Annotated in this window: 95 protein-coding genes, 1 tRNA gene, 3 rRNA genes and 4 pseudogenes (2 of these 103 running past the window's edge); 30 read left to right on the top strand and 73 right to left on the bottom strand. The window is 71.6% G+C overall.

Features of this window, described 5'->3' with window-relative positions:
• From GA0070607_RS01055 to GA0070607_RS32685, 3 genes are all read right to left on the bottom strand, one after another.
• Positions 1-553 carry the start of an MFS transporter gene (locus tag GA0070607_RS01055; RefSeq protein ID WP_089016482.1) on the bottom strand. Its footprint begins 881 nt before the window's first position, so 553 of the gene's 1434 nt are visible here — the first part of the coding sequence; it begins with the start codon at positions 551-553; its stop codon lies off the left edge, out of view.
• Complete coding sequence (locus tag GA0070607_RS01060; protein ID WP_231930726.1) at positions 550-1008, bottom strand: MarR family winged helix-turn-helix transcriptional regulator; 459 nt, start codon at positions 1006-1008, stop codon at positions 550-552. The genes GA0070607_RS01055 and GA0070607_RS01060 overlap by 4 nt, the downstream gene beginning before the upstream one ends.
• Before the next feature lie 121 nt (positions 1009-1129).
• A complete protein-coding gene (locus tag GA0070607_RS32685; RefSeq protein WP_172898956.1) occupies positions 1130-1435 on the bottom strand; it encodes an NUDIX hydrolase in 306 nt (101 codons plus the stop codon).
• Between GA0070607_RS32685 and GA0070607_RS33140 the strand changes: the two are divergent.
• Positions 1389-1520, top strand: a pseudogene (locus GA0070607_RS33140) (site-specific integrase); the annotation flags it as partial. The gene GA0070607_RS32685 and the pseudogene GA0070607_RS33140 overlap by 47 nt on opposite strands.
• A 340-nt stretch (positions 1521-1860) precedes the next feature.
• Here GA0070607_RS33140 and GA0070607_RS01070 read toward each other — a convergent pair.
• The 6 genes and pseudogenes from GA0070607_RS01070 to GA0070607_RS01095 all read right to left on the bottom strand — a co-directional run.
• Positions 1861-2138, bottom strand: a pseudogene (locus GA0070607_RS01070) (transposase); the annotation flags it as partial.
• Positions 2139-2151: 13 nt separating this feature from the next.
• On the bottom strand, positions 2152-2517 hold the full coding sequence (locus GA0070607_RS01075; protein ID WP_331716442.1) for an alcohol dehydrogenase catalytic domain-containing protein: 366 nt from the start codon (positions 2515-2517) through the stop codon (positions 2152-2154).
• Positions 2518-2585: 68 nt separating this feature from the next.
• Positions 2586-3611 carry a hypothetical protein gene (locus tag GA0070607_RS01080; RefSeq protein WP_089016485.1) on the bottom strand — a complete coding sequence of 342 codons (1026 nt, stop codon included), beginning with the start codon at positions 3609-3611 and terminating at the stop codon, positions 2586-2588.
• 94 nt (positions 3612-3705) lie between these two features.
• A protein-coding gene (locus GA0070607_RS01085; protein ID WP_157743056.1) for an IS5 family transposase occupies positions 3706-4559 on the bottom strand; the annotation gives its coding sequence in 2 pieces (ribosomal slippage) (positions 3706-4169 and positions 4169-4559; 855 coding nt in all).
• Positions 4560-4606: 47 nt separating this feature from the next.
• Positions 4607-5426 (bottom strand): annotated as a pseudogene (locus tag GA0070607_RS01090) (IS5 family transposase).
• Between the two features lie 201 nt (positions 5427-5627).
• Positions 5628-6260, bottom strand: a complete 633-nt coding sequence (locus GA0070607_RS01095) for a hypothetical protein (protein ID WP_157743057.1) — start codon at positions 6258-6260, stop codon at positions 5628-5630.
• Between the two features lie 539 nt (positions 6261-6799).
• Here GA0070607_RS01095 and GA0070607_RS01100 point away from each other — a divergent pair.
• Positions 6800-7669, top strand: a pseudogene (locus GA0070607_RS01100) (replication initiator); the annotation flags it as partial.
• 227 nt (positions 7670-7896) lie between these two features.
• On the top strand, positions 7897-8292 hold the full coding sequence (locus tag GA0070607_RS32220; protein ID WP_157743058.1) for a hypothetical protein: 396 nt from the start codon (positions 7897-7899) through the stop codon (positions 8290-8292).
• Between the two features lie 44 nt (positions 8293-8336).
• Here the strand turns inward: GA0070607_RS32220 and GA0070607_RS01105 are convergent, their stop codons facing one another.
• Positions 8337-9131 (bottom strand): class I SAM-dependent methyltransferase, encoded by a 795-nt coding sequence (locus tag GA0070607_RS01105; RefSeq protein ID WP_089016487.1) that lies wholly within the window; start codon positions 9129-9131, stop codon positions 8337-8339.
• A gap of 751 nt (positions 9132-9882) precedes the next feature.
• Between GA0070607_RS01105 and GA0070607_RS01110 the strand changes: the two genes are divergently transcribed.
• A complete protein-coding gene (locus GA0070607_RS01110; RefSeq protein ID WP_089016488.1) occupies positions 9883-10140 on the top strand; it encodes a hypothetical protein in 258 nt (85 codons plus the stop codon).
• Between the two features lie 231 nt (positions 10141-10371).
• On the top strand, positions 10372-10872 hold the full coding sequence (locus GA0070607_RS01115) for a site-specific integrase (RefSeq protein ID WP_089016489.1): 501 nt from the start codon (positions 10372-10374) through the stop codon (positions 10870-10872).
• 543 nt (positions 10873-11415) lie between these two features.
• On the opposite strand, the gene GA0070607_RS01120 is transcribed toward GA0070607_RS01115, so the two are convergent.
• From GA0070607_RS01120 to GA0070607_RS01160, 9 genes are all read right to left on the bottom strand, one after another.
• Entirely contained in the window at positions 11416-12888 is a 1473-nt protein-coding gene (locus GA0070607_RS01120; protein ID WP_456299232.1) for a CoA-acylating methylmalonate-semialdehyde dehydrogenase, read from the bottom strand.
• 86 nt (positions 12889-12974) lie between these two features.
• A complete protein-coding gene (locus GA0070607_RS01125; protein ID WP_089016491.1) occupies positions 12975-14000 on the bottom strand; it encodes a Gfo/Idh/MocA family protein in 1026 nt (341 codons plus the stop codon).
• Positions 13997-15943 (bottom strand): 3D-(3,5/4)-trihydroxycyclohexane-1,2-dione acylhydrolase (decyclizing), encoded by a 1947-nt coding sequence (gene iolD, locus GA0070607_RS01130; protein WP_089016492.1) that lies wholly within the window; start codon positions 15941-15943, stop codon positions 13997-13999. Before iolD ends, GA0070607_RS01125 begins: the two co-directional genes overlap by 4 nt.
• Positions 15940-16860: a 5-deoxy-glucuronate isomerase gene (gene iolB / locus GA0070607_RS01135; protein ID WP_231930731.1), complete on the bottom strand. Its 921-nt coding sequence runs from the start codon at positions 16858-16860 to the stop codon at positions 15940-15942. The genes iolD and iolB overlap by 4 nt, the downstream gene beginning before the upstream one ends.
• Positions 16857-17756 (bottom strand): Cgl0159 family (beta/alpha)8-fold protein, encoded by a 900-nt coding sequence (locus GA0070607_RS01140; protein WP_089016493.1) that lies wholly within the window; start codon positions 17754-17756, stop codon positions 16857-16859. The genes iolB and GA0070607_RS01140 overlap by 4 nt, the downstream gene beginning before the upstream one ends.
• A complete protein-coding gene (gene iolC, locus GA0070607_RS01145) occupies positions 17753-18799 on the bottom strand; it encodes a 5-dehydro-2-deoxygluconokinase (protein ID WP_089016494.1) in 1047 nt (348 codons plus the stop codon). The genes GA0070607_RS01140 and iolC overlap by 4 nt, the downstream gene beginning before the upstream one ends.
• A 4-nt stretch (positions 18800-18803) precedes the next feature.
• Positions 18804-19709: a TIM barrel protein gene (locus tag GA0070607_RS01150; RefSeq protein ID WP_089016495.1), complete on the bottom strand. Its 906-nt coding sequence runs from the start codon at positions 19707-19709 to the stop codon at positions 18804-18806.
• A 26-nt stretch (positions 19710-19735) separates the two neighbouring features.
• On the bottom strand, positions 19736-21079 hold the full coding sequence (locus GA0070607_RS01155; protein ID WP_089016496.1) for a 6-phospho-beta-glucosidase: 1344 nt from the start codon (positions 21077-21079) through the stop codon (positions 19736-19738).
• Positions 21076-21828 (bottom strand): DeoR/GlpR family DNA-binding transcription regulator, encoded by a 753-nt coding sequence (locus tag GA0070607_RS01160; protein WP_089016497.1) that lies wholly within the window; start codon positions 21826-21828, stop codon positions 21076-21078. The genes GA0070607_RS01155 and GA0070607_RS01160 overlap by 4 nt, the downstream gene beginning before the upstream one ends.
• Before the next feature lie 289 nt (positions 21829-22117).
• On the opposite strand from GA0070607_RS01160, the gene GA0070607_RS01165 reads away from it, so the two are divergent.
• The 4 genes from GA0070607_RS01165 to GA0070607_RS01180 are packed head-to-tail and all read left to right on the top strand — an operon-like array spanning position 22118 to position 26335.
• Complete coding sequence (locus GA0070607_RS01165; RefSeq protein ID WP_089021570.1) at positions 22118-23161, top strand: PfkB family carbohydrate kinase; 1044 nt, start codon at positions 22118-22120, stop codon at positions 23159-23161.
• Positions 23162-23200: 39 nt separating this feature from the next.
• The gene (locus GA0070607_RS01170) at positions 23201-24589 is read left to right on the top strand and encodes an extracellular solute-binding protein (protein ID WP_089016498.1); all 1389 of its coding nucleotides are present in this window, start codon (positions 23201-23203) and stop codon (positions 24587-24589) included.
• Positions 24573-25511 (top strand): carbohydrate ABC transporter permease, encoded by a 939-nt coding sequence (locus GA0070607_RS01175; RefSeq protein WP_231930733.1) that lies wholly within the window; start codon positions 24573-24575, stop codon positions 25509-25511. Before GA0070607_RS01170 ends, GA0070607_RS01175 begins: the two co-directional genes overlap by 17 nt.
• A complete protein-coding gene (locus GA0070607_RS01180) occupies positions 25508-26335 on the top strand; it encodes a carbohydrate ABC transporter permease (protein ID WP_089016500.1) in 828 nt (275 codons plus the stop codon). The genes GA0070607_RS01175 and GA0070607_RS01180 overlap by 4 nt, the downstream gene beginning before the upstream one ends.
• 314 nt (positions 26336-26649) lie before the next feature.
• Here GA0070607_RS01180 and GA0070607_RS01185 read toward each other — a convergent pair whose 3' ends face one another.
• From GA0070607_RS01185 to GA0070607_RS33150, 4 genes are read right to left on the bottom strand one after another with little or no spacing between them, the layout of a single operon-like run.
• Entirely contained in the window at positions 26650-26949 is a 300-nt protein-coding gene (locus tag GA0070607_RS01185) for a 5-deoxy-glucuronate isomerase (RefSeq protein WP_089016501.1), read from the bottom strand.
• A 53-nt stretch (positions 26950-27002) separates the two neighbouring features.
• Positions 27003-27890 carry a Cgl0159 family (beta/alpha)8-fold protein gene (locus GA0070607_RS01190; protein ID WP_231930735.1) on the bottom strand — a complete coding sequence of 296 codons (888 nt, stop codon included), beginning with the start codon at positions 27888-27890 and terminating at the stop codon, positions 27003-27005.
• A complete protein-coding gene (locus GA0070607_RS33145; RefSeq protein ID WP_231930737.1) occupies positions 27887-28228 on the bottom strand; it encodes a carbohydrate kinase family protein in 342 nt (113 codons plus the stop codon). Before GA0070607_RS33145 ends, GA0070607_RS01190 begins: the two co-directional genes overlap by 4 nt.
• Positions 28216-28617, bottom strand: a complete 402-nt coding sequence (locus GA0070607_RS33150) for a carbohydrate kinase family protein (RefSeq protein ID WP_231930739.1) — start codon at positions 28615-28617, stop codon at positions 28216-28218. The genes GA0070607_RS33145 and GA0070607_RS33150 overlap by 13 nt, the downstream gene beginning before the upstream one ends.
• A 180-nt stretch (positions 28618-28797) precedes the next feature.
• Between GA0070607_RS33150 and GA0070607_RS01200 the strand changes: the two genes are divergently transcribed.
• The 9 genes from GA0070607_RS01200 to GA0070607_RS01240 all read left to right on the top strand — a co-directional run bounded on the left by GA0070607_RS01200 (position 28798) and on the right by GA0070607_RS01240 (position 40052).
• Positions 28798-29535, top strand: a complete 738-nt coding sequence (locus tag GA0070607_RS01200) for a GntR family transcriptional regulator (RefSeq protein ID WP_089016502.1) — start codon at positions 28798-28800, stop codon at positions 29533-29535.
• A gap of 154 nt (positions 29536-29689) precedes the next feature.
• Positions 29690-31087 carry an extracellular solute-binding protein gene (locus GA0070607_RS01205; protein ID WP_089016503.1) on the top strand — a complete coding sequence of 466 codons (1398 nt, stop codon included), beginning with the start codon at positions 29690-29692 and terminating at the stop codon, positions 31085-31087.
• Positions 31088-31091: 4 nt separating this feature from the next.
• A complete protein-coding gene (locus GA0070607_RS01210) occupies positions 31092-32009 on the top strand; it encodes a carbohydrate ABC transporter permease (RefSeq protein ID WP_197701223.1) in 918 nt (305 codons plus the stop codon).
• A complete protein-coding gene (locus GA0070607_RS01215; RefSeq protein ID WP_197701224.1) occupies positions 32006-32884 on the top strand; it encodes a carbohydrate ABC transporter permease in 879 nt (292 codons plus the stop codon). The genes GA0070607_RS01210 and GA0070607_RS01215 overlap by 4 nt, the downstream gene beginning before the upstream one ends.
• Positions 32884-34047: an ABC transporter ATP-binding protein gene (locus tag GA0070607_RS01220; protein WP_089016504.1), complete on the top strand. Its 1164-nt coding sequence runs from the start codon at positions 32884-32886 to the stop codon at positions 34045-34047. The genes GA0070607_RS01215 and GA0070607_RS01220 overlap by 1 nt, the downstream gene beginning before the upstream one ends.
• A 2-nt stretch (positions 34048-34049) precedes the next feature.
• Complete coding sequence (locus GA0070607_RS01225) at positions 34050-35258, top strand: CehA/McbA family metallohydrolase (protein WP_089016505.1); 1209 nt, start codon at positions 34050-34052, stop codon at positions 35256-35258.
• A complete protein-coding gene (locus tag GA0070607_RS01230; RefSeq protein WP_197701225.1) occupies positions 35249-36160 on the top strand; it encodes a sugar phosphate isomerase/epimerase family protein in 912 nt (303 codons plus the stop codon). Before GA0070607_RS01225 ends, GA0070607_RS01230 begins: the two co-directional genes overlap by 10 nt.
• Positions 36157-37305, top strand: a complete 1149-nt coding sequence (locus GA0070607_RS01235) for a Gfo/Idh/MocA family protein (protein WP_089016506.1) — start codon at positions 36157-36159, stop codon at positions 37303-37305. The genes GA0070607_RS01230 and GA0070607_RS01235 overlap by 4 nt, the downstream gene beginning before the upstream one ends.
• Positions 37302-40052 carry a glycoside hydrolase family 38 N-terminal domain-containing protein gene (locus GA0070607_RS01240; RefSeq protein WP_089016507.1) on the top strand — a complete coding sequence of 917 codons (2751 nt, stop codon included), beginning with the start codon at positions 37302-37304 and terminating at the stop codon, positions 40050-40052. The genes GA0070607_RS01235 and GA0070607_RS01240 overlap by 4 nt, the downstream gene beginning before the upstream one ends.
• A gap of 317 nt (positions 40053-40369) precedes the next feature.
• On the opposite strand, the gene GA0070607_RS33155 is transcribed toward GA0070607_RS01240, so the two are convergent.
• The 15 genes from GA0070607_RS33155 to ald all read right to left on the bottom strand — a co-directional run bounded on the left by GA0070607_RS33155 (position 40370) and on the right by ald (position 62262).
• On the bottom strand, positions 40370-40561 hold the full coding sequence (locus GA0070607_RS33155) for a hypothetical protein (RefSeq protein WP_231930741.1): 192 nt from the start codon (positions 40559-40561) through the stop codon (positions 40370-40372).
• Positions 40562-41025: 464 nt separating this feature from the next.
• Positions 41026-42831: a hypothetical protein gene (locus GA0070607_RS01250; protein ID WP_089016508.1), complete on the bottom strand. Its 1806-nt coding sequence runs from the start codon at positions 42829-42831 to the stop codon at positions 41026-41028.
• On the bottom strand, positions 42828-46274 hold the full coding sequence (locus GA0070607_RS01255) for a DUF5682 family protein (RefSeq protein ID WP_231930743.1): 3447 nt from the start codon (positions 46272-46274) through the stop codon (positions 42828-42830). The genes GA0070607_RS01250 and GA0070607_RS01255 overlap by 4 nt, the downstream gene beginning before the upstream one ends.
• Positions 46267-47094, bottom strand: a complete 828-nt coding sequence (locus tag GA0070607_RS01260) for an ATP-binding protein (protein ID WP_408630936.1) — start codon at positions 47092-47094, stop codon at positions 46267-46269. The genes GA0070607_RS01255 and GA0070607_RS01260 overlap by 8 nt, the downstream gene beginning before the upstream one ends.
• Before the next feature lie 285 nt (positions 47095-47379).
• Complete coding sequence (locus GA0070607_RS01265) at positions 47380-52110, bottom strand: hypothetical protein (protein WP_089016510.1); 4731 nt, start codon at positions 52108-52110, stop codon at positions 47380-47382.
• Positions 52107-52982, bottom strand: a complete 876-nt coding sequence (locus GA0070607_RS01270; protein WP_089016511.1) for a DUF4132 domain-containing protein — start codon at positions 52980-52982, stop codon at positions 52107-52109. The genes GA0070607_RS01265 and GA0070607_RS01270 overlap by 4 nt, the downstream gene beginning before the upstream one ends.
• A gap of 681 nt (positions 52983-53663) precedes the next feature.
• Positions 53664-53737 (bottom strand) — tRNA-Pro (locus tag GA0070607_RS01275).
• 194 nt (positions 53738-53931) lie between these two features.
• Positions 53932-55335 (bottom strand): ribosome biogenesis GTPase Der, encoded by a 1404-nt coding sequence (gene der / locus GA0070607_RS01280; protein ID WP_089016512.1) that lies wholly within the window; start codon positions 55333-55335, stop codon positions 53932-53934.
• A 76-nt stretch (positions 55336-55411) separates the two neighbouring features.
• The gene (gene cmk / locus GA0070607_RS01285; protein WP_089016513.1) at positions 55412-56092 is read right to left on the bottom strand and encodes a (d)CMP kinase; all 681 of its coding nucleotides are present in this window, start codon (positions 56090-56092) and stop codon (positions 55412-55414) included.
• 194 nt (positions 56093-56286) lie between these two features.
• Complete coding sequence (locus tag GA0070607_RS01290; protein ID WP_089016514.1) at positions 56287-57057, bottom strand: pseudouridine synthase; 771 nt, start codon at positions 57055-57057, stop codon at positions 56287-56289.
• Positions 57044-57973, bottom strand: coding sequence for an SMC-Scp complex subunit ScpB (gene scpB, locus GA0070607_RS01295; protein ID WP_089016515.1), 930 nt, complete (start codon positions 57971-57973; stop codon positions 57044-57046). Before scpB ends, GA0070607_RS01290 begins: the two co-directional genes overlap by 14 nt.
• Positions 57966-58997 (bottom strand): segregation and condensation protein A, encoded by a 1032-nt coding sequence (locus tag GA0070607_RS01300; protein WP_231930745.1) that lies wholly within the window; start codon positions 58995-58997, stop codon positions 57966-57968. Before GA0070607_RS01300 ends, scpB begins: the two co-directional genes overlap by 8 nt.
• 41 nt (positions 58998-59038) lie before the next feature.
• On the bottom strand, positions 59039-59962 hold the full coding sequence (locus GA0070607_RS01305) for a ParA family protein (protein ID WP_074318652.1): 924 nt from the start codon (positions 59960-59962) through the stop codon (positions 59039-59041).
• Between the two features lie 180 nt (positions 59963-60142).
• The gene (locus tag GA0070607_RS01310; RefSeq protein WP_089021575.1) at positions 60143-61126 is read right to left on the bottom strand and encodes a site-specific tyrosine recombinase XerD; all 984 of its coding nucleotides are present in this window, start codon (positions 61124-61126) and stop codon (positions 60143-60145) included.
• 20 nt (positions 61127-61146) lie between these two features.
• Complete coding sequence (gene ald / locus GA0070607_RS01315; RefSeq protein WP_089016517.1) at positions 61147-62262, bottom strand: alanine dehydrogenase; 1116 nt, start codon at positions 62260-62262, stop codon at positions 61147-61149.
• A 291-nt stretch (positions 62263-62553) separates the two neighbouring features.
• Between ald and GA0070607_RS01320 the strand changes: the two genes are divergently transcribed.
• Positions 62554-62811, top strand: a complete 258-nt coding sequence (locus tag GA0070607_RS01320; protein WP_089016518.1) for a TM2 domain-containing protein — start codon at positions 62554-62556, stop codon at positions 62809-62811.
• Between the two features lie 101 nt (positions 62812-62912).
• Here GA0070607_RS01320 and GA0070607_RS01325 read toward each other — a convergent pair whose 3' ends face one another.
• The 9 genes from GA0070607_RS01325 to recN form a co-directional block, all read right to left on the bottom strand.
• Positions 62913-63551 (bottom strand): NUDIX domain-containing protein, encoded by a 639-nt coding sequence (locus tag GA0070607_RS01325; RefSeq protein ID WP_089016519.1) that lies wholly within the window; start codon positions 63549-63551, stop codon positions 62913-62915.
• Positions 63548-65299: a CTP synthase gene (locus GA0070607_RS01330; protein WP_089016520.1), complete on the bottom strand. Its 1752-nt coding sequence runs from the start codon at positions 65297-65299 to the stop codon at positions 63548-63550. The genes GA0070607_RS01325 and GA0070607_RS01330 overlap by 4 nt, the downstream gene beginning before the upstream one ends.
• A gap of 164 nt (positions 65300-65463) precedes the next feature.
• Positions 65464-67905 carry a hypothetical protein gene (locus GA0070607_RS01335; protein ID WP_231930747.1) on the bottom strand — a complete coding sequence of 814 codons (2442 nt, stop codon included), beginning with the start codon at positions 67903-67905 and terminating at the stop codon, positions 65464-65466.
• Positions 67905-69056, bottom strand: coding sequence for a glycosyltransferase family 4 protein (locus GA0070607_RS01340; RefSeq protein ID WP_089021576.1), 1152 nt, complete (start codon positions 69054-69056; stop codon positions 67905-67907). Before GA0070607_RS01340 ends, GA0070607_RS01335 begins: the two co-directional genes overlap by 1 nt.
• 29 nt (positions 69057-69085) lie before the next feature.
• Complete coding sequence (gene murJ, locus GA0070607_RS01345; protein WP_089016521.1) at positions 69086-70792, bottom strand: murein biosynthesis integral membrane protein MurJ; 1707 nt, start codon at positions 70790-70792, stop codon at positions 69086-69088.
• A 1-nt stretch (position 70793) separates the two neighbouring features.
• Positions 70794-71660, bottom strand: coding sequence for a hypothetical protein (locus GA0070607_RS01350; RefSeq protein ID WP_089016522.1), 867 nt, complete (start codon positions 71658-71660; stop codon positions 70794-70796).
• An 82-nt stretch (positions 71661-71742) separates the two neighbouring features.
• Positions 71743-72684 carry a copper transporter gene (locus GA0070607_RS01355; RefSeq protein ID WP_089016523.1) on the bottom strand — a complete coding sequence of 314 codons (942 nt, stop codon included), beginning with the start codon at positions 72682-72684 and terminating at the stop codon, positions 71743-71745.
• Between the two features lie 27 nt (positions 72685-72711).
• A complete protein-coding gene (gene steA, locus GA0070607_RS01360; protein ID WP_089016524.1) occupies positions 72712-73890 on the bottom strand; it encodes a putative cytokinetic ring protein SteA in 1179 nt (392 codons plus the stop codon).
• 119 nt (positions 73891-74009) lie between these two features.
• Complete coding sequence (gene recN, locus GA0070607_RS01365) at positions 74010-75767, bottom strand: DNA repair protein RecN (protein WP_089016525.1); 1758 nt, start codon at positions 75765-75767, stop codon at positions 74010-74012.
• A gap of 100 nt (positions 75768-75867) precedes the next feature.
• Between recN and GA0070607_RS01370 the strand changes: the two genes are divergently transcribed.
• Entirely contained in the window at positions 75868-76887 is a 1020-nt protein-coding gene (locus tag GA0070607_RS01370) for a helix-turn-helix domain-containing protein (RefSeq protein ID WP_089016526.1), read from the top strand.
• Between the two features lie 43 nt (positions 76888-76930).
• Here the strand turns inward: GA0070607_RS01370 and GA0070607_RS01375 are convergent, their stop codons facing one another.
• The 6 genes from GA0070607_RS01375 to GA0070607_RS01400 all read right to left on the bottom strand — a co-directional run bounded on the left by GA0070607_RS01375 (position 76931) and on the right by GA0070607_RS01400 (position 84617).
• Complete coding sequence (locus GA0070607_RS01375; RefSeq protein ID WP_089016527.1) at positions 76931-80653, bottom strand: S8 family serine peptidase; 3723 nt, start codon at positions 80651-80653, stop codon at positions 76931-76933.
• A gap of 290 nt (positions 80654-80943) precedes the next feature.
• Positions 80944-81558, bottom strand: a complete 615-nt coding sequence (locus tag GA0070607_RS01380) for a GNAT family N-acetyltransferase (RefSeq protein ID WP_197701226.1) — start codon at positions 81556-81558, stop codon at positions 80944-80946.
• A 247-nt stretch (positions 81559-81805) separates the two neighbouring features.
• On the bottom strand, positions 81806-82690 hold the full coding sequence (locus GA0070607_RS01385) for an NAD kinase (protein ID WP_089021577.1): 885 nt from the start codon (positions 82688-82690) through the stop codon (positions 81806-81808).
• 97 nt (positions 82691-82787) lie between these two features.
• Positions 82788-83648, bottom strand: a complete 861-nt coding sequence (locus GA0070607_RS01390) for a TlyA family RNA methyltransferase (RefSeq protein WP_089016529.1) — start codon at positions 83646-83648, stop codon at positions 82788-82790.
• 38 nt (positions 83649-83686) lie between these two features.
• Complete coding sequence (locus tag GA0070607_RS01395; RefSeq protein WP_089021578.1) at positions 83687-83959, bottom strand: hypothetical protein; 273 nt, start codon at positions 83957-83959, stop codon at positions 83687-83689.
• A gap of 28 nt (positions 83960-83987) precedes the next feature.
• On the bottom strand, positions 83988-84617 hold the full coding sequence (locus GA0070607_RS01400) for a phasin family protein (protein ID WP_089016530.1): 630 nt from the start codon (positions 84615-84617) through the stop codon (positions 83988-83990).
• A 111-nt stretch (positions 84618-84728) separates the two neighbouring features.
• On the opposite strand from GA0070607_RS01400, the gene GA0070607_RS01405 reads away from it, so the two are divergent.
• A complete protein-coding gene (locus GA0070607_RS01405) occupies positions 84729-85067 on the top strand; it encodes an SCP2 sterol-binding domain-containing protein (protein WP_089016531.1) in 339 nt (112 codons plus the stop codon).
• Positions 85068-85100: 33 nt separating this feature from the next.
• Here GA0070607_RS01405 and GA0070607_RS01410 read toward each other — a convergent pair whose 3' ends face one another.
• Both GA0070607_RS01410 and GA0070607_RS01415 read right to left on the bottom strand, forming a co-directional pair.
• A complete protein-coding gene (locus GA0070607_RS01410; RefSeq protein ID WP_089016532.1) occupies positions 85101-86126 on the bottom strand; it encodes an HAD-IIA family hydrolase in 1026 nt (341 codons plus the stop codon).
• Positions 86123-87163, bottom strand: coding sequence for a tetratricopeptide repeat protein (locus tag GA0070607_RS01415; protein WP_408630937.1), 1041 nt, complete (start codon positions 87161-87163; stop codon positions 86123-86125). The genes GA0070607_RS01410 and GA0070607_RS01415 overlap by 4 nt, the downstream gene beginning before the upstream one ends.
• On the opposite strand from GA0070607_RS01415, the gene GA0070607_RS32225 reads away from it, so the two are divergent.
• A complete protein-coding gene (locus GA0070607_RS32225) occupies positions 87119-89017 on the top strand; it encodes a hypothetical protein (RefSeq protein ID WP_157743059.1) in 1899 nt (632 codons plus the stop codon). The genes GA0070607_RS01415 and GA0070607_RS32225 overlap by 45 nt on opposite strands.
• A gap of 90 nt (positions 89018-89107) precedes the next feature.
• Here GA0070607_RS32225 and rrf read toward each other — a convergent pair.
• From rrf to tyrS, 4 genes are all read right to left on the bottom strand, one after another.
• Positions 89108-89224: ribosomal RNA gene (rrf, locus tag GA0070607_RS01430) — 5S ribosomal RNA — on the bottom strand.
• A gap of 85 nt (positions 89225-89309) precedes the next feature.
• Positions 89310-92418: ribosomal RNA gene (locus tag GA0070607_RS01435) — 23S ribosomal RNA — on the bottom strand.
• A 375-nt stretch (positions 92419-92793) separates the two neighbouring features.
• A 16S ribosomal RNA gene (locus tag GA0070607_RS01440) occupies positions 92794-94310 on the bottom strand.
• The 16S, 23S and 5S rRNA genes sit together here, the layout of an rRNA operon.
• Positions 94311-94951: 641 nt before the next feature.
• Complete coding sequence (gene tyrS, locus GA0070607_RS01445; RefSeq protein ID WP_089016534.1) at positions 94952-96244, bottom strand: tyrosine--tRNA ligase; 1293 nt, start codon at positions 96242-96244, stop codon at positions 94952-94954.
• Positions 96245-96350: 106 nt separating this feature from the next.
• Here tyrS and GA0070607_RS01450 point away from each other — a divergent pair, with 106 nt between their 5' ends.
• A complete protein-coding gene (locus tag GA0070607_RS01450) occupies positions 96351-96734 on the top strand; it encodes a PaaI family thioesterase (protein ID WP_089021580.1) in 384 nt (127 codons plus the stop codon).
• 39 nt (positions 96735-96773) lie between these two features.
• On the opposite strand, the gene GA0070607_RS01455 is transcribed toward GA0070607_RS01450, so the two are convergent.
• The 5 genes from GA0070607_RS01455 to GA0070607_RS01475 form a co-directional block, all read right to left on the bottom strand.
• Positions 96774-98099 carry a hemolysin family protein gene (locus GA0070607_RS01455; protein WP_089016535.1) on the bottom strand — a complete coding sequence of 442 codons (1326 nt, stop codon included), beginning with the start codon at positions 98097-98099 and terminating at the stop codon, positions 96774-96776.
• 168 nt (positions 98100-98267) lie between these two features.
• Positions 98268-98915, bottom strand: a complete 648-nt coding sequence (locus GA0070607_RS01460) for a response regulator transcription factor (protein ID WP_089021581.1) — start codon at positions 98913-98915, stop codon at positions 98268-98270.
• Between the two features lie 14 nt (positions 98916-98929).
• Positions 98930-100255 carry a sensor histidine kinase gene (locus tag GA0070607_RS01465; RefSeq protein ID WP_089021582.1) on the bottom strand — a complete coding sequence of 442 codons (1326 nt, stop codon included), beginning with the start codon at positions 100253-100255 and terminating at the stop codon, positions 98930-98932.
• A gap of 17 nt (positions 100256-100272) precedes the next feature.
• On the bottom strand, positions 100273-101043 hold the full coding sequence (locus tag GA0070607_RS01470) for an ABC transporter permease (protein ID WP_089016536.1): 771 nt from the start codon (positions 101041-101043) through the stop codon (positions 100273-100275).
• On the bottom strand, positions 101040-101765 hold the full coding sequence (locus GA0070607_RS01475; RefSeq protein WP_089016537.1) for an ABC transporter ATP-binding protein: 726 nt from the start codon (positions 101763-101765) through the stop codon (positions 101040-101042). The genes GA0070607_RS01470 and GA0070607_RS01475 overlap by 4 nt, the downstream gene beginning before the upstream one ends.
• Before the next feature lie 165 nt (positions 101766-101930).
• Between GA0070607_RS01475 and GA0070607_RS01480 the strand changes: the two genes are divergently transcribed.
• Positions 101931-102506 (top strand): DinB family protein, encoded by a 576-nt coding sequence (locus tag GA0070607_RS01480; RefSeq protein ID WP_231930748.1) that lies wholly within the window; start codon positions 101931-101933, stop codon positions 102504-102506.
• A 7-nt stretch (positions 102507-102513) separates the two neighbouring features.
• On the opposite strand, the gene GA0070607_RS01485 is transcribed toward GA0070607_RS01480, so the two are convergent.
• From GA0070607_RS01485 to GA0070607_RS01495, 3 genes are all read right to left on the bottom strand, one after another.
• Complete coding sequence (locus tag GA0070607_RS01485) at positions 102514-103152, bottom strand: hypothetical protein (RefSeq protein ID WP_089016539.1); 639 nt, start codon at positions 103150-103152, stop codon at positions 102514-102516.
• A 9-nt stretch (positions 103153-103161) separates the two neighbouring features.
• On the bottom strand, positions 103162-103662 hold the full coding sequence (locus GA0070607_RS01490) for a GNAT family N-acetyltransferase (protein ID WP_089016540.1): 501 nt from the start codon (positions 103660-103662) through the stop codon (positions 103162-103164).
• A 70-nt stretch (positions 103663-103732) separates the two neighbouring features.
• Positions 103733-104194, bottom strand: coding sequence for a cyclic nucleotide-binding domain-containing protein (locus GA0070607_RS01495; RefSeq protein WP_089016541.1), 462 nt, complete (start codon positions 104192-104194; stop codon positions 103733-103735).
• Between the two features lie 244 nt (positions 104195-104438).
• Between GA0070607_RS01495 and GA0070607_RS01500 the strand changes: the two genes are divergently transcribed.
• From GA0070607_RS01500 to GA0070607_RS01510, 3 genes are all read left to right on the top strand, one after another.
• Entirely contained in the window at positions 104439-106985 is a 2547-nt protein-coding gene (locus tag GA0070607_RS01500) for a cation-translocating P-type ATPase (protein WP_408630885.1), read from the top strand.
• An 89-nt stretch (positions 106986-107074) separates the two neighbouring features.
• Positions 107075-107962, top strand: a complete 888-nt coding sequence (locus GA0070607_RS01505; protein ID WP_089021583.1) for a universal stress protein — start codon at positions 107075-107077, stop codon at positions 107960-107962.
• A gap of 150 nt (positions 107963-108112) precedes the next feature.
• On the top strand, positions 108113-108994 hold the full coding sequence (locus GA0070607_RS01510; protein WP_089016543.1) for a universal stress protein: 882 nt from the start codon (positions 108113-108115) through the stop codon (positions 108992-108994).
• Here the strand turns inward: GA0070607_RS01510 and GA0070607_RS01515 are convergent.
• Positions 108924-109622 (bottom strand): FMN reductase, encoded by a 699-nt coding sequence (locus tag GA0070607_RS01515; RefSeq protein ID WP_089016544.1) that lies wholly within the window; start codon positions 109620-109622, stop codon positions 108924-108926. The two genes, GA0070607_RS01510 and GA0070607_RS01515, sit on opposite strands and share 71 nt — an antisense overlap.
• Entirely contained in the window at positions 109619-110758 is a 1140-nt protein-coding gene (locus GA0070607_RS01520; RefSeq protein ID WP_089016545.1) for an LLM class flavin-dependent oxidoreductase, read from the bottom strand. Before GA0070607_RS01520 ends, GA0070607_RS01515 begins: the two co-directional genes overlap by 4 nt.
• 176 nt (positions 110759-110934) lie before the next feature.
• Here GA0070607_RS01520 and GA0070607_RS01525 point away from each other — a divergent pair, with 176 nt between their 5' ends.
• Positions 110935-111333: a DUF3224 domain-containing protein gene (locus GA0070607_RS01525; protein WP_197701227.1), complete on the top strand. Its 399-nt coding sequence runs from the start codon at positions 110935-110937 to the stop codon at positions 111331-111333.
• 16 nt (positions 111334-111349) lie between these two features.
• Here GA0070607_RS01525 and GA0070607_RS01530 read toward each other — a convergent pair whose 3' ends face one another.
• The 3 genes from GA0070607_RS01530 to GA0070607_RS01540 all read right to left on the bottom strand — a co-directional run bounded on the left by GA0070607_RS01530 (position 111350) and on the right by GA0070607_RS01540 (position 113436).
• Positions 111350-111625, bottom strand: coding sequence for a ubiquitin-like small modifier protein 1 (locus tag GA0070607_RS01530; protein ID WP_089016547.1), 276 nt, complete (start codon positions 111623-111625; stop codon positions 111350-111352).
• A gap of 1 nt (position 111626) precedes the next feature.
• A complete protein-coding gene (locus GA0070607_RS01535; RefSeq protein WP_089016548.1) occupies positions 111627-112712 on the bottom strand; it encodes a WD40/YVTN/BNR-like repeat-containing protein in 1086 nt (361 codons plus the stop codon).
• A gap of 85 nt (positions 112713-112797) precedes the next feature.
• A complete protein-coding gene (locus GA0070607_RS01540; protein ID WP_089016549.1) occupies positions 112798-113436 on the bottom strand; it encodes a DNA-3-methyladenine glycosylase in 639 nt (212 codons plus the stop codon).
• Between the two features lie 99 nt (positions 113437-113535).
• On the opposite strand from GA0070607_RS01540, the gene GA0070607_RS01545 reads away from it, so the two are divergent.
• Together GA0070607_RS01545 and GA0070607_RS01550 are read left to right on the top strand one after the other, a co-directional pair.
• Positions 113536-113961 carry a DNA-binding protein gene (locus GA0070607_RS01545; RefSeq protein WP_089016550.1) on the top strand — a complete coding sequence of 142 codons (426 nt, stop codon included), beginning with the start codon at positions 113536-113538 and terminating at the stop codon, positions 113959-113961.
• Between the two features lie 98 nt (positions 113962-114059).
• The gene (locus tag GA0070607_RS01550; RefSeq protein WP_089016551.1) at positions 114060-114413 is read left to right on the top strand and encodes an MmcQ/YjbR family DNA-binding protein; all 354 of its coding nucleotides are present in this window, start codon (positions 114060-114062) and stop codon (positions 114411-114413) included.
• Positions 114414-114459: 46 nt separating this feature from the next.
• On the opposite strand, the gene argH is transcribed toward GA0070607_RS01550, so the two are convergent.
• On the bottom strand, positions 114460-115343 hold the 3' portion of the coding sequence (gene argH, locus GA0070607_RS01555) for an argininosuccinate lyase (protein WP_089016552.1). It continues 580 nt past the right edge of the window; only the last 884 of its 1464 coding nucleotides appear in the window; the start codon falls outside the window, past its right edge; its stop codon occupies positions 114460-114462.

The following is a 115343-nucleotide window of genomic DNA, read 5'->3' on the forward strand; positions in this document are numbered from 1 at the left end:
CGACCAGGCCGAGGCCGTAGGCGGCCCGTACCCCGCCGAGCTCGGCGAGCAGTGCGGCCAGCGGGTAGCCGACGCCGGCCCCGATGATCGAGACCACCGAGATCAGGGCGATCACGGCGGCGCTGCGCTCCTCGGGGAGGTGGTCCCGGGCCACGCCCATCATCAGCGCCGTCAGCCCGAGCCCGACGCCCTGGGCCGCCCTGCCGGCCAGCAGCCACGCGAACGGCAGCGGCAGCACGGTGAGCGCGCTGCCGGCGACGACGACCGCCAGCGTGGCGAGGATCGTGGCCCGCCGGTGCGGGCCGGCTCCGAGCCGGCCCAGGACCGGCGTGGCGACGGCGCCGCTGAGCAGCGCGACGGTCAGCGTCCACTGCGCGCTGCCGAGCGAGACGTGGAACGAGGTCGCCACGCTGGTGATGAGCGGCGTCCCGAGGCTGGCGACCGCCGCCACGACCAGAGCGATGAACATCAGGGCGGGGACCAGCAGGCGCGCCTCGGAACGCACCACCGGGAACGCCTTCACCGCGACCCCGCCGACCAACCGCCCGGTCACTGCTTCGGCCCTTCGCGGTCCTGGCTTTCGAGCTCTGCCAGATGCTTCAGCGCCGGAAGGGCCGCCACCAGCGCCTCGACCTCGTTGCCGGTGAGCTCGCCAATCAACCGCTCGAACGCGTGGACGCCCGCCTGGCGCCGCGTCCGGACATAGGAGGCGCCGGCCTCGGTCAGGCACACCAGCGTGACCCGCTTGTCGGACGCGTCGCCCCGCCGCTCGACCAGGCCGGACTCCTCCATCACCCGGACCAGGGCGGTCATCGCGGGCTGGGTGACGCCCTCGACCGCGGCTAGATCGGTGATGCGCCGCGGGCCGGTCCGGTCCAGGGTGGCCAGGGTGGCGGCGGACGTCAGGCTCATGTCCCTGGGCAGGCGTCTCGCGGCCCTGGTGGCCAGGCCGTAGAGGGCCGCCCCGATGGCGGCGGACGCGCCAGGAGCGGTGTCTTGACGACTCATGCTCGAAGCATAGCCTTTTTATATTCATAGCTTATGGAAAGGGTCGACTGGCGCGGGCACTCGCTGGCCGTCACGCCCGCCGCGATGGAAGTGCTCAGGTCGTCCTGGCCGTAAGCCCCGCTCAAAGCTTGGCGGGATCGGCGCCCTCTTCGAGATACGCAAAGCCTTGCTTCCGCGCCCGCATACTGCCTCGGAGCCGACGCGCGAGCCTCGAGATGGTCAGCTCGTCGAGCTGCCCGTCTTCCACGAACGCCCACTCCGCGATCTCACCGTCCCGGAAGGAGACGGCTGAGAGCTGGTCGGCGGAGAGGGTGCGGCCGTCGAAGACGAGGAGGACTTTGTCGCCGTCGTCTGGTCTGGGTGCCCAGTCGATCGTGAGGATCGAGCAAATCGTCGACCTCTGCGGCCACTCCGGCACAGCCGTCACCGAGAGCGTCTACCGGCACCAACTCCGGCCCGTGCTCCTGGCCGGTGCCGTCGCCATGGACAAAATCTTCGACGATGAAGGGTAGACACTCAGACGCGAAAAGAGGGCATATCCATCGATTTGATATGCCCTCTGAGCTGCCTCGGGACGGCCGGATTCGAACCGACGACCCCTTGTTACCAACCGTAGCGATGCCAACCTTGTCATTGACTGTCAGAAGTGGGCGCTGAGCTGCACAGACACGATCAGGCGATGATCGCTACCTGTCACTGGTTGTCGATCGCAGGCAGGGGTTTTCGGGGGGTAAACGGGGGCAGGCCGACAGGGTCACCACGGTCCCCGATCGGGGGGTAAACGGGGGTCCTAGACAGAATCCCGCCGGGTCTGATCGCCCCCGCTGGCCCTGCCACTGTGTCGCGCCCGCCTTACGGCATGCGCTGACCGAATCTGTGGCAGCCCTTCCAGCGCGTCGTCCATCGGGTTCTGCCATCTCCGGTGGGGTTCAGGGACCGGGTCACCAGATATAGACACTTCAACGCGGCCTACTCGTTGGGGAAGTGGCCGCGGGCCTTGACCGCCCGCCGGTAGCGAGCATTCAACGATTCGATCGCGTTCGCGGGGCAGATGACTTGCGGATCTCCACGTCGTAGTAGAGGAAGGGGATGAATTCCGCCCAGGCGTTGTCCCACAGGCGGATCACCGCCGCGCCGACGACCTCACCGACGCGCCCGGCGCCTACTGGCGTGTGGAGAACAACGACGACCGGTACATCGACTGGTCCGATTTTGAGTACGAGTGTGGTCGCCCGCGACGCAGGCCGGGCACTGCCCACATGCGCAGACGAAGGGCGCGGTGACCCGGTCGCCGCGCCGCCAGCCGCGTATGCCGGCGCCGACCTCCGTGACGACGCCGGCGAGCTCGTGGCCGGGTACGTGTGGCAGGCGGACGTCGGGATCGTATCCCTGCCAGCCCCTGCCAGCCCTGCCAGTCACTGCGACACAACCCGGTCGCCTCGACGCGGATGACCGCGCCCCCAGACGGTGGGACAGGCTCCGGGACGTCCCGGACCTCGGGTCGGGCACCGAACTCGTCCAAGATCACTGCACGCATGAACCGAATCCTCACACGCCGACGCCATGGCCAGCGGACGTCATCGGCCGGGCGACGGAGCCTGCCGGCAGAGCCGGCGGTACTCGGCGGTCACCACGGCGAGCAGGAAGAGGTCCACCGCGAGCGCGGAGAGCGCCCCGAACTGGTTGACGGTGAAACTGAAGATCTGCCCGAACAGCAGGTCCACCAGGAGCGCGAGCTTGAACAGCCGGAAGGCCCGCACTCGGTCGCGAGGCAGCAGCGACGCCCCACGGATGCTGAGCACCACGGTGATCAGCGCCGAGGCCGAGATCCCGAGCACCGCGCGCCATTCCCGCTGGTCGTCGAGCTGGCCGGTGACCGCGTCCAGAAAGACGTTCCCCACGACCACGAACGGCTCGCCGACCAGATAGAGCACCACCAGCGCCACCACCCACCGGTGGGTGGTCACCCAGACCACGGCCCGGCGGGCCCACCTGAGCCACGGCTGCCAGAACCGGGAGCCGGGTGGCTCGCGTCGAGGCACCGCGTCGAGCAGCCGGGCCACCCCCTCCTCGATGTCCGGACCGCACCCACGGACCAGCCGCGCGACCGCCGCGCGACGATCATCGGTGAGGCCGGTGCGGAGCCCACCAACCACCCCGTACAGGGCGTTCGCCGTACGCTCGGGGCCGGAGAGCCGGGCCTGCCCCCGGAGGGCCTGGGTGATCACCACCAGCAGGGCGAAGGCGCTGTAGATGATGCCGGCGGCCGGGGCGTAGAGGTAGTCGGTCCCGGCGGTGACGAACTTGCCCACCTCGTCGATGAACAGCCCGAACCCGATCCCGCCCAGAACCGCGCCGAGGCTCCGCGCCGCGCTACCGAGGAAGACCAGCGCGACCCCCAGGCCGGCGGTCATCAGGACACCACCCCAGAGCACGTGCGCGATGTGCAGCCCACCGCCGCCGAGTTGCGGATAGCCGGCCGCCTGGAGAAAGGCGCGGGTGACCAGCACCGTGACCACGCCGGAGAGGACGAACGCCTGCAGGTACGTCGGCGCCTCCAGCACCCGGAGCGGCCTCGACCAGCGGGACGGACGGGCGGGCATGGTCCCGACGCTAGCGGTGCTCTCCGTCACCCCGGGCCGGTTCCGCCGGAGTTGGGAAGGCCGCCGGCCTCGGCACCACTGCCGCTAAGAGCTCCTAACTCTTTGAGTGTTGGAGTCGGCGCCAGCAGATGATGGCGCAGGCGAGGGTGAGGAAGGCTTCGTGGATGTCGTCGCGGATCTCCCACCGCACCCGCAGGCGGCGGAACCAGTGCAGCAGGGCGATGGTCTGCTCGACGACCCAGCGTCGGCTGCCGAGTCCTGAGCCGTGCTCGACGCCGCGTCGGGCGATGACGGGTGTGATGCCTCGGGTTCGTAGCTGGCGGCGGTAGATGTCGTAGTCGTAGCCGCGGTCTGCGTGGATCCGGTCGGGCCGTTGCCGGGGTCTGCCGCGGATGCCCTTGATCGGCGGGACTTTGTCGAGCAGGGGCATCAGTTGGGTGACGTCATGGCGGTTGCCGCCGGTCAGGCTGACGGCGAGGGGGATGCCGCCCGCGTCGGTGATGACGTGGTGTTTCGAGCCTGGCTTGCGGCGGTCGACCGGGCTCGGGCCGGTTTTGGGCCGCCCTTGAGCGCCCGGACGTGGGAGCCGTCGATCACCGCCCGGGACATGTCCAGCTGCCCGGCGGCCCGGAGTTTGCCCAGGAGCACTTCGTGCAGTTGCTGCCACACGCCGGCGTCGTTCCAGTCCCGCAACCTGCGCCAGCAGGTCATCCCCGACCCGAAGCCGAGTTCCTGGGGCAGATGCTCCCACGGGATCGCCGTGTAGAGCACGAACAAGATCCCGCACAACACCTTGCGATCATCCAGCGGCTTACGGCCGGGATAGCGACGCCGACGTGGTGCTCGAGGTGGCAGCAACGGCGCGATCTCTGCCCACAACTCGTCCGAGACGATCCACGGCGGCTGCTCACCCCTCCTCACGTCCGAGCACTCTAGTCGACCGTCCATCAAGGACGAACGCCCCTAGGTCATTCTGTTAGGAGTTCTTAGAGGTCCTAACAAAGTCGGACGACATGCCGGTACGTGATGATGCAGGTGGCGAGGGTGAGGAAGGCTTCGTGGATGTCGTCGCGGCGTTCCCAGCGGATGCGTAGGCGCTTCATGCCGTGGTACCAGGCGATCGTGCGCTCGACGACCCATCTGATGGTGCCCAGTCCGGAGCCGTGGGGCTGGCCGCGGCGGGCGATCCGTGGGCGGATGCCCTTGCCGCGTACTGCCTTGCGGTACTTGTCGTGGTCGTACGCGCGGTCGGCGAACAACGCGTCGGGGCGCTGGCGTGGGCGGCCGCGCCGACCGCGTACCGGTGGGATCTTGTCGATCAGCGGGAGCAGTTGGGTGACGTCGTGGCGGTTGCCGCCGGTCAGCGACACGCCAGGGGGATGCCGGCGCCCTCGGTCAGGACGTGGTGCTTCGAGCCCGGGCGGGCGCGGTCGACCGGGCTCGGGCCGCTTTTGGGCCACGTCTGGCCGCCCGCACGTGCGAGGAGTCGATGACCGCGCGGGACCAGTCCAACTTCCCGGCGGCCTGCAGCTCGGCCAGCAGCAGCTCGTGCAGTCGCTGCCACACCCCGGCCCGGTTCCACTCCTGCAAGCGCCGCCAGCAGGTCATCCCGGATCCGAACCCCAGTTCCTGGGGCAGGAACTCCCACTGGATACCGGTGTGCAACACGAACAGGATCCCGCACAGGACCTTGCGGTCCGGGATCCGCTTACGCCCTGGATACCGCGGGTTGCGCTCAGGCTTGGGCAGCAACGGCTCGATGCGCTGCCACAGCCCGTCCGGCACGACCCACGGAGGCTGCTCACCACGCCTCACGGCCGAACACCGTAGATCACCATCTACAAGGGACGGAAGACTCTAGATCATTTTGTTAGGACCTCTAAGGAGGGTCGGGGTTCGGGGCGGAGCCCCGAGGTCTTCATGGTCTGCAACTCATAAGCGCGGCCGGCCGGAGGTCGCCAGCAGACCGGGGCCGGGCCGGCGCGGCCAGCTTGCGGACCGCCTGATGCTCTTGGTTCAAGTCAGAATCATCAACGTCAGCTGAATGTTCACGAATCCGTTGAGGGCCAGCGCCACCAGCATCGAGAGAATCAGGATGGCTGTACCCCTGCGTCCCTCGCCGGCCATGGGCTTGAGAACCGCACCGACCAACGACCACCCCACGAACCCGACGAAGCCAAGCAGAACCATCATGACGACGCCCACGTCCCCCAGCAGTTTCGGGTCGAAGTAGTCATGGTGGACTGCTGACCGAACCAACCACTCGCCGGCAAGTACACCAATGAGCAATACTGTCGCAACATTGCCCAGTCCGAGGCCCACCCCGCCCCACAGCGCGCCACGGATCTTGCCCGAGTGTTCCTCTCGCTTCATTAACGCCATTCGAAAATGCCAGCCAACCGGCACGAATGCACCAAACACCATCGCGATCACCTGACCAACAGACTGACCCGACGTGTAGACCAGGCCGGTAGCGAAGCGCTCCACCTCTCGTACCTGACCGGCGCCCTGTGGATCCGCGTTGACAAAATCGGCAAGTCCGGCGTTGAACCGCGCAGCAACGACCGTTGTCAGGATCACGGCGGCGGCCGCGAGCCACCAACCCGCTGTAAAGCCATGCTGCCCGCCCTCAGCGGAGTCGCAAGCCATCCGCCGATTATGGAGGACCGGCCGCAGGGGCACAGATTCCACCGCTGACAAACCTGCTCGACCTCGGACTGCTTCAGCCAACAACCTGACGACCCGCTGCCACCCCGTGTGCCGTCGACCCGCCCTCCTGGGGAGCGGGCCGCCGCCCGGCCCGCCCCGACGGGCGGACCGTGACGGCTCGTACGGGCGCTGGCGGGTCGGGCGGCGGTCTGCTCGGCTCGCCCGGGTCGATGGCAGGCGGGATGGCCTACCGCAACCACCCACGGCCCGGCACTCGCCGACGCAGCCCCGGCCATCCTGGAGCCGGAGCGCTCCGCCGGAGGTGCTCTAACCGCAACCCCGCGAGTGGCGGCAGCTCGCCGACGCGGACGGCGTGCACTTCTCCACGCCGCGCGGGTCCTGGCCGCGCGGCCCGGCCGGCTGCCGGCCCACCATCTCCCCGGTCAAGCTCCTGTCGTCCTGCGGCGGCCCTCTGGGCTTCCCCTGCCTCCGCGCCAGCCGCCGGGCGTGTTGCGTGGCCGGAGCGGAGCGGCAGCGGAGTGCAAGCCGCGCGCCCTGGCGGCCGCGCGTGCGGCCCGTCAAGGGCCGCCTTGAACGCCGACACCATCCCCGTCTACGACTACACCGCCGAAGGCTCCGCCTTCGCACGCGCCACCCAACCCGACTACTTCGGGTGGCTGGAGCACGTTCGCGCCGCAGCTGGCTGCACACGTCCCATCCGCCTCGCCGGCCAACTCCTCACCGTCGAACAGGGCACCGGCCGCGTCCTCGACGCCCGGCACACCGACGCGATGCCCAACGCCGCGATCTACACCGCCTGCGGCAACCGACGCGCTACCGTCTGCCCCGCCTGCGCCCACACCTACCAACGCGACGCCTACCAACTCCTCCGAGCCGGCCTCATCGGCGGCAAAGGCGTCCCCGAGACGGTCGCTCGGCACCCGGCGGTGTTCGCCACCTTCACCGCCCCCTCCTTCGGCACCGTGCACACCCGGACGGTCAAGCGACACACCTGCGGCAACCGCCGCCGCTGCGACTGCCGGGCCGATCCATGTCACGCCCGCCGCGACACCGGCCTCTGCCCCCACGGCCGGCCGGCGGTCTGCGGGGCACGCCATGAGTCCGGGGACCAGGTGCTCGGGCAGCCGTTGTGCCTGAACTGCTACGACCACACCCACCAGGTCGTGTGGAACCTGTTCTCCGGGGAGTTGTGGCACCGCACCAAGCAAGCTGCGGAACGCCACCTCGCCAAGGTTGCCCGCCGCCGGGGCATCCCCCGCGTCCACGTCCTCACCGCCTCCGGCAACATCCGCAAGGTTCCGCCGGTTCGGCTGTCGCACGGCAAGGTGGCCGAGTTTCAGGCACGAGGGGCGGTGTACTTCCACGCCCTGGTGCGCCTCGACGGCGTCCACAAAGCCGGGACACGCCGGAAGCCGCACGGCAATGACCTGGCTTGAGCTGCGCCGCGATGCTGACCGGAACGTCCAGGAGCTGACCGCCGCTGACCCTCGACGCCCGTGCAATCGGGCACGCAAGGGGCACGGGCCAACTGGGGCACCGGGTAGGTTGCCGTTGGCGAAGATCCGACGAAGCCCGGCGAGGCTGGTTGGCAGGGTTTAGCTGCGGAGAGGATGACATGACGACGCAGCGGACGGTGTTAGTCATTCCGGGCAGCGGTGGCTGCTGGCACGTTCCCCACCAGTTGTTCGCCGCTGATGCGGCACGGATGCGCGGCGCGCAGATGCACTACGTGTCATGGACCGGCGAGGTGCCACCAGAGCCGGAGGCGCGGGGACCGTGGGCAGTGGAGCAGATAACGGCGGCCCTTCGTGGATTACCCAAGCCGTTGATCATCGCCTACTCCGAAGCCATTTTGAAGCACAACGCGGCCTACCCGACCTTCGGTCGGCACGCAGGTGCAGGTGCTGCCGACCACGCGTGCGCGACGGCCGCACAGCACCACGTTTATCAGGTACGCGAGCCCGGCACGCGGACGGTCCGCACGGTCTGGCCACGACTGCGCGGCTGGTAGCGCCGGCCACCGGGGCACCAAGCCGGGGTCGAGGACAGCACCGCTCAGGCCTCCCCCATCGTGCCGATCCTCGACTCGACAGCGTCGCCCGGCGTACGCCCGACGGCGTACCGAAACGCGTTGACGAGGCGGTAGCCCCCGGGCGGGGTCCGGAACCGTCGGGCGGCGGCGATCACCGTGGGTGCCGCGGTAGCCATGGTGGCTGGATCTTCGCCCAACAGCACGCCCCGGACGAGCGCGTCGTCATCGGGTGCGTGCCAAGGGACCTCGACAAGCCCCGCGGACACGACGTCGAGACCCCCGGCGCCGAGCAACTCGCCGAGACCACCGGGTTGCCATAGTCCGCCGATGGGTCGCGGCTGCTCGCCGGCGGCGTACGCGACGGCGTCCTCGATCGTGTTCAGGTCGTTGCGGGCGGCCTCGGCCCAGTTGGAGATCGCGACGAGGCCGCCGGGCGCCGCGACGCGGACGAACTCGGTGAGGGCGTCAAGGATGTCGTCGGCAAATTGCAGGGCGTTGAACGACGTCACCAGGTCGAACTCCCCGTCCGGCCAGGGAAGCTGCTCAGCACGGCCGAGCCGGATGTCGGCCCCGGTCGCCCGGGCGCGGGCGACCTCGACCATGCCGGGCGCCGGGTCAACGCCCGCCGTCGAGGCGCCGAGCCGGTCGAGGTACGCGAGGAGTTCGCCGCTGCCGCACCCCACGTCGAGCACGCGCGAGCCCGGGCCGATCCCGCTCGCCTGGACCACGGCACTCCAGGCGGGCTCGGGGAACCCGCCCCAGAACTCGGCCCAGCCTGCGGCGACGGCGGACCAGCAGTCCAGATCCGCTCCGTCCATCTCGCTCCTCCATGAATTGACCGGGCCCGTCCGGGCGATGTGTCAGCCAGAGTTCAAGCCCTGGCCCGTCTCCCGCGCCGCCCCTTCGACGCCGGCCAGGTGAGAACCGCGGCTCAGCCGCCCAGCAAGATCGTCCCGCACGACCCACCGGTAGTAGTCGTCCCGATGACCTCGGTACGACCAGCCAGGAGCGTGTTCCCGGTCGGGTTCGACCGGGAACACGCCACATGGCTGGTCGGTTCAACCACCAAACCTCAGGTAGGCGTTCATGTCCGAGCGATTGGCAACGGGCTAACCGCCCATGATCACAAAGCCCGATCCTGGTTCTCGCACGATATTACCGACAGGCCGAGTTGGTGATGGTCACATTCGTCAGCGTTGCGCTACCGTGAGCGCCATTCATGGCTAATATGCCGGCGCCCCTATTGGGCTTGTCGAAGGCCGCGGGCATCCCGTCGGCCGACCGACTGTCACCGCACTCGGCACCAACGACGGGGGCGACATCAACGCCACGCAGATCGGCATCGATCTGAGCCACCGGATCGCACCGGACGAATTGAGCCCGAACGACGTCGACTACGCGATTCGGGCCAAGTTGCTGGATCTGTATCTGACACCTGGCGCCGTCCAGGTGAAACTCCGGAAGTGATCAGGACCGCCCGCTGGGTTATCGTGGCGGTGACCGCGGTATTCGCTGTCACCGCCACCGCCTGGTTCCCCGCGCGACGACGAGCCGGCCGACGACCGGCCGGTGTTCGACCTCGGCCGGCTGGTCCTGACCGACCCGCCGGCCGGGGTCGTGGGCGATCCGGCCTGCGGGAGCGCCGAACGCACCTGGAGCGACCCGGCCACCGCCGTGCCGAACCTCCGGCGGTGGTCGGCCCAGGGCCGGGAGCCGGAACTCACGCAACGCGTCGACCGGCACCGCAGCGCGGCGGAGGCGGAACAGAGCCGCCGATCGAGGACCTGGCGGAGCAGATCGCGCGGCAGCTCGGCAGAGAAGCGGTGATCGCCGACTCCCGGCTGCCGCTGTCCGCATCCGCGTCCGCCGTCTCCTGCGCCGGCACCGACCGGGCCGGCTGCAAGATCTAGGTCGCCTCTACGCCGTCTGCCTGCTGTCGCCGATGGGTCTCCGGCCGACCGAGGTGTGCGGGCTGCGCTGGTCCGATGTCGACTTCGAGGCCGGCACGATCGCGGCCGGGGAGAACAACCGGACGCTCGTCGACGGTGAAATCGAGAGATGGAAGCCAAATCGGCGGCCGGCAAAGGCGACCTGCCGATGCCCGCGACGGTAACGAAGGCGCTCAAGGCGTTCCACACCCTCCAGAAGAAGGAACGTCTGAAGGCCGGCAACGCCTACGTCGACAGCGGCTACGTCCTGATCAACGAACTCGGCCAACCGCAGCGCACCGACTGGCTCCGCCGCCGGGTGTACGAGCTGATGACCAAGGTCGAAGTCCGCAAGGTCCGGCCGTACGACTCGCGGCACGCCTGCCTGGCCTCCCTCGCCGGCGCCGGAGTGCCCAACGTCGTGCTGGCGGCCTGGGCCGGCCACGCCGACGGCGGCACACTCGCCAAACGGGGTGTACGTCCACCCCGACAGCAGCCACCTGAAAGTGGCGGCCGAGCACCTCGAATCAGGCCTGTTCGGGTGACTCCCACACCCGAGAATTCAGCAATGCGGGCGTACGTGAGCATTTGTGAGACGGAACAGCAAGAAGGCCTCGACTCACCGAAGTGAATCAAGGCCCAGCCCTGCCGAAACTCTGTCGGGACGGCCGGATTCGAACCGACGACCCCTTGACCCCCAGTAGTTGACGGCCTCAGCGACGTGCTCAAGCACGTTCTCCCAGGTCGACCACCAGCTTACTCAGCCAAGTAAAGGAGTCCATTGCCGCCGGCCCCGAGCCAAGGCGATCCAGTGAAAGTTTGTGTCGGTGGGGCCAGCCGAACCATACGCACACATGCCTACTGGACGGCCTGGATCGAACGCCCGGCGTCCTGACCCGGGCCTGGCCCTCGGTCTACAGCACTCACCTCGGGTACCGGATGGTGCATTTCGCGGTGGTGGCGTTTCGTCGTCATCGGCTGCACGCCGCGGTCGGTACCCCGCAACAACGTCTCCGACATCTTCGCCAAGCTGCGAGTGGCCGACGCGCGGCGGCCATCGTGCGCGCCCGAGACGCCGGCCTGGGCTGCCCGTGAAACCTCGGGTCCGGTGGGAGGTGGGAGGCCCATCGGACCCGAAGCGGCGCACCCGCCGAGGGCGCCCCGGCGGCGTGGATCAGGCGTTCTGCGGGAAGCCGAGGTTCAGGCCCCCGTGGCTCGGGTCGAGCCAGCGGGAGGTGACCACCTTGCCCCGAGTGAAGAACCGGACTCCGTCCATGCCGTGCGCGTGGGTGTCCCCGAAGAGGCTGTGCTTCCAGCCACCGAACGAGTAGTACGCCACCGGGACCGGGATGGGCACGTTGATGCCGACCATCCCGACCTGCACCTCGTGCTGGAAGCGCCGGGCCGCGCCGCCGTCGTTCGTGAAGATCGCGGTCCCGTTGCCGTACGGGTTCGCGTTGATCAGGTCGAGCCCCGCGTCGTACGACGGCACCCGGAGCACCGACAGCACCGGGCCGAAGATCTCCTCACGGTAGATCGACATCTCCGGGGTGACGTGGTCGAAGAGGGTGGGGCCCAGCCAGAACCCACCCTCGTCGCCGTCGAAGGGGCCGGTCCGACCGTCCACCACAAGGCTGGCGCCGGCCTCGACCCCGGCCCGCACGTAGCCGGCGACCTTGTCCCGGTGCGCGGCGGTGACCAGCGGACCCATGTCGCAGCCCTTGGTGCCGTCTCCGGTGCACAGGCCGCCCATCCGCTCCTTGATCTTGGCGATCAGCTCGTCGGCGACCGGCTCCACGGCGACCAGGGCCGAGATCGCCATGCACCGCTCGCCGGCCGAACCGAAGCCGGCATTCACCGCCGCGTCGGCGACCAGGTCGAGATCGGCGTCGGGCAGCACCAGCATGTGGTTCTTCGCGCCGCCCAGCGCCTGGACCCGCTTGCCGTGCGCGGTGGCCATCTCGTACACGTACCGGGCGATCGGAGTGGAGCCGACGAACGACACGGCCGCCACGTCGGGGCTCGTCAACAACGCGTCGACGGCCTCCTTGTCGCCGTGCATCACGTTCATCACGCCGTCCGGCAGGCCCGCCTCGGTCCACAGCCGGGCCATGGCCACCGCCGCCGAGGGATCCTTCTCGCTGGGCTTGAGGATGACCGCGTTCCCGCAGGCGATGGCGATCGGCACGAACCAGAGCGGGACCATGGCCGGGAAGTTGAACGGCGAGATCACCGCCACCACGCCGAGCGACTGCCGGATCGAGTACACGTCCACGTTCGTCGACGCGCCCTCGGTGTACCCGCCCTGCAGGAGGTGCGGGATGCCGCAGGCGAACTCGGCGACCTCCAGCCCCCGGGTGACCTCGCCCAGCGCGTCGTCGAGCACCTTGCCGTGCTCGGCGGTGATCAGCGCGGCGATCTCCTCCTTGCGCTGGTTGAGCAGCTCCCGGAAGGCGAACAGCACCCGGGTGCGGCGGGCCAGCGACGTGTCGGCCCAACTCCGGGCGGCGGTCGCCGCCTTGGCGGCCACCTCGGCCACGAGTTCGGCCGAGGCGAGGTCGACCTGACCGGTGACCGCGCCCGACGCGGGGTTGTAGACCTCGCCGGTCCGGTCAGGCACACCGGTCCAGTCGTGGCCGCCGATCAGGTGGGTGATCCGGGTTGGCACGGTGCTCACGCTCCTTTGTTTCTGGGTGGGACAGAAGGCCGTCGGGGCGGGGCCCCGACCGGACCTCACGGCCGGAGGATCTCGGCGCGGTCGGCGAGCTCGACCCGGACCGGCTGGCCGGTGGCGAGCGAGGCCACGCCGGCCTCGCAGACCACGCTGGCGGCGTAGCCGTCCCAGGTGGTCGGGCCGGCCACCTGGCCACGGCGGCAGGCCCGGGCCCACTCCTGGACCTCGATGTCGTACGCGCGGGCGAAGCGTTGGCGGTAGTCGTCCGGGATCCGGCCCGCGTAGGCGTTCCCCCGCCGGACCAGCATCTCCTGGCCCAGGCCGATGGTGGCGCTGCCCAACTCGGCCACCGCCTCGCACCGCACCTCGTAGCCGACCTGCGAGTTGACGAAGACCTCGGTGGTGGCCACGCCACCGCCCGCCATCTGGAAGATGGCCACCTGCGGGTCGCGGAGGCCCTCGGGGGCTCGACCACTCGGGGTCGGCGTGAGCAGCGTGACGGTCTCGATCTCGGCGTCGAACAGCCACCGGCAGACGTCCACCTCGTGAACGAGAGAGTCGTTGACGATCGCCGCCGAGTCGCGGAACCAGGCCGGCGAGGTCCTGTTCCGGTGGATATTGTGCACGAGCAGCAGCCGGCCGAGCTCGCCGTCGTCGAGCAGCCGCCGCAGCTCGGCGTACTCGGGATCGAACCGGCGCATGAAGCCGACCTGGACCAGCGGTCGCCCGGCCTTGTCCCGCTCGACCTCGACCAGGCGCAGCGCGGCGGCGCTGTCCATGGTCAGCGGCTTCTCGCAAAGGGAGAACTTGCCGTGCGCCAGGCAGGCGAGGACCTGCTCCTCGTGCGCGAAGCCGGGCGAGGCGATGAGCACCGCCTCCACGGCGTCGTCGGCGATCAGGTCGAGCGGATTGGCGATGGCGCGCACGCCCGGATAGCGCGCGGCCACCTCAGCGGCCCGCGCACTGTCGGCGTCGGCGACGGCAACCAGCTCCGCGCCGGAGATCCGGGTGGCCAGCCGGTCGGCGTGGTCGGTGCCCATGGTCCCCACACCGATGACGCCCACCCGCAGCGGACGCTCCGTCATCCGTCGACCTCCTCGATCGGCGTCAGCAGTGCCCGCTGCGCCGCCTTCTTCTCGATGTACTCGTCGTACGCCCGGCGGGTGGAGTCGAGATCGCTGACCTGGCTGACTGGGACGTCCCACCAGGACTCGCTACCCGGTGCGTGGACCAGCGGGTCGGTCTCCACGTGGATCACGATCGGGCCGCCGTCGGCGGGCGCCGCTTTGGCGTCCTTGATCGCCTGCTCCAGGCCGGCCCGGTCGTGCACCTCGATCACCGTCGCGCCGAGGCTGCGCGCGTTGGCCGCGAGGTCCACCGGCAGCCGGGTGCCGTCCAGCCGCCCGCTGGCCGCGTCGCGGTAGCGGTAGCCGGTGCCGAAACGCTGCGAGCCGAGCGACTCGGAGAGCGAGCCGATCGATCCGAAGCCGTGGTTCTGCACCAGCACGACGATGACCTTGATCCGCTCCTGCACGGCGGTGACCAGCTCGGTCGGCATCATCAGGTATGAGCCGTCGCCCACCAGGACGAAGACGTCCCGGTCCGGGTCGGCCAGCCGCACCCCGAGACCACCAGGGATCTCATAGCCCATGCAGGAGTAGCCGTACTCGACGTGGTAGCCCTTCGGGTCCCGCACCCGCCACAACTTGTGCAGGTCGCCGGGCATCGAGCCGGCGGCGCAGACCACCACGTCCCGTGGGTCGGAGAGCTCGTTGACGCAGCCCAGCACGGCGCCCTGGGTCAGTACGCCGGCGGCCAACCGCTCGGTCACCTCCGGCGACGGGTGGTACGTCGCCTCCACCTGGGCGTCCCAGGCGCGGAACAGCTCCGCCTGCTCGACTCGGTACTCCGGTGCGACCTCGTACCCGGCGAGCGCCTCGTGCAGCGCGGTGAGCGCCGCGTGGGCATCGGCCACCACCGGCAGGCCGGCGAGCTTGCCGGCGTCGAACCGGGCGACGTTGATGTTGACGAACCGCACCCCCGCCTCCTGGAAGGCGGTGCGCGAGGCGGTGGTGAAGTCGCTGTACCGGGTGCCGGCACCGATCACCAGGTCGGCCGTGCGGGCCAGCGCGTTGGCCGCCGTGGTGCCGGTGGAGCCGACCGCCCCCATGGCCTGCGGATGCCCGTGCGGCAGCGCACCCTTGCCGGCCTGGGTCTCCGCCACCGGGATGCCGGTGGCGTCGCAGAAGGCGCGAAGCGCGGCCTCGGCACCGGAGTAGTGCACGCCGCCGCCGGCCACCACCAGCGGCCGGCGGGCCGACCGGATCAGCGCCGCGGCCCGCTCGATGAGGTCCGGTTCCGCTGGCGGTCGCGGCACACGCCAGGTGCGCGGCGCAAACAGATCGACCGGCCAGTCGTACGCCTCGGCCTGCACGTCCTGCGGCAGTTCGATGGTGACCGCCCCGGTCTGGACCGGGTCGGTGAGCACCCGCATTGCGCCGAGCAGGGCCGTCGGCAGATGCTCCGGCCGGTCGACCCGGTCGAAGAACCGGGACAGCGGGCGGAAGGCGTCGTTGACCGTACGGTCGCCGGTCTCCGGCATCTCGATCTCCTGCAGCACCGGCCGGGCCACCCGGGTGGCGAAGGTGCCGGAGGGCAGGAGCAGCACCGGGATCCGGTTCACGGTGGCCAGCGCCGCGCCGGTGAGCATGTTGGTCGAGCCGGGGCCGACCGACGCGGTGCACGCCCAGGTGGTCAGCCGGTCCCGGTGCCGGGCGAACGCCACCGCCGTGTGCACCATCGCCTGCTCGTTGCGGACCAGCACGTACGGCAGCCGGTCCGGGCCGTCGGCCAGCTCGTCCTGGAGCAGCGCCTGGCCGAGTCCGGCCACGTTGCCGTGCCCGAAGATGCCCAGGCAGCCGGCGAAGAGCCGATGCCGCTCACCGTCCCGCTCGGTCCACTGGTTGGCGAGGAAACGCACCACGGCCTGACCCACGGTCAGCCGAACCGTGCCGGCGCTGGTCGTCATCGGTAGCCTCCGCTGGCCAGTCGAGGATCGACGGACTGTCCGTCCCAGGTGCCCCGGACCCAGCCGTGGGCCGGGTCGTCGCAGATCAGCCAGGCCCGGGTCGCGCCGGGGCCGGCCATCACGTTCAGGTAGTAGAGGTCGTAGCCGGGCGGGGCCATCGCCGGCCCGTGCCAGCCGTGCGGCACCAGCACCACGTCACCGGTACGCACCTCCGCCAGCACGTCCAGCGGACGTTCGGCGGTGCCGTAGACCCGCTGGTAGGCGATCGGGTCACCGGAGCCGTCGGCGTCGTCCGTCCGGAGCTCGAAGTAGTAGATCTCCTCCAACTCGGTCTCCGCGCCGGGCCGCTCCTCGTCGTGCTTGTGCGGCGGGTAGGAACTCCAGTTGCCGGCGGGGGTGATCACCTCGCAGGCGATGATCGAGTCGGCGTCGAGGACGTCCGGTACGCCGAAGTTGCGCACCAGCCGGGACGCCGTACCGGCGCCGCGCAGCTCGACGGGGACGTTGGCAGCGGCCAGGTGGCGGAACGGCGGGGTGGTGGCCCGCTTGGTGGCGGTCGCCCCGCAGAGCGCCACCCGGGCCGGGCCCGAACCGTCGTTGCGTACGGTGAGCCGGCTGCCGCGTGGGACGTACGCCACGTCGGTGGGCCCGGCGAAGACGTCCGCCCGGCCGGTTAGCTCGGCCTCGTGGCGCTCGCCGTCGCCGTCCACCGCGGACACGGCGCAGCCGCCCCGCAGCGGCACGACGACGACCTCGGTCTCGCCGAGGTCGACCGCCACCTGCTCGCCGGGGGCCAGCTCGGCCACCCGGAGGCTGGTGTGCCGCCACCCGGGGGTGGCGTCGGTGATGGACACCCGGAAGCCGCCCTCCATGGCGCTTCCGTCCGGCCAGACCCAGCGCGCGTCGTCCCCGGTCACCGCCCACCTCCGTGCACCAGCGCGGCGGCGGTGTCCACCGCTGCCGCCACGTCTCCGTCCGGTGGGTAGAGCAGTGCCCGCCCCACCACGAGGCCCCGCACGCTGGGCAGGTCGAGCGCTGCCGCCCAGCTCGCGTACGTCTCGTCCGCCGGGCCGCTCGGGTCGCCACCGAGCAGCAGCGTGGGCAGCGTGGTGGCGGCCATGACCCGGGGCAACTCGGCCACGACCGGCAGTTTCAGCCAGGTGTGCCGGCTGGTCACGCCGAGCCCCGTGGCGATCTGGATGGCGCGGATGGTCGAGTCGGGATCGAGCAGGTTGCGCACCCGGTTGCCGTCGCGGACCGAGAGGAAGGGCTCGACCATCGCCATCACCTCGTGCCCGGCGAGCCCGGTGACCGCGTGGGCGCTGGCCTCCAGGGTGGCCGCGGTGGCGGGATCGTCCAGGCAGATGCGGACGAGCATCTTGCCGCCGTCGAGCCGCCGGGCGGCGATCTCCTCGGCGGTGTAGGCGGTGAACCGGTCGTCGAACTCGAATGCCGCACCCTGCAGACCGCCCCGGTTCATCGAACCGACGACGACCTTGTCCTCCAGCGCGCCGAGCAGCAGCAGGTCGTCGAGGATGTCCGGGGTGCCGAGCACCCCGTCGACGCCCGGCCGGGACAGCGCGACGACAAGCCGGTCCAGCAGGTCGGCCCGGGAGGCCATGGCGAGCCCGTCGCCACGGACGCCGAGCGCGCCGCGCGCCGGGTGGTCCGCGGCCACGATCAGCAGCCGCCCGTCCGCGCCGACCAGCTCGCGCCGGCTCCGGCTCCGCCAGCCGTCGGTGATCCGCCGCGGCTCGCGTACCCGGATCTCGGTCAGCTCGGCGGTCTGCAACCGCCGCCGTGCCAGCGTCATTGCGGGATCTCCTTCCCGGCCCCGGCCGGGACCGTTGCGACTGCCGCGCCGCCCAGGTCGGTGGTGCCCGCGGCGAGCACCGCCTCGACATCGGCGTCGGTCGGCATCGCGGTGGAGCACTCCAGCCGGCCGGCCACGATCGCGCCTGCCGCGTTGGCGAACCGCAGGATCCGGGGCAGGTCCCAGCCGCTGAGCAGGCCGTGGACCAACGCCCCGCCGAAGGCGTCACCGGCCCCCAACCCGTTCATCACCCGTACCGGAAACGGCGGCACCTCGACCCGCTCGGTCGCCGTCGCGGCCAGCACGCCCTTCGGCCCCTGCTTCACGACCGCCAACTCCACGCCGCGGTCGAGCAGGGCGTCCGCCGCGCGGTGCGGGTCGGTCTCGCCGACCGCCACGGCGCACTCCTCGCGGTTGCCGACGGCGACGGTGACGTGGTCGAGCGCCAGGCGCACCTGCTCGGTGGCCTCGGCCGGGTCGGGCCAGAACATCGGCCGGTAGTCGAGGTCCAGCACGGTGTGCGAGCGACGGCCGCGGGCCTGCCACGCCGCGAAGTGGGCGGCGCGGGACGGCTCCTGGGACAGGCCAGTGACGGTGGCCCAGAAGACCCGGGCCGTGCGGATCGCGTCGAACGGCAACTCGTCCGCCTCGATCAGCAGGTCCGGGGCGATCGGATAACGGTAGAAGTAGAGCGGGAAGTCGTCCGGCGGGAAGACCTCGCAGAAGGTGACCGGCGTGGGCGGCCCGGGCACGGCGCTGACGAACCGGTCGTCGACACCGAGCCGGCGCAGCTCCTTCCGGACGTAGCGACCGAACGGGTCATCCCCGGTCCGGGTGATGATCGCCGAATGCCGGCCGTGCCGGGAGGCGGCCACCGTCACGTTTGTCGCGCTGCCGCCGAGGAACTTCTCGAACCGGGTGACGTCCTCCAGGCCCACGCCGTGGTCCAGTGGGTAGACGTCCACGCCGCACCGGCCCACGGCCACCAGGTCATACGCCGACGGCCCGGCATCCGGCCGGCCGTCGATCACCGAGGCTCCCATCCCGTCAGCGTCCCTTCGGGATCGACCCGGCCACGTCGAGCAGGTAGGCGATGCTGGCCTGGACGTCCGCCACCGGACCGGTCTCGCCCTCGGGCGGGCCGGTCAGCACGGTGTCCTGTTCGAGCACGTACCAGCCCTGGTAGCCGGCGTGCTCCAGCGCGGTGACGATGGCCCGCACATCGACGTCGCCCCCGCCGAGCGGCGCGTACATGCCGCGCGCCACCGCCTCGCTGTAGGTGACCTCGCCGGCGCGTACCCGCTCGGCCCACTCGGCCCGCACGTCCTTGAGATGCACGTGCGCGATCCGCCGGGGATGCTCGCGGGCCACGGCGACCGGGTCGCCCCCGCCGACGAGCAGATGACCGGTGTCCAGGCAGAGCCCGATCCGGCTGCCGGCGAGCACCCGGTCGGTCTCGGCGCCGGTCTCCACCATCGTGCCGACGTGCGGGTGCAGCGTCGCCACCAGGCCGTACTGGGCGGCCAGGGCGTCGATCCGGTCGAGGTTGCCCAGCAGGGTGGCCCAGCTGGCGTCGTCGAGGGTCGGCCGGTTGTCGTAGCCGTCGGTGCCGGTCGCGGCGGCGAGCACCACCGTGGACGCCTGCGCGGCGACCAGGCCGACGATCGCCCGGGACACCTCGGGTACCGGGTCGTGGCCCGGGTCGTGCAGCACCACGGGCACGAACTGACCGACCGCGGTGAGGCCGTGCCGGGTGAGGGTGGCCGTCTTGCCGACCGGGTCGTCCGGGAGGAACCCGTCCGGGCCGAACTCGGTGGCCACCAGGCCCAGCTCACGCATCTGTCGGAGCACTGTCTCAGGGTCGAGCTGGTAGCCCCACCCCGGCACCTCGCAGACGCCCCATGAGATGGGCGCTCCGGCGACCCGAGCGGCCAGCGTCGACGGTTGTGTCATCGACTCTTCCTTCCGAGGGATGCCGGTCACCGCAGCACGTCCGCCAGCCCTGGCAGCCGCTCCCGGTAGCCGGCGAGCAGCCGCCGTGCGGTGGTCACGGAGTCGACCAGCGGGTGCAGCGCCAGCGCCTTGACCGCCAGGGATGCCGACCCGCTGGCAGCGGCCTCGATGGTCAACTGCTCCACCGCCTTGACCTGCTGCACGAGCCCGAGCATGTGGCCCTGCAGCGGCTCCGTCGCGAACGGCCGGGCGCCGGTCCCGTCCACCAGGCAGGGCACCTCGACCACCGCGTCGGCGGGCAGCCCCGGGACGGCGGAGCCGTTGCGCACGTTGAGGATCATCGTCGAGGCATGCCCGCCGACGATGCCCGCCATCAGATCGAGGGCGACCTTCTGATAGCCGCCTTCGGCGATGTCCTCCTGCTCCCGCTCCCCGGCGCCGCTGCTGTCGCGGCTCTCCGCCATGTAGGTGGCTTCCCGCTCGGCCCGGGTGCGGGTCCAGATCTCCAGGGCGGTGTCGGGCTTGCCGGCCACCTCTGCGTAGAACTGGTCCTGCTGCTGGTGGAGGAACTCGCCCCGGGTGGTGGCCGCGTCCTTGATGGAGCTGACCGCGTCCCGGTTGTAGTAGTAGTAGTAGAGGTACTCGTTCGGGATGGCGCCCAGCGACCGGACCCACTCCAGGCCCAGCAGGCGGGCCTCCTCCATCTGACTGAGCAGCGTGTCGTCGGCCAGCAGTTCGGGCAGCCGGTCCACGCCGTCCACTCGCAGCCCACGCAGCCAGCCGAGGTGGTTGAGGCCGACGTAGTCCAGCGCCACCCGGCGCTGGTCCACGCCCAGCACCCGGGCGGCGCGGACGCCGAGCCCGATGGGCGAGTCGCAGATGCCGATCACGCGGTCACCCAGCCGGCGACGCATCGCCTCGGTGACCATGCCGGCCGGGTTGGTGAAGTTGATGACCCAGGCGTTCGGCGCGTGGCGGGCCACCCGGTCGGCGATGTCCAGGCAGACCGGAATGGTCCGCAGCGCGTACGCGAGCCCGCCTGGCCCGGTCGTCTCCTGGCCGAGGATGCCGAGGTCGAGCGCGACCCGCTCGTCCACCGTCCGGCCGGCGAGACCGTCCACCCGGATTGCCGAGAAGACGAAGTCGGCGCCGTCCAGCGCCTCGTCCAGATCGGTCGCCGTGCGTACCTTCGGGGCGTCCGTCCGGCCGGCCGCCAACTGGTCGAGCACCGCGTGCACGGCGTTCAGCCGGTGGCTCGCCAGGTCGTAGAGCACGACCTCGCGGACGTCCGGCCCGTCTTCCTGCGTCAGGAGTTGCTGATAGATGAGCGGTACCCGGAAGCCGCCACCGCCCAGGATGGTCAGTTTCATGCTTGGATGACCTCCGTATCGGCCTTGGCGAAGACGGCCAGGGTCGCGGAATCTACGTCGTCGTTCGTGATGATCACATCGACCTCCTCGGGGCCGCAGACCTGGAGGAGCCCCGATCCGGGGAACTTGCCCCGGTCGGCGACGACCACCGTCTGCTCAGCCGCTGCGATCATGGCTCTCTTGACCGGAACCTCCACCAGCGTTGTGTCCATGATCTGGCCGTCCGGCCGGATGCCGCTGGTGCCGAGGAAGAGCCGGTGCGCGCGGAGTTGGCGCAACGCGTCCTCGGTCAGCATGCCCACCATGGACAGATAGTTGCGGCGGAGGATGCCGCCGAGCACCAACAGTTCGACCGCTTCGTCGTCGCGGAGTTCGTCGACGACGGCCAGGCTGCTGGTGATGACGGTGATCCTCCGGCCGCGCAGGTGTCGGGCGAGTCGGGCCGTGGTGGTGCCGATGTCGAGCAGCAGAACTTCACCGTCGGAGACCATCTCGGCGGCGCATCGCGCCACCGCTTCCTTCTCGTCCGTTGCGACCGCTGCGACCTCGACGAAGGGCACCTCCTCGACCTGCACACTGCCCGCGCCGCCACGGATGCGCCGCAACGCGCCGTGTGCGTTGAGCACCTGGAGGTCCCGGCGGATGGTTGATGCGCTGACTCCCAGGTCAGCGGCGAGCGAGGAGACCGATACGGCTCCCGAGGATCGGACTCGGCGGACGATCTGCTCGTGTCGACTGACTGGAAGCACGGGTAGAAGCTAGCACTGCCCCACGCAGCGGACAACCAACAACGCGCAGCAAGCATCACCTTCACGCAAATTCGCGCAGAACAGGGGCTTGCCTATTGGCGTTCGGCGGAGCAACATGCACAGGACATCCAGGCGATGTAGCCAGCTAGTCAAACTTGTCCGGAAGTGAGCAGAAGTGAGCAGGGCACCACGCGGAGGCGCCGACACTCCTCCGTCCGCATCAGACAAACCCCGCTGGGATCCACTGGGCGCCGAGCGGCGGCAGGACCCCGGCGCCATTGACGTGTTCATGTCCGGCACGGTCTTTCTCGACATCATCTTCACCGGGCTGCCTGACGCGCCCTCGGCGGGCACCGAGGTCTGGGCGTCCGGCATGGGATCGGCGCCTGGCGGCATCGCCAATCTGGCGGTGGCCGCGGCCCGGCTCGGTCTGCGAACGGGGCTGGCTGCCGGCTTCGGCGACGACGCCTACGGGGACTTCTGCTGGCGCACTTTGGGCCAGGAGAAGGTGGACCTGACCGGTTCGCGGCGCTTCACCCACTGGCACACCCCGGTCACCGTCTCGATGTCCGTCGACCGCGACCGCAGCATGGTCACCCATGGTCACGACCTGCCCATCCCGGTCGACGAGCTGATCAGCAAGCCGCCCCGGTCCCGTGCCGTCGTGGCCAGCCTCGGCGACGCGTCCGGCGACGTCGAACTGCCCGGCTGGGCACATCAGGCCAGCGCCGACGGGGCCATGGTCTTCGCCGACGTCGGCTGGGATCCCTCCGGCACCTGGAACCCGGCACTCGCCGACCAGCTCGGCGGCTGCCACGCCTTCATCCCCAACGCGGTCGAGGCCATGTCGTACACCCACGCCGACACCCCCGAGGCGGCGCTTCGTGCCATCGCCGACTGGGTGCCGCTGGCCGTGGTGACCCTCGGCTCCGAGGGGTCGATGGCGATCGACTCCAGCACCGGCGAGGAGGCGCGGGTCCCACCGCTGCCCACCCTCGCGCTGGACCCCACCGGGGCGGGCGACGTCTTCGGCGCCGGGCTCGTGCTCGGCACGGTCGCCGGCTGGCCGTTGCGGGAGCGACTGCTCTTCGCCGGCCTGTGCGCCGGCCTCGCCGTGCAGCACTTCGGCGGCTCGCTGGCCGCGCCCGGCTGGGGCGACCTGACGGACTGGTGGCGCGCCACCGCCGACCGCGCCGCCGCCGGTGATTCGGCAGCCCAGGAACTGGTCACCCGGTACGGTTTCCTCCCCGACCTGCTCCCGGCAGGGCCGGTGTGCGAGGTCCGCCGCGCCCTTGCGACGTTGGCACGCTACTCGGACCTGGACACCGCGTAGAAATATGAATCCCCTCATATCGCCTTGAAGGAGGCAACCATGTCTCGAGCAGCAGCGCGCCCGCGAACACGGGCCGGACTCCGTGCCGCCGTCGGGCTCGTCACCGCGCTGGGATTGTTCGGTGCCGCGGCGTGCGCGCCCGGGGCGAGCCCCTCGAAACCGGCCGGTGACGACGCCAGCCGGGCCGTGCAGACGGACGCAGCCAAGCTCGGCAACGTCACGCTGACCGTCTGGGACCAGGAGGTTCGCGGCGGTCAGAACGAGCAGATGAGTGCCCTCAACGAGGCATTCCACGCCAAGTACCCCAACATCACCATCAAGCGGGTCTCCCGGTCGTTCGACGACCTGGGCACCACGCTGCGGCTGGCGCTCTCCGGCAACGACGCGCCCGACGTCGTGCAGTCCAACAACGGCCGCGCCGACATGGGCAAGTTCGTCCAGGCCCAGCAGCTCCTCTCGCTGGAGCCGTGGGCCAAGGCGTACGGCTGGGCCGACCGCTACCCGGACAGCGTGCTGCAGTACTCGCGCTACACGCCGGACGGGAAGACCTTCGGCGAGGGCAACGTCTACGGCATGCCGCAGGTCGGCGAGATCGTCGGCATCTTCTACAACAAGGAGAAGCTGACCAAGCTCGGCCTCCAGCCGCCGAAGACGTGGGCGGAGCTGACGTTGGCGCTGGCCACCGCCAAGCAGAAGGGCGAGACCCCGCTGCAGCTCGGCAACCTCGACAAGTGGCCGGCCGGGCACGTGTTCGGCACCATCCAGGGCCAGTTCGTCCCCGCGGACGAGGTCACCAAGCTCGGCTTCGGCGGGTCCGGCGCCTCCTGGACCACCCCGGAGAACACCAAGGCCGCCGAGGAGCTGGTCAACTGGGTGAATGCGGGCTACTTCAACGGCAGCCCGAACGGCACCGACTACGACAAGGCGTGGCAGAACTTCGGCGCCGGTCAGGGCCTGTTCCTCATCGCCGGCTCCTGGCTCGGCGCGGACCTCGACAAGTCGATGGGTGGCAAGGTGGGCTTCTCCGCCCCGCCGCCCGGCCAGGACGGCAAGGTCGCCGCGACCGGCGGCACTGGCCTGCCGTTCACCATCACCAGCAAGGCGAAGAACCCGGACGCGGCGGCCGCGTACATCAACTTCATCACCAGCACCGACGCGATGGCGACGCTCACCAAGACCGGCAACATGCCGGTCGTGGAGACCGCCAAGCAGCAGAAGCCGAGTGGCGTGCAGGGCGACATCTTCACCGCCTTCGGCGCCACCACCGAGTCGGGCCGGCTGCTGCCGTACCTGGACTACGCCACGCCGACGATGGGTGACACCCTCGGGGCTGCGCTGCAGGACCTGATCGCCAAGCGGATCAGCCCGCAGCAGTTCCTCCAGAAGCTGCAGGACGACAATGCCAAGTCCGTTGCCGGTAACAACTGACAAGGCACAGCGGGACGGGACGACCGCGACCTCCGGGCCGTCCCGCCCACCGCGCCGGCGGGGGGCGCGGTGGGTCCCGCTGGCATACGTACTTCCCGCCTTCGCGGTCTACGCGGCTTTTCTGCTCTATCCGCTGATCCGGTCCGCGCAGCTGTCGATGTACGAGTGGGACGGCCTGACCCTCGGCACCTTCGTCGGGTTCCAGAACTACGCCGAGGTGCTGACCGATCCCGACCTGCGGGCGTCGTTCGGACACACCCTCGTCCTGATCGGCTTCTACGCGGTGCTGCCGGTCGTGCTCGGCCTGCCGCTTGCCGCGTTGCTCACCCGGGCCCGGGTACGCGGGATGCCGTTCTTCCGAACCGTGGTGTTCCTGCCGCAGATCGTCGCGATGGTCGTGGTGGCCGTCGCCTGGCGGCGGATCTACGACCCGGACGGCCCGCTGAACGCGGCGCTGCACGCGGTCGGGCTCGGCGGTCTGGCCCGCGGCTGGCTCGGTGACTACACCTTCGCCCTGCCGGCGGTCGGCCTGATCGGCACCTGGGTGCAGCTCGGCCTGGTCACCGTCCTGTTGATGGCCGGGATGAGCCGGATTCCCGGTGAGCGCTACGAGGCCGCCCGACTGGACGGCGCGGGCCCGATCCGCGAGTTCCTCGCGGTCACCCTCCCCGCCGTCCGCGGCGAGGTCGCGGTCGCGCTCACCCTGACCATCATCGCGGCGCTGAAGACCTTCGACCTGATCTACGTCACCACCTCGGGTGGCCCGGGCAACTCCACTGCCGTGCCGTCGTACGAGGTCTACCGGCGGGCGTTCGAGCAGGGCCGGGTCGGCTCAGCGGCCGCGGTGGCCATCGTGCTGACCGCGCTGATCTTCGTGATCAGCCTCGGAGTGAACCGGATCGCCGATCGGGAGGAAAAATGATCTCGAAGAGTGAGCGGGCGGCAAACTACCTCATCCTGGTCGCGTTCGCGGCGTTCGCGCTCTGGCCAGTGCTGACCATTGTTGCGGCGGCGCTCGGTCCGGACGACAGCGTCGCCCGGACCGCGCAGGGCGCCGGGCTACTGGGACTGCACCCGGAGAACTTCGGCACCGCATGGCAGCAGGGCCGCTTCGGGCACTCGATGCTCACCAGCATCGGGGTCTCGGCATTCGTGGTCACCTGCGCAACCCTGCTCTCCGTGATGAGCGGGTACGCCTTCGGCACCATGACCTTCCCCGGCCGGAACGTGCTGTTCTATCTGTTCCTGGTCGGCATCATGGTGCCCGCCGAGGCCACCGTGGTACCGCTCTACTTCGATCTGCGGACCCTCGGCCTGACGAACACCTTCTGGGCGATAGCACTGCCCCAGGTGGCCCAGTCGGTCGCGTTCGGCACCTTCTGGATGCGTACCTACTTCCGGGCCAGCCCGGTGGCCATGGCCGAGGCGGCCCGATTGGACGGGGCCGGATCGTGGACAACCCTGTGGCGCATCCTGCTGCCCATCGGTCGACCCGCGGTGACCACCCTGGTCGTGCTCACCTTCATGTGGACCTGGAACGAATTCCTGATCCCGCTGGTCATGGCCACCAGCGACGAACTGCGCACCGCGCCGCTCGGACTGGCCTTCTTCCAGGGTCAGTACACCTCGGGGTTCACCCTGCTCGCCGCCGGCGCGGTGATCGTCGCAGCCCCGGTCGTCGTCCTCTACCTGTTCCTGCAACGCCGCTTCATCCAAGGCATGCTCGAGGGCGCTGTCCGCGAGTGAGGGCTGCGCACCCCGGGTGGCACTCGGGTCGCCGCCCTGAGCAGTAGCAAGCCCCAGTACGAGCAACATCAAGCCGAGCTGGAGGCAGCATGCAACACCGCCTATCCGGGACCACGGCGCGGCCGCCCTCGCCGCGATCGCGGTCGTCGCCGGGGGCGTATCCGGGGACACCACCGCCGCCGGACCCACTCCACCCCTGCGCCTGCCGCAAATCGCATCCGTCCTGATCGGTGCTCGCGAGGCCCGACGGGGGAGGCGAGGACCGCAACTACGGTCGCCCCCGCCGCCTTCGCCGTCGCCAGAGCCGCACGGAGCTAGCGGGGCGACAACCGGCGGCGGGCCCGGGCCGACGGCAGGGCGAAGCAGCCCTCGCCGCGGATGGTCGCGGTGGCGTCCCTGGGCAGATGGGCGAAGTCGGTGATCGCGGCGAACACCGACGCACGCCCCGTCAGGGTGAGCCGCAGCCTGTCGCAGTGCACGGTGGCGGCGCCGGCCAGCGGTAGGACCAGCATCTCCTCGTCACCGGTGGCGAAGTTGACCTCGCCGTTGGCGGGCAAGGGTGAGCACCCGCAGGCTCCGTACCGCCGGCCGGCCCGCTCCAGAGTGACCTCCAACGCCCACGGTGCGCGTGCGGTGTCGCCCTAGGACAGGTGCGCCTCGCCGGTCTTCACGCGTCCTGTCCGGCGGGCAGCAGTGACGCGGCGAGGTCCACAGCGGCGGCCACGTCGTCGTCGGGCGGGTAGAGCAGCGCCCGGCCGACCACCAGGCCGCGCACGCCGGGTAGCCGCAGCGCCCGCTCCCACCGCGCGTAAACCACGTCCGGCGCCTCCACCGGGTCGCCGCCGAGCAGCAGGACCGGCAGGGTCGTCGCGGCCATCACCCGCTCCATCTCGTCGATGGCGGGCAGCTTCAACCAGGTGTACGCGCTGGTCGACCCGAGTGCCTGCCCGACGCTGACGCCCTTGATGACCGCCTCGTGGCGCAGGTCGGCGCTGACGCGGCCACCGTCCCGCGCCACCCATAGCGGCTCGACCAGGGCCACGGTGCGGTGGGCCGCGAGCGCGGTGACCGCCTGGGCGCAGGCCTGCAGGGTGGAGGCGGTGCCCGGGTCGTCCGGGTCGATCCGGCACAGCATCTTGCCGCCGTCGTAGCGCATCGCGGCGATGCTGTCGGCGTCGTAGGCGGTGAACCGGTCGTCGAGTTCGAAGGTGGCGCCGGAGAGGCCGCCACGGTTCATTGAGCCGATGGCCAGGCGGTTTTCCAGCGCCCCGAGCAGCAGCAGGTCCTCCAGGATGTCAGGGGTGCCGAGCACGCCGTCGACGCCGGGCCGGGACAGCGCCAGGCGCAGTCGGTCCAGCAGGTCGGCGCGGCCGGCCATGGCCATCGGCCGGTCCCGTACGCCGAGGGCGCCCCGAGCGGGGTGGTCGGCGGCGATCACGAACAGCGGCCGTCCGTGGTCGGGCCACGGTCGGCGGCTACGACCGGCGGCGGCTTCGGCGATCGCTTGTGGACGGTGGGCGCGGGTGAGTGTCAGCATGTCGTACTCGGTGTTCACCAGTCTTCTCCTCGCGGGTGGTGGCGGTCGACCGTGGCAGGTTGTGGCGCGGTGGACCGGGCCAGCGCGGCGGTCCTGGCGTAGTCGGGCATGGCGGCGGAGCAGGGCAGCCGGGAAGCGACGATCGCGCCGGCGGCGTTGGCGAAGCACAGGCTGTGCTCCAGCGGCCAGTCGCGCAGCAGCCCGGCGGCGTGCTCGGGGTCCCGGGTGCCGACGGCGACGTCCACCTCGTCGATGTTGCCGATGGCGACGGTGACCTGCGGCAGTGCCTGCGCGATCGCCGCCGTGGCCGCCGCCGGGTCCGACCAGCACATCGGGCGGTAGCTCAGGTCGAGCATGGTGTGTTGGCACCGGTTACGGGCGGCCAGCGCGGTGGCGCGGGCGTCGCGTCTCGGCTGCTGGCACAGGCCGGTGCCAGTGAGCCAGAAGATTCGGGCGGCTGCGACCGCGTCGAGGTCGAGCTCCTCGGGCCGGATCTGAAGGTCGGGTGCGGTCGGGTGCGGTAGAACCAGAGCGGGAAGTCGTCCGGCGGAAACCCGCCGAAAGCGTCCGCGCCGGTGCGGGTGATCACGCCGGCGCGCAACTCCTGCCGGTTGGCCGCGACGGCGACGTTGGTGGGACTGCCGCTGAGTAACTTGCCGAAAGTCTCGACCTCGGCCAGTGGCGTGGCGATCCGCAGCGGATAGATGTCCACCCCGACCCGGCCGATGGTGAGCACATCGAGCATGCGGCGCCCTTCGTCCCGGCCGGCGACGGCGCCTGCCAGCCCGCTTTCGTCTCTGACAGGTAACAGTGCTCCGTGAGTTGTGTCAATGTGTTGTCATGACATCCGCCCTCTGCGCGCGGTGACCGCTTCGGTACAGTGACGCCCACGAGGTCCCCGCGCGTCGTACAGCGAGGAGGTGCCGTGAGCGGCCCCGAGATCGCGGTCGACCGGAGCAGCCCGGTCCCGCTCTACTTCCAGGTCGCCGAGCAGTTCGCCGCGGCGATCCAACGCGGCGACCTGGCGCCCGGTGACCGCCTGGACAGCGAGTTGCGGCTGGCCGACCAGCTCGGGCTGTCCCGCCCCACCGTCCGCCATGCCATCCAGCATCTGGTCGACAAGGGACTGATCGTGCGCCGCCGCGGGGTCGGCACCCACGTGGTGCGGGGTGAGGTGCGGCGGTCGGTCGAGCTGACCAGCCTGCACGACGACCTGCTGCGCGCCGGCCAGCGACCGTCCACCTCGGTGTTGGAGTTGGCCACCGTGCCCTGCCCGCCGGAGGTCGCCGCCGCGCTCGGCGTGCCCGCCGACAGCGAGGTGCAGCACCTGCGCCGGCTGCGGTTCGCCGACGGCGAACCTCTCGCCGTGATGGAGAACTGGCTCCCGATCGACCGGGTGCGGCTCACCATCGACGCGCTGCAGGGCAACGGCCTGTACGGGATCTTGCGCGCGGGTGGCATCCGGATTCGCGGCGCCCAGCAGCGTATCGGCGCCCGGGCGGCGACCGGGGCCGAGGCGCAGATGCTCGGCGAGCGGCGCGGCGCGCCCATGCTCACCATGACCCGTACCGCATACGACGACCAGGGGCACTACGTCGAGCATGGTGCGCACATCTACCGCGCCACACGCTACTCCCTTGAGGTGACCGTCGCCGAGCGGTGACGGTGGATGTTTCCGGCTCATTTCAGTGACAGGTATTTACGTCGTCAGGCTGTCATGACATTGTGGCCGCAAGCACCGCCAGCGGCGGACCTGCGGCCGGTGGGGCGACCCCGCGAGTCTCTTCGAAGTTCCTCCTTGCGAAGGGAAAAAGCCCATGTCAGCCAAGCCGAGATGCGCCGTCGGCGTGCTCGCCGCGTTCACCGCCGTCGCCCTCGCCGCCACGGCCTGCGGCGGCTCGGACGAGCCCGCCGGTAAGGACGCCAAGAACATCACCCTGACCATCTCCGCCAACTCCATCGTCGGCGGCAAGAGCTCCGCCGGCGCGGAGTGGATCGAGAATTGGGTCATCCCCAAGTTCGTCGAGGCGCAGAAGGCCAAGGGTGTCACCGCCAAGGTGACGTTCGTGCCCAGCGGCGTCGAAGACGAGCAGTACAAGACCAAGCTGGCCCTGGACCTGCGCTCCAAGGGGGGCGCCGACGTGATCGCCGTGGACGGCATCTGGGTCGGCGAGTTCGTCCAGGCCGGCTACCTCAAACCGCTGTCCGAGGTGGCCGGGGACCAGGTCGACTCCTGGGAGGGCTGGTCCCAGATCCCGGAGACCGTGCAGGGCCTCGGCTCGTTTGAGAACAAGCGCTACGCCATCCCGCTCGGCACCGACGGCCGGGTCCTCTACTACAACAAGAAGCTCTTCGCCCGGGCCGGTCTGCCCGCCGACTGGCAGCCCAAGAGCTGGCAGGAGATCCTCGACGCCGGCGCCAAGCTCAAGGCGCTGCCCGGGGTGACCCCGATCCAGATCAACGCCGGCACCGCGATGGGCGAGGCCACCTCCATGCAGGGCGCGCTGCCGCTCCTGGTCGGCGCGGGCGGCGAGATCTACAAGGACGGCAAGTGGGCCGGGGCCAGCCAGCCGGTCAAGGACATGCTCGACTTCTACACCAAGGTCTACGGTGGCGGTCTGGGCGACCCGAAGCTCCAGCAGGAGGCCAAGGGGCGCGACAAGTCGTTCGCCGAGTTCGCCGCCGGCAAGATCGGCATCCTCGCCGAGGGCGACTACTTCTGGCGCAGCGTCATCAACCCGACCACCGGCATCGCCAAGATGGCCGACCGGGACACCGCCGTCGGCTACGCGATGATCCCCGCCAAGCAGCCCGGCGCCGGCATCCGCGGCCAGGACTTCGTCAGCATGTCCGGTGGCGGTGTGCGGGCGCTCAACCCCAACTCGAAGTTCCCCTCGCAGGCGTGGGAGCTGCTGTCGTTCATGCACTCCGCGGAGGCGGTCAAGGCCGAACTCGCCGGCGAGGCGCGCATCACCGCGCGGCAGGACGTCAACAAGGAGGTCCTCGCGGGCGACCCGATGCTGAGCTTCATCACCGAGAAAGGGCTGCCGGTGACCGCGTACCGGCCGCCGCTGGCGGTCTACCCGCAGGTGTCGGTGGCGTTGCAGGAGGCCACCGCCGAGGTGACCGCGGGCAAGAGCGTGGACGAGGCGGCCGCGGCGTACCAGAAGAAGGTCGAAGGGATCGTCGGTGGTGCGGGTAACGTCACCTCCTGACGAGGTGGTCGAGGGAGCGCGCCCGGTCACGGGCGCCTCCCCAGCCCCCGACGCCGCCGGGCTCGGCCGGGCCCGCGCCACCGGATTCCTCGTCCCGGCCATGGTGCTCATCCTGGTCTTCCTGGTGGTGCCGGCGGTCTGGACGATCTATCTGGGCGTGACCAACTACCGGTTGACCGGCCTGGCCGCCGCCCATCCCGAGGTCGTCGGCCTGGACAACTACACCCAGGCGCTCGGCGACGAGCGGTTCCGCACCTCCCTGCTGTTGACGCTGCAGTTCGTCCTCGGCTCGGCGGTCATCGGCCAGGCCGGGCTCGGCTTCGCCATCGCGTTCGCGCTGCGCGACCGCCGCGGCCCGCTGCGCCGGGTGGTCGAGGGGTTCGTCCTGCTCTCCTGGATCCTGCCCAGCTCGGTGGTCGCCTTCCTGTGGATCGCCCTGCTTGACCGGGACGCCGGCACGCTCAACGCGCTGCTCGGCATTCCCGGGACGGCGTGGCTGCTGGACCACCCGATGCTGTCGATCATCATCTTCAACACCTGGCGCGGCACCGCGTTCTCGATGATGCTCTACGCCGCCGCATTGGAGAACGTCCCCCGCTCGCACCTGGAGACCGCCCGGCTGGCCGGCGCGTCGACCGGGCAGCAGCTGCGCGACGTGGTGTTCCCCCGCATCCGCGGGCACGTGCTGACCAACCTGCTGCTGATCAGCCTCTGGACGTTCAACGACTTCGCGCCGTTCCTGATCACCGCCGGTGGCCCCGAGCAACGTTCGGAGATTCTGCCGGTCTACGTCTACAAGGTGGCGCTTTCCGGTGGCGAGCTCGGTTTCGGCGCCGCGATCTCGTTCATCATGCTGCTGCTCAACCTGCTCATCGCGCTGGTCTACCTGCGCATGCTGGGGCGGCGGAAGGAGGCGGCGTGACCACCACGACGGCGCACTCGCCCACCACCGAGCCGACGGGCGAGCGGCCCACCGTCGCCGTACGCCATCTGCTCGCCCAGATCGGCCGCTACACGTTCCTCTGCGCCGTGCTGGGTTTCTTCGCGCTGCCGCTGCTGTGGCTGGCCACCGCCCCGTTCGACGACACCCCGACCGTCACCGCCTCGCTGCCACGGTTCACCCTGGACAACTTCCGCGCCCTGCTCGACAACCCGTACGCGCTGAGCTCGCTGCTCAACTCGATCTACCTGGCCGCCGGCACTGCGGCGCTGGTGGTGACCTTCGCGGCGCTCGCTGCGTACGCGCTGAGCCGGGTCCGGGTGCCCGGCCGCGACGCGCTGCTCTACGGGCTGCTGCTGCTGTCGTCGATCGTCACCGGCACCGCCACCATGGTGCCGCTGTTCGAGCTGGCCTTCCGGCTCAACCTGATCGACTCCCGGCTGGGCGTCATCCTGATCCTCAGCGGCGGGCTGCTGCCGGCGGCCATCTTCATCCTCAAGGACTTCATGGACTCCACCCCGACGTCCTACGAGGAGTCGGCGCGGGTGTTCGGCGCCAGTCCGTTGCAGATCATGTGGCACATCGTGGTGCCGCTGGTCCGCCCCGGCCTGGCCACCGTCGGGGTGTGGGCGGTGGCCAACGTCTGGGGCAACTTCCTGGTGCCGTTCCTGCTGCTGCGCGGCCCGGACAAGGCACCCGCAGCGGTGATCATGTACACCCTCTACACCGAAGGCGGGCAGGCCGACCTGCGGCTGCTCTCCACCTTCTCGCTGCTCTACTCGCTGCCGGTGGCGCTCATGTTCGTCTTCGTCAGCAGCCGGTACGGGTTCCGCTTCCACGGAGGGATCAAGCGCTGATGTCCGCCATCACCATGCGCGAGCTGACCAAGGTCTACCCCGGCGGGGTACGCGCCCTGGACGCCCTCGACCTGGAGATCGCCGACGGCGAGTTCTTCGCCCTGCTCGGCCCGTCCGGCTGCGGCAAGACCACGCTGCTGCGCACCATCGCCGGGCTGGAGGTCGCCTCCGGCGGCAGCGTGCGGATCGGCGGGCGCGATGTGACCGGCCTGCCGCCGGGCAAGCGGGACGTGGCCATGGTCTTCCAGGACTACGCCCTCTTTCCGCACATGACCGTGCGGGACAACATCGCCTACCCGCTGCGGATCAAGAAGGTCGACCGGCGTAGCCGGGGCAGCAAGGCCGCCGACACCGCCGACGAACTCGGCCTGTCCGGGCTGCTGGAACGCCGTCCGGGGCAGCTCTCCGGCGGTCAGCAGCAACGCGTCGCCCTGGCCCGGGCGATGGCCTGCCACCCGCAGGTGTTCCTACTCGACGAGCCGCTGTCCAACCTCGACGCCCGGCTGCGGCTGGAGGCCCGGACCTTCCTCAAGCGCCTCCAGCGGGAGCTCGGCGTCACCACCGTCTTCGTGACCCACGACCAGGCCGAGGCGCTCGCCCTGGCCGACCGGATCGCCGTGATGGAGGGCGGCCGGATCCGCCAGGTCGGCACCCCCACCGAGGTGTTCCGCCGCCCCGCCAACACCTTCGTCGCCGGCTTCATCGGCTCGACCCCGATGAACCTGATCGACGCGCGGGTGCACGGCGACGAGCTGGCCGTGGCCCGGGCGCGGCTGCCGCTGCCCGACGACGCCCGCGGCCAGGTCACCGACGGCGAGCGGCTGGTCTACGGAATCCGCCCCGAATACCTCGACTACTCCCCCACCGCCGTCCCGGGCGCGCTGACCGGCGACGTGGTCGTCGTGGAGAACCTGGGGAGCGTCTCCCTGGTCTCCCTGGACGTCCCCACCGACGCGGCCGACGCGGGCGAGGAGGCCGGCGGCGCGGGCCGGAGCAGCGTGCAGGTCGTGGTGTCCGAGGGCGGCGAGCCCGAACCGGGCGACACCGGCTGGGCGGTGCCCCGCCCGGGCCGGTCCCTGCTCTACCGCGGCGGGAACCTGGTGACCGCCACCGCCACGGTCGGCGTGCCGGCTCCCCGCGCCGACGCGGCCGTCCGGAGCTAACGATGGTCGTGCACCGCGGCAGGTGGACCCTGCAGGACCGGGCCGACGCCGTGCTGCGCGCCCTGCCAGTCACCGTCGCACCAGGCACTGCCACGCTCACCGTCCGGCTGGACTATTCCCGCGAGGCCGGGGTGCTCGACCTGGGCTGCATCGGGCCGGACGGCTTCCGCGGCTGGTCGGGCGGCGCCCGCGACGGCTACACCGTCGCCGCCGCCTGGGCCACCCCCGGCTACCTGCCGGGCGAGCTGGAACCCGGCGAGTGGCAGGTGCTGCTGCGGTTGCACCGCATCCCACCCGACGGGCTGGTCTACGAGGTCACCGCCACCACCAGCACCACACCGCCGCCCTTACCACCCGCACCGGCGGCGCCACCCCGCCCCGACCGCCCGCCCCGCCGCGACCTGCCCGCCGTCGACGGCCGGCGCTGGCTCGCCGGTGACCTGCACGCGCACACCGTGCACAGCGACGGCGCCCAGACCATCGACGAGCTGGCCGCGCTCGCCGCCGCCCGTGGCCTGGACTTCCTCGCCGTCACCGACCACAACACCGTCAGCCACCACCCGTGGCTGCCGGCCGCCTCGGCCCGCTACGGCATCACCCTGCTGCCCGGCCAGGAGGTAACCACCGATCGGGGGCACGCCAACGTGTTCGGGCCGGTGGGCTGGATCGACTTCCGCCGCCCGCCGGACGAGTGGCTCGCCGCCGCCCGGCGCGCCGGCGGGCTGATGTCGGTCAACCACCCCCTCGGCGGCGACTGCGCCTGGCGTCAACCGCTGGCCGACCGTACCCCGCTGGTCGAGGTGTGGCACTCCGGCTGGTGGGACCGCACCTGGGGCGCCCCGCTGGCCTGGGCGCGGGCGTGGCGGTCGGACGTCGTGGCGGTGGGCGGAAGCGACTTCCACCGCCCCGGCGACGACGCTCCGCCCGGCTCCCCCACCACCTGGGTGCTCGCCGAGGGCGACGCCGCACTCGGCGACGCCGTGCTGGACGCGCTGCGCGGCGGCCGTACCGCCGTCTCCGCCGACCCCGACGGGCCGCTGCTGCTGCGGCTCGGCGACGAGCTGCTGGCGCTCGACGCCGACGGCGCGCTACTGGCCTACCCGGACGGCCGGCACCGGCTGGTCCGCGGCGACCGGTGCCTACTGCCGGCCGACGACGGCCTGCACGTCCTGGAGTCCCACCGCATGGAGGTGATCGCACTGTGCAGCTGACCGGACGCATACGGGTGGCCGGCGCCCCCGTCAACTACGGCATCTACCAGCCCACCGGCGCGCCCGTCGGCCCCGACGACCTGCTCGCGGCGCTGGCCGACGACGGCTACACCGGGGTGGACTCCGGCCCGATCGGCTACCTCGGCACCGGCGAGACCCTCGCACGCCGGCTGGACGCGGCCGGCATCGCGCTCGCCGGCGGCTGGGTCGATCTGCGCTTCGCCGACCCGGCCGGATTCGCCGAGGACCTTGCTCAGCTCGATGCCGCGCTCGATGTGTTCACCGCCACGCCGGCCGACGACCCTCGGTTCGCACCCCGGCCGACGCTGGCCTGCCCCGGCAACCCAGCCCGGATGGCCCGCCCGGGCAGCCCGACCGACCTGGCGTTGGCGCTGCCCGCCGCGGCCTGGCCGGACTTCGCCGCCCGGGTGCAGCAGGCCGCCGACCGGTGCCGCGACCGCGGCCTGGAGCCGGTGTTCCACTACCACCTCGGCACCGACGTGGAGACCGAGGCGGAGGCCGACCGGCTGCTCGACCTCACCGACATCGCCATCTGCCTGGACACCGGGCACCTGGCACTGGCCGGCGGCGACCCGGTGGCTGCGGTCCGACGCTGGGCCGGGCGGATCGGCCAGGTACACCTGAAGGACGCCGACCTCGCCGCCCACGCCCGGGTCCGGGCGGCCGGCGGCGGACTGGCCGACGTGGTCGCCGTCGGCGGCTTCTGCGCCCTGGGCCGCGGCGACGTCGACCTCGCCGGGGTGCTCACGGGCCTGGGCGACGTCGGCTACACCGGCTGGCTGGTGATCGAGCAGGACAGCCCCGAGGACGGCCGAGACCTGGACCGGATCCGCGCCGAGCAGCACGCCAACCTCCGGTGGCTCGAGGAGGCGCTGCGATGACCGAGCCGAACAAGCGGATCCGGATCGCGGTGGCCGGGCTGGGCATCATCGCCCGCACCGTGCACCTGCCGCTACTGCAACGCCGTAGTGACCTGTTCGAGATCGTGGCGCTGGCCGACCTGTCCCCGTCGCGGGTGACCGAACTGGGCGAGCGGTACGGCGTCGAGCCGGCCCGCCGCTACACCGACGCGGCCCGGATGGTGACCGACGGCGGTTGCGACGGGGTGCTGCTGGCCACCTCCGGCTCGCACGGCGAGCTGGCCGCGTCGGCGCTGCGCGCCGGACTGCCGGTGCTCTGCGAGAAGCCGCTGACCTACACGCTCGCCGAGACGGCCCGGCTGGCCGAGCTGGGCGCCGGCACCCCGGCGCTGATGGTGGGCTACATGAAGCAGTACGACCCGGCGGTGACCGAGGCCGCGCGACTACTGGCGGAACTCGGCGGCGCGGAGCGGGTGCACGCGGTCGAGGTCACCGTGCTGCACGCCGGCGGCGACCGGCAGCTGCGCTTCGCGAACCTACCCCCGGCCACCGGCGACGTGCCGGCCGAGGAGGCCGCCCGTCTCTCCGCCGCCGATCGGGAACTGCTCGACGCCGCCGTCGGCGCCGACCCGGGCGCACGCACCCTCTACCAGATTCTGATCAACAGCGTCTCGCACGACCTGTCCCTGCTGCGGCTGTTCACCGGCGCACCGACCACCGTCGAACACGTGGCCACCTGGCCGCTTACCCCCGACGGCCCGATCGAGCCGTCGGTGGAGATCAGCGGGCAGCTGCCCGGCGGCGCCCGCTACGGCATCCGGTGGCTCAACCTGCCGGACTCCCCCGCCTACCGAGAGACGGTCACGCTGCACCACGCGCGAGGCTCGCTGGAGCTGGTGTTCCCCTCGCCGTACCTGCTCAACGCGCCGACCACGCTGACCGTGGTGGACGAGCACGGCGGCGGCGAGCGGCGGGCCGCGTACCGGTCGGTGATCGAGGCGTTCGAGCAGGAGCTGGTCGCGTTCCACGCGATGGTCACCGCGGGCGCCGCGCCGCTGACCGGCATCGCCGAGGGCGCGGCCGACGTGCGGACCAGCCAGCAGGTGGTACGCCGCTACGGTGAGCTGACCGGGGCGGCGATCGGCGGAGAGGCGGCGAGCTCATGACGCGACCGACCGAGATCATCGTGGTCCCACACACGCACTGGGACCGGGAGTGGTACGAGCCGTTCCAGCGGTTCCGGCTGCGGCTGGTGGCGCTGCTCGACGACGTGTTCGACCGGATGGAGCGCGACCCGCGGCAGCGGTTCACCCTGGACGGGCAACTCGCCGCGGTCGAGGACTACCTGGAGGTCCGCCCGGAACGGCGAGAGCAGGTGATCGCCCTGATCCGGGCCGGGCGGCTGGCGGTGGGCCCGTGGCAGATCCTGCTCGACGAGTTCCTCTGCTCCGGAGAAAACATCGTCCGCAACCTCGAACGCGGGCTGAGCCGCAGTGCGGAGCTGGGCGAAGCCATGGCTGTCGGCTACCTGCCCGACATGTTCGGCCACATCGCCCAGATGCCGCAGATCCTGGCCGGTGCCGGGCTGGCCCACGCGTGCGTGTTCCGGGGTGTTCCGGAGCGGATGCACCGCCATGCCTTCGCCTGGCAGGCGCCGGACGGCACCACCGTCAGGACCGAGTACCTGCCCGGCGGCTACGGCAACGCCGCCGGCCTGATGGACGACGCCGCGCAGGTCACCCGCCGGGCCGGCGACCTCGCCAGCAAGCTTGCCGCGTGGCGGTTCGACGGAGAGGACACTCCCGCGCTCGCCATGTACGGCACCGACCACGCGGCACCGGCACCGGACGCCCCCGACCTGCTCGCCGCCGCCGACCTCGCCGACACCCGGCTGCGGCTCGGCACGCTCACCGAGTACTTCGCCACCCAACCGACCACCGTCGACGGACTGCCGGTCGTCCGCGGCGAGCTGCGCTCGCACGCCCGGGCCAACATCCTGCCCGGGGTGATCTCCGTCCGCGGCCACCTGAAGCAGGCGATGAACCGCGCCGAGCGACGCGTCGAACGGTACGCCGAACCCCTCGCCGCGCTGACCCACGACGCGTCCGTGCAGCGCTTCCTCGACATGGCCTGGACCCGGCTGATCGACGCCAGCTGCCACGACTCGGTGACCGGTTGCGGCTGCGACGAGACCGCCGAGCAGGTCGCCGCACGCCTCGCCGAGGCCGACCAGCTCGGCCGGGCGGTGTGCGACCTCGTCGGCGCGCGGCTGGCCGCGGCCGTGCCCCGGGACGGCTATCTGCTGTTCAACCCCAGCCCGGCGGCCCGCACCGCCCTGGTGCACCTGGACGTGGAGGCACCGTCCGACAGTACGGTGGCCCTGGCCGACGCGGCCGGCCGCAGCGTCACCGCCCAGGTCCTCGACCGGGGCCGCACGCTGCTCGCCGACGACGTGGTGGCGGCGGCCGACCTGCCGGCCGTGCTCACCCGGGTGCACGGCCGGGAACTCTACGGCCAGGAAGTCGCCGCCTGGTTTGTGTCGCCCGAGGACGCCACCCTCACCTTCCACGTGGCCCGGCACGGCGACCCCGCCTTCGACGTGGAGGACGTCCGGCTGGCGCTCGCCGCCGCCGGGCGAGCCGACCGGTGGCGGGTACGGATTCTCGCCGCCCCCAGGGCCGCCGTGGCCGCCCTGGTCGAGGTGCCGCCGCTCGGGCGCGCCGCGGTCCGGCCGGTGCCCCTGCCGGCGACGGCGGGCCCGGAGTTCGCTCCGGTCGCGGTGGCCGGTCGCAGCCTCGACAACGGGCTGCTGCGGGTCGACGTCGCCGAGGACGGCACCCTGACGCTGACCACCCCGGACGGCGTAACCATGGGCGGGGTCGGCCGCGTCGTCGACGGGGGCGACGTGGGCGACAGCTACAACTACTCCCCGCCAGCCGCCGACGAACTCGTCGACAAGCCGCGGGCGGTGCGCACCGTGGTGCGCCACAACGGGCCGCTGGTGGCCGTCGTGGACGTGGTGCGGGAGTACCACTGGCCGGTGGCGGCCGACGTAGACGCCGGCTCCCGCGCCATGGACCGCGAGCCGATCACCGTCACCAGCCGCGTCGAGCTGCGCTGCGGCGAGCGGTTCGTCCGGCTGCATGTCGAGTTCGACAACCGCTGCGACGACCACCGTGTCCGCCTGCACCTGCCGCTGCCGTCGCCGGCCGACACCTCGTACGCCGAGGGCCAGTTCGCCGTCGTCGAGCGGGGGCTGACCGCGGAGGGTGGCGGCGGTGAAGTCCCGCTACCTACCTTCCCCGCCAACGGGTTCGTCGCCGCCGGAGGACCGGACGGCGCGCTGGCGGTGCTACTGACCCAGCCCACCGAGTACGAGCTGACCGACTCCGGCCGCGAACTGACGGTCACCCTGCTGCGCGCGATCGGGATGCTGTCACGCAACCAGCACGCCCTGCGCGACGAGCCCGCCGGTCCGCAACTGCCCACGCCCGAGGCGCAGTGCCGCGGCCTACGCACGGTCGAGCTGGCGGTACTGCCGTACCGGGGCGCCTGGCACGAAGCCGGGGTGCTGGCGGCGGCCGAGGCGTACCGGCACGAGCTGTTGGCCTTCCCCGGCGCGGCCGACGCGGCCGCCGCGCTGCCGGCGCCGACGAGCGGGCTGTCCGTCGACGGCTCCGGCATCGCGCTGACCAGCGTACGGGACCGCGCCGGCCGCACCGAGGTGCGGCTGGTGGCGCAGACTCCAGTGGACACCACCGCCGTGCTCGGTGGCGCGACCATCCGCGGGGCGTGGCAAACCGACCTGCTCGGCCGGGCCGGCAAACCGCTGGCCGTCGACGGTGACGGGCTGGTCCGGCTACCGCTGCGGGCTTGGGAGATCGTCACGGTGCAACTCGACGCTTCGGTCTGACCGACTTGCAAATTGGCGGTGCTGAGACCACTGCTGCCCGAGCAGTACGCCGGGCGGGGCTCCTCCCGCGAAGGCCGCGCGGTCTTGGCCCGAACCGTACCCGTCGGTCCTTGGCGCCCTTGCTGTGGAAGTGCACCGATTCGGCGGTCAGGTCGACATCGGCCACGAGGAGGTTACCCACGTCGGACAGGCCGGCACCGCTGTTACACAACAGGCGAATCAGCGGCTCGTCGCGCAGGCTGGCGAAACCTTTCCTCTGCACGATCATCCAGGCCTGGAACGGCTCGACGTGCGCCCGGGTCACCGCGCACGGCTCGTCAGCCGCAGCGTCGGCGTCCGGATCGGGGAAAGACTCCCCCAGATACCGACTGGGCGGCAGCGAGGAGGTAGTTGTAGCGGGTGGTCTCCGGGTAGTTGCCGGCCCTCAGCGACCGGTCCCAGTCGCGAACGAACCCGGCCCAGGTCCGGGACAGTCCGGTGGTGAGCTTCTGAAGATCGAGGAGTGGCACGACAACCTGTCCGACTCAAGGTGTCCAATAGCGGCGTGCTAGACCAGGGCATCCATGCCGAGCAATGGCGTGACGGCTCCCGCAAGTCGCTGGCCTGCGGAAACTCTCTCGCTGTCGGGACGGCCGGATTCGAACCGACGACCCCTTGACCCCCAGTAGTCCGGTGGTCCAGCGGCATGCTCACGCACGTTTGTCCAGGTCGCTTGAAGCATAGACCGGACGAGTAAAGGAGTCCGCACGCCCACTCCCCGCTACCCCGACTCCCTTACTGCCGGCCGGCGTCGTCGGGGTTCAAGTCCGAGGGCGACGGCGACCCAGTATCCATGACTTGGGGCGATACCGGCCGACGGTTCTGCTATATACCGAAGTGGAGTCGAGGAAGCTGGCCTCAGCCCAGCGTGAATGCTGTCGGCGTCGCGCGCGACCCAGAGGCTCGGCTGCTCGCGGGATAGCACTTGGCAGCATCAGGCTGACGGCTGCCAGGCGCGGCCTTCAGCGCGGTGAGCATTGTCGTCTACCTCGCGACCCCGGTTGGATTGCCATGATTCTGCGGTTACGGCTGTCGCTGCGGCGTATTGATAGGCCGCACCGCTCAGCCAGGCCACCGCGAGGGCGGTGGAGTCCTGCTGGTTCAAGCGGCCGAACGCGTCGCGGCTACGTCGGTGACCCGCGCGCCGTAGTTCGCGCAGCACGGACGCGGCTGTCGGCAGTTGGGCGTCCAGGAGCGCCCGAGCGTCCCGGTCGACGTCCGGCACCAGGGCAGCGCGGCCGGCGGCGACCACTCGTTGCAGGTGGTGGGTGAGGAGATGCAGCGGCGGTTGAGGTTGATCGTTGCCGGAAGTCTCCGTGGTTCCGGCGTCGGGTAGGTCGGCGCGCTGTAGCTGGTCGACGCCAAGGTCGACGTGTCCGCCGAAGCGGTCCGGCAGCCAGGGCGCGGCAACGGCGAGACCGTGGACCTGGCGGGGTCCGTGGAAGCGCCCGATCATCCGTACCGGCATGCCGGTGGCGTGGGCGGCGAGCAGACGCAGGTTCGCGACGTACGGAAGCACCGGATCATCGTGTGGAGCGAGGACGATGACCGGCCCCGGCAGTTGCGCCGTCTGCAGGAGTAGACCTCGCTGGTCGGCGGCGAGGACGCCGTCGAGGAAGGCGAGGTCGTGACCGGCGGGCCGCTCGTGTTGGGCGACCTCGAAGGCGTTCAGCCAGCGGGCGGCCTGTTCGGGGATCGGTTGCCGCCAGAGGGCGTCGACTGGTTCCTCGTGCCAGGTGCGGCCTGTGGTTCGTACGGCCTGCACTGTCCTGCCGTGGCTGAGGCGCCGGTCGACGGACGCAAGGGCGTTGATGACGATGATCCCGGCGCGGTCCAACTCGCGGTGGCTGATCGTCACGTCGCCGAGGTTCACGCTTGCCCGAGCGGCGTTGCGGGCTGCGTCGCCGTCGCCGGGACGTGCCTGTGCCAGGCTCCAGATGGTCGCGTTGCCATCGGTGAGGTAGCTGACCGCGCCGACGTGGCCTGTGGTGGCGCGCAGCGGCTCGGTGCACAGCCCGTACAGGTGCAGATCGCCGACCGGGCCGTAGCCGCGCCGGCTCGTGCCCCGGGCGGCTCGCTGGTCGCCGATGCCTTCGATCAGGAGGTGACAGACGGTCAGTGCCTCGCGCAGATCTTCGGTGAGGTCGGCCAGCCGGAACCCGGGGGTGCTCAGGCGGGCTGAGCGCAGTTGTTCAACCACTCTGGTCGCGGCTGTCGCCAGCCGGGGCAGTCCGATGGCGCGGGCCTGGTGGATGGCGCGGAGCAGGTCCGCCTGGGTCACCGCGCCGGCGCCTGCCACCCCGTGTTCGAGGATCTGCGCAACGACGTCGCGCACCTGGGTGGCGGCGGCCTTCTCGTCGGCGGTGGCGGACGGGGCGGGGGGACCGGGCGGGTCGGCTTCGGTGGTCACGACGGCCTCGGCGGTGGCCACGTCCGATCCGGCTGCGACCGGGTGGTGTGGGTGCGTGGTCAGGACGGGTGCGGCGCTGAGCACCGCGGCTCGGTGCAGGCAGCGTGGTGCGAGCAGGCAATTGCAGGCGGCTCCGTCCGCGGTTTCGACCGGGGCGGTGAGGGTGACGGTTACGTGGTCGTCGATGGTGATCGTCGCGCCAGAGTCGGACGTGGTGATGGTCCAGGTCGGCTGCTTCTCGAGAGCCTGGTCGAGCTTGGACCGCAGCCGGGTGGGGAGAGCGGCGACGGCGTCGGCGGTGACGTGTGGTGCGACGGCGGGCAGGCTCATCGGACCTGGTCTCCGATCCAGCGGGCGAGCTCGGTGGGACTTAGCGCGGCGATGGGCATCCCGGCGGCCACGAGTTGCCCGGCGACGGCGGTGCTGTAGCGGGGTTGGCCCCGGTCGTCGAGGCTGGCGCAGCCGAGCAGGGTGACCCCGTCGTCGGCGAGCGCCCGGACGGCGGCCAGTAGTCCGCCGATGGGATGCCCCTCTTCGAAGTCGCTGACGAGCACGACGAGGCTGCGGCTGGGGGTGGTGACGATCTGCCGGGCGTAGCGCAGGGCGGCGGCGATGTGGGTGCCGCCGCCGACGCTGATTTCCAACAGCAGGCTGAGCGGGTCGGCGACCCGGTCGGTGAGGTCGACAACCTCGGTGGAGAAGGTGACGAAGTGGGTTCGTAGGGTCGTCACGCCGGCGAGGACGGACGCGGTCAGCGCCGCCCAGATTGTGGACGGTTCCATCGACCCGGATACGTCGACGAGGAGGATGATCTGCCAGTCGACGCTGCGTCGACCGCGGCTGCGGAAGACGAACCTTTCGGGGCGGATCTGCGCTGCGCCGTCTGAGTCGAGGTGTGCGGTGTGCAGGTTGGCGTGCACGGTGGAGCCGAGGTCGAGGCGCCCGGTGGGTCGGCGGGTGCGTCGTGGTGTGGCGAGCCCGGTCAGTGCCGGTCGGATCTGTCGGGCCAACTGCGCGGTCAGCTCGGTGACGAGCCTGGCGACGAGTGGGCGCAGTCGGTTGAGCCGCGCCTCGGGAAGTCCGCCGGCCAGCGCCAGCACGGTGTGCAGCAGTTCCACAGAGGGTCGGACGTCTTCGGGTGCGATGGTGAGCAGGGCGTCGGCGCGTCCGCGTTCGGCGGCGCGGGCGAGCACCTCGTCGCGTACCGCGGCGCCGAACAGCGCTTCGAGGTCGTCGGCCCAGTCCCGCACCTGCGGGTATGCGGGTTGTCGCCCACCGCCATGTCCGGCGGCGGTGTGGGAGCCTTCTCCCCTGCCGCTGCCGTACAGCTCGTCGAGTGCGGTGGCGAGTCGGCGGGCGTGCGGTGGCAGGTCGTCGGGGCGGCGGCCGAGCAGCAGCCGCCAGCGCTGCGCGGCGGGCAGCGTGTGCGCTCGGTGAGCCGGGCGGGGTTCTGCCGGGGGCGGTGGTGGAGCCGACTTCTCGGCGGTGTGGTTGTCTCTGCCCGGCGGCAGTCCGAGGGTGGTCAGGGCCTGCCGTCCCGACTGGTCGACGGCGAGCCAGTCGGCGAGCAGGCTCGGTGCGACGCTCACGGTCGCGTCGAGGTCACCGATGCGGTGACGGACGGTGTCCAGAACGCGGTCCCGGTCGGCGGGGCTCAACGCGTCGAAGCCGCCGCGCAGCGCTGGCAGCCGGCGGATGAAGTGGTCGTCGTCCCAGCCGTCGATGGTCTTCAGCAGCGGGGTCAGTGTGTCCCCACCGGCTTCGAGCAGGGCGCCGGCGAGGCTGAGCGCTCCGCGGAGTCGGTCGGTGCATTCCACGGCCGGCATCTCGGTCCAGGACGCCAGGACCACGCCGAACTCGTGGGGAGCGGCGATGCCGAGCAGTACCTGGACGGCGTGGGCCGCTCCCCGCATCAGCGGTGATCCGTCGCGGGCGAGGCGGCTGACGGCGTGGCCGAGGCGCAGCAGGTGGCCGCTGTCGTCGGCGTGCCGGACAAGGTCGAGCAGCGCGCGGGCGTCCCCGGGGTCGGTGGATCCGGCGAGCCCGTCAATGGCGCGGACTGCCGCAGCGTGCAGGTGTGTCAGATGCTCGTCGAGGCCGGCTGGTGGTGACGGGGTGGCGGGGATGTGCCCCCGGTGCAGCCGCTGGAGCAGTTGGCTGGCGGCGGCGAGACCGGCGAGGGTGGCGGTGCCGGTCACGGCGGTGTGCAGGTCGGTGAGGCGGACGTCGACGGCGTCGGGTAGTCCGCAGGCGGCGGCGCGGGCGAGCCCGGCGACAGCTTGTGCGGCGGTGGGGCCTCCGTCGGTCACCTCTCGGCGGCGCCGGGTGTTCAGCATGCCGGCGGCGGCTTGGGCGAGGGTGACACCGTGTGGGCTGGCGGCGGCGAGCCCGGCGTCGGTGCCGGGCTGCCAGTGCAGCCGCCAGCGGGTGGTGAGGGTTTCGGCCGTGGTGGTCTCTGCGGGCTCGGCGTAGGGCACCTGGCAGGCGAGCAGTCGCTGCAGGGTGGCCTCTCGTCGCTGGTCGAGTGGGATACGCAGTGGATCAAGCCGAACGGTGCGGGACGGGTCACCGGGGCCAGGCAGGCGCAGCTGCTGTAGCAGAGCCGTGGTCGCGGGAGTCAGCCCGCAGACGGGTGTGTCCGGGCAGGGGTGACCGCGGCGCTGTCCGATCAGGGTGTGCTGCATCGCGGCGGCGACCGCTCGGCCCCGGCCGGCCGGTTCGCCCTGAGCGAGGACGGACTGCAGTGCTTCGACGAGTTCACCGCGTCCGGCGGCGGGCAGGTTCCGCAGTCGGGCCAGGTCGTGGGCGAGCCGGGTGATTTCGGCGGCCTCCGCCGGGCCCGTGGGGTGTCCCTGGTCCCGCAGGTGCCGAGTGATCTCGACGGCGAAACCGCGCAGGTGGGCGGCCAGCGTGCTGGGGTCCGCGTGAGCATCGTGGACAGCCTGCTGCCAGCGAGGGTCGCGGATCCCTGCGGGATAGCCGGATCGCGAGTCGAGCAGGTCGAACGAGTACGGCACCAGGGAGATGACCGGGCTACGTCCCGGCGCCTCGGCATCGGGTGTCGGTGGTGTGGTGGGTGCTGGGTGTCCCGGTGTGGTCAGGGCGGGGGCGTGGAAGGCGCCGACGACGACGGCGAGACGGCCGGGGGTCTCCGCGATCTGCTGCCGCATCCACGCCTCGCGCCGCTGATCGAGGGCGCCGATGCCGTCGGCGGCATCATTGCGAATTGCCCAGCCGACTGCCAGCGCCGACCGGCGTACCGCCTCGGGCGGTGAGCCGGGGGCCGCCGCCTCGACCCAGCGGTCCCACAGGTCGTCTCCAATCCGACCGGTCAGGGTGGCCCGCACGCTGTCGGCGTACCCGCTCACCTGCGGTCCGACGGCTGCCGGACGTTCCTGCCACGCCGGGTCGCTCAGTGGCAGATCGCAGCAGTGGGCTGGCACGCCTCGCCGTTGCGCCCACCGCAGCGCGGCGAGCTCCGGGGAGAAGTCGGCGAACGGGTAGAAGGCGAGCGGTCCGCCCTCGTCACCGCTGGCGGCGGCCAGGGCGACCGGCGCCTGGGTGTCGGGGTGCGCCAACCAGGTCAGCCACGGCTGCATGTCGGCGGGCAACTCGACCAGCACCGCGTCCGGGGCGGCCGCGTCCAGCAGGGCGGGGATCGCCGCGGCGAGCACCGGCGAGTGATGCCGCACTCCGATCAGGGTGACGCGGCCGGTGTCGCTCAGACGTGCGACGGCGGCGCGCGGGCCGTCAGCTGCGCTGTCGTCAGTCACGCAGGACATCGCGCTGTTCCCACAGCTGCCGCCACATCCGGCCGCCGGCCTCGGCGCGGCGGCGCAGGGCGCCGTCCCAGTACGCCAACAGCCGCGCATGGTCGGCCGGGTCGTCCTTGCGTACGACACCCACCAGGTGCCCGGGCAGCAGCGACAACGGGTCCGGGCCGGGCAGGTACGCGGTGGACAGGCCGATCGACGCGGCGACGGCGACCGCTTCGGCGGTGCTCATGACCGAGGACGGACGTTCCACCTCCCAGCCCTCGACGGTGCTGCCGGTGCGCAGGTCGCGGAAGGCGGTCACCAGGGTCTCCAGCACCGCCTCGTCCACCGTGTACGCGGCGCCGACCCGTTCCACGGTAGTGCGGGCCTGCCGGGTGACGAGGGCGACCTCGGCGTCGAAGTCGGCGATCGGAGGCACCACCTCGAAGTTGAACCGCCGTTTCAACGCCGCGGACATCTCGGACACGCCCCGGTCTCGCAGGTTGGCCGTGGCGATGACGCAGAAGCCAGGAGCCGCGTAGGCCACGGAGTCGTCGGGGAGTTCGGGCAGGACCAACCGACGGTCGGACAGGATCGACACCAGTGCGTCCTGCACCTCGGGCAGGCAGCGGGTGATTTCCTCGACCCGGGCGACGGCACCGGTGGTCATCGCGGTGAGCACCGGCGAGGGCACCAGTGCCTCCCGGGACGGCCCCTTGGCCAGCAGGAGCGCGTAGTTCCAGCCGTAGCGCAGCTGTTCCTCGGTCGTGCCGGCCGTACCCTGCACGGCCAGGGCACTTGTGCCGCACACGGCAGCGGCGAGCAGCTCGGACAGCATCGACTTGGCGGTGCCCGGTTCGCCGACGAGCAGCAGCCCCCGCTCACCGGCCAGGGTCACGACACACCGCTCGATGAGGGCCCGCTCCCCCACGAACTTCGCCGCGATGGTGACCTGACGGCCGTCGGGCCCGTGCACGGGGCGGCCGGGCGGAGCCGGCGATGAACGTCACCACCGCCCGCGGGGTCAGCTGCCAGCCGGGCGGGCGGGGACCGCGGTCGGCGGCAGCCAGGAACGCCAGCTCGTCGGCGTACAGGTGCTCCGGCGGGTCGATCTGTCGGGCGTTCACGCCTTCTCCTGCAGGTCGAGGTAGCGGGGTGTGTCACCGGCGGTCACACGATCCCAGGCGGTGCGGAACAGCTCCGGCGTCGTGCGGATGACCAGGGTCAACCCATTGAGGAACAGGTACAGCGGCTGCTTCCAGCTCTCCATGGGCGGGTTGGGGTTCTTCGCCGCAAGCCAGCCACCGGGGAGGAAGACGCCGCGGCCGGCGCGTTCCCGCTTGCCTGCCACCACCAGTCCGGAGTCGCGCAGCGCCGCCTGGGCGTGCTTGAGGGTGGCGGGTTTCCACGCGTTCCAGGTGCGCACGTTGACATCGGTGGGGTTCGGCAGGGCGAGCAGCTGTAGGTAGTAGCCGGCCGAATCCCGGTCGAGGCCGGTGTGAGCTGCGACGGAGTCGACCAGGTGGGGTGCGCTGATCCGGGCGTCGCGATGTTCGCCGCTGGCGCCGTCCGGGGTGGACAGCGCCGCTGCGATGTCCGGTGAGAGCACCAGCCGCAGCGCGTCCGCGACCGGGCCGGAGATGAAGCTGACCGCCGGGTCCTGCGGTCCGCTGAGGCGGGCCGGGGCGAGGTGGTGCACGACCTCGTCCCGGAAGGTGTGCCCGGCCACCAGCGCCGGTCCCACCTGGGGTGGCTCGTCCACCTCATGTCGCCCGGCGCCGATCAGCAGCCGCGGGTTGCGCAGCCGCTGCCGCAACAGCTCCAACGCTCGGGGCAGAGCATCGCGCATCGGATCGCCCCACGGCAGCTGGTAGGCCAGCCACAGCAATGCCACCGTGCATCCGTACAGGTGGTTGCCGTCGAACGGAGTTCCGCTCGTGGCGGTGGTCTCCAGTCGGCCCCAGTCGCCGGGCTGGCTCTCCCCGTCGGTGGTCAGCCAGCCTTCGGGTGCAGGGTTGGCGATCGTCTGCAGGATGTCGGCCGCTCGGTTTGTGGGCAGGATGCGGGTGGCGTCGGCGAGCAGTTGCTCGCCGATGATGACGCGGGTGCCGCGCAGTGCCAGCCATGCCGTGGCGAGGCGGTCGACGTCCGGGCCCTTGCGCCACAGATCGGCCGGGTCCTGCGGCATCGCCGCGTCCACCAGCGCGATCCGGTGCCCGTATGACAGGGACTTCAACGCGTCGCGTGCGGTGCGCGCCTGGGTGGTGTTCACCCCGAGAACGCGCCGCTGGTCGGCGGTGAGGAAGTTCGCCTGCCAGTCGTCGATGCCGGGGAGACCAGCCAGCAGCAGGGCGGCCTCGGCTCGCGTCATGCCGGTGCGCTGCACCAGGTCGTCGACGCACTCCGCGCGCCATGGAGCCGGGCCCTGCTCGGTGAGCAGCCGGCAGAACGCGCTGATGCGATCAGCGCCCCACCAGCCGGCAGCGACGGTCTCCGCCTCGACGGTGGCACCGGGCGGCGGGGTGAACGGCCCATTCGGGGACAGCTGCACGGCCGTGCGGCGCCACTGCTTGCTCCGCCCGGCGTACCAGGTGGGGCTGCGCTCTGGCAGCAGCACCGTGACCTGGTCACCGTCGCGCTGAACGACCCGCTGGTTTTCCGGGGGCGCCTCGTCCCACGCCGCGGTCAGCACCCGCACCGCCTGTGCCGAGTCGGTCAGAACGGTACCGGCCAGGGTGGACAGCAACTGGGTCAGCGCAAGGCGGTCCTGCTCGCTGGTGACCGGTGCGGCGGCGCGGACGGCCAGGGCGCCGAGTCCGCCGAGCGCGTCCACCCACGTCGGGCTGGCCTGCGGTACGTCCTCGACCGTCCCGGCCGTGAGGAGGTCGGCGACCGCGGTGACCTGCCGAAGGATCTCCCGCCGCGTCTGGGCTCTGCCGCTGTAGTAGGTGAACCGTTCCGCCGGCAACAGCCCGGACCAGGCGGTGCGCAGCACGTCATCGGCGAGGGCATCGACCATGCCGTCGTCAACCGGTTCGGTCGCCAACAGCTGCGGCAGCCCTTCGAGCCGCCGACGTAGCCGTACCGCGCGCACCACCTTCTCCGCCACGGCGGTACGGAGCACCGGATCGGTCACCTCCGTCAGCACCTCGGTGACGAGGGCCAGTGCCACCGCGTTGATCTCGGTGGACTTCGTGACGGTGTCGTCGATCGCCATCAGCCGGATCGCGTCAGCGGCGTCGAGCCGCCGCAGCCGGGCCGAGCCCGGCACATCGCGTGGGGCCAGTGCGTGCCACCAGGCCAGCGGCGGAAGGTACCGGGATGGTCGGCACCGGTCCACCGGTTCTCGACCGTCGGCACTCCACACGGTCAGCTCCAACTCGGCCCGGTGATGGGGCCGCCCGGTCACCGGTAGCACGACGTCGCTGCCCGGAAGCCGGAGGCCGGCAACCAGCGCGTCGCTGTGGAACGGGTTGCGGCTGGCCCGGACCGCGCTCGAGTGCCAGGACACCCGCCGCCCGTCAATGCCCTCCCCCACCTGCGTGCCGTCCGGCAGGCGGGTCACCCGCCACCCGACCAGCCCGTCGCGCCAGCCCAGCGGCGACGAGGCGAACCCGGCCGGCGCCGGCCGCACCTCGCACAGGTCAGCGAGGAGGGTCGCGCCCGGGGGCAGGTCGGCGGCGAAGAACGCGGGCAGGCTGTACCGGCCACCCTCGCCCGTCGCCGGGTCGTACTCCCGCCAGCGCCGCTCCTCCGGCGTCGGATCGGTGGGCCGTTCACACCGCCAGAACGAGACCCCGTCACCAGCGACCGGATACGTCGCGGCCGGACTGCGGGTGTCCCCGGCGTGCCAGGGCCGACTGCCCGTGGTCATCGCGCCACCGGGCAACGGCAACGGCAGCGACCGGCGACCCCACAGGGCGTGGTCGGCCGGTTCGCCGGGCTCGACCAGCTCGTCCGGGTCGGCCGACCAGTAGCCGACGAGCCGGCCACTGCTGCCGTACCAGGTGACCAGAAGTTGCCCGCCGACCAGGCGACAGATGGTGTCAACGTGGGAATTGCGCGCGTGCGGGCTGTCCGAGGGCGGATACCGGAACATGTGTTCACCGGTCGGCACGTCGACGTCGACGATGTGCGCCGCCCGGTTGTCGTGCACCACCAGCTGCGGCCAACCGTCGCCGAAGCGTCGGCCGAGCTTGTCCTCGGCCACCTGCTCGTACGCCGGCCAGGACAGCTCCGCGACCAGGCCGGCTCGCAGTGACCGGGCGAGTACCGCGGGCACGTCGACCTTCGCCAGGGCGGTGAACGCGTCCGGTGCCAACGCCACACCGGCGGGCGACCACACGGCCGCGAGCTGGGACAGCGCCTCGTCCAAGCCGATCACGGTGCCCTCCGGCACCCGGGCGGCCCGTTCGACGAGTAGCTCGGCCAGCACCTCCCGCAGGCCGGCCGTGCCCAGCGTCTCGGTGACCAACCGCGCCGGCAGTGGCCCCGACCCCTGCCTGTTGTGCAGCTCCGACAGGGCGTCGGCGGCCCCCCGCGCCAGCAGGACCCGACACCTGGGGTCGGCGGCGACGGCGCGTAGGTCCCGCCGGCCGGGGCCGACGTCGTGCACCCAGGGAGACACGTTGAACGCACCGCTGTCGCTGTCGATCACCACCGGCACCCCACCAGCCAGGCACACGTCGAGAACGTCCAGGTCGGCCCGGTGAGCGAAGCCGCTCCACAACGTCACCCGCCGGCCCTCCGCCCGCAGCCGCGGCACCAGGTCCGCCACGACGCGGATGAGCCGCTCACAACGACGCCGGCTGCGCCGTTCCCGCAGCGCCATCAGCCGCTCCAGCCACCGCGCCGCGGACACCGTCGCCGCCTCGTCACGCAGCAGATCGAGCGTGCCCGCCGCGTCCAGCAGCTCCAGCCAGAAGTCGGTGACGTCGGTGGACCAACCGGGCGGCTCGGGGAAGATCTCCGCCAACCGCGCGCGCACCGCCGGGTCATGCTTGGCCAGCCGCAGCAGGGCTTTGCGGTACGCCTTCCACACCGCCTCGCCCGAGCGGGTCATCGCGGGGAACGCCAGCAACTGCCGGATCACCGCCTCGGCCTGCTCCTCGACGTCCACGCCGGCCGCCTTCGCCAGCCGCCGCAGATCCTCCGCCATCCCGGCGTACGGCGGCAGCCCCCCAGCGACGCGACGAATTGCCAGGGTCCGCACCAGCTCGTACGCCTCGGTCGCCGGCTGCCGCGTCGCGACCGCGCGGGAGTACTCGGTGAGCATCTTCGCCGTCAGCGCACCGGCGAAGGCGAACTCCAGGTGCACCTCCCGCAGCCGCTCCTCGTTCACTGTCAGCCCGTGCACCTGCTCGGCCCGCCGGGCTTCGGCGAAGCAGCCGCCGGCCATCCGCGGGTTGTCCGCGGCGCGGAACGCCCGCCCGGCCTCCTCCCAGAACGTCGGCAGGAAATGCGGCGCCGCCGCACCCAGCCGCACAGCGAGCTGCTGGTAACCCTCGCGGGCGTTACCCGGCTTGGAAACGGCGCTTCGCGCAAGCCGGGCCATGTCCTTGACCATCGCCAGCGCGTGCCGACCATTCGCTGGATCATTGATCAACGCCCAGGCCGGAAACCCGAGCGACTGCCGCCGGGCCGTGCCCACCGGCGTCGGTTCGGCGGTACGGCTGAAGCCGAGGAACTCCATCGACAGGTCCTCAGCCTCGCCTAGGGTCGCCCCGGCCAGACGGACGACGGTCCGACCGGTGAGCGCCGGATGGGTGTAGCGACGCGCGGCCATCACGTCACGTCCGGTTTGGGCCTCACCGCCAGGCAGGATCGCCCCCGCCTCCAACAGCGCCTCACTCACGCCCGCTCACCGTCCTCGTCGACAACCCGTCCGGCGTGAAGATTCGCCGCCATCCGCATTCCTTCCGACCACGCCACCGGCCCCACCGCCGCCAACGCCACCGCCTCCCCCTCCGGATCGGTGAAATAGAGCGGGCCGATCTCGGTCTCGTACAGCGGGTCGCCCTCGCCGATCCACACCGACGCGACCATCGGGACACCGTCCTCCCACACCCGCACCGACGCCGCGCCACCCTGCACGCGATAGCCCGCCGACGTCGCCCGCGCCTGCACATGGCGCAACTCCTTGTAGCGGCCCCCGGCGTATCGGGGCAGGTCGCGCCGCCGTTCGTCGAGTGACTCCGGCAGCGCCCACACCTCCCGGAACAACTGCAGCGTCTCCTGCCGCACCCCCAGGTCCGCGGCGAACTCCCGCAGATCTGCCAGATCAGGCAGACCAACCGGATGCGGCAGGACGACCTGCACGGCGGTGAGCCGGCCACTCTCGCCGTCCAGGTCCACCACACCGAGACCTTTCTCGGGGTCCGCGTCACGCAGCAGCCCCGCACGGTCGGTGTCCCATCGCCCCGCACCGTCGATCGGCACGACGACCAGATCACGCAGCGACGTTCGCCATGCCTCGTCTGCCCACACCTCGCAGATCACGGTGGTCGGCACGGGCAGCGACCGCACCATCCACTGCTCGACCTCCCGCCGGCAGGAAACCTCGTGCCGCTTCAACCACTCCGAGAGTTGCCGCAAGCCGACGACCACATCGGTGTCACGCAGAGCCTTCGGTAGGCCTTTGAGCAGCCTGCCCTGGCGGTTACGCGCGATCACCTTCCCGCGTTCCAGGCTCACCTCGTAGTCGGCACCGGCCGCCAGCCAGCCCATGTTGATCTCCTCCCGCCGCGCAGTGAGCGGGATTCTGCCATCCGCGACCGACACTCGAGATCACCGTGCCCCGATCGGTGCAGCAGGAAATCGTGGGCGCAGGCCACCGTCCTCGATGGCGGTGGCGCGACCTTCTACGGGTACATGCTGGTGGAACATCTCCACAGTCCGATGACCAACTGCTCATCCCTGGACGTGACTGGATGCTCGTTACGCCGGACGCACCGACGCGGTCGCGATCCATCGGACTGCCCCAGCATGATGACCAACCAGGACAATGCAGGGCAGGGCGACGGGTCACGGAACTGGCGGGCGGACCCGGAAAAGCGCTTGAAGCTCGGCGAGCTGCGGCGGGACCTCGCAACCGAGTCCATCCGGTCAGTGAGCGACTCGCCGTCGGCGGTCGGCACTACGAAGTGCGGCCAAAAGAGCCGATCGCGGCAGGGCGGAACATGTCCGTCTGTCTGAAATCGCCTGCCGTTAAGAGGTCCAGAAGTGAAGTGACCACAACAACGCCGATGCAGTACGCCTACCAGGCGATTCACCGCGGAGACAACCAAGATCGGCTCGCAGGACCACCCGAGTTAAGGGGTCCAGCAGCGCCTTACGCGCCACTTCATTGAGCCACAACAATAAATCGAGGGTTTCCGCAAGTCACTGACCTGCGAAACCCTCTCACTGTCGGGACGGCCGGATTCGAACCGACGACCCCTTGACCCCCAGTCAAGTGCGCTACCAAGCTGCGCCACGTCCCGCCCCCGCGCGGTTTCCCCCGCGGCAGCCGGTACAGCTTAGCGCAGCAGCCTCGCTCTTCCGCACAGGCCCCACCCGGGTCGCCGTGTCACCGAACTACCCCACAGCCCCTAGAGCATCCTAGGAGGGTGGGTGGGAGGAAGGCAGGAAAATGCCGGATGGGCGAAACCCCATCCGGCATTTTCTGGAGAACAGATCAGCCGTGCGCCTTGCCTCGTCCGCCGGGGCCGAGCTTCTTGCGCGGGCGGACCGAGATCTCGATCGGGCTGCCCTCGTACCCGAACTCCTCGCGGAGCTTGCGCTCGACGAAGCGCTGGTAGCCGGCGTCCAGCGGGCCGGTGGTGAAGAGCACGAACCGCGGCGGCGCCACCCCGGCCTGGGTGGCGAACAGGATCCGCGGCGCGCGCCCACCGCGCACCGGGTGCGGGGTGGCCTGTACCAGCGCGGTGAGCCACTGGTTGAGCTGTGCGGTCGGCACCCGGGTCTCCCAGCTGGCCAGCGCCTTGTTCAGCGCCGGGGCCAGCTTGTCGACCGCTCGGCCGGTCATCGCCGACAGGTTCAACCGGATCGCCCAGGGGATGCGGCGCAGTTCCCGGTCGATCTCCTTGTCGAGGTAGTACCGGCGGTCGGCGTCGACCAGGTCCCACTTGTTGAACGCGATGACCAGCGCGCGGCCGCTCTCGGTGACCATGGACAGGATCCGCTGGTCCTGCTCGCTGATCGGTTCGCTGGAGTCGAGCAGCACCACGGCCACTTCGGCGGCCTCGATGGCGGCGGCGGTACGAAGGCTGGCGTAGTACTCGGTGCCGCTGGCCTTACCGACCCGCTTGCGCAGGCCTGCGGTGTCCACCAGCTGCCAGGTCTGGCCGCCGATCTCGACCAGGCTGTCCACCGGGTCGACGGTGGTGCCGGCGACCGAGTCGACGACCGCGCGCTCCTCACCGGAGAACCGGTTGAGCAGGCTGGACTTGCCCACGTTCGGGCGGCCGACCAGCGCGACCCGACGCGGCCCGCGCGGCCGGTTCTCCACGATCGCCGGTGCCTCGGGCAGCGCGGCGAGGATGGCGTCCAGCAGGTCGCCGGAGCCGCGCCCGTGTAGCGCGGAGACCGGGAACGGCTCGCCGAGGCCCAGCGACCACAGCGAGGTGGCCTCCATCTCGATGGCGGTGTTGTCGGCCTTGTTCGCCACCAGGATCACCGGCTTGGCGCTGCGCCGCAGCATCTTCACCGCGGCCTCGTCCACGTCGGTGGAGCCCACCATCGCGTCGACGACGAAGAGCACCACGTCCGCGGTGACCACGGCGGTCTCGGCCTGCGCCGCGATGGCCGCGGCCCGGTCCTTCGCGTCCGGTTCCCAACCGCCGGTGTCCACCACGGTGAACGCCCGGCCGTTCCACTGCGCGTCGTACGGCACCCGGTCCCGGGTCACCCCGGGTACGTCCTCGACGACCGCCTGCCGGCGGCCGATGATCCGGTTGACCAGCGTGGACTTGCCCACATTGGGGCGACCGACGACGGCCACCACCGGCTGCGGGCCGGTCGGCTCCTCGACGGCGACGTCCGGCTCACGCAGCTCCACCCATCCCGCACCCTCGCTCATGCCGCTCCTCCGCTGCGCTCCGGAACGTCATGAGGCACGTCCGCACTGAACTTGATGATTCGCTCGCTGCGCTCGCTCATGCCACGCCCCGTTCGGTGAGCAGGTCGCGCAGCCGGGCCACGACCTCGTCGATGCCCAGCTCGGTGGTGTCCAGCACCACGGCGTCCGGCGCCTGGGCGAGCGGGTTGACCTTGCGGGTGGAGTCGAGCCGGTCCCGGCGGGCCAGGTCGGCGGCGGTGGCCGCCACGTCGGCCGCGTCCTCGGCGCTGCGCCGGGCCGCCCGAGCTGCCTCGGAGGCGGTCAGGAAGACCTTCAGGTCGGCGTCCGGCGCCACGACCGAGCCGATGTCCCGGCCCTCGATCACCATCCGGCCGGCGTTGGCGATCATCTCGCGCTGCCGGGCGACCAGCAGCTCGCGGACCGCCGGCACCGCGGCGACGGCGGAAACCGCCCCGGTCACCTCGGGGCCGCGGATCTCCGCGTCCACGCTGACGCCGTCGGCTGTCACGCCGTACCCCTGGGGGTCGGTGCCGATGCGCAGGTCCACCTCGCCGGCGACCTTCGCCACCGACGCGGCGTCGGTGAGGTCCACGCCGGAGCGCAACACGGCCCACGTGATCGCCCGGTACATCGCCCCGGTGTCCAGGTAGCGTGCACCGATGCCAACGGCGAGGCGCCGCGAGACGGTGGACTTACCCGAACCGGACGGCCCGTCCACAGCGACCACACATCGCCCGGCCCGTACGTTTTGCTCCACCGTGTCCTCCTCAGCCCGTACCTCACGGATCGCCCGGTGATCTGGCGCCGCAAGCGGTTGTCCATCGTCATCAATCATGCCCGGAGTCCGTGGCGGACCCACGCGCGATGCCGCCGGAGGCGACCCACGCCACCCGAGCGGCCGCGTCTCGGCCGTCACGGAGCCTACCGGCAGCCGTACCCCGAACTCGGGGGTCAGTCACCCACAGCGTTGAACAGGGCCGCGACCTCGGCGTTGGTCAACCGCCGGAGCCGGCCGGTGCGCAGTTCACCGAGCCGGATGGGGCCGATCGAGGTACGCACCAACCGGGTGACCGGGTGGCCGACCTCCTCCATCAACCGCCGGACGATGTGCTTGCGACCCTCGTGCAGGCTCAGCTCCACCTGGGCGGATTTACCCAGAGTGTCCACCACCTTGAACGAGTCGACCTTGACCGGCCCGTCCTCCAGCTCGACGCCGGCCAGCAGCCGCTTGCTCAGGTTGCGCGGGATCGGCCCGACCACCTCGGCGAGGTAGGTCTTGAGCACCTCGTACGAGGGGTGCATGAGCTTGTGCGCGAGGGTGCCGTCGTTGGTGAGCAGCAGCAGGCCCTCGCTGTCCGCGTCGAGCCGCCCGACGTGGTAGACCCGCTGCTCCACCCGGTTGCCGATGAACTCGGCCAGCTCGTTGCGTCCCTTGTCGTCCGCCATGGTGGTGACCACCCCGCGCGGCTTGTTCATCGCCACGTAGACCAGGCGGGTGTCGACCTGCAGGCGCTCGCCGTCCACGTGGATCACGGCGGTGGCCGGGTCGACCTTGTCGCCGAGCTTGGCGACGCGGCCGTCGACCGTCACCCTGCGGCGGAAGATCAGGTCCTCGCAGGCGCGCCGGGAACCCACGCCGGCGGCGGCGAGCACCTTCTGCAGGCGCTCGGCCCCCTCAAAGACGGGGGCGTCGGGTTTCGGGGAACGGTTATCGGGTCGCATCGGCAAGCTCTTCTACGTCGTCGGGCAGGAAGGGTGCGAGTGGCGGCAGCTCGTCGACGGTGTTCAGCCCGAGCTTCTCCAGGAACAGCGTGGTGGTCCGGTAGAGGAACGCCCCGCTGTCCGGTTCGGTGCCGCACTCCTCGACAAGGCCGCGGGTGACCAGCGTACGGATGACCCCGTCGCAGTTCACACCCCGGATGGCCGAGATGCGCGATCGGGTCACCGGCTGCTTGTAGGCGACCACGGCGAGGGTCTCCAGCGCCGCCTGGGTCAGCCGTACGGACTGCCCGTCCAACACGAACCGTTCGACATAGGTCGCGTATTCCGGCCGGGTGTAGAGCCGCCAGCCGCCGGCGGCCCGGCGCAGCTCGAAACCGTGCCCGGCGGCGGTGTAACCGGCGGCGATCTCGTCGAGCATCGGCCCGACCCGCTCGGCCGGCTGCTCGACGACCTGGGCCAGGACCAGCTCGCTGACCGGCTCGTCGACGACCAGCAGGATCGCCTCCAGCGCGCCGCGCAGCTCGGCGTCGGACAGCTCCGGCGCGGGCTCCGGCGCGGCCGGCGCCCTGCGCCGCCCCACAACCGGCCCAGGGGGTACGTCCCCAGCCCCGCCCTCCCCCACGACCGGCGCGTCCGACTCCCCCGCGCCCGGCTCAAGCCCGCCCGCGCTCGCCGCACCCGCGATCGTGGAAGATTCCGGCTCCTGGAGGGGCGGTTCGGCTCCAAGATCTTCCGCGGTCGACTGGGCGGGGACTGCGGTGTCCGGGGTTGGGCCTTCCACGGGGTCCTTGTCGGTTTCCGCGGTGGTTTCGTCGACCTCGGGGGTGGTGGGAGCGGGCGGGCGGGGGCGCTCCCACGGGGGAACCCAGGCGGCGGCCTGATCGGCCAGGGAGTCCCGGCGTTCCTCGTCACTCATCGCGCTCCCCCTCCGTCGTTCCCGTCCCGTCCGACCCCTCAGCATCCCCCGCCCGGTCGGGGCCCGCCGGATCCGGCTCGGCCGCAACCGCCGGATCCAGCCCCGCCGCGCCCGCCGCCTCCGGGTCGGCCGGGCTGCCGGCGTACTCGTCGACGTGCAGCTCGGTGTCGCCGTCGGTCGGGCCGGTCCAGCGCACGGTCAGCTCCTCCAGAGCCTGCTCCTGCACGAACGCCACCAGCCCCTCCCGGTACAGCTCCAGCAGCGCCAGGAACCGGGCCACCACCTCCAGGGTGACCTCGCAGTCGGCGCAGAGCAGCGAGAAGGTGGCCGTCCCGGCGCGGCGCAGCCGGGCGGCGAGGATCCCCGCGTGTTCCCGGACGCTGACCCGGACCATGTGCACGTGGGCGATGGAGACCTCCGGCACCGGCTTCGGGGTCATCGCCTTCACGGCCAGCTTCAACAGCCGCTGCGGGCCGATGCCGAGCACCAGGTCGGGCAGCGCCTCGGCGTACCGGGGTTCCAGGCTGACCGCCCGCGGATAGCGCCGACCGCCGACCGCCTCCAGCTCGGCGATGTGCGCGGCGGCCTCCTTGTACGCCTTGTACTGCAACAGCCGGGCGAACAGCAGGTCCCGCGCCTCCAGCAGGGCGAGGTCGGCCTCGTCCTCCACGTCGGCGGCGGGCAGCAGCCGGGCCGCCTTCAAATCGAGCAGGGTGGCGGCGATCAGCAGGAACTCGCTGGCCTCGTCGAGGTCCCACTTGTCGCCCATGGCCCGGATGTAGGCGATGAACTCGTCGGTGACCTTGTGCAGGGCCACCTCGGTGACATCGAGTTTGTGCTTGCCGATCAGTTGCAGCAGCAGGTCGAACGGGCCGGTGAAGTTGGCCAGCCGCACGGTGAAGCCGGAGGCGCTCGCCGGTTCGGCGGGCAGCACGCCGTCGACCTCGGCGGCCAGCTCGGCGGCGACCGCCGGGGCCGCGGCCTCGTGCGGCCCGGCCGGCGGGTCGAGGGGTGGCGCGGTCACCGCACGACCGTAGTCCACGAGGCGGGCACCGGGCGTTCCGGCTACCGCTCGGACTGGGCGGCGATCACCTCACGGGCCAGTTGGCGGTAGTTGCGTGCCCCGGAGGACGCCGGGTCCAGTGTGGTGATCGGGGCGCCGGCCACGGTGGACTCGGGGAACTTCACCGTCTTGGTGATGACCGTCTGGTAGACCTTGTCGCCGAACGCTTCGACGACCCGCTGCAGCACCTGCCGGCAGTGTGTGGTGCGGCTGTCGTACATGGTCGCGAGGATGCCCTCGAGCTCCAGGTCGAAGTTGAGCCGCTCGCGCACCTTGTCGATGGTGTCCAGCAGCAGCGCCACGCCGCGCAGGCTGAAGAACTCGCACTCGAGCGGGATGAGCACACCGTGCGCGACGGTCAGCGCGTTGATCGCCAGCAGACCGAGCGAGGGCTGGCAGTCGATCAGGATGTAGTCGTATTCCTTGCGGACAGTGCGCAGGATCCGGGCCAGGGCCATCTCCCGAGCCACCTCGTTGACGAGCTGGATCTCGGCGGCGGAGAGGTCGATGTTGGCCGGCAGCAGGTGCAGCCCGGCGACGTCCGTCTTGATCAACACGTCCTCGGCGAGGACGTCGTCCTGCATGAGCAGGTTGTAGACGGACAGGTCGAGGTTGTGCGGATTGACCCCCAGCCCCACCGAGAGCGCGCCCTGCGGGTCGAAGTCGACCAGCAGCACCTTGCGGCCGTACTCAGCCAGCGCCGCGCCCAGGTTGATGGTGGTGGTGGTCTTGCCGACGCCGCCCTTCTGGTTGGCCATCGCGATGATGCGCGCCGGACCGTGCCGATCGGTGGGCATCGGCTCGGGGATCGGCTTGCGCATCGTGTAGGCCGCCGGATCCGCCGGACCCAGGTCCGCGCCGAGCGTGGCCTGCTGCTCGCGGAGCTCCGACGTCCAGGTCTCGGCACGGTCACCGTTGCCAGCCATGTCCTCAGTGCCCCCTCCCGACGACCCACCCGGCGTCGGAGCCGTCCGACGTCCTTCGCGGCGCCGCTGCGCACCCCGGTCGTGTCGCCCCAGGAGGTCCGCGCCGATGCCGACTGTACGCCACCGACCAGCAGGGGGTTCAGCACCGGCCCGGCGTGTCGGGACCGACCCCGACCGGGCTCAGCCCCGGGCGCGCGGATGGGCGGTGGCGTACACCTCGCGCAGCCGCTCGACGGTCACCAGCGTGTAGACCTGGGTGGTGGTCACCGACGCGTGCCCGAGCAACTCCTGGACCACGCGCACGTCGGCGCCGCCGTCGAGCAGGTGGGTCGCGTACGAGTGGCGCAGGGTGTGCGGGGAGACCGCGGCGGGCCCGTCGACCGGCAGCCCGGCACGGCCGGCGGCGCGGCGCAGGATGGCCCAGGCGCCCTGGCGGGTCAACGCGCCGCCACGGGCGTTGAGGAAGACCGCCGGGGTGCCCCGGCCGGCGGCGGCCAGCCCGGGCCGGGCCCGGACCAGGTAGGCACGTACCGCCTCGACGGCGTACCCGCCGATCGGCACCAGCCGCACCCGGCCGCCCTTGCCGCGCAGCAACACGGTGCCCTCGTCGGCGTCGAGGTCGTCCACCGCGGCGCCGACCGCCTCGGAGATCCGCGCGCCGGTGCCGTACAGGAATTCCAGCAGCGCCCGGTCGCGCAGCGCGAGCGGCGCGCCCTCGCCGGTCGCGGTGACCGGGCCGGCGGTCTCCAGCAGCCGGACCACGTCGTCGACCGGCAGCGCGCGGGGCAGCCGGCGCGGCGGGGTGGGCGGGCGCACGTCGCGGCTGGGGTCGGCGCCGGCCAGCCCCTCGCGCAGCGCGAAGCGGTGCAGGCCGCGTACGGCGCTGGCCGCGCGGGCGGCGGACGAGACCGCCAGCGGCGGGTGCGCGTCGTCGCCGGCGCGCAGCCGGGCCAGGTGCGATTCGACGACGCCGGCACCGGCCGACGCGAGGTCGGCGATGCCGGCGTCCGCCAGGGTCGCCAGGTAGCGGTCCAGGTCCCGGCGGTACGAGGCGAGGGTGTTCGCGGACAGGCCCCGCTCGACTGTGAGGTGGTCGAGGTAGCCGCGCACGGCACGGCGCAGGGCCGGCGCGGGCTGTTCGCCCGCGCCGGCGGAGGCTGCGATGCCGGTCAGTGCGCCGCCGCTCAGGCCAGCACGTCGGCCAGCGGGAGCACGTCCATGCCGTGCGACTCGGCGACCGGGCCGTAGGTGACCCGGCCGTCGTGGGTGTTCAGGCCCAGCGCCAGCGCCGGGTCGCGGCGCAGCGCCTCGCGCCAGCCCTGGTTGGCCAGCTCCAGGGCGTACGGCAGGGTGACGTTGGTCAGCGCGTAGGTGCTGGTGTTCGGCACCGCGCCCGGCATGTTCGCCACGCAGTAGAAGATCGACTCGTGGACCTTGTAGACCGGGTCGGCGTGCGTGGTGGGGCGCGAGTCCTCGAAGCAGCCGCCCTGGTCGATGGCGATGTCGACGAGCACGCTGCCCGGCTTCATCCGGGAGACCAGCTCGTTGGAGATCAGGGTCGGCGCCTTGGCGCCGGGCACCAGCACCGCGCCGATGACCAGGTCGGCGTCGACCACGGCCCGCTCGATCTCGTACGCGTTGGAGGCGACGGTCTGCAGGTGGCCCCGGTAGATGGCGTCGGCCTGGCGCAGCCGGGCGACGTTCTTGTCCAGCAGCAGCACCTCGGACTGCAGGCCCAGCGCGATCGCGGCGGCGTTCATGCCGGAGACGCCGGCGCCGATGACCACGGTCTTGGCCGCGTACACCCCGGAGACGCCGCCGGGCAGCACGCCGCGCCCACCGCCGGTGCGCATCATGTAGAAGGCGCCCACCTGCGGGGCGAGCCGGCCGGCCACCTCGGACATCGGGGCGAGCAGCGGCAACGACCGGTCGGGCAGCTCGACGGTCTCGTACGCGATGCCGGTGACCTTGCGGTCGATCAGCGCGTCGGTGCACTCCTTGGAGGCGGCCAGGTGCAGGTAGGTGAAGAGCACCTGCCCCTCGCGCATCCGGTGGTACTCCTCGGCGATCGGCTCCTTGACCTTGAGCACCAGCTCGGCGGTCTCCCACACCTCGTCGGCGGTGGCCAGGATCGTGGCGCCGGCCGTGGCGAACTCCTCGTCGCTGATGCTGGAGCCGATGCCGGCGCCGGACTCGACGAAGACCTGGTGACCGCTGCGGGTGAACTCGTTGACGCCCGCCGGCGTGATCGCCACGCGGTACTCGTGGTTCTTGACCTCGCGTGGGATTCCGACCTTCACGATGCAGACACCTCTCTTCGGGGCTGCTCTCCCCCGACTGCTCGGTGCCGCGACGGCCCCGTTGCCACCGCGGTCCACCGGTCCCGCCGGCGGCAGTCTAGGCGCGCTCGGCCCCGCCGCGAGCCAGCACAGTGGCATCCGGTGCCGGGGTGACCTGACGGAGTGTCAGGGCATCGACCGGCCGGCGGTGGGAGGCAACCTCAGCCGTCAGGACAATGTTCGCCCATTATCGTCCCATCTGGTGGGTGCCGCTGCGGACAGCGGCCGAGTGGATCACTATTGTGTCGCCCCATGACCACTCCTCCTTACCAGCCGGGGTACGCCCCCGGTTACTCCGACAAGAGCAAGGTTGTCGCCGGCATCCTCGGCATCCTGCTCGGCACCTTCGGCGCCGGTCGGTTCTACACGGGACACACCAAGATCGCCGTTCTGCAGCTCGTGGTGAGCTTCGTGACCTGCGGCTTCGGCGCTCTGTGGGGCCTCATCGACGGCATCCTCATCCTGGTCAACGGTGGCACGGACGCCCAGGGTCGGCCGCTACGCGACTGATCCACCAGATGGCGAAAGGGGCCCCGCGGCACGTGTGCCGCGGGGCCCCTTTCGCGCGTACCCCTCGTCGGTGCCGCCGGGGGCCGGCCCGGCGGCGAGTCTCAGCGCGGCAGCGGTGCGTCCGCCCGGCGCAGCGCCGACCAGCCGGTGTCCCGGGCCCGGGCCGCGGCCAGCAGCCCGGCCACCGCGGAGGCGTTGGTGATCTCGCCGGCCAGGACCATGCCGACGGCCTCGTCCAGGTCGATCCGCACGATCTGGAGGTCGGCCTCCTCGTCCCGGCGGTCGTGGCGCTCGGCAAGCGGCACGTCGGACAGGTCCCGGGCCAGGTAGACCCGGACCAGCTCGTCGGTGAACCCGGGCGAGCTGTGCAGGTCGACCAGTACGTCGATCCGCCCGGCGGTGAGGTCGGCCTCCTCGGCCAGCTCCCGCAGCGCGGCGGCCGGCAACTCCTCGCCGGACACGTCCATCAGCCCGGCCGGCAGCTCCCACAGGTGCCGGCCGACCGGATGCCGGTACTGCCGGATCAGCACCACCTGGCCGGCGTCGTCGAGCGCCACAACGGCCACCGCCCCGACGTGCCGCACGAGGTCACGCGCGGCGGTCCCGCCGCCCGGCATGGTGACCTCCTCGCTGACCACGCTGAAGATCCGACCCCGGTAGCGCTCCTCGCGCGAGCGCACCTCGTAGCGGTGCTCGACGGCGCTGCCACCCCCAGCGGCCTGCTCGCTCCGCTCGCTCACGAGGCGGACGACGCCTTCGTCGCTGCGCCGTTGCGGGCGGCCCGTCGCGCCGTCGGGGCCTCCGTCGCCGCGTCCAGGTCGACCGGAAGCTGGTCGGCCTGCGAGTACGCCACGGCGGCCTTGACGAACGACGCGAACAGCGGGTGCGGGCGGGTGGGGCGGCTCTTGAGCTCCGGGTGCGCCTGGGTGGCCACGAAGAACGGGTGCAGGCCCCGGTCCAGCTCGATGAACTCGACCAGCCGGCCGTCCGGCGAGGTGCCGGAGATGTGCAGGCCCGCCTTGGTCAGCGCGTCCCGGTAGGCGTTGTTCACCTCGTACCGGTGCCGGTGCCGCTCACTGATCTCGGTGCTCCCGTACGCCTCGGCGACGATCGAGCCCTCGGTCAACGTCGCCGGGTACGCGCCGAGCCGCATGGTGCCGCCCAGGTCGCCCTTGCCGGCGACGATGTCCTCCTGGTCCGCCATCGTGGCGATGACCGGGTGCGCGGCCTGCTCGTCGAACTCCAGCGAGTTCGCGCCGTCCAGGCCGGCCAGGTGCCGGGCCACGTCGATTGTCATGCACTGCAGGCCGAGGCAGAGACCGAGCAGCGGGATGCCGTTCTCCCGGGCGTACCGAGCGGTGCCGATCTTGCCCTCGATGCCGCGCACCCCGAACCCGCCCGGGATGAGGATGCCGTCCACGCCGGCCAGGGCCGCCGCGGCACCGGCCGGGGTGACGCACTCGTCGCTGGGCACCCAGCGCAGCTGCACCCGGGCCCGGTGGCCGAACCCGGCCGCCCGGATCGCCTCGCTCACCGACAGGTACGCGTCGGGCAGGTCGACATACTTGCCGACCACCGCGACGGTGACCGTGTGCCGGGGCCGGTGCACCCGCTCCAGCAGGTCGTCCCAGCTGGTCCAGTCCACGTCCCGGAAGGAGAGCCCGAGCCGGCGCACCACGTACGCGTCCAGCCCCTCACGGTGCAGCACCTTCGGAATGTCGTAGATGCTCGGCGCGTCCGGCGCGGCGACGACCGCCTCGGCGTCCACGTCGCAGTACAGCGACAGCTTCTCCTTGAGCTTCTCCGGGATCTCCCGGTCGCAGCGCAGCACTATGGCGTCCGGCTGGATACCGATGTTGCGCAGCTGCGCCACCGAGTGCTGGGTCGGCTTGGTCTTCAGCTCACCCGAGGGCGCCAGGTAGGGCACCAACGAGACGTGCAGGTAGAAGCAGTTGTCCCGGCCCAGGTCGTGGCGGACCTGGCGGATCGCCTCCAGGAACGGCAGCGACTCGATGTCGCCGACCGTGCCACCGACCTCGGTGATCACCACGTCGGGGACGTGGCCGTCGTCGTCCGGGTCACCCATCGCCAGGATCCGGGACTTGATCTCGTTGGTGATGTGCGGGATGACCTGAACGGTGTCGCCCAGGTACTCGCCGCGCCGCTCCTTGGCGATCACGTCGGAGTAGATCTGGCCCGTGGTGACGTTCGCCTTGCCGGACAACGCCCGGTCCAGGAAACGCTCGTAGTGCCCGACGTCGAGGTCGGTCTCGGCGCCGTCCTCGGTGACGAAGACCTCGCCGTGCTGGAACGGGTTCATCGTTCCCGGGTCGACGTTGAGATAGGGGTCGAGCTTCTGCATCACGACGCGCAGCCCGCGCGCGGTCAACAGGTTGCCGAGGCTGGAGGCGGTGAGGCCCTTACCCAGCGAGGAGGCGACGCCCCCGGTGACGAAAATGTGCCTGGTCGTCCGTGCTGATGGGGCCAAGGCCTGCTCCCGTGTCGTCTGTCGCGGTCATGCAGACCGCCGTGCTTGATCAGCAAAGTGATCACGCGATCCACGGGATTCCACGGTAACACCTCCCGGGCGGGTACTCGCAGGCCGCACCCCGGGTGGAACACGTCGGGGGCACCACGACGGCCCTGCGGCGCTCAGGGAGCGGCAGCCTCGGTCGATGATCGGGTGACCTGCCGGGGCGGCCGCGCCACCGTCGGCGCGGTGTCCGAGGGGTCGGCCTCGCACGGGTCGGCCGGTCGTTGCGCCGGCGCCGCCGGGGCGTCCGGCTTCGGCTCGGCCGCATCGTCGGGGGCCCGTTCCGCCGGCGTGGCCGCGTTCGGGGGCCGCCCGACCTTCCCGGCCGGGCCGCTGATCGGGCGGGGATGGCCCGCGCCCAGTGGCCCACCACCGCCGCTCGGGCCGTCACCCCCACCGGCCGGCCCGCTGCCGCCGAAGCCGGAATCGTCCTCGGCGCCGTCGTCGCGGGTACGCCCCCCGATCGGGCGGGTGCGGTCCGCGGCGTGCCGGAGCACCCGCAGTGAGGCCAGCGCGGCCATCGGCACCACCACCGCGGCGGCGGCCCCCGCGATGTCCAGCGCCGCGCCGTCGAGCACGCCACCGAGCACCGCGGCGACCGCGGTACCGGCCAGCGCGGCCCGCACGGCCGGGTAGATGCCGAACAGTCGCGTCAGCCCGCCCCACGGCTGCAGCAGTGCGAACCACACCAGCAGGGCACCGGCCAGGGCCAGCACGGTCAGCGGGCTGTTGACCAGCGTCTCGAAGTTCGCGGTGCTGGAGCGGTGCACGGTGAACCCGCCGGTGCCGTCGCTGACGGCCGACAGGAACCGACCCAGGCTGCCCCGCTCCGCCGCCGGACGGCGCAGGTCCACCACGGCGAAGCCGATGCCGACCGCCAGGGCGGCCATCGTGGCCCAGGCCAGCCTGCTGATCGTCAGCCAGCCGCCGGCGCTGATCGCGGCGGCCACGCTCAACCCGGCGGTCAGCGCGATAGCGCCAACCGGATCGGCGCCCAGGTACGGGCTGCCGACCACCACGACGGCGAGACCACCGACGGCCACCATCACCGCCGGCCGCCAGGTGCGGTGCACCCGCTGGGCGAGCCAGCCCGCGCTCACCAGCGCGCCGGCGAGGAACACTCCCAGGCCGACCGTGCTCAGGCCGGAGTACCGGCCGCCCTGCAACGCGGAGTAGCCGACCACGCCGTTGAGCTGGAGCCTGGCCCCGGTGAGCACGTCCAGGCCGACGACGAGTGTGGTGAGGCCGGCCACCGCGCCGAACGGGCCGAGGGTGCCGGCGTACCCGGGAACGAACCGGACCGCCGCGGTGCCGGCCGCCACCAGCAGCGCGGTGACCCCGGCGAAGATCCAACCTGGGTGCTCGCCTCGCCACCAGGGCACCGCGTCGGCGAGCAGCGCCGCCGGCACGGTCAACGCCGCGGCCACCAGCAGCAGCTCCACGACCGCCACGACCCGTCCGGGCGCCGGCGTCGGCCCGGCCGGCCCGGCGTGCGGGCGGGCCCGACGCAACAGCGGCAGCACCGCCAGGGCCAGCAGCACCTGCAACCCGGCGAGCAGGGTGAAGAACCAGCCGGAGACGGTCCGCTGCGCGGCCGCCTCCCGGTCCGCGTCGGCCGGCGCGTTGATCGCCTCGGCCAGGTCGGCCGGGCGGCCGCCGGTGCTGACCGCCGGCCGGCCGAGGAAGAGCCGCTCGGGCATCGGCCGGCCCAGCGCGGCCAGCGCGGTCGGCGCGAGGTCGACCAGTTGCAGGTACCCGTCCCGGCCGGTGCTGGCCGAGGTGAGCCAGCCCCGCTCCCAGCCCGGCCCGTCGGCGACCGCCACGTGCAGCCGGGACGGCTGGGCGGTGTCGGAGACCCCGGCGACCAGCACCAGTGAGCGCGGCGGCCGGGCGGCCAGCACCCGGGCCAGCTTGGCGTCCGCCGCGCGGGCCGCCTCGGCGCGCGCCGCCGGGTCGGTCCCGTCGACCGTGCCGAGGTCGACGATGCTCAGCACACACGAGCCGAGCAGCGGGCGCGGATCCGCCGGCAGCCCCGAGGCGTACCGGTCGACCCGGCCGAACGGTCGGGCGGCCGCCACGGCCGCACCCGGACCGACCGCGACCGAGCAGCGCACCGACTCCGACAGCGACCCGGGCATGGTGCCCCACGGCAGCCGCTGCTGGTTGTACTGGACCACGCTCTCCTGGTCGGGCAGGTTCGCGCCGATGCCGTCCGGCTGCTCCACTGCCACGCCGGCCGGCGGGCAGCCACCGGCCGACCGGCTGCCGTTCCACGCCGCGAAGCTGCCCGCGCCCAGGGTCAGCCAGCCATCCACCGGGCAGGTGGGCCGGTGCGCGGAGCGCACCGACAGCGAGCCGATCGAGCCGTCCTGGGCCATCCGCCACAGCGTCGGGGTGGTCTGCGGATCCACGTCGTCCCAGCGCAGCCCCGCGACCCCGGCAAGCACCACGAAGTCGGCGGTGCGCTGCGGAGTGCCCTGCGGCGGGCGCGCGGACAGCGCGGTGACGCCCAACGCCACCACGAGCACTGTCAACAGGGCGGGGGCGAGTCGGCGCAGCATCACCGTTGTCCCGTCATCGGGGCGTCGGAACCCGGACTCGCCGGACCGGCCGGCGCCGCGGCCAACTCGGCGTACAGGGCCGCCAACGCGGCCACGGTGTCCGCCTCGGTGGGCCACGTCGCCGCCCGCTCGGCACCGCGCCGGCCCAGCTCGGCCCGGGCCGCCGGATCGTCGAGCAAAACGCGCACCGCCGCGTCGACGGCGTCCACGTCACCGGCGGGGACCAGCGCGGCGGCGTCGCCGACCAGCTCCGGCAGCCCGCCGACCGCGGTGGCCACCAACGGCACGCCGGCCCGCAACGCCTCCTGGGCGAAGAGCTGCCGGGCCTCCCAGTCGCTGGTCACCACCGCGAGGTCCGCTCCGGCCAGCAGGTCGGCCACGTCCGTGCGGTGCCCCAGCAGGGTCACCGGGGCGCGGGCCGCCGACGTCCGGGCGGCCAGCGGCAGGTAGGCCGGGCCGCTGCCGGCGATCACCACCACGGGCGGTGGAGTGCGGGTACGCCAGCGCGCCGCCGCGTCGATCAGCACGTCGTACCGCTTCTGCGGGTGCAGCCGGCCGACCGAGACGATCAGCGGCTGGTCCGGGCGCACACCGAACTCGGCCCGGACGGCGGCGGGGCGTCGGCGCGGCGCAGGCAGCGTCGGCGCGGCGACCGGGGCGAGCCGGGCGTCGGCGGCACCCAACGCGGCGGCCCGTTCCACCAGGTCCGCGGAGGCGCCGAGGGCCACCCGGGCGCCCCGGGCCACCACCCGCTCGGCGAGCCGGGACATCCCACCGCGCAGCCCGCCGGCGAGTACCGCGTTGTGCCAGGTCACGACAAGCGGGGCGGCCGGGCGGGCCAGCACGGCGACCAGCCCGGCGCGCAGGCCGTGCGCGTGCACCACGTCGACCCGGGCGGCGGCGAGCGCCCGCCGCAGGGCGAGCACCGCGCGAGCGTCGGCCGGCGTCGGGCTGGCCGGGATCTCCACCGGCTCAAAGCGCGCGCCGACCCCGGCGAAGTCGAACTGCTCCTGTGTTGCCGCCGGCCCGCACACCAGCACGGTGGCACCGGCCGCGACGAGCCCGCGCGTCACCGAGCGGACGTGCTGGCCGACCCCACCGGTGCTGGAGGCCAGCACCAGCGCGACGCTGCCCGACCATCCGGTGGGCAGGACGGGCTGAACCGGCTCACTTCTCGCGCTCACCGGACCACCGTCTCCTTCCCGTCGTCCTGCTCCGGGGGGACCGCGCCCGGCGTCGGCGTACCGGCCCGGTCCCGCGACCCGCGCCGTCCCGCCCGGCCCAGACGCCGCAGCACCCCGGCCAGCAGTGGCCGTACGTCCCGCCGGTCGACGAACCAGACCACGGCGAGGAACACGACCCCAACCAGAACCCCGGACAGCATGCCCTGAACGAGTGCCGCCACCATCGTCGGGGTGCCGCCGCCCGGCGTGTCGAGCCACCGGGTGAGCCCGAGCCCGGCGAGCGCGGCGACCACCGCGGCCAGCGCGCCGGCCGCACCGGCCCGGGTCGCGCCGGCCAACGCCGTACGGCCGGCGCCGCGCCACACCGCCGCGAGCAGCAGCGCCCCCAACACGAGCATTCCCACCGAGTTCGCGGCCGTCACCGCAAACACCCGGTCCCGCAGCGGCAGCAGCACGCCGAGCAGCAGGACAGCGGTGGGAACCACCAGCCAACCGACCGCCGTGGCGACGGTTGCGGCCCGGGTTGCCCCCCGGGCATAGAGCGCCCGGGTGAGCACCGCGAAGAGTCCGTAGCCGAGCAGACCCGGGGCGAACCCGATGATCGCGGCGGCGGCGGTCGAGGCGGTGGACGCGTTGCTGAAGAAGAACTGCCCGATCGGCCCGGCAGTACCGATCAACGCGGCCGCACCGAGGCAGCTGAACAGGAGCACCCCGCGCACGGCCGGGGCCAGGGTCGCCCGGTAGGTGTCCTCGTCCGCGGCGGCGTGGGCGGCGGCCAGGGTCGGGTACGCGGCGATGGCCAGCGGCACCGTCAGCACCGCCCAGGGCAGCAGATAGACGGTCTGCGCCAGGTTGTAGACCCCGGGGTTGGTCTGCGCGCCGTAGGTGACCTGGTGGAGGCTGACGATCAGCGCGATCTGCTGCGTGGTGACGGTGACCGCGCCGGCCACCGCCAGGCCGCCGACCCGGGACCGCGCGTCGGTGGGGAACCCGAACCCGGGCCGCAGCCGCAGGCGCAGCCGCCGCATCGGAATCAGCAGCGACAGCGACAGCACCACCACGCCGAGGGTGGTGCCGGCCGAGAGCAGCAACTCGCCGCCGGGGGTCACCCCGCCGACGGTGGCCAGCCGGCCCTGGGTCGCGGTGAACCCCAGGTAGACGACGATCACCGTGAGGCTGGACAGCAGCGGGGCGAGCACCGGCCAGGCGAAGCGGCGGTGCGCCTGGAGTACCCCGGTGAGCACGATGCCGACTCCGTACAGCGGCAACTGCGGGGCGAAGACCCGCAGCATCCGGGCGCCGCTCTGCTGCTGGGCGGCGGTCAGGCCGTCGCCCAGCGCTCCGATCAGCGGCCCGGCGAACAGCACGACCAGCAGCGCGAGCGGCACCAGCAGAGCCAGCGTCCAGGTCAGCAACGCCCCGGTGGTCCGGGCCACCGCGCTCCGGTCGCCGACGGCGACCGCGCCGGCCAGCAGCGGTACGACCAGGCTGGCCAGCGCTCCCCCGGCGACGATCTCGAAGATGAAGTTCGGCACCGCGTTGGCCACCACGTAGGCGCCACCGAGGTCGGTGGGCGCCAGGCTCCAGGTGAACACGGCGGTACGGCCGAAGCCGGCGAGTCGGCTGGCCACGGTCAGGACGGCGATGAGCGCGGCTGCCCCGGCCAGCCGGCCGGCGCCGGCGAGGGGTGCCGGTCTGGTCACGTCAGTCGGCGCGCCGGCCCAGTGCGTCAAGCTCCCGCAGCCCCGGGGTCTTCTGGATCACCGACGTGAAGCTGACCTTCTCGCTGGCGGCGGTGAGGCCGGCGAGCACGGCGAGCAGCCCCGCGCGGCCGAGCGGGCCGGTGCGGGCGGCGAGCGCGACGCCGAGGACCGCACCGAGGGCGTTCGCTCCGCTGTCGCCGAGCATCACGTCCTCGGCCAGGTCGTCACGGAGCAGACCGGCGGCCGCGCCGGCCGCGCCGGCGGCGATCCCGCCGTGCGGGCCGCCGGCCAGCGGCGCGCCGAGCAGCAGCCCCGACTTGATGGCCCGCCCGGGTCGCAGGTCGAGCAGGTTGAGCAGGTTGGCGGTGCCGGCGATCACCCCGGCGCCGAGCAGCACGTCGACGCCCCGGCCGAACGCGCGGTGACGCTGGCGGCGCGGGTGAGCCGCGACCCGGGGATCGGCGGCGAGCAGCGCGGCGGCGCCCAGCCCGGCGACGCCCACCCCGACGACCTTGACCAGCCCGGCGGTGACCCGTCCCTCGCGCAGGGCGGCGAGGTGACCGGCGAAGCCCTTCGCGGCCTTCTGCTCCGGGCGGGCGCCGACCACGTCGTCGTACAGCCCGACGCCGCCCGCGCCGACGCCGGCGACCAGGGCGGCTGCGCCGGAGGCGGCGCTGGTGGCGCCGAACGCGCCGGCGGCGGCCGCGCCGGCGGCGAGCGCCGGCCCGGCGGCCACTGTCACCGGCCGGCCGCGGAAGTTGGTGCGCTCCAGCGCGGGCCCCACCGGGGCGGTACGCACCTCACGCAGCGCGTACCGGGCGGCCGCGGCGCCGGCTCCGGCGATCAGCAGCCGGCCGAGCGCCCTCACGCCGCCGCCCTGCTGTGCGTCGCTCGCCGCGCTCGCTCACGCGCCGCCTCGTCGGTTTCGGACACGGGGGTACGTCGTTCGCTCACTGGGGCAGTCTAGGCAGCAGCGAGGCGGCGTTGTCGCCGACGCCGTACTGGCCGGCTTTCTTCTCGGTGAGCTGCTGCACCAGGGCGAGGCTGGTGACCAGCTGGCCCTGCACGGTGTTGGCGTTGTCGACCGTGGAGATGGTCTGGGACAGCACCGGGTCACCACGGACCACGGCCACCAGGTTGCCGCCGGCGGAGCCGTTGCCGCCCACCACGATCGACCCGGTCCGGTCGAACTGTTCGGCGATCTTGACGACCGACTCGTCGCGCTTGTCGGAGTCCTTGTCGACGTACGGCTGGCCGCTGACCACCACGACCGCCTCCGCGGGACCGGTGACCTTGTTGTCGTCGGTGGTCAGGTAGCCGGCGTTGTTGTACGCGGCGAGCACCGCCCGCCGGTCGGCGTCGCTGACCGGCGCGGTGCCCTGGGCCCGGTCCAGCAGGACGCTGGCCAGCAGGGCGCTGGAGGTCTCCACGCCGTGCCCGTTGCCCGGCAGGCCGGTGGTCTGCGCGGTCGGCCGGGCGGCGGTGACGGCCAGCTCCAGCAGGTTGGAGTTGTTGTCCGGGTTGATGAACTTGTCCTGCAGGTCGACCCGGCCGGTGATCGTGGCGCCGCCGAGCTGGAGCTTCTTGAGCACGCCCTCGGTGTGGTCGCGCCCGTTGGGCAGGCTGAGGACCACCACCCGGCGCCCGGTGAGGGTGCCCGGCAGGACGACCTGGGACATCTCCTCGGCGAACTCCTCTTCCAGCCCGAGCTGCTTCTCCATGTTGTTGACCGTCTGGCGCCACTGCTGGTTGTCCTTGCGCAGCCCGGTGACCTGCTCCTTGAGCGAGTCGGCGACCGGGCCGTTGAGGGCGGCCGTGCCGACCACCAGGCCGATCGCCAGAGCCAGGAAGACCGCGGTGAGGGACACCACGTGGTAGCGGAAATTGATCACGCTTGCAGCCTCTTGATCGGTCGGGAACTAGAAAAGCCGGTACAGCTGGAACACCAGATTGTCCCACCACTCGGCGGCCACGCCCAGGTACGCCTTCCCGACGGTGGATACAGCCACCGCGGAGGCCATCGCCGCGACCGCCGAGAGCACCAGCAGCAGCAGCGACGAACCGGAGATGCTCTGGCGGTAGAGCCGGCTCACGCCCTTGGCGTCGACCAGCTTGCCGCCGACCTTCAGCCGGGTCAGGAACGTCGAGGCCATCCCGCCGCGGCCCTTGTCCAGGAACTCGACAAGCGTGGCGTGGGTGCCGACCGCGACCAGTAGCGACGCGCCCTTCTCATCGGCCAGCAGCATGGCCAGGTCCTCGCTGGTCGCCGCCGCCGGGAACGTCACCGCCGGGACGCCGAGGCCGTTGACCCGGGGCAGCCCGGGCGCCCGCCCGTCCGGGTAGGCGTGCACGATCACCTCGGCGCCGCAGCGCAGCACGTCATCGGTCACCGAATCCATGTCCCCGATGATCATGTCGGGGGTGTATCCGGCCTCGACGAGCGCGTCGGCGCCTCCGTCGACGCCGATCAGCACCGGCTTGAACTCCCGGATGTACGGGCGCAGCACGTCCAGGTCGGCCTTGTAGTCGTAGCCGCGCACCACGATCAGGCAGTGCCGACCCTGCATCTGGGTCTCGATGTCCGGCACGCCCACGCCGTCGAGCAGCAGGTCGCGCTCCTGGCGCAGGTAGTCCATGGTGTTGGCGGCGAACGCCTCCAACTGCACCGAGAGCCCTTCGCGGGCGTCGGCCATCGCCTTGGCGACCGACTCGGCGTCCTGCAGGCTGCCGTGCGCCACCGGCTCGTCGCCGGCGAAGACCGTGTTGCCCTCGATGCGCACCTGGTCGCCCTCGCGGATCCGCTCGAAGACGCCCTCGCCCAGGTCGTCCAGGAGCGGGATGCCGGCGGCGATCAGGACCTCCGGGCCGAGGTTCGGGTAGCGGCCGGAGACCGAGGGCTTGGCGTTGAGCACCGCCGCGACCCCGACGGCGACCAACGAATCGGCCGCCACCCGGTCCAGGTCGACGTGGTCGATGACCGCGATGTCACCGGGCCGTAACCGACCGACCAGGCGTTTTGTCCGGCGATCGAGGCGCGCGGTGCCGAGGACTCTGCCCGGCTCCGTGATCCGGTTCCGGCGCAACGTGGGTAGACGCATCGTGACCATCCTGGCATGTGAGGCAGGCTTCTCTGTCGCGACATGCCTGAGCAGGGCCGCCTACCCAGGGAAGCACACGTGGGCGCAAGCTGGTGTGCTTGCGCTCACAATACGCGGCGTCACGGCCGCCGTTCCTTGGCCGCCACGGCCAGGAGCTCCTCGGCGTGGGCGATACCCAGATCCGAATCTGGCAAACCTGCGAGCATCCGAGCCAGCTCCCGGGCCCGCTCAGTGTCCTCCACCACCCGCACGCCGCTGGTGGTCACCGCGCCGCCCGTGTCCTTCGCCACCACCAGGTGCCGGTCGGCGAACGCCGCCACCTGCGGCAGGTGGGTGACGACCAGCACCTGGTGGCTGCGGGCCAGCCGGGCCAGCCGCCGGCCGATCTCCACCGCCGCCTGACCGCCGACCCCCGCGTCGACCTCGTCGAAGACCAGCGTGGGCGGGCCACCCGAACCGGCGAAGACCACCTCGATGGCGAGCATCACCCGGGACAGCTCACCGCCGGAGGCGCCGCGCTGCAACGGCAACGACGGCGCGCCCGGGTGGGCCAGCAACCGCAGCTCCACCTCGTCGCCGCCGTCCGCGGTGATGCCCACCTCGACGCCGTTGACCGACAGCGTCGGTTCGGACCGCCCGGCCGGGCGGGGCAGCACCGCCACCTCGATGCGGGCGTGCGGCATGGCCAGGCCGGCCAGCTCGACGGTGACCTGGTCGGCGAAGCGGACAGCCGCCTCCTGTCGGGAGACCGACACCCGAGCGGCCAGATCGGCCACCTCACCGGCCAGGCGCTGCCCCTCGCGCTCCAACTCGTCGAGCAGGTCGTCGGAGGTGTCCAGGTCGGACAGTCGGGTGCGGGCCCGCTCGGCCCACGCGATCACCCCGTCGACGTCGTCGGCGTACTTGCGGGTCAGCGCGCGCAGCGCGGCCCGCCGCTCGTAGATGTGCTGCAACCGGGCCGGATCGGCGTCGAGCGTCGCCAGGTACGCCGACAGCTCGGCGGAGACGTCGGTGACCAGGGTGGCCGCCTCCTCCAGCCGGGCCGCCAGCTCGCCCAGCGCCGGATCGGTGCCGGACTGCGCCTCCAGGGTCCGCCGGGAGGTGCCCAGCAGCGCCGTCGCGTCCGGTGTCTCGTCGGCCGCCTCCGCGCCGCCAGCCAGGCACTGCTGGGCCAGCTGCGCGGCCGTCCGCAATCCCTCGGCGTGCTCGAGGCGCTGCGCCTCGGTCTTGAGCTCGTCGTCCTCACCGGGCTGCGGATCGACGCGGGTGATCTCGTCGAGGCCGAGCCGCAGCAGGTCGGCCTCCTGGTTGCGCTCGCGGGCGTTGCGGCGCCGGTCGGCCAGGTCGTCGACGATCCGCCGCCAACCGGTGTACGCCTCGCGCAGCGCGTCGAGCAGCTTCTCGTGCGCCGGGCCGGCGAACCGGTCCAGTGCGGCCCGCTGCTCGGCCGGACGCAGCAGCCGCAGCTGGTCGGACTGGCCGTGCACGGCCACCGCCTGCTCACCCACCTCACCGAGCATCGACACCGGCATGCTCCGGCCGCCGAGGTGGGCGCGGGAGCGGCCCTCCACCGTCACCGTGCGGCTCAGCAGCAGCGAACCGTCCTCGTCGGGCTCGCCGCCGGCGTCGGTGATCCGGGCGTGCACCGCGTCGGCGACCCGACCCTCCAGGCGCAGCCGCCCCTCCACCACGGCCCGCCCGGGCTGGGCACGGACCCGTCCGGCGTCGGCCCGACCCCCGAAGAGCAGGCCGAGGCCGGTGACCACCATCGTCTTGCCCGCACCGGTCTCGCCGGTGATGACGTTCATCCCGCCGGTCAACGGCAGCGTGGTGTCCTCGATGACGCCCAGTCCGGTGATGCGCAGCTCTTCCAGCACAGCACCCGACAGTAGACGCGAGGCCCGACACTTGACCAGCCGACGGACCGCGGGCAGGTCGCGGCACGGCCGGCTCCGGGCCGACGTACAGTTCTGCCCCGTGTTGGACGTGATCGGCCTGACCCCGGCTGAAGAGGAGCTCTACCGCTGCCTGCTCCAGCTCACCACGGCCCGGATCGACGAGCTGGTCCAGCGGCTGCAACGCCCGCGGGCGCAGGTCGTCGCGCAGGTCGAGGCCCTGCGGATCAAGGGTCTGGTGCTGCCCACCGACACCGACCCGGACGCCCCGCTGCGCCCGAGGGCACCGGACGTCGCCCTCGGCGCGGCGCTGCTGCGTCGGCAGGAGGACCTGGAGGCGGCCCGGCGGCGGGTCACCCAGCTGGCCGAGGAGTACCGCTCGGGGCTGCGCCGTCACCACGGTGACCACCTGGTCGAGGTGATCACCGGGGCCCGGACGCTCCGGGACCGGCTGCGCGATCTGCAGAACTCGGCGCGTACCGAGGTGCTCTGGTTCTGCCGGGCGAACCCCCTGGCGATGGCCGGCCCGGAGAACGTCGAGGAGTTCGACGCGCTGGCCCGCGGGGTCAGCTACCGGGCCATCTACGAGCGGGACCTGCTGCTGGAGCCGGGCGCGCTGGCCGACCTGACCAAGGGGGTCGCCGCCGGCGAGCAGGCCCGTGTCCTGGACCGACTGCCGGTCCGACTGGCCATCGTGGACGCCCGCACCGCCATCTGCCCGCTCGTGCCCGACCGCGACGGCGGCGAGCCGAGCGCCGCCGTGATCGGCCGCAGTCAACTGCTCGACGCGCTGCTGGCCCTCTTCGAGAGCCACTGGCGGGTGGCCACCCGGCTGCGCCTGGACGATCCGCTGGCCGTACCGGCGTCCGAGGGCCGCAGGTCCGACCCGGATGACCACCCCGGCGACGGTTACCGGCCGGACGCCGACGAGGCGCGGCTGCTGTCGCTGTTCGTGGCCGGGGTTCCGGACAAGTCCATCGCCTCGCAACTCGGGGTGAGCCGTCGGACCGTGCAGCGCCGACTCGCCGACCTGATGGCCGCCGCCGGCGTGGACACCCGGCCCGGGCTGGCCTTCCAGGTCGCCCGGCGGGGCTGGATCTGAGCCAAGGGGCGGGACGGCCCACGGCCGCCCCGCCCCGCGCGCGTCAGCGCAGCCCGTACGCGTCGACCACGGTCTGCTCGACGGTGTTACCGGCCCGGTCGCTGCCGTGCACCCGCAGGGACACCGTTCCCCGGCCGGCTGGCACGGTGGCGGTGAACCGGGTGCCGGAGCCCTTCACCGGCACCTTGCGCCAGTTCTTCCCGCCGTCGAAGGACACCTCGACGCGCAGGCTGGTGCCGGTCGGCGCGGGTACGCCCGCCGGCTGTCGCAGGCTCAACCCCAGCCGGTGCGTCCGACCGCCGGGCACCTGGCCGCGCAGGTCGGCCGGGACCTGGTAGTCGACCTGCAACAGCGGCAGCGGCCGGGCCTTCTCCCCGGCCGGACGGGCCGAGGTGAACTCCCAGGCCGTCTCGGTACGGGTGGCGTAGCGCCACTCGTCCGAGGACCGCCGCGTGCTCAGGTCGAGCCGGTAGCGGGCCGACTCGGCGGTGGTGGCCACCGGTGCCCACCCGCCGGAGAGGTCGGCGATCTGCTTGCCGTCCCGGCTGAGCCGGGCCTCGACGGTGTCCGACTCCTCGCTGCCGCCGGCCGGGCTGTAGTGCCCGTCGGCGTCGACGAACTCGGCGACCCGCAGGTCCAGCGTGTCCCCGGTGCGAGCCGGCACCGGCATCCCACCGCCGGCCGGGACGGCCGGACGGACCACCGGGGCGTGCCAGGTCTCGGTGTCCCGGTCGTCGGCGCCGTACCGGCGGGGCTGCTGGGTGAGCCCGCCGAGCAGCCGACCCCAGGACCAGGTGATCTTGTGCAGGACCTGGTGCTGCCACCAGTTGTCACCGGCGCTGACGAACTCCTGCCGGGTGGTGCCGGTACGCACCAGCCGCTGGTCGTCGTTCCAGGAGGTCTCCTGCCACGGACGCCAACCGAACCGCTGCTCGGTGGCCCACTCCGAACCGCCGACGTCACCGTAGTTGGCGGTCACCTCGGCGGTGTTCTTCGCGGTGACCGTGTGCACGATCCGCTCCGGCACCCGGCCCTTGGAGACCTGCCACACGTCGTACAGGTAGGGGCTGTCCACGGTCAGCGTCAGGTCCAGCGTCGCGCGGCCCTTGCGGACCGCCGCGATCAGCCGCTGCCCGTCGTCGTACGCCACCGCCATCGCGGGCACGGCAAGCCGGTCGCCCACCGGGTTCCAGACGGTCCACGCGCTCCAGTCCGCCGGGCGGACGATGAGCACCGACTTCGCACCGGCCGCCGCGGCCGCCGCGATCTGCTCCTCCTCGGAGACATCGGGGCTGCCGCTGAGCAGTGCCGCGGCGCCGCGCACCCGGGCCAGGTCGGCGGGGGTGCCGGTGCCGGCCCAGACCAGCGGCAGCTTCTGCCGACCGGTCGGCGCCGGCGAATAACCCATCAGGTTGATGTCCAGCGGACCGGAGAAGCCGCTGATCCGGGCGTCCACCATCGGTGCGACCAGCTGCCAGCGCGAGGCGAACTCGAACTCGCCCTGGCGCACCTGGCGGGTCGGCGTGACGTTGACCTGCTGGATGGTGCTGAAGGTCATCACGCCGTGGTCGACCTGCCGGCCGTTGCCGAAGACCCGGTGCTCGTAGAAGCTGATCGTGGCCCGCTGCTCGGTCGGCTTCGGCGTCTCGATCCGCACCGGGGTGCCCTTGCGCGGGTCGAGCACCACTGTGACGTCCCCGGTGACCATCAGCTCCGGGTCGGTGACCAGGGTGATCTGCTCGTCCAGCGGAGCGCCGTGCTCGATCAGCGCCTCGACCAGGTAGGGGCCCTCCTCGACCTGCACCTGCGTCTCACCGCCGGCCCAGCCGATGTAGTCCGACTCAACCTGCTCGCCGAAGAGGGTGAGCACCGGCGCCATGCCCGGCTGCCCCTGCATGTCCAGCACCCGGAAGGTGACCGTGTGCTGCGGGCCGCTCAGGGTGAGCCCGACCGCCGTACGCACCGCGACGCCGTCCGCGCCGGTGGCCACCAGCCACCCGCCGTGCGGGCCGCGGGCCAGCTTCGCCGGGTCGGCGCGCAGCGGCACGGCCACGCTGCCGCCCGCCGGCACGCTCACCTCGCCGCCACCGACGGTGACCCCGTCGGCCTCGGCCGCGCCGCTGTCCAGGTTGCGCAGCTCCAGGGCCAGCCGCAGGGTCTGCGGGGCCGCCGTGCCGTTGGTGTACGTGACGGTCCGCTCGACCGCCGCGCCGCCGGTGGACACCCGACCGAAGTCGGCGGTGGCCGAGCCGTACACCCGCTGGCTCAGCGCCCGGGCCACGTCGACCCGGCCGCCGCCCTGCTCGAAGACGGTCAGCTCCGGGTTCCCCTTCGCGGTGCTGACCAGCGCGTCCTTGAGCTTCCCGGCCGCCCAGTCCGGGTGTTCCTGGGCGAGGATCGCGGCCGCGCCGGCGACGTGCGGCGTGGCCATCGAGGTGCCGGACGCTGTCGTGTACGCGTCCCCCACCGGCGTACCCATGGTGGTGCCGGCGGCCCGGGCGGCGACGATGCCGACGCCCGGCGCGGTGATCTCCGGCTTGAGGCCGTTGTCGCCGAGCCGGGGGCCGCGGCTGGAGAAGTCCGCGAGGTTGTCGTCGCGGTCGACCGCGCCGACGGTGAGCGCCGCCGCGGCCGCGCCCGGCGAGCCGACGGTACGCGGCGCGCCCTCGTTGCCGGCGGCGATCACGAAGAGCGCCCCGGTCTCGGCGGTCAGGTCGTTGACGGCCTGGCTCATCGGGTCGGTGCCGTCGGTGGCGGAGCCGCCGAGGCTCATGCTGACGACCTTCGCGCCGGAGTGGGCGGCCCACTCCATGCCCGCGATGATGGACGAGTCGTAGCCGGAGCCGGCGTCGTCGAGCACCTTGCCGACCAGCAGCCGTGCGCCGGGCGCGACGCCCTTGCGCAGCCCGGCCGAGGCGGCGCCGCTGCCGGCGATGGTGGCCGCCACGTGGGTGCCGTGGCCGTGCCCGTCGTTGGCGCTGCCGCTGCCGGAGAAGTCCTGCGCCTCGGCGATCCGCCCGGCCAGGTCGGGGTGCGTGGCGTCGACGCCGGTGTCCAGCACGGCCACCTTCACGCCGTTGCCGTCCCGGCCGGCCGCCCAGGCCGCCGGGGCGCCGATCTGCGGCACGCTGTGCTCCAGCGCCGGGCGGACCTTCCCGTCCAGCCAGATCCGGGCGACCCCGGCGCCGAGCCGGGCCTGCGCACCGGCGGTACGGGCCTGCGGGGTGCCGCGCAGCGTCGTCCACAGGCCACCGAGGTCGCCCTTGCCGACCCGCAGCGCCGCGCCGTTGATGCTCTCCAGCGGCCGGGCGTCGGTGACGCCGGCGAGCGGCCGGACCCGGCCGGCGGCCGGCTCCTGGTAGCGCACGATCAGCGGCAGCGCGCCCTGCGCGGCGTCGCCGTACCCGTCGGCGGCCAACTCCTGCACGTCGAACAGGTTCGCATCGAGCACACCCGCGGAGAGGTACGGCACGACGTCGCTGGGCAGCACCCGCAGCCCGCCGTCGGCCTCCACGGTGTGGAAGGTGATCCGTTCGCGGCCGGGGCCGGGGCGGACCGTGGCGGCCAGCCGGCCGGGCGCCGCCTGAACCAGGTCGACCTGGTCGCCGGTGATGAGGGTGATGTGGACGGGCGCGGTACCCGGGACGGTCGGACCCGGGTTCGGGCCGGTGGGCCGGGCGGGCGGGTCGGCGGACGCCGGTGCGGCGAGCCCGACGACCAACGCGCCGACCGCGCCGGCGGTCAGCCAGCGTGGGGGCCAGTGCATGCGATGCGCTCCTCTACTCCAGGGGGCCGGTCTCGGGAGATCGACCGATCGGAGTCTGCGACGGAGCGCGTCGGGTGGTCACTAGCTGCGGTGCGCCGCACCAGCGACATGTCGCCAGGTGGACATCGGGCGGCCGGCCCGGGGCCGCCTGATGTCCGGCTGGTTTCCGAGCTTTACGAAGTTGGCGCGGGTCGAGGTGGCCTCGGGCTCGTCGGGTGGTGGCGCAGCGCGTGCGTAGTCGCTTGGTTGGCCGCTGAACGGGCTCCCAGGGCTGGGTGGCCAACTCTCTTTCATGTCGCTCTGCGTCGAGCGGAGCCTCCCGGCCCGCCCGCTACCGACCCGCGGACGCGAACACCCGTACGCAGGGGCAGTGGCAGAAACATGCGCACATCGTCGAAACGAAGATCATCGACTGCGACGGCGTTCGGCAGGACACCCCACGTTCGAAAGCCGCAGGCTTCGTAGAGCGAGATCGCACCATGATTGTTTCCGCGCACCCCCAAGGTGATCACCTCGATACCGGCGGTCGTGCAGGCCCCCACCAGGGCAGAGACAACCCTCTTGCCCAACCCGAGACCACGTGCGCCGGGATGAGCCATCACCTTGGTCAGTTCGGCGACGTGACCGACGGGCCCGGGAGGGCCGGCAAGCCATACCCCGAGTGCCTCGACGCGTGCCTCGACCCGGGCCACGACGAGGCCACCGCGTCCCGCACCTACGGTCTGGAAGACGCCTTCCAGCCATGCGTCCGTCTTTCCGCGGGACGGCACCTCCAACCACCCGATTGCCCCGGCCTGCTCGACCACAGCCGCGATCACGCGGTGGCACTCGCTTCGGAGCTGCTCATCGGCACGAACGGGCCACTCAAGGGAGACTGCCAAGTCGTCTCGAAGATCATTTGCCACGATGCCCGATTCTTCACGACGCCGGCGAGTTGGCCAACCGCCGTGACTTCTGACCTGCTTTCACCGCCGCCTGGCCGACCGGATTCGACGCAGTCCCACAGAACACCCGAACGAGTCACCTCATCGGCGGCCGTGACAAATTACGTCCGTGAGTAACTGGCAGCCCCGTCAACGTCGTTGAGCCGGCTTCCGCCGGACATCCGGGATCCCGTCGCCCTGACGAGGCGATGCCGTGCCGGCCCGCGGGTCAACGGCGAGAGCCCCGCCAACCGTGCACGGGCAACCCGAACTTGGCGACCAACCGGTCGGTGAACGGGCGGGCCCGCAGCCGGACGATACGCACCGGCAGCGCGCCCCGCCGCACCGTGACCCGGGCGCCGGGCGGCAGGTCGTAGACCCGTCGCCCGTCGCAGCAGAGCACGGCGAGGGTGGTGAACGGGTCGACGGTGATCATGAACGTGGACGTCGGGGCGGTGACCAGCGGGCGGCTGAACAACGCGTGGGCGCTGATCGGCACCAGCAGCAGCGCCTCCACCTCCGGCCAGACCACCGGTCCGCCGCCGGAGAACGCGTACGCGGTGGAGCCGGTGGGGGTGGCGCAGACCACCCCGTCGCACCCGTACCGGGACAGCGGCCGACCGTCCACGTCGACGAGCAGTTCGAGCATCTGCGCCCGCTCGCCCTTCTCGACGCTGATCTCGTTCAGCGCCCAGGACTCGATGGTCGGGCCACCGTCGAACTCGGCCGTGACGTCCAGGGTGAGCCGCTCGTCCACGGTGTAGTTACGCCCGACGACGTCACGCACCGCCGTGTCCAGGTCGTTGATCTCGGCCTCGGCCAGGAAGCCCACCTTGCCGAGATTGATGCCGAGCAGCGGCGCCTTCGCCGGTCGGGCCAGCTCGGCCGCGCGCAGGAACGTGCCGTCCCCACCGAGCGCGAAGACGATCTCGGCGCCCTCGGCGGCCTCCGGGCCGGCGACCGGCACCACGCCCGGCAGGTCCAGGTCGTCGGCCTCCTCGGCGATCACCCGGACCTCGAAACCCGCGGCGATGAGATCGGCGGCGACCGCGCGGGCATGCTCGGTGCTGCGCCGACGGCCGGTGTGGGTCACCAGCAGCGCGGTCCGGCTCATCGCGGCGGCCGCCCGTCCATGACGGGACGACGCCCAACCGTCACCGTCGCCGCCCCGGTGCGCCCGCGCGCCGTCCCGGAACGCTCGCTGCACGCATTCATCCTGCGACCTCCTCCGCCGCCGCGTCCGGCACCTCGCCGGTCGTCGTCGGGCCGTCCGGCCCGGCCGCCACCACGGCCCGCACCCGCTGCGGGTCGGCCGGCGGTGCGCCCCGGCGCAACCATACGAAGAACTCCACGTTGCCGCTCGGCCCGGGCAGCGGACTGGCCGCCACGTCGGCCAGCCCGAAGCCGAGCCGCGCCGCCGCCGCGGCCACGTCGAGCACCGCCTCGGCCCGCAGCGCCGGCTCGCGGACCACACCACCGGCACCGACCCGGTCCTTGCCCACCTCGAACTGCGGCTTGACCATCAACGCCAGGTCGCCGTCGTCCCGGGTGCAGCCGGCCAGCGCAGGCAACACCAACCGCAGCGAGATGAACGACAGGTCCGCCACCGTCAGATCGACCGGCCCGCCGATCACCTCAGGGTCGAGCGTACGGACGTTGGTGCGCTCCAGGACCCGGACCCGCTCGTCGGTGCGCAGCGACCAGGCGAGCTGCCCGTAGCCGACGTCCACGGCCACCACCTCGACGGCACCGGCGCGCAGCAGCACGTCGGTGAAGCCGCCGGTCGACGCGCCGGCGTCCAGGCAGCGCCGACCGGCGACGGTCAGCCCGGCGGGACCGAAACCGGCCAACGCGCCGGCGAGCTTGTGCCCGCCCCGGGAGACGTACTCCTCGCTCGGGTCGGCGCCGGTGACCAGCAGCGGGTCAGCGGGGTCGACCATCGCGGCGGCCTTACGCGCGGGCACCCCCCGCAGCTGGACGCGGCCGGCCTCCACCAGCGCGGCGGCCTGCTCACGGGAGCGGGCCAGACCGCGACGGACGAGTTCGGCGTCCAGCCGGTTGCGACGTGCCATGGATGGTTCTCCGGTCTGCTCAGGCCTGGTCGTCCCGCTCAGGTCTGGTCGATGGTGGCGAGGGTTTCCCGCAGCGTCTCGTAGGCCGCCTCGTACTGCGCGATCTGGTCCGCCGGGGCGAGCGTCGCCGCGTTGGCCATGGCCTGCACGGCGGCGTCGACGGCCGGGTGCCGCGCCTCGTCGTCCCCCAGCTCCGGCGGCGGACCCGGCCGGGCGGCGAACGACCCGCTGGCGGGCGGACCGGGCCGGATGCCCGGCGCCGGGCCCGGACGCGCGCCGGGCGGCGGGCCCGGGCGCACGTCGCCGGTCACCGAGGGCTCCGGTCGGTCGGCGCGGCGCTCACCGGGTGCCGTCCGGCCGCTGTTCACCGACCGCCTTCTTGGCCGGCATGTCCGACGGGGTCGGGGCCTCGTCGGCGGTCCGGCTGATCGTCGCCGGTGGCTTCTTCGCAATGGCCTTCTTGACGACCGCCTTCTTGGCCACGGCCTTCTTCGCGACGGCCTTCTTCGCGACGGCCTTCTTCGCGACGGCCTTCTTGGCCACCGGCGCGGAGACCGGGGCACCCGCCTCGCCGTCCGACGGCACCAGACCGGCGTCGGGCTGCGCGGCGGGGGTCGGGGCAGGCTGTGCGGTGGGACCGGCCGGCGGCGCGCTGGACGGCTCGGCGGTCCGCGCCTCGCGCAACTGCCGCTCCAGGTCGCGCACCCGTCGGGTCAGTTCGGCCACCTCGTCCGCGGTCGCCAAACCGACCGCGCCGAGGGCCCGGTCGACCTCGAAACGGACCAGCTTGGTCAGCGCCTCCCGGTTGGCGGCGCCGGTGGTGACCAGTTCCTCGCCGAGTGCCTGGAGTTGGGCGGCGGTCGCGCCGCCGGAACCGACGAGGCGACGCGCCACGTCTTGGGCCTTCTTCCGGGGCGCCTCCGCCAGGCCCATGGCCAGTTCGAGGTAGGCGCGCCACGCGTCCTGCATGCCTGAATCCTTCCACGGGGCGGGGTGTGCAGGTGTCACGCTACCGGGCACCCCGCACTGTCCCGTGCGGTACGGTGCCGAGGACGGCGTGGCGATCAGCGAGGGGGAGATGTGGCCAGCGTGGACGAGTGCCGGCAGGCATTACAGGAGCTGGCCGCCCGGCTGGATCGCAACGCCGAGACGGTGCGCGAACGGATCGACCTGGACCGGACGCTGGCCTGCCGGATCACCGACCTGGAGACCGCTTTCCACGGCCGGATCAGCGGTGGGCGGCTGATCGAGCTGACCGACGGCGACGACCCCAAGGCCAAGATCGCGCTGAGCACATCCAGCGACGACCTGCTCGCCCTGGTCCGCGGCGACCTCGACGTCACCGGCGCGGTGACCTCCCGCCGGGTGTCGATCAAGGCCAACCCGTTCGACCTGATGAAGCTGCGCAAGCTGCTCTGACGAACGCCGGCGCCGCTCGGCCGGCGACCCGGATCATCCTCCCGCGGGCAGACCGAGGCTCTCCAACGCGCGGGCCGCATCCGGGCCCGCCGAGCGGATCGGCGGCACCACCGGAGCCGACCAGGCCACCGCGCAGAGCGCGGCCAGCGCGTCCAGCGGCCGACCCGAACCGGCCAGCTCCAACGCGCCGTCGCGGTCCGTCACCGACCAGCCGCCAGCGTCCGCCGGGCCTGGGACCCGCACCACCGCGGCCGGGTCGAAGAGCCCCGCCAGGTCCTGCCCGACGTACGTGGGACGGCGCCGCGGCTCGGCGGCCAGCAGTTCGGGCACGCGGCTGACACCGGTGAGCACGAGCAGGCTGTCCAGCCCCGCCCGGCGCGCGCCCTCGATGTCGGTGTCCAACCGGTCGCCGACAACCAGGGCCCGACCGCCGCCGCTGCGCCGCGCAGCGGTCTCGAACAACGCCGACTCCGGCTTGCCGACCACCACATCCGGGTCCCGCTCCAACGCGGTACGCAGCACGGCGACCAGCGCGCCGTTGCCGGGCAACGGTCCCCGGCCACTGGGCAACGTCCGGTCGGTGTTGGTGGCGATCCAGATCGCACCGGCCCGCACCGCGAGCGACGCCTCAGCCAGCTCGGCCCAGCCGACCTGCGGACCGTAGCCCTGCACCACCGCGGCCGGCTTCTCGTCCGCCCGCGAGACCGGGGTCAGCCCGACAGCGCGCAGCTCGGCGCGCAGCGCCTCCGCGCCGACCACGAGCACCGGCGCGCCGGCGGGCAGCCGGTCGCGCAGCAGCTCCGCCGAGGCCGCGGCGGAGGTGAGCACCTCCTCCGGCCGGGCTGGCACACCCATCCCGGTCAGCAGGTCGGCGACCTGGCTGGACCGGCGGGAGGCGTTGTTGGTGGCGTACGCCACCGCCCGCCCCTCGGCGTGCAGCCGGGCCACCGCCTCGACGGCGCCGGGGATCGGCCGGTCGATCAGGTAGATCACCCCGTCCAGGTCGAAGACGACCAGGGTGTACCCGTCGATCAGCCGTCCCCCGGCATCCGCGCTCACCGCTGCGTCGACCCCGACTCGTCACCCCGGTCCGAAGCGTTGCCGTCGGTGTTCACCGCGTCGCCGTCGCCGTCGCCAGCCGCTGCCGCGTCCGCCTCGACGTGCCCGCTCTCGTCCGGGTGACGGTCCTCGTCCTCGCCGTCGAGGTCCTCGTCGCCGGAGCGGCCGGCAGCGCCGTCCTCCTCGTCGTCGAAGTCCTCGTCGTCGTCTTCTTCTTCGTCGTCCTCGTCGTCGTCCTCGTCGTCGTCGAGGTCGTCGTCCTCGTCGTCGTCGTCGTCGTCGTCGAGGTCGTCGTCCTCGTCGTCGTCTTCGAGGTCGTCGTCCTCGTCGTCACCGGCGGTGAGCTCGGTGTCCGGTCGGGCCGGCACCGCGCCGGGAGTACCCGGACCAGCGGCGATCTCCTCGGCCGCCTCGTCCTCGTCGTCGCCCTCGATGAGCACGCCGTCGAGTTCCAGCAGCCGCTCCGCGGCGTCGGTCTCGCCCTCGGTGTCCACGTCAGCGGCGCGGGAGAACCACTCGCGGGCCTCCTCCCGCCGACCCACCGCGAGCAGCGCGTCGGCGTACGCGTAACGCAGCCTGGCCGTCCACGGCACGGTGGCCTCGCTCGTGAGGTCCGGGACCTGGAGCATCGCCACGGCGGCGTCCTTCTGCCCGAGGTCGCCCCGGGCGCCGGCGGCAACGATCAGCAGCTCGATCGCCACGGCCTGGTCCAGCTTCTCCCGGTCGGCGCCGCGGAACAGGTCGATGGCCCGCTCCGGCCGCCCCAGGGCGCGCTCACAGTCCGCGAGCACGGCCAGGTGGCTCTGCAGTCCGCTCATCCGGTGGTACGTGCGCAGCTCGGCGATCGCCGTCTGCCACTCCCCCGCGTGGTACGCGGCCAGGCCGACCGCCTCACGGACGGCGGAGATGCGCGACGCGAGCCGCCGTGCGGCCAGCGCGTGCGCCAGCGCCTCGGTCGGATCCTCGTCGATCAGCTGGCCGGTGGCGACCAGGTGCCGCGCCACCGTCTCGGCGACCGGCTTGTTCAGCGAGAGCAGCTCGGCGCGAACGTCCTTGTCCAGATCGGTCGCGAGGATGTCGTCCGGCAACGCCGGGGCCTGGCTGCGCCCGCCCTCGGAGGAACCGGCGCCCGCAGCACGGTCGTCGCGGCGGAACTCCCCCTCGCGACGCGGCCGCTCGTCGGCCCGGAAGCCGCCCTCGCGGTCACCGCCCCGGTAGCCGCCTTCACGGCGGTCACCGCCCCGGAAGCCGCCGCCCTCACGCGTGGCGCTCGGCCGGGACGCATCGCGGTCGCCACCGCGGAAGCCGCCGCCTTCACGACGGTCACCACCACGGAAGCCGCCCTCACGGGGCGCGCCACCCTCACGACGGTCACCACCGCGGAAACCGCCCTCGCGGGGAGCACCGCCCTCGCGACGGTCACCACCGCGGAAACCACCTTCACGGCGGTCGCCGCCACGGAAACCGCCTTCGCGGGGCGCGCCACCCTCACGGCGGTCGCCGCCACGGAAACCACCCTCACGGGGTGCGCCACCCTCGCGACGGTCACCACCACGGAAGCCGCCCTCGCGGTCACCGCCCCGGAAGCCGCCGCCCGGACGCTCGCCGCCACGGAAGCCACCCTCGCGGGGCGCGCCACCCTCACGACGGTCACCGCCACGGAAACCACCCTCGCGGTCACCACCGCGGAAGCCGCCGCCCTCGCGACGCTCGCCACCACGGAAACCGCCCTCACGGGGCGCGCCACCCTCACGACGCTCGCCGCCCCGGAAACCGCCCTCGCGGGGCGCGCCACCCTCACGACGGTCACCGCCACGGAAACCACCCTCGCGGTCACCACCGCGGAAGCCGCCGCCCTCGCGACGCTCGCCACCACGGAAGCCGCCCTCACGGGGCGCGCCACCCTCGCGACGGTCACCACCGCGGAAACCACCGTCGCGGTCGCCACCGCGGTAGCCGCCCTCACGAGGCGCACCCGGACGCGAGCCGCCGCGGAAACCGCCCTCACGGGGCGCGCCGCCCTCACGACGGTCACCACCGCGGAAACCACCGTCGCGGTCGCCACCGCGGTACCCGCCCTCACGGCGCTCGCCACCACGGAAACCGCCGCCCTCGCGGTCACCGCCGCGGAAGCCGCCCTCACGGGACGGGCCGGAGCGGCCGCGGTCGCCGCCCTGGTAGCCGCCCTCACGGCGCTCGCCACCACGGAAACCGCCGCTCTCGCGGTCACCGCCACGGAAGCCGCCCTCACGGGGAGCACCCGAGCGCGAACCGTCGCGGTCGCCGCCCCGGAAACCACCCTCACGGCGGTCGCCGCCGCGGTAGCCGCCCTCACGGGGGCCACTCGAGCGCGAACCGTCGCGGTCGCCGCCGCGGAAACCACCCTCGCGGGGAGCGCTGGACCGCGAACCCTCGCGGTCGCCACCACGGAAACCACCCTCACGGCGGTCTCCGCCGCGGAAGCCACCCTCACGGGGAGCACCGCCCTCACGACGGTCACCACCGCGGTAGCCACCCTCACGCGGAGCGCTGGACCGCGAAGCGTCGCGGTCGCCGCCACGGAAACCACCCTCACGGCGGTCGCCGCCGCGGTAGCCACCCTCACGGCGGTCGCCGCCGCGGAAACCACCCTCACGGGGAGCACCGCCCTCACGACGGTCACCACCGCGGAAGCCACCCTCATGCGGAGCGCTGGACCGCGAACCGTCCCGGTCACCACCACGGGAGCCGGCGTCACGGCCGCCGGCGTATCCGCCTCGGGCGCCGCCGGCGTTGTCACGGTCTCCCCGGTACGGGGGACGGTCGTCGCGGCGCGGGCCGCGGTCGCGGCCGCCCTGGCCGTCAGTACGGTCTTCGTAACGACGGGGACGGTCTCCGCCCTGCGGTCCTGAACTCACAGGTACATCCTTCCTCATTGCGCCACCAATGGCGCTACGCAGTCGAGGGCCGACCCGGATGGGGCGGCCCTCGACTGGAAGATTGTCCGGCGGCGTCCTACTCTCCCACACCCTCACGAGTGCAGTACCATCGGCGCTGGAGGGCTTAGCTTCCGGGTTCGGAATGTGACCGGGCGTTTCCCCTCCGCCATGACCGCCGTAACTCTATCGACATATCAAACAACACCCACACCACGGGTCTGTTGTTCGTTCATCGAGAGTTGCACAGTGGACGCGTAGCAGCTTAGTAGTCAAGTCCTCGGCCTATTAGTACCGGTCAACTGAACCCGTTACCGGGCTTACATTTCCGGCCTATCAACCCAGTCGTCTAGCTGGGGGCCTTACCCCACAAAGTGGGTGGGATACCTCATCTTGAAGCAGGCTTCCCGCTTAGATGCTTTCAGCGGTTATCCCTTCCGAACGTAGCTAACCAGCCGTGCCCCTGGCGGGACAACTGGCACACCAGAGGTTCGTCCGTCCCGGTCCTCTCGTACTAGGGACAGCCCTTCTCAAGTATCCTACGCGCACGGCGGATAGGGACCGAACTGTCTCACGACGTTCTAAACCCAGCTCGCGTACCGCTTTAATGGGCGAACAGCCCAACCCTTGGGACCTGCTACAGCCCCAGGATGCGACGAGCCGACATCGAGGTGCCAAACCATCCCGTCGATATGGACTCTTGGGGAAGATCAGCCTGTTATCCCCGGGGTACCTTTTATCCGTTGAGCGACACCGCTTCCACTCGCAAGTGCCGGATCACTAGTCCCGACTTTCGTCCCTGCTCGACCTGTCAGTCTCACAGTCAAGCTCCCTTGTGTACTTGCACTCAACACCTGATTGCCAACCAGGCTGAGGGAACCTTTGGGCGCCTCCGTTACCTTTTAGGAGGCAACCGCCCCAGTTAAACTACCCACCAGACACTGTCCCTGAACCGGATAACGGTCCGAAGTTAGATACCCAAATCAACCAGAGTGGTATTTCAAGATTGCCTCCACCCATACTGGCGTATGGACTTCACCGGCTCCCACCTATCCTACACAAGCTAATTCGAGTACCAATGTCAAGCTATAGTAAAGGTCCCGGGGTCTTTCCGTCCTGCCGCGCGTAACGAGCATCTTTACTCGTACTGCAATTTCGCCGGGCCTGTGGTTGAGACAGTGGGGAAGTCGTTACGCCATTCGTGCAGGTCGGAACTTACCCGACAAGGAATTTCGCTACCTTAGGATGGTTATAGTTACCACCGCCGTTTACTGGCGCTTAAGTTCTCCGCTTCGCCCCGAAGAGCTAACAGGTCCCCTTAACGTTCCAGCACCGGGCAGGCGTCAGTCCATATACATCGAATTACTTCTTCGCATGGACCTGTGTTTTTAGTAAACAGTCGCTTCCCCCTGCTCTCTGCGGCCATACAACGCTCCACCCGCGCGGGGCTTCACGTCTCCGGCCCCCCTTCTCCCTAAGTTACGGGGGCAATTTGCCGAGTTCCTTAACCACAGTTCGCCCGATCGCCTCGGTATTCTCTACCTGACCACCTGTGTCGGTTTGGGGTACGGGCCGCTAAGAACTCGCTAGAGGCTTTTCTCGGCAGCATAGGATCACTGACTTCACCTGAATCGGCTCGGCATCACGTCTCAGCCTTCATGTGGTGCGGATTTGCCTACACCACGGCCTACACGCTTACCCCGGCACAACCACCGGCCGGGCTCAGCTACCTTCCTGCGTCACCCCATCGCTTGACTACTACCCATCAGGTTCCCACGCTCACCACCATCCGTCCGAAGACATCAGGCAGCTCGGGTGGTTAGCACAACGAGGTTCATCAGGGACGCTCTTTCGCGGGTACGGGAATATCAACCCGTTGTCCATCGACTACGCCTCTCGGCCTCGCCTTAGGTCCCGACTCACCCAGGGCGGATTAGCCTGGCCCTGGAACCCTTGGTCATCCGGCGGAAGGGTTTCTCACCCTTCTTTCGCTACTCATGCCTGCATTCTCACTCGTGCCGCGTCCACAACTGGGTCACCCCGCTGCTTCACTCGCGGCACGACGCTCCCCTACCCATCCACACACCTGCACAAGGAATCAAGTCCAAGCGAGGTTAAAATGTGAATGCCACAGCTTCGGCGGTGTGCTTGAGCCCCGCTACATTGTCGGCGCGGAACCACTTGACCAGTGAGCTATTACGCACTCTTTAAAGGGTGGCTGCTTCTAAGCCAACCTCCTGGTTGTCTATGCGACCCCACATCCTTTTCCACTTAGCACACGCTTAGGGGCCTTAGCTGGTGATCTGGGCTGTTTCCCTCTCGACTACGAAGCTTATCCCCCGCAGTCTCACTGCCGCGCTCTCACTTACCGGCATTCGGAGTTTGGCTGATTTCGGTAAGCTTGTGGGCCCCCTAGACCATCCAGTGCTCTACCTCCGGCAAGAAACACGCGACGCTGCACCTAAATGCATTTCGGGGAGAACCAGCTATCACGGAGTTTGATTGGCCTTTCACCCCTAACCACAGGTCATCCCCCAATTTTTCAACATTGGTGGGTTCGGCCCTCCACGCGGTCTTACCCGCGCTTCAGCCTGCCCATGGCTAGATCACTCCGCTTCGGGTCTAGGACACGCGACTGAATCGCCCTATTCAGACTCGCTTTCGCTACGGCTCCCCCACACGGGTTAACCTCGCCACATGCCACTAACTCGCAGGCTCATTCTTCAAAAGGCACGCCGTCACCCCGCAAGGCTCCGACGGATTGTAGGCGAACGGTTTCAGGTACTATTTCACTCCCCTCCCGGGGTACTTTTCACCATTCCCTCACGGTACTCGTCCGCTATCGGTCACCAGGAAGTATTTAGGCTTACCAGGTGGTCCTGGCAGATTCACGGCAGATTTCAGGGGTCCGCCGCTACTCGGGAACACCCACAGAAGGTCAGCAACTTTCACCTACCGGACTTTCACCGTCTACGGTCAGCCATTCCAGACTGTTCGACTAGCCACTGACTTTGTAACTTCTCGAACAAGTGTCAGCTTGTTCAGCAGGGTCCCACAACCCCGACCACGCAACCCCTGACAGGTATCACACGCAGCCGGTTTAGCCTCAATCCGCTTTCGCTCGCCACTACTCACGGAATCACTAAATTGTTTTCTCTTCCTACGGGTACTGAGATGTTTCACTTCCCCGCGTTCCCTCCACACACCCTATGTGTTCAGGTGTGGGTGACACCACATGACTGGTGCCAGGTTTCCCCATTCGGACACCCTGGGATCACAGCTTGGTTGACAGCTCCCCCAGGCCTATCGCGGCCTCCCACGTCCTTCATCGGCTCCTGGTGCCAAGGCATTCACCGTTCGCCCTTGACAACTTGACCACAAAGATGCTCGCGTCCACTGTGCAATTCTCAACAAACGACCAACCCACAACCCCACAGCCCCACACCAGCACCACCACAGTGATCGGTATGCGAGACCAGGCCATGCCTGGCAGCCCACGAAACACACGTTTCGCTTCAGGCTCTCCGAAAGAGACAACCAATGGTTGTTCTTTCAGGACCCAACAGGGTGCTCTACGCCATCCCCCAGCCGCACCAGAACCCACCGTTCCCACCACCCGAAGGTGGCTGTACTAAGCAGTCCCGGCCGTTGCCGGCAGAAAACTCACCAGTGTCTCCGCCATCTGAGCACCCCGCCACCACAGTCGGGCAGCGCGGGCTCCATACCGGCTTTCACCGGATGGTGCTCCTTAGAAAGGAGGTGATCCAGCCGCACCTTCCGGTACGGCTACCTTGTTACGACTTCGTCCCAATCGCCAGCCCCACCTTCGACGGCTCCCTCCCACAAGGGGTTGGGCCACCGGCTTCGGGTGTTGCCGACTTTCGTGACGTGACGGGCGGTGTGTACAAGGCCCGGGAACGTATTCACCGCAGCGTTGCTGATCTGCGATTACTAGCGACTCCGACTTCACGGGGTCGAGTTGCAGACCCCGATCCGAACTGAGACCGGCTTTTTGGGATTCGCTCCACCTCACGGTATCGCAGCCCATTGTACCGGCCATTGTAGCATGCGTGAAGCCCTGGACATAAGGGGCATGATGACTTGACGTCATCCCCACCTTCCTCCGAGTTGACCCCGGCAGTCTTCGATGAGTCCCCGCCATAACGCGCTGGCAACATCGAACGAGGGTTGCGCTCGTTGCGGGACTTAACCCAACATCTCACGACACGAGCTGACGACAGCCATGCACCACCTGTGACCGCCCCCGAAGGACCTCACATCTCTGCGAGTTTTGCGGCCATGTCAAACCCAGGTAAGGTTCTTCGCGTTGCATCGAATTAATCCGCATGCTCCGCCGCTTGTGCGGGCCCCCGTCAATTCCTTTGAGTTTTAGCCTTGCGGCCGTACTCCCCAGGCGGGGCGCTTAATGCGTTAGCTGCGGCACAGGGAACCGGAGAGGCCCCCCACACCTAGCGCCCAACGTTTACAGCGTGGACTACCAGGGTATCTAATCCTGTTCGCTCCCCACGCTTTCGCTCCTCAGCGTCAGTATCGGCCCAGAGACCTGCCTTCGCCATCGGTGTTCCTCCTGATATCTGCGCATTTCACCGCTACACCAGGAATTCCAGTCTCCCCTACCGAACTCTAGCCTGCCCGTATCGACTGCAGGCCCGCAGTTGAGCTGCGGGTTTTCACAGTCGACGCGACAAGCCGCCTACGAGCTCTTTACGCCCAATAAATCCGGACAACGCTCGCACCCTACGTCTTACCGCGGCTGCTGGCACGTAGTTGGCCGGTGCTTCTTCTGCAGGTACCGTCACTTTCGCTTCGTCCCTGCTGAAAGAGGTTTACAACCCGAAGGCCGTCATCCCTCACGCGGCGTCGCTGCATCAGGCTTCCGCCCATTGTGCAATATTCCCCACTGCTGCCTCCCGTAGGAGTCTGGGCCGTGTCTCAGTCCCAGTGTGGCCGGTCGCCCTCTCAGGCCGGCTACCCGTCGTCGCCTTGGTAGGCCATCACCCCACCAACAAGCTGATAGGCCGCGAGCCCATCCCAAGCCGAAAAACTTTCCACCCAACCTCATGCGAGGCCAGGTAATATTCGGTATTAGCCCCGGTTTCCCGGGGTTATCCCAAAGCTTGGGGCAGGTTGCTCACGTGTTACTCACCCGTTCGCCGCTCGAGTACCCCGAAGGGCCTTTCCGCTCGACTTGCATGTGTTAAGCACGCCGCCAGCGTTCGTCCTGAGCCAGGATCAAACTCTCCAACAAAAAATTAGTTGAACAGCATCCTGACAACAAACAAATGTTGCCAAAGGAATCCCAACCAGCAATCCAAAAGGATCACCAGTCCGGGGTATAAATCATAATTGGCACTGGCTTTTCAAGCACCCTGTTGAGTTCTCAAAGAACAACCACACACCGATCAAAAGCCCCACTCGTGGGACCCCATCTCGGGGCTTTTCGTTCATGTTTGCCGGCGCTTTCAGCGCCAGGCACTTTTACTACGTTACCCGCCGGTTTCCGCCGTGTCAAACCGCTGTTTTCGCGGCCCGTCGTGCGTCACCCCGTAATGCGGGCACCATGTCTCGACCGGCTTGCGCCGCTCTCGTCACGGATTTGGCAGGCCGGCCGCCGCGGTTTCCCGCGAACTCGCCCGGTGCCCTGCCGGTCGTCAACCTTACCCGGTCGGTTCCGCCTCACCAAATCCGCCTCGCGGCGACTTCGGGGCCCCACCCGGTACCGGGTCTGAGAGGTGCAACCCCTCCGAACCGGCGGTCATTCCCGCGCTCCGGCCTCTCAGACTTTCGCCTGTTTCGTCCGTTCCGCGCTGGCAGAGAGAAAGTTACGCGTCCGGCGGGATGATCGTCAAATCCGCCGGACGCGTCCCCCGTCACATCGTCGACAGGTGGCTATTTGCGCAGCTCAACGCCCGCGAATGAGCGCTTGCCGCGGCGCAGCACCAGGTACCGCCCGTGCAGCAGGTCGTCGGGGGACACCGTGGCGTCCACCTCGGTGACCCGGTTGTTGTTGACGTAGGCGCCGCCTTCGGCGATCACCCGACGGGCCTCCTTGTGGCTGGGCACCAGCCCGGAGTCCCGCAGCAGGCCCGCGACGTCCGGCAACTCACCGGCGAGCTGCACCAGGCCGGCCTCGGTCAGCGCCGCGCGCAGCGTCTCCGGGGACAGGTCCTCCAGTGAGCCGCGACCGAACAACGCCTGGCTGGCGTCGATCGCCTGCCGGGTCTCGACCGGCCCGTGCACCAGGGTCGTCAGCTCCTCGGCGAGCGCCCGCTGCGCCAGCCGGGCCGCCGGCCGTTCGGCCGTCGCCTTCGCCAGCTCCTCCAGCTCGTTACGGGGCCGGAAGCTGAAGTACCGCAGGTAGCGGTCGACCTCCCCGTCGTCGACGTTGAGCCAGAACTGGTAGAACGCGTACGGGCTGGTCAACATGGGGTCGAGCCAGACGGCACCGCCCTCGGTCTTGCCGAACTTCGTGCCATCGGCCTTCGTGACCAGTGGCGTGGTGAACGCCTGCACCGGCCCGGCCCCACGCCGGCGTACGTAGTCGACGCCGGCGGTGATGTTGCCCCACTGGTCGGAGCCGCCGAACTGGAGCTGGCAGCCATGCCGCCGGTGCAGCTCGAAGAAGTCGTTGGCCTGCAACAGCTGGTAGCTGAACTCGGTGAAGCTGATCCCCGTCTCCAGCCGGGCCCGCACCACCTCCCGCGCCAGCATCTTGTTCACCGGGAAGTGCTTGCCCACGTCGCGGAGGAACTCGACCACCGACATCTCGCCGGTCCAGTCCAGGTTGTTCACCAGTCGCGCCGCGTTCTCGCCGGTGTACGACACGAACGGCGACAGCTGTTCGCGGATCCGCGCGACCCAACCGGCGATTACCTCGGGCGGGTTGAGCGTCCGCTCGGCGCTCTCCTTCGGGTCACCGATCTGCCCGGTCGCCCCGCCCACCAGCAACAACGGGCGGTGGCCCGCGAGTTGCAGCCGGCGCGCCATGGTGACCTGCATGAGGTGGCCGACGTGCAGGCTCGGCGCGGTGGGGTCGAAGCCCACGTAGAAGGTGGCGGCGTCCGGACCGTCGAGCAGCTCGCGCAGCTCGTCGAGGCCGGTCGAGTCCTGTATCAGGCCACGCCAGAGCAGGTCGTCGGTCAGGGAGTCCCGCCCGGGCGGCGGGGGGCTGCTGTCGGTCACGGTCGCCAATTCTCCCCCATCGCCGGCACCGACCCGTACCGGGTTTACCGCAAGCCGCCCCCGGTTAGGCTTGCGGCTTGTTGATCGAGGAGGGTTTGCCGTGGAGATGCCGGACCTGACGGGTGGCTTCGTCGCCCTGCTCGGCCTGAAGTTCGAGGAGGCGACCGCCGACCGGGTCGTCATCAGCTGGCACGTGCGGCCCGAGCTGCACCAGCCGTTCGGCATCCAGCACGGCGGGGTGTACTGCTCGGTGGTGGAGACCGCGGCCAGCGTGGGCGGCTCGCTCTGGCTGGCCGAGCGGGGCACAGTGGTCGGGGTCAGCAACCAGACGGACTTCCTGCGGGCGGTCCGGGAGGGCGAGCTGACGGCGGTCGGCACGCCGGTGCACCGGGGCCGCAGCCAGCAACTCTGGCAGGTGGAGATCACCGACGGCGACCAGCGGCTGGTCGCCCGCGGTCAGGTCCGGTTGCAGAACCTCTCCCCCGCCTGACCCGGCACACTCACGGGTGGGGCGAGCCCGCGTGCGCGGTCAGCTGCGAGCCTCGTCCAGCACCGGCTCGGCGCTCTCGTCGGTGTCGGCCTCGTCGGGGGCCCGGCTCAGCCGTACCTCGGTGATCGCCCGGTGGTCGATGCCGGCCACCACCAGCACCCAGCCGTCCAGGGTGACGTCCTCGCCCACGACGGTGGGGATGTGCCCGAGGCGGGCCAGCACCAGCCCGGCGACGGTGGTGTAGTCGCCGGCCGGCCGGGACGGCAGCTCGACGCCGACGTCCGGCAGGTCGTGCACCGGGAAGGTGCCGGGCAGCACCAGCGCGCCGTCCGGGTCGCGGCGCACCGCGTATCCGTCCCGGTCGGTCTCGTCGTAGATCTCCCCGACGATCTCCTCCAGGATGTCCTCCAGCGTGACGATGCCGTCGACGGCGCCGCGTTCGTCCACGACCAGCGCGATGTGCTGGCGTTCGGCCTTGAACTGGCGCAGCGCGTCCACCACCGGCAGCGAGTCGGGCAGCAGCATCGGCGGCCGGGCGATCTCGTCGATCGGCCGGTCGTCCGGCACACCCACCAGGTCGCGCAGGTGGATCACGCCGAGCGTGTCGTCCAGGCCGCCGTGGCGCACCACCGGCGCCCGGGAGTGCCCGGTGGCGGCCAGCACCAGCCGCGCGGACTCCGCGGTGGTCCCGCTGTCGAGCGTGAAGACCCGCAACCGGGGTACGAGGACCGCCCGCAACCGCCGGTCGGCGATCTCCACGGCGCCGGCGATGATGGTGCGCTGCTCCTTGGTGAAGCCGTGGTTGCCCGCGACGATCTCGCGCAGCTCGTCCGGGCCGATCTCCTCCGGCTCGTGCTTCGGGTTGAGCCCGACCAGGCGGACCACGAGGTCGCTGGTGGCGCCGAGCGCCCAGACGGCCGGTCGGGTCACGGCGGCGAGCAGGTCCAGCGGGCGGGCCACCAGCAGCGCCCACCGCTCGGCGGACTGCATGGCGATCCGCTTGGGGGCCAGCTCGCCGAAGACCAGGGTGACGAAGGTCAGCGCGAGGGTGACCACCACGATCGCCACCGTCTCGGCGGCGCCACCGAACACCCCGAGCAGCGGCACGAGGGGCTTGGCGAGCGACACCGCCGCGGCGGCGGAGGCCAGGAAGCCGGCCAGGGTGATGCCGATCTGAATGGTGGCCAGGAAACGGTTCGGGTCCTTGGCCAGCCGGGCCAGCACCCGCCCGGCGCGGCTGGTGCGCTCCAACCGTTGGATCTGGCTGTCCCGCAACGACACCAACGCCATCTCACTGCCCGCGAAGAGCGCGTTTATGACTACCAGGACTCCGACCAGAGCCAGTTGGCTCCCATAGCTCTGCACGCCTGGTTCGCTCCCTCGTGGTGGTGGCACCGGCCGGTGCACGCGGGCTCACCGGTCGGCGGTCCCGCCCGGCGTACGCGTGTCTGTGCCCCGTCGGTCGGCTGCCGAATCCTGCTCCGACGACGCCTGCGACCGGTGCGGGTGGTCACGTGCGCAGGGAGCTCAGCATCAGCCGCCGCGGACGTGACGAAGGACGGCCAGGACGCGGCGGTTGTCGCCGTCCGAGGACGGCAGACCCAGTTTCGCGAAGATGTTCGCCACGTGCTTCTCCACGACTCCGGCGGTGATGACAAGGGCCGCCGCGATCCCGGCGTTGGATCGTCCCTCGGCCATCAGCGACAGCACCTCACGCTCGCGGGGGGTCAGCGACGCCACCCCGACCGTGTCCTGCACGGCCCGCATCAGGTGGCCGACCACCTCCGGATCCAGCGCGGTGCCGCCGGATGCCACCCGGGTCAGCGCGTCCACGAACTCGGCGACGTCGGCGACGCGGTCCTTGAGCAGGTATCCGACGCCGGTGGGCCGGTCGGCGAGCAGGCGGGTCGCGTAGCGGGTCTCCACGTACTGGGAGAACACCAGCACACCGACGTCGGGATGGTCGCGTCGGATGTCGATCGCGGCGCGCAGTCCCTCGTCGGTGTGCGTCGGTGGCATCCGGATGTCGATGATGGCCACGTCCGGCACTGTGGCGGCGATCGCGGACCGCAGGGCATCCGCGTCGGCCACCGCCGCGCACACCTCGAAACCGCGGTCGGTGAGCAGCCGGACCAGCCCTTCGCGCATCATCGCGGCATCCTCCGCGATCACCACCCGCATGTCGTCGCCTCCGTTCACACGTGTGTGGGCAGCTGGATCTCGACCCGGGTCGGACCGCCGGCCGGGCTGTGTACGCGCATCCGGCCGTCCACGACGGCGATGCGGCCGGACAGGCCGGACAGGCCGGGGCCGTCCGGGTTCGCCCCGCCGACGCCGTCGTCCCGGACGGTCACCGTCAGGCGCTCGCCGGATCGGACGACGCCGAGCCAGATGCGGCCCGCCCGGCTGTGTTTGGCCGCGTTCGCGAGCAGTTCGGAGGCGCAGAAGTAGGCGATGGTCTCGATCGCGGGCGCCGGGCGCTCGGGCAGTTCGACGTTCACCGCGACCGGGATGGCGCTGCTCGTCGCGAGCGTCGCCAGCGCGTCGCCGAGACCGTTGTCGAGGACCGGCGGGTGGATCCCGCGCACCAGGTCGCGCAGGTCGGCGAGGGCGTCCTTCGCTCCGCGGTGGGCGAGCGCGAGCAGTTCGCGGGCCTGTTGGAGGTCCGGTGGCGGGCCGTCGACGCCGAGCTTCTCGGTCGCCATGCCGAGGTTCATCGCCACCGTGGCGAGCCGGATCTGCGCGCCGTCGTGCAGGTCCCGTTCCAGCCTGCGCATCATCGCGGCCGCGTCGTCGATCGCGCGGGCCCGGGTGACCTGCAGTTCGCGTACCCGCTCGGCGAGCCGACGCGGACCGAGCAGCTGTCGCATCACGGCGAGGTCCAGTGTCGTACCGGCCCGCATCAACCACGGTGCGACCAGCAGCATGGCGAGACCGGCCGCGGCGATGAGGAACGTTCCGGCGAACGTCCGCGTACCGATGGTGCCGAACGGCGTCAGCGCCCACACCGGTCCGAGCCGGGTGCCGGGAGGGTGGTTGCGAAACAGTGGCCACCACACCGGGTAGCTGAGGTTGACCAGGCCGAACACGTAGCAGAACGCGCCGTAGCCCTGGGGGATGGCCAGTGGCACCTTGAGCATCCCGTACCCGACGGCGCGCCAGCCCGGTCCGTCGGAGACCAGGACGCTGATCCGCTTCGAGGGCCGGGGCGACGGGGCGTCCACGTGCACGTCGAGCAGCCGGTCGGCGAGTGAGCGGTGCACGGCTCCCATCGCGCGCCCGATCGGGGCGGCCAGCACGACCAGGAGCGCGATGGTGAGCGGAAACAGGACCAGGAAGACCGGTGCGACGGTGGGTGTGGGCTGGTCGGACATGGCCCCGGTCGCCCACAGGATGAGGACGGCCAGGGCCGGCACGATCGCCGGTACGCTCAGGATCGCTGCCGCACTGACCACGCCGACGACGCAGAACACCGCCCGGCGCAGGGCCAGTGTGGTGAACGGAGCGCGCAGCGCGGTCATCAGTCCCATTGTCGCTGTCACGCGTCACGGTGGCGGAGCAGCATGCCGCCACACAGGATCGCCATCGCCGCGTACCCGCACATCAGCAGCGCGCTGAGCCAGCCGGAGAACAGCCCGGGTATCGGCGATGTCACCGCGATCGAGTTGAGCAGCATCAGCAGCGGGACGAAGCGGCCGACCGCGATGCCGCTCTCACCGAAGAGCCCGGCCACGATCATCGGGACGAACATCAGAGCGAACAGCGTGCCGATCGCGGCGCCGGAGTGCCGCACGATGGCCCCGACACCGACCCCGATCAGCGCGGTGGCGCCCAGGTAGACACCGGTCAGCACGACCGCGCGCAGGATCGCCGGGTCGGTCAGGGATGCGGCCGGGATGGCGGTGCCGCGGATCGCGAGTTGCCCGCTCAGATACCCGGCGAAGCTCGCGGCCAGGCCGACGGTGAGAGCCGCGCCGCCGCACACGGCGACCTTCGCGGCCAGGACGATCCGACGCCGTGGGACGGCGGCGAACGTCGAACGGATCATCCCGGTGCCGTATTCGCCGGTCACCATCAGCACGCCGAGCGCTCCGAGGAGCAGCTGGGCCACGATGGCGCCGCCGAGGCTGTTGTTCAGGATCTGGGCGGCGGTGGCGACCGGGGTGTGCGATCGGTACCCGAGTCCCACCCCGGCCCCGGCGGCGGCCATCGAGACCACCGCGGAGATCGCCAGCCACCACGTCGATCGGACGCTGCTCAGCTTGATCCGCTCCATCCGGACCGCGTGCCGGAATCCGTACCCGTTCATGACGCTCCCACTCCGCGATAGTCGGTGGCCTGTGCGGTGAGCCGGAAGAACGCATCCTCCAGGCTGTCGTCGCCGGCGGCGAGTTCGGCGACGGTCGTCTCGGCCAGCAGCCGGCCGCGGCCGATGACCACCAGCCGGTCGGCGGTCAGCGCCATCTCGGCGATCAGGTGGCTGGACACGAACACCGTCCGGCCTTCGGCGGCGAGTCCGCGCAGCAGGTCCCGGATCCAGCGGATGCCCTCGGGATCCAGTCCGTTGACCGGCTCGTCGAGCAGGAGGACGCCCGGGTCGCCGAGCAGGGCCACAGCGACGCCGAGGCGCTGGCGCATGCCGAGCGAGTACGTGCCGGCGCGCCGTGTTGCCGCGTCGGACAGACCTACGGTGCGCAGCACCTGCTCAACCCGGGAACCGGGGATGTCGTTGCTCGCGGCCAGCGCGGTCAGGTGCGCGCGGGCGCTGCGGCCGGGATGGAACGCCCCGGCATCGAGCAGCGCGCCGACCGTCTTCAACGGCCAGTTCAGGTCCGGGTACCGGACGCCGCCGATCAGTGCCTCGCCATGGTTCGGTGCATCGAGGCCGAGGATCATCCGCATCGTCGTCGACTTGCCGGATCCGTTCGGCCCGAGGAAGCCGGTCACCACCCCCGGCTGCACCCGGACGCTCAGCCTGTCGACGGCGACCCGGTCGCCGTATCGTTTCGTCAGCTCACGTAGTTCGATCACATGATCGACGCTAGGCAACGCCGCCGGCGGTCTGAAGCCGGAAACCATCCGACTGTGCCTGGAGGTTTTCCACCACACCAGGGCCTGGGGCAAGGGCGCGCCCTGCTCGATCATGAGGATCATCCGGGGCAGCGCGGACACCCGACCAGATGCCATCGTGGCACGGTGAAGGAAGACCTGCACAGTTACTTGAAGGGCGGCCGCGACGCGCTGCTGTGGAAGCTCGACGGGCTCAGCGAATACGATGTTCGTCGTCCGTTGACCCGGACCGCAACCAACCTGCTCGGGCTGGTGAAGCACTCGGCGGCCATGGAAATCCTCTACTTCGGCGTCGTGTTCGGCCGACCGTTCGAGCAGGCACCGCCGTACGTCGGCGACGGTGCGGAGACCAATGCCGACATGTGGGCGACCGCGGATGAAACCCGCGAGGAAATCGTCGCGCTGTACCGTCGCGCGATCGCCCACGCCGACGCCACCATTGAAGGCCTTGCGCTGAATGAGGTCGGCCTCGTGCCGTGGTGGGGCGATGCGGCGGTCACGTTGCACCACGTCCTGGTCCACGTCATCGCGGAAACACAACGGCACGCGGGTCACGCTGACATCGTGCGCGAACTCATCGACGGCGCGGCCGGGCTGCTGCCCAGGAACGACAATCTGCCTCCCGCCGACGAGCCATGGTGGCTGGAGTACCGCCAGCGAGTGGAGCAGGCTGCCCTCGACGCCAGCAAACGCGGCAGCTAGGTGTGGCTCAGTCCGCCTCGGGATCGGCCGCGGGCAGGTCCAGGACGTACGAGTCGCCCGCGGGGCGGAAGCCGAGCCGGTGGTAGTAGGGGGCGACCATCCCGGGTGGGCTGACCACGCGGTGGAAGCCGCGTTCGGTGAAGAGGCGGCTGCGCCGGTAGACGAACTCGCCGGGCGTGAAGTCGCGGAACTTCGGGGTCACGTAGTCCAGGTCTATCTGGGCGACGCCGGGCGCCTCGGCGTGCGACAGCACCACCCCGACCACCTCGTCGGCGGTGACCACCAGGAACGCGGAGCGTCCCGGGGCTTCCGGGTTCCAGTGCAAGTCGGGATTGAACCGGGCGATGTCCGCGGCGTGCACCCGCAGTGTGTGCGCCAGGAACTGGTCGCCGACGCCGACCTCGACCACCTGGTAGGTCTGCTCGTCGTGCCGGGTGGCCAGCATCCCGCGCAGGTACCAGATGTTGATCACTGCGAGAACGATGTTCAGCCCGACCATGGGCCAGACCTCGATCGCGGCGTTGTAGCCGATCAGCACGAGGCAGCCGATGAGGTTGAGCCCGCGCAGCCGCAGGATGCGGGACTGCAGCAGAGACCAGACCAGCACCGCAGAGCCGGCCCAGCCGACGAGATCCAACCAATTCACTCGGTGAGACTAGTGCCCGCCCTGCTCAGGGGCATCGGCGGGCAGCTCCAGCAGCCACTCCTCGACCTCGGCGCCGCGGCCGTTGGCGTACCCCGAGTCCTCGCCGACCACCACGAAGCCGCACTTGCGCAGCACCGCGAGGGACGCGGCGTTGTCCTTGGCGGCGCGGGCGTGCACCGGCCGGGGCAGCTCGCGCAGCAGGGCGGCGAGCGCCGCGGTGGCGTAGCCCCGGCCCCAGCGGGCCGGGTCGATCCAGTAGCTGACCTCGGTGAGGTCATCGACCGGGAAGGCGGTGACGTGGCCGACCACCGCGCCGTCGACCTCGACGGTGCGGACCAGGTTCGCCGGGTCGGTGAGCACCCGGGCCCAGTGCCGGGCGAACTCGCGGTGGTCGGACGGATCGGCGGGGCCGAACGCGGCCATCCGGTTGGCCTCCGGGTCCTGCTGGTGCAGGAAGAACTCGACGAGGTCGTCCTCGCGGACCGGGCGCAGCCGCACATCGGAGGTCATCGGGCGAGGGTACGCGGCGGCACCTCTGGCCCGTGGAACGTACCGTGCGGCCGGGATACCTGCGGGCCGTCTACTGACTCGGGTAGCCGTACAGCTCGAGTAGCCGGCCCCGCGATGCCTGGAGGCGGTCCACCACGACGGCCATGAACCGGAGGGTGATCTGTCGGGCCAGGGCATCATCGGATTCGATCAGCCGCCGCACACCCTCAGCCGCGAACTCGAGCGTCGTGGTGCGGCGCACCGCGACCGCGCCGAACTGCCACCGGTACGGCGGGAAGATCCAGGACCAGCCGAGCACCCCGCCCGCGCCGATCGTCTCGATGCCGACGTCGCCCCGACCGGGCACCGGGAAGTCCAGCGCCACCTCACCGCCGGAGATCAGCCAGAACCGTTCGGCCGGCTGTCCGGCGCGGAACACCCGGTGCCCAGGGTGCCAGACCACCGGTCGGGCGTACCCGGTGAGTCTCGGCAGCCACTCGCGCGGCAGGCCGGCCAGGAAGGGATGCTCCCGGAGCAGATCCAGTGCGGTCATGGTGTGCGGTCCCTTCCGTCGCGGTTATCGCCGATCCCGCCTCCATCCGACTCCTTCCGAGTGCACGGCGTGAGGGCCATTGGTCCCGGGCCCCGCGGGCGCAACGCCTCTGCCGGGCGTGATTCCGCGGCGGGAGGGTGGGACGGGACGGCGTGCCGGTGACGCGCCACGCGAACCGGGGAGGTCACGGGTGACGACGACCGGCGGACGAGGCGGAATCCTGGAGGACCCCGTCGACCTGGCCGTGCCGGTCGGACTCGACGCGGCCGAGGCCGCCGCCCGACTGCGCGCCACCGGCCCCAACACCGTGGCGCCACCGCCCCGCCGGCATCTCGCCGTACGGGTCCTGCGCCAGCTCACCGACCCGTTGGTGGCGTTGCTGCTCGCCGCGGCGGTCGTCACCACGGCGCTCGGCGACTACCCGGACACCGCGGTGATCATCCTGGTCGTACTGGTGAACACCGTCATCGGCGTGGCGCAGGAGGTACGCGCCGACCGGGCGATCGCCGCGCTGGACCGGCTCGCCGCGCCCACCGCCCGAGTGGTCCGCGACGGCCGGGAGCTGGTGGTGCCCGCCGCTGACATCGTCCAGGGCGATCTGGTCCGGGTCGAGGCCGGCGATGTCGTCCCGGCCGATTTGCTTCTGATCGAGGCGAGCCGGCTGCACCTGGACGAGTCCACGCTGACCGGGGAGTCGGTGACGGTGGGGCGTTTAGCCAGCGAGGAGGCGTTGGCCGGGACGGTCGTCACCACCGGACGGGCGGCTGGCACCGTACTCCGGACGGGCTCGGCGAGCGCGCTGGGCCGGATCGGCGCCCTGGTGGCGGGCACTCGTCCCACCGCCACGCCGTTGCAGCGTCGGCTCTCCGCCCTGGGCCGGGTACTCGGAATGGTCGCCGTGGCTCTGTCCGGGCTGGTCTTCGCCATCGGCGTGGTCAGTGGCCGGCCGGTGGTGCACATGGCGATCACGGCGGTGAGCCTGGTGGTCGCGGCGGTGCCCGAGTCCCTGCCGGCGGTGGTGACCCTGGCCCTCGCGCTCGGCGCGCGCCGGATGGCTGCCGCGCACGCCATTCCGCGCCGGCTGCACGCGGTCGAGACACTCGGTTCGGTGACGGTGATCGCTTCGGACAAGACTGGCACCCTCACCGAGGGGCGGATGGCTGTGCAGCAGGCGGTCACCACCGACGGTGCGCGGTACGGCATCACCGGCACCGGGTACGCCCCGCACGGCGTGGTGCACCGGGACGGGACGGCGGTGGACGTACCGGAAGGGCTGCGCCGGCTGGCGCGGGCCGGGCTGCTCTGCAACGACGCCGCCCTGTCACCCCCGGACGACGAGCAAGCCGACTGGGGCGCGGTCGGTGACCCCCTCGAAGCGGCGCTGGTCGCCTTCGCGGCCCGGTGCGGCCTCGACCCACAAGCCACCCGCGCAGCCTGGCCCCGGGTCGCCGAGCACCCCTTCGACCAGGAACAACGCAGAATGGTGACGGTGCACCGCTCCTGCGACCAGCGCCACCTGGTGGTCTGCAAGGGCGCCCCGGAGAGCATCCTCGGCGCGCCCCTGCTCGACGCCACCGCCGAGGAGATCGCCGACCTGACCGCCACCGCCCACCGGCTGGCCAGCGAGGGCCTGCGGGTGCTCGCCATCGCCGCCGCGCTGGTGGACAGGATGCCTGACCCCGCCGCACCGACCGGGCTGCGTCCGGTGGGGCTGATCGCCGTCGGTGACCCGCTGCGCGTCGGCGCCCTGCAGATCGCGGACAGCTTCGACACCGCCGGGGTACGGCTGCTGCTGATCACCGGAGACCACCCGGCGACGGCCGCGGCGATCGGCGGTCAGCTCGGCCTCTGGCGCGCTGGCGACCCCCTGGCCAGCGGCGACGACGACCACGCGGCGCACCCGGACACCCGGGTCTTCGCCCGAACCCAGCCGGAACAGAAGCTCGACATCATCGCTGGCCTGCAGGCCCGTGGCGAGGTGGTGGCGATGACCGGCGACGGGGTGAACGACGCGCCAGCGCTGCGGCGGGCCGACATCGGGGTGGCGATGGGTGGCGGCACCGAGGTCGCCCGGCAGGCCGCCGACCTGGTGCTGGTGGACGACGAGCTGACCACCGTGGCCGCCGCGATCGGCGAGGGCCGCCGGATCTACGACAACATCCGCAGGTTCCTGCGGTACGCCCTTTCCGGTGGGGTTGCGGAGATCATGGTGATGCTGGTCGGCCCGTTGTTCGGGCTGGCCATACCGCTGCTGCCCGCCCAGATCCTGTGGATCAACCTGCTGACCCACGGCGTGCCCGGAGTGGCGCTCGGCGCCGAGCCGGCGGAACCCGCGACCCTGCGCCGCGCGCCGCGCTCACCTCAGGAGTCGGTGCTCGGCGCTGGGCTGGGTCGGGACGTCCTGGTCACCGGCGTGCTGATCGCCGCCGTGGTGCTTGGTGCCGGGGTGTTCGCCGCCCACCGGGACCTGCCCTGGCAGTCGGTGGTCTTCGTGGTGCTCGGTCTGGCCCAGCTCGGCGTGGCACTGGCGGTCCGGGCCCCGCGGCTGCCGGGAGCCCGCCACAGCAATCCCGGCCTCCTCGCCGCGGTCGCGGTGTCGGCGCTGCTCCAGGTGGGCGGTGTGCTACTCGCCCCGCTGCGGGAGCTGCTCGGCACCGAGCCGCTGGGGCCGAACCTGCTGCTGGCCTGCGCGGCGGTCAGCGCCGTTCCCGGGTTGGCCCTGCGGCTGGCCCGTCGACCGCCACCACGGCGTCCCGAGGTGACGACGCTGCCGGCACGGCGCGACGAGTGACGGGACCAACGGCCCCCGGTCCGTCGCCGTACGCCTCTGCCCGCGGAGCCCCTGCCACACGAGGATGAAGAAGGATGAAGGAGGACATGATGACCATCAGATCCGGTGCTCCCGTGGTGGTGGCGGTGGACGGTTCGACGTCGGCCCTGGAGGCGGTGCGGGTCGCCGCCCGGGAGGCCATGGCGCGACACCGTCCGCTGCGGGTGGTGCACGCGTTCATCTGGCCGCTCTACGACGTACCGCTTGTTCCCGCGCCGGGCGCTCCCGTCGACGCCGGGCTTCGCCACCAGGCGGAGCTGACCGTCGCCGAGGCGGTGACTGAGGCCGGCAAGACCGCGCCGGAGCTCTCGGTCAGCGGGGCCGTGGTCGACGGCGCAGCCACGCCGGTGCTCGTGGCCGAGTCCCGGGACGCGGCGCTGCTGGTGCTCGGCAGCCGCGGCCTCGGAGGGTTCGCCGAGCTGCTGATCGGCTCGGTGGCGGTGCAGGTCTCCGCCCGCGCCGAGTGCCCGGTGCTGGTGGTCAAGGGTGAGGCGCGTGCCGACGGGCCGGTGCTGGTCGGCATCGACGGCTCGGACCTGTCAACGGAGGCCCTGGAATTCGCCTTCGAGGAGGCCGCGTTGCGGGGCGCCGAGTTGGTGGCCGTGCACGCCTGGCTCACGCCCACCCCGACCGGCCCGGACGACCTCCTGCCGCTGGCGTACGACGTGACAGCGCTCGCCGCCGACGAGGAACGGGTACTCGCCGAGTCCGTAGCCGGCTGGTCCCACCGGTATCCCGAGGTGCCGGTTTGCCGCCGGGTGGCGTACGGCGCGGCGGCGCGAGTGCTGGTGGAGCAGTCCGCCGCGGCGCAGCTCACCGTGGTCGGAGCGCACGGCCGGGGCGCCCTCGCCAGTGCTCTGCTCGGCTCGGTCAGCCACGCGGTGCTGCACCACTCGCACAGCCCGCTGGCGATCGTCCGACACCGCCGGGACACCTGACCGCTGTTCCCTCGTCCGCGCCGGCCCCTTCCCGGCCGGCGCGGACCCACGCCGGGCCCAGGCGTGGTCCTGCACCGGCTTGACGGCGCGTCCCGGCACTGCGGCGGTGGTGCGCGGTCGACAATGACCTGACCGACCGAGGGAGTCCCGATGAACCGTCCTGTCGTGGTGGGTGTGGACGGATCGCCGTCCAGCCTCGTCGCCGCGGACCACGCGGCCCGCGCCGCCCTGCTCCGGGCCCGGCCACTGCTTCTGGTGCACGGCTACCTGCACCCGCTCGGGTACGGCGTGCCACTCAACCCGTACGACCTCGGGGTGCCGGCGCCCTCCGAGGAGGCGCAGAAGATGTTGGAGCGCACGGCGGCCGACCTGACCGACCGCTGGCCCGGCCTCACCGTCGAGGTGCGCCAGATCGCCGGCGGCCCCGGCGCGACGATGGTCGAGGAATCCCGCCGGGCAGAGCTCGTCGTGGTGGGCAGTCGAGGGATCGGCGGGTTCACCGGCCTGCTGCTCGGCTCGGTCGGCGCGCAGGTGGCCGCGCACGCGCACTGCCCGGTGCTGGTCGTACGCCCGGATGAGCAGCCGATCCCGGTGGACGCGCCGGTGCTGGTCGGCGTCGACGGGTCGGAGTCATCCCGACTCGCCGTGGAGTACGGCGCCGACGAGGCGGCACGCCGCGAGGTCCCGCTGGTGCTGGTGCATGTCAGCCCGGCGGACGGCGACCGGCAGGTGCCGGACGAGGTGGAGGAGTCTCAGGCCGCGTACCAGGCCGAGGCGGTGCGGCTGCTGGCCGACGCCTCCCTCACGGTTCGTTCGGAGCATCCCGGCCTGCTGGTGCGAGAACATCCGGTCCGGGCGGCCGGGGCGGCCCAGGGGCTCATCGAGGCGAGCGGGACCGCGTCGCTGCTGGTCGTGGGCACCCGGGGCCGGCACGGATTCATCGGAATGCTGCTCGGCTCGGTCAGTCAGGCGGCGATCCAGCACGCGCACTGCCCGGTGCTGGTGGCGCACCCGTACGACCAGGCGGGGTGACCGGGGCGTCGTCGCCCCGGCCGAGCATCTGCAGGAAGTCGGTGGTGAGCGCGAACGGGTCAGCCGGGCCGGTGGCCGGCAGCCGACGCTCGACCTGGTCGGCCAACTCCCCGGCCGCACGTCTGATCCGGCCCCGCAACGCGCCGTCGGCGGTGCCGTCGGACCAGTCCTCCGGGGCGGCGAAGACCGCCGTGGGGACCACCACCGCGCGCAGGTAGCTGAACATCGGGCGGACGGCGTGCTCCAGGGCCAGCGAGTGACGGGCGGTGCCGCCGGTGGCCCCGATCAGCACCGGCCGGTCGACCAGCGACCCGGCGTCCAGCACGTCGAAGAAGGACTTGAACAGCCCGTTGTACGAGGCGCTGAAGATCGGGGTGACCGCGATGATCCCGTCCGCCCCGGTCACCGCGTCGATGGCCCCGCGCAATGCGGCCGGCGGGAAACCGGTGAGCATGTTGTTCACCACGTCGTGCGCGTACTCCCGCAGGTCGACGACGCGCAACTCCACCTCGGAGCCGCGCCGGACCAACTCGTCGCGGGTGGCCGCGGCGAGCTGGTCGGCGAGCAGCCTGGTCGACGAGGGCTGACTCAGCCCCGCGGAGACCACGGCCAGGGTGCGGTGGGTCATCGCGCCACCTCCGGTGCCTTGCCCGTCACGTCGTCGACGGCGTGGACGGTGCTGTCCTTGGCGCCGCCCGCCGCGGCGAGCAGCGAGGCGTGGGTCGGCGCCTCCGGCACGTGCGCCGGGCGCAGCGCGGCGAACTCCTTGCGTAGCACCGGCACGACCTCCTCGCCGAGCAGGTCGAGCTGCTCCAGCACGGTCTTCAGCGGCAGCCCGGCGTGGTCCATCAGGAACAGCTGCCGCTGGTAGTCACCGACGTAGTCGCGGAAACCCAGGGTGCGGTCGATGACCTGCTGCGGGCTGCCCACTGTCAGCGGGGTCTCCCGGCTGAACTCCTCCAGCGACGGCCCGTGCCCGTAGACCGGGGCGTTGTCGAAGTACGGTCGGAACTCCCGGACCGCGTCCTGGGAGTTGCGCCGCATGAACACCTGCCCGCCGAGGCCGACGATGGCCTGGTCGGCGGAGCCGTGGCCGTAGTGCGCGTACCGCTCCCGGTAGAGCGCGATCATCCGCTGGGTGTGCTCCTTGGGCCAGAAGATGTGGTTGGCGAAGAAGCCGTCACCGTAGTACGCGGCCTGCTCGGCGATCTCGGGGCTGCGGATCGAACCGTGCCAGACGAACGGGGGAACCCCGTCGAGCGGGCGCGGCGTCGAGGTGAACGACTGCAGCGGGGTGCGGTGGCGGCCCTTCCAGTCGACGACGTCCTCGCGCCAGAGCCGGCGCAGCAGGTCGTAGTTCTCGATGGCCAGCGGGATGCCGGCGCGGATGTCCTTGCCGAACCACGGGTAGACCGGGCCGGTGTTGCCGCGACCCATCATCAGGTCCACCCGACCGTCGGCGAGGTGCTGGAGCATCGCGTAGTCCTCGGCGATCTTCACCGGGTCGTTCGTGGTGATCAGCGTCGTCGCGGTGGACAGCAGCAGCCGCTCGGTACGCGCCGCGATGTGACCGAGCATTGTGGTCGGCGACGAGGGCACGAACGGCGGGTTGTGGTGCTCGCCGGTGGCGAAGACGTCCAGACCGACCTCTTCGGCCTTCAGTGCGATGGCGACCATCGCCTTGATCCGCTCATGCTCGGTCGGCTCCCGACCTGTGGTCGGGTCGACCGTGACGTCGCCGACGGTGAAGACTCCGAACTGCATGACCAGCTCCTCGTGTGTCCGACCGGGCCGTGCGCCCGGACGTTGCGCACAACTTATTTGACGCCGCAACTATTCCGCTGGCGGACGGTCTCCCGGTGGCGCCGGTCACGTCCGGACGCGGACACGCCACCGGAACCTGACACCGGATGTCAGTCACCCTGGGACAGGATGACGGCATGACCGAACGCGCCGAGGGCACCTTCACGCTGGACACCTGGGACCAGGAACCGTACGACGACGCCGCGGGCACCACACTGGCCGAGGCCCGGATCAGCAAGACGTTCTCCGGCGACCTGGTCGGCACCAGCCGCACCCGGATCCTGATGTGCCGCACGCCGGTGGAGAAGTCGGCGGCGTACGTGGGGTTCGAACGGTTCACCGGCTCGCTCGCCGGCCGGGTCGGCGATTTCGTGCTGCACCACACCGCGGGCAGCGATGGCGACGGCTCGGCCCTGTCCTGGACCGTGGTGCCCGACTCGGGCAGCGGCGAGCTGCGTGGCCTACGCGGCGGCGGGCAGATCATCGGTGGCCCGGACGGCGGCCACGCCTACCTGCTCGACTACGAGCTGCCCTGACCGCCGCCCGGCCGGGTCAGCCGCCCGCGACCGAGGGCAGCACCTGCACCTCGGCGTCGTCGCCGACCGGGGTGGCCAGCCCGCCCGAGTGCCGGCAGTCCTCCCCGTCGACGTAGACGTTGACGTAGCGGCGCAGCTCGCCGCGCTCGTCGCGAATGCGCCGGGCCAGCCGCGGATGATCGGCGGCCACCTCGTCGAGGACCGCCCGCAGTGTGCCGGCGGCGGTGACACTCAGCCGGCTGGCGCCGCCGGCCTCGCCGCGCAGCGGGCCGGGCAGCAGCACGGTGACCACGTCACACCGCCGCGGCGCGGACGCAGAGCACGTCGGGCAGGTGCGCGGCCACCAGGGACCAGGAGTCGCCCTCGTCCCGGCTGGCGTAGACCTCGCCGGAGCGCGTGCCGAAGTAGACGCCGCCCGGGGACGAGTCGTCGGCGCACATCGCGTCGCGCAGCACCGCCGGGTAGAACGGGCCCTCGGGCAGCCCCACCGACAGCGGCTCCCACTTGCCGCCGGCGTCCGCCGAGCGGAACACCCGGCAGCGGTGGTCGGTGGGGAACCGCTCGCTGTCGGCCACCAGCGGGAACGTCCACACCGTCCCGGCGCGTCCGGGGTGGGTCACCATCGCGAAGCCGAAGTCGCTGGGCAGCCCGTCGGCGATCGAGGACCAGGTGCGGCCGTCGTCGTCGGAGCGGTAGACACCGTGGTGGTTCTGCGCGTACAGCCGCTCGGGGTTGCCGGCGTCCCGCGCGACCTTGTGGACACACTGGCCGAACTCCGGCCACTCGTCGGGCATGAAGTAGGCGCGGATGCCGGTGTTGCCCGGCGCCCAGCTCGCCCCGGCGTCCTCAGAGCGGTAGACGCCGCCGGTGGACATGGCGACCAGCACCCGGGCCGGGTCGCGCGGGTGGGGCAGCACTGTGTGCACGGCCTGGCCGCCGAAGCCAGCCCCCCACTCGGGGCGGTGCGGGTGGTCCCACAGCGAACGGACCAGCTCGAAGCTGCGACCACCGTCGGTGGACCGGAACAGCGCCGAGGGCTCCGTGCCGGCCCAGACGACGTCCGGCGCGTCGGGGCCGGCCGGCATCAGCTGCCAGACCCGCCCGAGGGTCGCGCCCGTGTCGGACGGGAAGGCGACCGGCGCCTCGTCGGGCTCGTCCCAGGAAGCGCCGAGGTCGTCGCTGGTGGCGACGCTGGGCCCGAAGTGCGAACTGGTCACCCCCGCGAGCAGCCGTGGGGTGGGGCGACGGGTGTCGACCGCGACCGCGTAGACCCCCGTCATCGGAAAGTGCGGGCCGGTGATCTCCCAACTGCGCCGGTCGTCGGCGCTGGTGGCGAGAAACAAACCCTTGGCCGTGCCGATCGCGAGCAGCGTTGCCATGACGTCCTCCGAACCGTCGGCGAGCAGGTGCGGTGATTATGGCCACACCCCCCGACAGTTTCGCCAGGGCACACGCCGCGGCCGCTCAACGCCGGGTGCGGGGCACGTGCCGGCGGTACGCGCTGACCGCCGGGTCGCCGTCCAGCCAGAACCGCCACGGCAGGTCGTGCGCTCCGGTCACGCCGACCCGTGGACCGGCGGCCACCGCCTCCGCCGGCACCGGAGTCGCCGCGGGGCGCAACCGGACCGGTCCGTCGCCGAGCAGGTACCCGCCGTACGCGGCGCGGTCGATGCCGAGCGTGGCGCAGAGCCGAGCCGGCCCCCGGGCCAGGTCCACGTCCCGACGTACGGCCGGTCGCCGGGCCCGTGCCGTGTCCAGCCCGTCGACCACCGCGCCGGCGCGCAGCAGCACCGCGGCGGCCTCCCCCTCGACCCCGGTGACCACGTTCATGCACCAGTGCATGCCGTAGGTGAAGTAGACGTAGATGTGCCCGGCCGGCCCGAACATCACCGCGTTGCGCGGGGTGCGCCCCCGGTGCGCGTGCGAGGCCGGGTCCCCGGCCGTGCCGGCGTACGCCTCGACCTCGGTGATCCGGACGGTGACCCCGCCGGCGTGCAGCAGGCAGCCGAGCAGCCCGCGCGCGGCCGGCAGGAGCGGGCCGGCGAGCAGATCCGCGAGCGCCGCGCGGTCGTCGGCGGCGAGGTCGCTGGGCAGCAGGTCCATGACTCGACGGTACCCAGCCCACCGCCCGGGCGCCGCGACCGGGCGGACGTCTTTCAACAGTCTGTTGACAACAGTTCGTTGATGGGCTGTGATCGGGGTATGACGACGGACAAAGCGTTCACCGCACCCGACCCGGCCCGCGCCCGCGCCCACCGCACGCACGAGGCGCTGCAACGGATCAGCGAGCGGCACGCCGGCACCGAAGCCCGGCGGGGGCGCTGGGCCCACCCGTACGTGCTGGATCCGTGGGAGGCGGTGGCCCTGGTCACCGCGCTGGCCGCGGGCGGGGCCGAACGGGAGCCCACGGAGGAGCCGGTCGACGGCGCCGACCTCACCGCCGCGCTGACCCTGCTGCCGCACGTCCGCGCGGAGCTGGACGCCCTGGAGGCGGGCCTGTTGACGCTGGCCCGCGACCGGGGGCTGACCTGGCAGGCCATCGCGTACGGGCTGGGCCTGGGCAGCGCGCAGGCCGCCCGGCAGCGCTACGAGCGGATCGCCGCCCGCTCCGCCGAGCAGGCCGGCTGACCCGCCACCTGCTCAGAGGTGGCGACCCGGCCGGCACGGCGCGCCGACCAGCGGCCGGGCGGGCAGACTGTGCGCTACGACGATTCCGGGAGGCACCCATGGAGCGCGCGGAGATGCTGGCGTACTGCCTGGCCAAGCCGGGGGCGTGGCTGGACCGGCCGTGGGAGGGCGACGAGGTGGTGAAGGTGGGCAGCCGGATCTTCGCCTTCCTCGGCAACGGGGACGGCAACCCGACGATCGGGGTGAAGTGCGGCCCGACCCGCGAGGTGGCCGACGAGTGGCTGCACCGGCACCCCGACGACGCCCGGGTGATGGCCTACATCGGCCGGTCCGGGTGGAACACGCTGCGCCTGGACGGCGGGATCGACCAGGAGGAGCTCTCCGAGGCCGTTGACGCGTCGTACGACATGGTCGTCGCCAAGCTCCCCAAGCGGGAGCGCCCGACGGCCTGAACCGGCCGCGGCGCCGGAAGCGGGCAGCACCGGCGCCACGGCGAGATCAGCGCGGAACGACCCGCTCGGTGGCCCAGTCCCGCCAGCCGACCAGCCGGTCCGCGGCGTCGGCGAGCTGGTCGGCGACCGGCCCGGGGCCGGTCGAGCCGGGGGTGGTCCGGGCCGCGAGGGCCGAACGCACCGAGAGCACCTTGCGCACCGATGGGTCGAGGTGCTCGCTGACCGCGGCCAGATCGGCGTCGGAGACCTCCTCCAGCTCGCACTCCCGGGCCGCGCAGAGCGCCACCAGCCGGCCGGTGATCTCGTGCGCGTCGCGGAACGGCACGCCCCTGCGCACGAGCCAGTCGGCCACCTCGGTGGCCAGCGAGAAGCCGACCGGCGCGGCGGCCACCAGACGGTCCACCCGGACCGTCATCGTGGAGATCATTCCCGCCAGGGCCGGGAGCAGCAGCTCCAGCGTGTCGACCGCGTCGAAGGCCGGCTCCTTGTCCTCCTGCATGTCCCGGTCGTAGGTCATCGGCAGACCCTTGAGCATGGTCAGCACGGTCATCAGCCCGCCGACCAGCCGACCGGACTTGCCCCGGGCCAGCTCGGCGATGTCCGCGTTCTTCTTCTGCGGCATGATCGACGAACCGGTCGCGAACGCGTCGTCCAGCTCCACCCAGCCGAACTCGTGCGAGGTCCAGAGCACCACCTCCTCGCCGAGCCGGGACAGGTGCACCCCGATCATGGCGGTGGTGAAGAGGAACTCGGCGACGAAGTCCCGGTCGGCGACGGCGTCCATGGAGTTGGCGAACGACGTGCGGAAGCCCAGCTCCTTCGCCACCGCCACCGGGTCCAGCGGCAGCCCGGAGCCGGCCAGCGCGCCGGCACCGAGCGGGCTGATCGCCGCACGGTGATCCCAGTCGCGCAGCCGTTCCAGGTCGCGCA

This window comes from Micromonospora coriariae, assembly GCF_900091455.1.
GTDB classification, from domain to species: domain Bacteria; phylum Actinomycetota; class Actinomycetes; order Mycobacteriales; family Micromonosporaceae; genus Micromonospora; species Micromonospora coriariae.

What these genes read in the sequence shown, in the direction of transcription:
- GA0070607_RS01320 (WP_089016518.1), top strand. Translation starts at nt 62,554, where the DNA reads ATGACCACTCCTCCTTACCAGCCGGGGTACGCCCCCGGTTACTCCGAC.
- GA0070607_RS01155 (WP_089016496.1), bottom strand. Translation starts at nt 21,079, where the DNA reads ATGAAACTGACCATCCTGGGCGGTGGCGGCTTCCGGGTACCGCTCATC.
- iolC (WP_089016494.1), bottom strand. Translation starts at nt 18,799, where the DNA reads ATGGGAGCCTCGGTGATCGACGGCCGGCCGGATGCCGGGCCGTCGGCG.
- GA0070607_RS01545 (WP_089016550.1), top strand. Translation starts at nt 113,536, where the DNA reads ATGACGACGGACAAAGCGTTCACCGCACCCGACCCGGCCCGCGCCCGC.
- GA0070607_RS01225 (WP_089016505.1), top strand. Translation starts at nt 34,050, where the DNA reads ATGGTCGTGCACCGCGGCAGGTGGACCCTGCAGGACCGGGCCGACGCC.
- GA0070607_RS01540 (WP_089016549.1), bottom strand. Translation starts at nt 113,436, where the DNA reads ATGGACCTGCTGCCCAGCGACCTCGCCGCCGACGACCGCGCGGCGCTC.
- GA0070607_RS01460 (WP_089021581.1), bottom strand. Translation starts at nt 98,915, where the DNA reads ATGCGGGTGGTGATCGCGGAGGATGCCGCGATGATGCGCGAAGGGCTG.
- GA0070607_RS01400 (WP_089016530.1), bottom strand. Translation starts at nt 84,617, where the DNA reads ATGCAGGACGCGTGGCGCGCCTACCTCGAACTGGCCATGGGCCTGGCG.
- GA0070607_RS01260 (WP_408630936.1), bottom strand. Translation starts at nt 47,094, where the DNA reads ATGCTGTCCGAGCTGCTCGCCGCTGCCGTGTGCGGCACAAGTGCCCTG.
- iolD (WP_089016492.1), bottom strand. Translation starts at nt 15,943, where the DNA reads ATGACGACCAGCGCCGGCACGGTTCGGCTGACCGTGGGTCAGGCCGTG.
- GA0070607_RS01515 (WP_089016544.1), bottom strand. Translation starts at nt 109,622, where the DNA reads ATGACCCACCGCACCCTGGCCGTGGTCTCCGCGGGGCTGAGTCAGCCC.
- GA0070607_RS01165 (WP_089021570.1), top strand. Translation starts at nt 22,118, where the DNA reads ATGTCCGGCACGGTCTTTCTCGACATCATCTTCACCGGGCTGCCTGAC.
- GA0070607_RS01490 (WP_089016540.1), bottom strand. Translation starts at nt 103,662, where the DNA reads ATGACCTCCGATGTGCGGCTGCGCCCGGTCCGCGAGGACGACCTCGTC.
- GA0070607_RS01335 (WP_231930747.1), bottom strand. Translation starts at nt 67,905, where the DNA reads ATGCTGCGCCGACTCGCCCCCGCCCTGTTGACAGTGCTCGTGGTGGCG.
- GA0070607_RS01105 (WP_089016487.1), bottom strand. Translation starts at nt 9,131, where the DNA reads ATGGACGGAGCGGATCTGGACTGCTGGTCCGCCGTCGCCGCAGGCTGG.
- GA0070607_RS01510 (WP_089016543.1), top strand. Translation starts at nt 108,113, where the DNA reads ATGAACCGTCCTGTCGTGGTGGGTGTGGACGGATCGCCGTCCAGCCTC.
- GA0070607_RS01520 (WP_089016545.1), bottom strand. Translation starts at nt 110,758, where the DNA reads ATGCAGTTCGGAGTCTTCACCGTCGGCGACGTCACGGTCGACCCGACC.
- GA0070607_RS01240 (WP_089016507.1), top strand. Translation starts at nt 37,302, where the DNA reads ATGACGCGACCGACCGAGATCATCGTGGTCCCACACACGCACTGGGAC.
- GA0070607_RS32220 (WP_157743058.1), top strand. Translation starts at nt 7,897, where the DNA reads ATGACGACGCAGCGGACGGTGTTAGTCATTCCGGGCAGCGGTGGCTGC.
- GA0070607_RS01495 (WP_089016541.1), bottom strand. Translation starts at nt 104,194, where the DNA reads ATGACCGCACTGGATCTGCTCCGGGAGCATCCCTTCCTGGCCGGCCTG.
- GA0070607_RS01465 (WP_089021582.1), bottom strand. Translation starts at nt 100,255, where the DNA reads ATGACCGCGCTGCGCGCTCCGTTCACCACACTGGCCCTGCGCCGGGCG.
- GA0070607_RS01125 (WP_089016491.1), bottom strand. Translation starts at nt 14,000, where the DNA reads ATGACGGAGCGTCCGCTGCGGGTGGGCGTCATCGGTGTGGGGACCATG.
- GA0070607_RS01535 (WP_089016548.1), bottom strand. Translation starts at nt 112,712, where the DNA reads ATGGCAACGCTGCTCGCGATCGGCACGGCCAAGGGTTTGTTTCTCGCC.
- scpB (WP_089016515.1), bottom strand. Translation starts at nt 57,973, where the DNA reads ATGAGTGACGAGGAACGCCGGGACTCCCTGGCCGATCAGGCCGCCGCC.
- GA0070607_RS01150 (WP_089016495.1), bottom strand. Translation starts at nt 19,709, where the DNA reads ATGACACAACCGTCGACGCTGGCCGCTCGGGTCGCCGGAGCGCCCATC.
- GA0070607_RS01115 (WP_089016489.1), top strand. Translation starts at nt 10,372, where the DNA reads ATGGAAGCCAAATCGGCGGCCGGCAAAGGCGACCTGCCGATGCCCGCG.
- GA0070607_RS01390 (WP_089016529.1), bottom strand. Translation starts at nt 83,648, where the DNA reads ATGGCACGTCGCAACCGGCTGGACGCCGAACTCGTCCGTCGCGGTCTG.
- GA0070607_RS01205 (WP_089016503.1), top strand. Translation starts at nt 29,690, where the DNA reads ATGTCAGCCAAGCCGAGATGCGCCGTCGGCGTGCTCGCCGCGTTCACC.
- GA0070607_RS01180 (WP_089016500.1), top strand. Translation starts at nt 25,508, where the DNA reads ATGATCTCGAAGAGTGAGCGGGCGGCAAACTACCTCATCCTGGTCGCG.
- GA0070607_RS01250 (WP_089016508.1), bottom strand. Translation starts at nt 42,831, where the DNA reads ATGAGCCTGCCCGCCGTCGCACCACACGTCACCGCCGACGCCGTCGCC.
- GA0070607_RS01080 (WP_089016485.1), bottom strand. Translation starts at nt 3,611, where the DNA reads ATGCCCGCCCGTCCGTCCCGCTGGTCGAGGCCGCTCCGGGTGCTGGAG.
- GA0070607_RS01235 (WP_089016506.1), top strand. Translation starts at nt 36,157, where the DNA reads ATGACCGAGCCGAACAAGCGGATCCGGATCGCGGTGGCCGGGCTGGGC.
- GA0070607_RS01550 (WP_089016551.1), top strand. Translation starts at nt 114,060, where the DNA reads ATGGAGCGCGCGGAGATGCTGGCGTACTGCCTGGCCAAGCCGGGGGCG.
- steA (WP_089016524.1), bottom strand. Translation starts at nt 73,890, where the DNA reads ATGCGTCTACCCACGTTGCGCCGGAACCGGATCACGGAGCCGGGCAGA.
- GA0070607_RS01470 (WP_089016536.1), bottom strand. Translation starts at nt 101,043, where the DNA reads ATGAACGGGTACGGATTCCGGCACGCGGTCCGGATGGAGCGGATCAAG.
- GA0070607_RS01290 (WP_089016514.1), bottom strand. Translation starts at nt 57,057, where the DNA reads ATGCGACCCGATAACCGTTCCCCGAAACCCGACGCCCCCGTCTTTGAG.
- GA0070607_RS33150 (WP_231930739.1), bottom strand. Translation starts at nt 28,617, where the DNA reads ATGCTCGATGTGCTCACCATCGGCCGGGTCGGGGTGGACATCTATCCG.
- der (WP_089016512.1), bottom strand. Translation starts at nt 55,335, where the DNA reads ATGAGCGAGGGTGCGGGATGGGTGGAGCTGCGTGAGCCGGACGTCGCC.
- GA0070607_RS01505 (WP_089021583.1), top strand. Translation starts at nt 107,075, where the DNA reads ATGACCATCAGATCCGGTGCTCCCGTGGTGGTGGCGGTGGACGGTTCG.
- GA0070607_RS01385 (WP_089021577.1), bottom strand. Translation starts at nt 82,690, where the DNA reads ATGAGCCGGACCGCGCTGCTGGTGACCCACACCGGCCGTCGGCGCAGC.
- GA0070607_RS01095 (WP_157743057.1), bottom strand. Translation starts at nt 6,260, where the DNA reads ATGGCTTGCGACTCCGCTGAGGGCGGGCAGCATGGCTTTACAGCGGGT.
- GA0070607_RS01270 (WP_089016511.1), bottom strand. Translation starts at nt 52,982, where the DNA reads ATGGGCTGGCTGGCGGCCGGTGCCGACTACGAGGTGAGCCTGGAACGC.
- GA0070607_RS01170 (WP_089016498.1), top strand. Translation starts at nt 23,201, where the DNA reads ATGTCTCGAGCAGCAGCGCGCCCGCGAACACGGGCCGGACTCCGTGCC.
- GA0070607_RS33145 (WP_231930737.1), bottom strand. Translation starts at nt 28,228, where the DNA reads ATGCTCGACCTGAGCTACCGCCCGATGTGCTGGTCGGACCCGGCGGCG.
- GA0070607_RS01060 (WP_231930726.1), bottom strand. Translation starts at nt 1,008, where the DNA reads ATGAGTCGTCAAGACACCGCTCCTGGCGCGTCCGCCGCCATCGGGGCG.
- GA0070607_RS01305 (WP_074318652.1), bottom strand. Translation starts at nt 59,962, where the DNA reads ATGGCTGGCAACGGTGACCGTGCCGAGACCTGGACGTCGGAGCTCCGC.
- GA0070607_RS01140 (WP_089016493.1), bottom strand. Translation starts at nt 17,756, where the DNA reads ATGACGCTGGCACGGCGGCGGTTGCAGACCGCCGAGCTGACCGAGATC.
- GA0070607_RS01220 (WP_089016504.1), top strand. Translation starts at nt 32,884, where the DNA reads ATGTCCGCCATCACCATGCGCGAGCTGACCAAGGTCTACCCCGGCGGG.
- GA0070607_RS01375 (WP_089016527.1), bottom strand. Translation starts at nt 80,653, where the DNA reads ATGCACTGGCCCCCACGCTGGCTGACCGCCGGCGCGGTCGGCGCGTTG.
- GA0070607_RS01525 (WP_197701227.1), top strand. Translation starts at nt 110,935, where the DNA reads ATGACCGAACGCGCCGAGGGCACCTTCACGCTGGACACCTGGGACCAG.
- GA0070607_RS01450 (WP_089021580.1), top strand. Translation starts at nt 96,351, where the DNA reads ATGCCGGACCTGACGGGTGGCTTCGTCGCCCTGCTCGGCCTGAAGTTC.